Origin of the sequence: Peribacillus sp. NJ4 (genome assembly GCF_030348345.1) — a bacterium.
Classification (GTDB): Bacteria; Bacillota; Bacilli; order Bacillales; family DSM-1321; genus Peribacillus.
On record NZ_JAUCFQ010000001.1, the window covers coordinates 137,672 to 253,014 of the forward strand.

115 protein-coding genes, 1 tRNA gene, 1 pseudogene and 1 riboswitch (2 of these 118 running past the window's edge) are annotated in these 115,343 nt (G+C 40.6%); of the genes and pseudogenes, 83 read left to right on the forward strand and 34 right to left on the reverse strand.

Going from position 1 to position 115,343, the window contains the following annotated elements:
* Positions 1–244, reverse strand: partial view of a polyphosphate polymerase domain-containing protein gene (locus QUF94_RS00710; RefSeq protein ID WP_289314168.1) — the 5' portion only. It extends 440 nt beyond the left edge of the window; the window shows 244 of its 684 coding nt (coding positions 1–244); it begins with the start codon at positions 242–244; its stop codon lies beyond the left edge, outside the window.
* A 255-nt stretch (positions 245–499) separates the two neighbouring features.
* On the opposite strand from QUF94_RS00710, the gene QUF94_RS00715 reads away from it, so the two are divergent.
* From QUF94_RS00715 to rbsB, 12 genes are all read left to right on the forward strand, one after another.
* The gene (locus QUF94_RS00715; protein ID WP_289314169.1) at positions 500–1,852 is read left to right on the forward strand and encodes an aspartate aminotransferase family protein; all 1,353 of its coding nucleotides are present in this window, start codon (positions 500–502) and stop codon (positions 1,850–1,852) included.
* Between the two features lie 7 nt (positions 1,853–1,859).
* Positions 1,860–3,368, forward strand: coding sequence for a pyridoxal phosphate-dependent decarboxylase family protein (locus QUF94_RS00720; protein WP_289314170.1), 1,509 nt, complete (start codon positions 1,860–1,862; stop codon positions 3,366–3,368).
* 2 nt (positions 3,369–3,370) lie between these two features.
* The gene (locus QUF94_RS00725) at positions 3,371–5,173 is read left to right on the forward strand and encodes an IucA/IucC family protein (protein WP_289314171.1); all 1,803 of its coding nucleotides are present in this window, start codon (positions 3,371–3,373) and stop codon (positions 5,171–5,173) included.
* On the forward strand, positions 5,163–5,747 hold the full coding sequence (locus QUF94_RS00730; protein ID WP_289314172.1) for a GNAT family N-acetyltransferase: 585 nt from the start codon (positions 5,163–5,165) through the stop codon (positions 5,745–5,747). The genes QUF94_RS00725 and QUF94_RS00730 overlap by 11 nt, the downstream gene beginning before the upstream one ends.
* On the forward strand, positions 5,722–7,050 hold the full coding sequence (locus QUF94_RS00735; RefSeq protein ID WP_289314173.1) for a lysine N(6)-hydroxylase/L-ornithine N(5)-oxygenase family protein: 1,329 nt from the start codon (positions 5,722–5,724) through the stop codon (positions 7,048–7,050). Before QUF94_RS00730 ends, QUF94_RS00735 begins: the two co-directional genes overlap by 26 nt.
* A 22-nt stretch (positions 7,051–7,072) precedes the next feature.
* Entirely contained in the window at positions 7,073–8,884 is a 1,812-nt protein-coding gene (locus tag QUF94_RS00740) for an IucA/IucC family protein (protein WP_289314174.1), read from the forward strand.
* A gap of 482 nt (positions 8,885–9,366) precedes the next feature.
* A complete protein-coding gene (locus QUF94_RS00745; protein WP_289314175.1) occupies positions 9,367–10,353 on the forward strand; it encodes a LacI family DNA-binding transcriptional regulator in 987 nt (328 codons plus the stop codon).
* A complete protein-coding gene (gene rbsK / locus QUF94_RS00750) occupies positions 10,350–11,234 on the forward strand; it encodes a ribokinase (RefSeq protein WP_289314176.1) in 885 nt (294 codons plus the stop codon). Before QUF94_RS00745 ends, rbsK begins: the two co-directional genes overlap by 4 nt.
* Positions 11,231–11,623 (forward strand): D-ribose pyranase, encoded by a 393-nt coding sequence (gene rbsD / locus QUF94_RS00755; protein WP_289314177.1) that lies wholly within the window; start codon positions 11,231–11,233, stop codon positions 11,621–11,623. The genes rbsK and rbsD overlap by 4 nt, the downstream gene beginning before the upstream one ends.
* Before the next feature lie 18 nt (positions 11,624–11,641).
* On the forward strand, positions 11,642–13,123 hold the full coding sequence (locus QUF94_RS00760) for a sugar ABC transporter ATP-binding protein (RefSeq protein WP_289314178.1): 1,482 nt from the start codon (positions 11,642–11,644) through the stop codon (positions 13,121–13,123).
* A 1-nt stretch (position 13,124) separates the two neighbouring features.
* On the forward strand, positions 13,125–14,069 hold the full coding sequence (locus tag QUF94_RS00765) for an ABC transporter permease (RefSeq protein WP_289314179.1): 945 nt from the start codon (positions 13,125–13,127) through the stop codon (positions 14,067–14,069).
* A 15-nt stretch (positions 14,070–14,084) separates the two neighbouring features.
* Positions 14,085–15,005, forward strand: coding sequence for a ribose ABC transporter substrate-binding protein RbsB (rbsB, locus tag QUF94_RS00770; protein ID WP_289314180.1), 921 nt, complete (start codon positions 14,085–14,087; stop codon positions 15,003–15,005).
* Between the two features lie 205 nt (positions 15,006–15,210).
* On the opposite strand, the gene gdhA is transcribed toward rbsB, so the two are convergent.
* On the reverse strand, positions 15,211–16,593 hold the full coding sequence (gdhA, locus tag QUF94_RS00775; protein ID WP_289314181.1) for an NADP-specific glutamate dehydrogenase: 1,383 nt from the start codon (positions 16,591–16,593) through the stop codon (positions 15,211–15,213).
* Between the two features lie 153 nt (positions 16,594–16,746).
* On the opposite strand from gdhA, the gene gltC reads away from it, so the two are divergent.
* From gltC to QUF94_RS00790, 3 genes are all read left to right on the forward strand, one after another.
* Positions 16,747–17,652 (forward strand): glutamate biosynthesis transcriptional regulator GltC, encoded by a 906-nt coding sequence (gene gltC, locus QUF94_RS00780; protein WP_289314182.1) that lies wholly within the window; start codon positions 16,747–16,749, stop codon positions 17,650–17,652.
* 366 nt (positions 17,653–18,018) lie between these two features.
* A complete protein-coding gene (locus tag QUF94_RS00785) occupies positions 18,019–19,041 on the forward strand; it encodes a PTS sugar transporter subunit IIC (protein ID WP_289314183.1) in 1,023 nt (340 codons plus the stop codon).
* 108 nt (positions 19,042–19,149) lie between these two features.
* Positions 19,150–20,349: a class I SAM-dependent rRNA methyltransferase gene (locus QUF94_RS00790; RefSeq protein ID WP_289314184.1), complete on the forward strand. Its 1,200-nt coding sequence runs from the start codon at positions 19,150–19,152 to the stop codon at positions 20,347–20,349.
* An 83-nt stretch (positions 20,350–20,432) separates the two neighbouring features.
* Here the strand turns inward: QUF94_RS00790 and QUF94_RS00795 are convergent, their stop codons facing one another.
* Positions 20,433–21,104, reverse strand: coding sequence for a lysoplasmalogenase (locus tag QUF94_RS00795; protein WP_289314185.1), 672 nt, complete (start codon positions 21,102–21,104; stop codon positions 20,433–20,435).
* Between the two features lie 135 nt (positions 21,105–21,239).
* A complete protein-coding gene (locus QUF94_RS00800) occupies positions 21,240–22,502 on the reverse strand; it encodes a dicarboxylate/amino acid:cation symporter (protein ID WP_289314186.1) in 1,263 nt (420 codons plus the stop codon).
* A 166-nt stretch (positions 22,503–22,668) separates the two neighbouring features.
* On the opposite strand from QUF94_RS00800, the gene QUF94_RS00805 reads away from it, so the two are divergent.
* The 3 genes from QUF94_RS00805 (at position 22,669) to QUF94_RS00815 (ending at position 24,980) form a co-directional block, all read left to right on the forward strand.
* A complete protein-coding gene (locus QUF94_RS00805) occupies positions 22,669–23,475 on the forward strand; it encodes an alpha/beta fold hydrolase (RefSeq protein WP_289314187.1) in 807 nt (268 codons plus the stop codon).
* A 283-nt stretch (positions 23,476–23,758) separates the two neighbouring features.
* The gene (locus QUF94_RS00810) at positions 23,759–24,514 is read left to right on the forward strand and encodes a threonine/serine exporter family protein (RefSeq protein WP_289314188.1); all 756 of its coding nucleotides are present in this window, start codon (positions 23,759–23,761) and stop codon (positions 24,512–24,514) included.
* A gap of 16 nt (positions 24,515–24,530) precedes the next feature.
* Entirely contained in the window at positions 24,531–24,980 is a 450-nt protein-coding gene (locus tag QUF94_RS00815; RefSeq protein ID WP_289314189.1) for a threonine/serine exporter family protein, read from the forward strand.
* 120 nt (positions 24,981–25,100) lie between these two features.
* Here the strand turns inward: QUF94_RS00815 and QUF94_RS00820 are convergent, their stop codons facing one another.
* A complete protein-coding gene (locus tag QUF94_RS00820) occupies positions 25,101–26,639 on the reverse strand; it encodes a solute symporter family protein (RefSeq protein ID WP_289314190.1) in 1,539 nt (512 codons plus the stop codon).
* 12 nt (positions 26,640–26,651) lie between these two features.
* On the reverse strand, positions 26,652–26,972 hold the full coding sequence (locus tag QUF94_RS00825) for a DUF485 domain-containing protein (protein WP_370017128.1): 321 nt from the start codon (positions 26,970–26,972) through the stop codon (positions 26,652–26,654).
* 288 nt (positions 26,973–27,260) lie between these two features.
* Here QUF94_RS00825 and QUF94_RS00830 point away from each other — a divergent pair, with 288 nt between their 5' ends.
* The 9 genes from QUF94_RS00830 to QUF94_RS00870 all read left to right on the forward strand — a co-directional run bounded on the left by QUF94_RS00830 (position 27,261) and on the right by QUF94_RS00870 (position 36,106).
* Positions 27,261–28,214: an efflux RND transporter periplasmic adaptor subunit gene (locus tag QUF94_RS00830; RefSeq protein ID WP_289314192.1), complete on the forward strand. Its 954-nt coding sequence runs from the start codon at positions 27,261–27,263 to the stop codon at positions 28,212–28,214.
* A gap of 1 nt (position 28,215) precedes the next feature.
* Entirely contained in the window at positions 28,216–28,956 is a 741-nt protein-coding gene (locus QUF94_RS00835) for an ABC transporter ATP-binding protein (protein ID WP_289314193.1), read from the forward strand.
* On the forward strand, positions 28,883–30,073 hold the full coding sequence (locus tag QUF94_RS00840; protein WP_353957647.1) for an ABC transporter permease: 1,191 nt from the start codon (positions 28,883–28,885) through the stop codon (positions 30,071–30,073). The genes QUF94_RS00835 and QUF94_RS00840 overlap by 74 nt, the downstream gene beginning before the upstream one ends.
* Before the next feature lie 108 nt (positions 30,074–30,181).
* Positions 30,182–30,853, forward strand: coding sequence for a response regulator transcription factor (locus tag QUF94_RS00845; protein ID WP_289314194.1), 672 nt, complete (start codon positions 30,182–30,184; stop codon positions 30,851–30,853).
* Between the two features lie 10 nt (positions 30,854–30,863).
* A complete protein-coding gene (locus tag QUF94_RS00850) occupies positions 30,864–32,102 on the forward strand; it encodes a sensor histidine kinase (RefSeq protein ID WP_289314195.1) in 1,239 nt (412 codons plus the stop codon).
* Positions 32,103–32,207: 105 nt separating this feature from the next.
* Positions 32,208–32,660: a hypothetical protein gene (locus tag QUF94_RS00855; RefSeq protein WP_289314196.1), complete on the forward strand. Its 453-nt coding sequence runs from the start codon at positions 32,208–32,210 to the stop codon at positions 32,658–32,660.
* 265 nt (positions 32,661–32,925) lie between these two features.
* On the forward strand, positions 32,926–34,110 hold the full coding sequence (locus QUF94_RS00860; RefSeq protein WP_289314197.1) for a NupC/NupG family nucleoside CNT transporter: 1,185 nt from the start codon (positions 32,926–32,928) through the stop codon (positions 34,108–34,110).
* Positions 34,111–34,269: 159 nt separating this feature from the next.
* The gene (gene msrB, locus QUF94_RS00865; protein WP_289314198.1) at positions 34,270–35,229 is read left to right on the forward strand and encodes a peptide-methionine (R)-S-oxide reductase MsrB; all 960 of its coding nucleotides are present in this window, start codon (positions 34,270–34,272) and stop codon (positions 35,227–35,229) included.
* Between the two features lie 19 nt (positions 35,230–35,248).
* Complete coding sequence (locus tag QUF94_RS00870; protein ID WP_289314199.1) at positions 35,249–36,106, forward strand: STAS domain-containing protein; 858 nt, start codon at positions 35,249–35,251, stop codon at positions 36,104–36,106.
* A gap of 65 nt (positions 36,107–36,171) precedes the next feature.
* On the opposite strand, the gene QUF94_RS00875 is transcribed toward QUF94_RS00870, so the two are convergent.
* The 4 genes from QUF94_RS00875 to QUF94_RS00890 all read right to left on the reverse strand — a co-directional run bounded on the left by QUF94_RS00875 (position 36,172) and on the right by QUF94_RS00890 (position 40,404).
* Positions 36,172–37,824, reverse strand: coding sequence for a glutamine--tRNA ligase/YqeY domain fusion protein (locus tag QUF94_RS00875; protein WP_289314200.1), 1,653 nt, complete (start codon positions 37,822–37,824; stop codon positions 36,172–36,174).
* A 356-nt stretch (positions 37,825–38,180) separates the two neighbouring features.
* The gene (locus QUF94_RS00880; RefSeq protein ID WP_289314201.1) at positions 38,181–38,921 is read right to left on the reverse strand and encodes an amino acid ABC transporter ATP-binding protein; all 741 of its coding nucleotides are present in this window, start codon (positions 38,919–38,921) and stop codon (positions 38,181–38,183) included.
* 11 nt (positions 38,922–38,932) lie between these two features.
* Positions 38,933–39,598 carry an amino acid ABC transporter permease gene (locus QUF94_RS00885; RefSeq protein ID WP_048685680.1) on the reverse strand — a complete coding sequence of 222 codons (666 nt, stop codon included), beginning with the start codon at positions 39,596–39,598 and terminating at the stop codon, positions 38,933–38,935.
* 26 nt (positions 39,599–39,624) lie between these two features.
* Positions 39,625–40,404 carry a transporter substrate-binding domain-containing protein gene (locus QUF94_RS00890; RefSeq protein ID WP_289314202.1) on the reverse strand — a complete coding sequence of 260 codons (780 nt, stop codon included), beginning with the start codon at positions 40,402–40,404 and terminating at the stop codon, positions 39,625–39,627.
* A gap of 573 nt (positions 40,405–40,977) precedes the next feature.
* On the opposite strand from QUF94_RS00890, the gene QUF94_RS28690 reads away from it, so the two are divergent.
* The gene (locus tag QUF94_RS28690; protein WP_353957648.1) at positions 40,978–41,172 is read left to right on the forward strand and encodes a DUF2599 domain-containing protein; all 195 of its coding nucleotides are present in this window, start codon (positions 40,978–40,980) and stop codon (positions 41,170–41,172) included.
* Positions 41,173–41,215: 43 nt separating this feature from the next.
* Positions 41,216–41,536, forward strand: a complete 321-nt coding sequence (locus tag QUF94_RS00895; protein ID WP_289314203.1) for a hypothetical protein — start codon at positions 41,216–41,218, stop codon at positions 41,534–41,536.
* Between the two features lie 800 nt (positions 41,537–42,336).
* Here QUF94_RS00895 and QUF94_RS00900 read toward each other — a convergent pair.
* Complete coding sequence (locus QUF94_RS00900) at positions 42,337–42,753, reverse strand: hypothetical protein (protein WP_289314204.1); 417 nt, start codon at positions 42,751–42,753, stop codon at positions 42,337–42,339.
* 551 nt (positions 42,754–43,304) lie between these two features.
* On the opposite strand from QUF94_RS00900, the gene QUF94_RS00905 reads away from it, so the two are divergent.
* On the forward strand, positions 43,305–43,580 hold the full coding sequence (locus QUF94_RS00905) for a hypothetical protein (protein ID WP_289314205.1): 276 nt from the start codon (positions 43,305–43,307) through the stop codon (positions 43,578–43,580).
* A 99-nt stretch (positions 43,581–43,679) separates the two neighbouring features.
* Here the strand turns inward: QUF94_RS00905 and QUF94_RS00910 are convergent, their stop codons facing one another.
* Positions 43,680–44,171: a hypothetical protein gene (locus QUF94_RS00910; protein WP_289314206.1), complete on the reverse strand. Its 492-nt coding sequence runs from the start codon at positions 44,169–44,171 to the stop codon at positions 43,680–43,682.
* 952 nt (positions 44,172–45,123) lie between these two features.
* Between QUF94_RS00910 and purU the strand changes: the two genes are divergently transcribed.
* Positions 45,124–46,023: a formyltetrahydrofolate deformylase gene (purU, locus tag QUF94_RS00915; protein WP_289318250.1), complete on the forward strand. Its 900-nt coding sequence runs from the start codon at positions 45,124–45,126 to the stop codon at positions 46,021–46,023.
* 59 nt (positions 46,024–46,082) lie between these two features.
* Here purU and QUF94_RS00920 read toward each other — a convergent pair whose 3' ends face one another.
* The 4 genes from QUF94_RS00920 to QUF94_RS28695 all read right to left on the reverse strand — a co-directional run bounded on the left by QUF94_RS00920 (position 46,083) and on the right by QUF94_RS28695 (position 49,467).
* On the reverse strand, positions 46,083–46,742 hold the full coding sequence (locus tag QUF94_RS00920; protein WP_289314207.1) for an SIMPL domain-containing protein: 660 nt from the start codon (positions 46,740–46,742) through the stop codon (positions 46,083–46,085).
* A gap of 179 nt (positions 46,743–46,921) precedes the next feature.
* Entirely contained in the window at positions 46,922–47,116 is a 195-nt protein-coding gene (locus tag QUF94_RS00925) for a YwbE family protein (protein ID WP_076368446.1), read from the reverse strand.
* A gap of 112 nt (positions 47,117–47,228) precedes the next feature.
* Complete coding sequence (locus tag QUF94_RS00930) at positions 47,229–48,749, reverse strand: FAD-dependent oxidoreductase (protein WP_289314208.1); 1,521 nt, start codon at positions 48,747–48,749, stop codon at positions 47,229–47,231.
* 538 nt (positions 48,750–49,287) lie between these two features.
* The gene (locus tag QUF94_RS28695; protein WP_353957805.1) at positions 49,288–49,467 is read right to left on the reverse strand and encodes an FAD-dependent oxidoreductase; all 180 of its coding nucleotides are present in this window, start codon (positions 49,465–49,467) and stop codon (positions 49,288–49,290) included.
* A gap of 452 nt (positions 49,468–49,919) precedes the next feature.
* On the opposite strand from QUF94_RS28695, the gene QUF94_RS00940 reads away from it, so the two are divergent.
* The 12 genes from QUF94_RS00940 (at position 49,920) to QUF94_RS00995 (ending at position 63,073) form a co-directional block, all read left to right on the forward strand.
* The gene (locus QUF94_RS00940) at positions 49,920–51,113 is read left to right on the forward strand and encodes a ParM/StbA family protein (RefSeq protein ID WP_289314210.1); all 1,194 of its coding nucleotides are present in this window, start codon (positions 49,920–49,922) and stop codon (positions 51,111–51,113) included.
* 8 nt (positions 51,114–51,121) lie between these two features.
* Positions 51,122–51,673, forward strand: a complete 552-nt coding sequence (locus tag QUF94_RS00945; RefSeq protein WP_289314211.1) for a hypothetical protein — start codon at positions 51,122–51,124, stop codon at positions 51,671–51,673.
* A gap of 534 nt (positions 51,674–52,207) precedes the next feature.
* Positions 52,208–53,899: a right-handed parallel beta-helix repeat-containing protein gene (locus QUF94_RS00950; RefSeq protein WP_289314212.1), complete on the forward strand. Its 1,692-nt coding sequence runs from the start codon at positions 52,208–52,210 to the stop codon at positions 53,897–53,899.
* Positions 53,900–54,084: 185 nt separating this feature from the next.
* A complete protein-coding gene (locus tag QUF94_RS00955) occupies positions 54,085–55,257 on the forward strand; it encodes a glycosyltransferase family 4 protein (protein WP_289314213.1) in 1,173 nt (390 codons plus the stop codon).
* Between the two features lie 105 nt (positions 55,258–55,362).
* Complete coding sequence (locus QUF94_RS00960; protein WP_289314214.1) at positions 55,363–56,487, forward strand: DegT/DnrJ/EryC1/StrS family aminotransferase; 1,125 nt, start codon at positions 55,363–55,365, stop codon at positions 56,485–56,487.
* Positions 56,477–57,454: a Gfo/Idh/MocA family protein gene (locus QUF94_RS00965; protein ID WP_289314215.1), complete on the forward strand. Its 978-nt coding sequence runs from the start codon at positions 56,477–56,479 to the stop codon at positions 57,452–57,454. Before QUF94_RS00960 ends, QUF94_RS00965 begins: the two co-directional genes overlap by 11 nt.
* On the forward strand, positions 57,454–58,080 hold the full coding sequence (locus QUF94_RS00970; protein ID WP_289314216.1) for a PIG-L deacetylase family protein: 627 nt from the start codon (positions 57,454–57,456) through the stop codon (positions 58,078–58,080). Before QUF94_RS00965 ends, QUF94_RS00970 begins: the two co-directional genes overlap by 1 nt.
* Positions 58,081–58,812: a WbqC family protein gene (locus tag QUF94_RS00975; RefSeq protein ID WP_289314217.1), complete on the forward strand. Its 732-nt coding sequence runs from the start codon at positions 58,081–58,083 to the stop codon at positions 58,810–58,812.
* A 35-nt stretch (positions 58,813–58,847) separates the two neighbouring features.
* Positions 58,848–60,125 carry an oligosaccharide flippase family protein gene (locus QUF94_RS00980; RefSeq protein WP_289314218.1) on the forward strand — a complete coding sequence of 426 codons (1,278 nt, stop codon included), beginning with the start codon at positions 58,848–58,850 and terminating at the stop codon, positions 60,123–60,125.
* Entirely contained in the window at positions 60,122–61,408 is a 1,287-nt protein-coding gene (locus QUF94_RS00985; protein WP_289314219.1) for a hypothetical protein, read from the forward strand. Before QUF94_RS00980 ends, QUF94_RS00985 begins: the two co-directional genes overlap by 4 nt.
* Entirely contained in the window at positions 61,405–62,517 is a 1,113-nt protein-coding gene (locus QUF94_RS00990) for a glycosyltransferase (RefSeq protein WP_289314220.1), read from the forward strand. The genes QUF94_RS00985 and QUF94_RS00990 overlap by 4 nt, the downstream gene beginning before the upstream one ends.
* Positions 62,518–62,536: 19 nt before the next feature.
* Positions 62,537–63,073 (forward strand): serine O-acetyltransferase, encoded by a 537-nt coding sequence (locus QUF94_RS00995; protein ID WP_289314221.1) that lies wholly within the window; start codon positions 62,537–62,539, stop codon positions 63,071–63,073.
* 86 nt (positions 63,074–63,159) lie between these two features.
* Here QUF94_RS00995 and QUF94_RS01000 read toward each other — a convergent pair whose 3' ends face one another.
* On the reverse strand, positions 63,160–64,452 hold the full coding sequence (locus QUF94_RS01000; RefSeq protein WP_289314222.1) for an NCS2 family permease: 1,293 nt from the start codon (positions 64,450–64,452) through the stop codon (positions 63,160–63,162).
* Between the two features lie 302 nt (positions 64,453–64,754).
* Here QUF94_RS01000 and QUF94_RS01005 point away from each other — a divergent pair, with 302 nt between their 5' ends.
* Genes QUF94_RS01005 through QUF94_RS01015 form a run of 3 tightly spaced genes read left to right on the forward strand, consistent with a single transcriptional unit; the run spans position 64,755 to position 68,507 of the window.
* On the forward strand, positions 64,755–66,356 hold the full coding sequence (locus QUF94_RS01005; RefSeq protein WP_289314223.1) for a DEAD/DEAH box helicase: 1,602 nt from the start codon (positions 64,755–64,757) through the stop codon (positions 66,354–66,356).
* Between the two features lie 15 nt (positions 66,357–66,371).
* Complete coding sequence (locus QUF94_RS01010) at positions 66,372–67,280, forward strand: phosphotransferase (protein WP_289314224.1); 909 nt, start codon at positions 66,372–66,374, stop codon at positions 67,278–67,280.
* Positions 67,281–67,319: 39 nt separating this feature from the next.
* Positions 67,320–68,507 carry a class I SAM-dependent methyltransferase gene (locus QUF94_RS01015; protein WP_289314225.1) on the forward strand — a complete coding sequence of 396 codons (1,188 nt, stop codon included), beginning with the start codon at positions 67,320–67,322 and terminating at the stop codon, positions 68,505–68,507.
* Between the two features lie 205 nt (positions 68,508–68,712).
* Here QUF94_RS01015 and QUF94_RS01020 read toward each other — a convergent pair whose 3' ends face one another.
* Genes QUF94_RS01020 through QUF94_RS01030 form a run of 3 tightly spaced genes read right to left on the reverse strand, consistent with a single transcriptional unit; the run spans position 68,713 to position 70,611 of the window.
* Entirely contained in the window at positions 68,713–68,991 is a 279-nt protein-coding gene (locus QUF94_RS01020) for an AbrB/MazE/SpoVT family DNA-binding domain-containing protein (protein ID WP_289314226.1), read from the reverse strand.
* A 1-nt stretch (position 68,992) separates the two neighbouring features.
* Entirely contained in the window at positions 68,993–69,922 is a 930-nt protein-coding gene (locus QUF94_RS01025) for an ABC transporter ATP-binding protein (RefSeq protein WP_289314227.1), read from the reverse strand.
* Positions 69,922–70,611: an ABC transporter permease gene (locus QUF94_RS01030; protein ID WP_289314228.1), complete on the reverse strand. Its 690-nt coding sequence runs from the start codon at positions 70,609–70,611 to the stop codon at positions 69,922–69,924. The genes QUF94_RS01025 and QUF94_RS01030 overlap by 1 nt, the downstream gene beginning before the upstream one ends.
* Before the next feature lie 142 nt (positions 70,612–70,753).
* On the opposite strand from QUF94_RS01030, the gene QUF94_RS01035 reads away from it, so the two are divergent.
* Together QUF94_RS01035 and QUF94_RS01040 are read left to right on the forward strand one after the other, a co-directional pair.
* Positions 70,754–71,461 carry a response regulator transcription factor gene (locus QUF94_RS01035; RefSeq protein WP_289314229.1) on the forward strand — a complete coding sequence of 236 codons (708 nt, stop codon included), beginning with the start codon at positions 70,754–70,756 and terminating at the stop codon, positions 71,459–71,461.
* A gap of 44 nt (positions 71,462–71,505) precedes the next feature.
* Positions 71,506–73,188 (forward strand): HAMP domain-containing sensor histidine kinase, encoded by a 1,683-nt coding sequence (locus QUF94_RS01040; RefSeq protein ID WP_289314230.1) that lies wholly within the window; start codon positions 71,506–71,508, stop codon positions 73,186–73,188.
* 187 nt (positions 73,189–73,375) lie between these two features.
* On the opposite strand, the gene QUF94_RS01045 is transcribed toward QUF94_RS01040, so the two are convergent.
* Positions 73,376–73,585 (reverse strand): response regulator transcription factor, encoded by a 210-nt coding sequence (locus QUF94_RS01045; RefSeq protein ID WP_289314231.1) that lies wholly within the window; start codon positions 73,583–73,585, stop codon positions 73,376–73,378.
* A 212-nt stretch (positions 73,586–73,797) separates the two neighbouring features.
* Between QUF94_RS01045 and QUF94_RS01050 the strand changes: the two genes are divergently transcribed.
* From QUF94_RS01050 to QUF94_RS01060, 3 genes are all read left to right on the forward strand, one after another.
* Positions 73,798–75,078 carry a sensor histidine kinase gene (locus QUF94_RS01050; RefSeq protein WP_289314232.1) on the forward strand — a complete coding sequence of 427 codons (1,281 nt, stop codon included), beginning with the start codon at positions 73,798–73,800 and terminating at the stop codon, positions 75,076–75,078.
* Complete coding sequence (locus QUF94_RS01055; RefSeq protein WP_289314233.1) at positions 75,071–75,703, forward strand: accessory gene regulator B family protein; 633 nt, start codon at positions 75,071–75,073, stop codon at positions 75,701–75,703. Before QUF94_RS01050 ends, QUF94_RS01055 begins: the two co-directional genes overlap by 8 nt.
* 130 nt (positions 75,704–75,833) lie before the next feature.
* On the forward strand, positions 75,834–76,550 hold the full coding sequence (locus QUF94_RS01060; protein WP_289314234.1) for a LytR/AlgR family response regulator transcription factor: 717 nt from the start codon (positions 75,834–75,836) through the stop codon (positions 76,548–76,550).
* A gap of 741 nt (positions 76,551–77,291) precedes the next feature.
* Here QUF94_RS01060 and QUF94_RS01065 read toward each other — a convergent pair.
* Complete coding sequence (locus QUF94_RS01065) at positions 77,292–77,486, reverse strand: hypothetical protein (RefSeq protein ID WP_289314235.1); 195 nt, start codon at positions 77,484–77,486, stop codon at positions 77,292–77,294.
* Positions 77,487–77,826: 340 nt separating this feature from the next.
* Here QUF94_RS01065 and QUF94_RS01070 point away from each other — a divergent pair, with 340 nt between their 5' ends.
* The 3 genes from QUF94_RS01070 to QUF94_RS01080 all read left to right on the forward strand — a co-directional run bounded on the left by QUF94_RS01070 (position 77,827) and on the right by QUF94_RS01080 (position 80,234).
* Complete coding sequence (locus tag QUF94_RS01070) at positions 77,827–78,039, forward strand: hypothetical protein (protein ID WP_289314236.1); 213 nt, start codon at positions 77,827–77,829, stop codon at positions 78,037–78,039.
* Between the two features lie 102 nt (positions 78,040–78,141).
* The gene (locus QUF94_RS01075; protein WP_289314237.1) at positions 78,142–78,831 is read left to right on the forward strand and encodes an ATP-binding cassette domain-containing protein; all 690 of its coding nucleotides are present in this window, start codon (positions 78,142–78,144) and stop codon (positions 78,829–78,831) included.
* Positions 78,828–80,234 (forward strand): hypothetical protein, encoded by a 1,407-nt coding sequence (locus tag QUF94_RS01080; RefSeq protein WP_289314238.1) that lies wholly within the window; start codon positions 78,828–78,830, stop codon positions 80,232–80,234. Before QUF94_RS01075 ends, QUF94_RS01080 begins: the two co-directional genes overlap by 4 nt.
* Positions 80,235–80,625: 391 nt before the next feature.
* Here QUF94_RS01080 and QUF94_RS01085 read toward each other — a convergent pair whose 3' ends face one another.
* Positions 80,626–82,176 carry an ABC-F family ATP-binding cassette domain-containing protein gene (locus QUF94_RS01085; protein WP_289314239.1) on the reverse strand — a complete coding sequence of 517 codons (1,551 nt, stop codon included), beginning with the start codon at positions 82,174–82,176 and terminating at the stop codon, positions 80,626–80,628.
* A 248-nt stretch (positions 82,177–82,424) separates the two neighbouring features.
* Between QUF94_RS01085 and QUF94_RS01090 the strand changes: the two genes are divergently transcribed.
* Complete coding sequence (locus tag QUF94_RS01090; protein WP_289314240.1) at positions 82,425–84,617, forward strand: DNA topoisomerase III; 2,193 nt, start codon at positions 82,425–82,427, stop codon at positions 84,615–84,617.
* A gap of 217 nt (positions 84,618–84,834) precedes the next feature.
* Here the strand turns inward: QUF94_RS01090 and QUF94_RS01095 are convergent, their stop codons facing one another.
* Both QUF94_RS01095 and QUF94_RS01100 read right to left on the reverse strand, forming a co-directional pair.
* The gene (locus QUF94_RS01095; RefSeq protein WP_289314241.1) at positions 84,835–85,002 is read right to left on the reverse strand and encodes a hypothetical protein; all 168 of its coding nucleotides are present in this window, start codon (positions 85,000–85,002) and stop codon (positions 84,835–84,837) included.
* Positions 85,003–85,502: 500 nt separating this feature from the next.
* A tRNA-Arg gene (locus QUF94_RS01100) sits at positions 85,503–85,576 on the reverse strand.
* Positions 85,577–85,822: 246 nt separating this feature from the next.
* On the opposite strand from QUF94_RS01100, the gene QUF94_RS01105 reads away from it, so the two are divergent.
* The 19 genes and pseudogenes from QUF94_RS01105 to QUF94_RS01195 all read left to right on the forward strand — a co-directional run bounded on the left by QUF94_RS01105 (position 85,823) and on the right by QUF94_RS01195 (position 103,050).
* Complete coding sequence (locus QUF94_RS01105; protein ID WP_430103089.1) at positions 85,823–86,662, forward strand: polysaccharide deacetylase family protein; 840 nt, start codon at positions 85,823–85,825, stop codon at positions 86,660–86,662.
* Between the two features lie 87 nt (positions 86,663–86,749).
* A riboswitch (cobalamin riboswitch) is annotated at positions 86,750–86,924 on the forward strand.
* Between the two features lie 179 nt (positions 86,925–87,103).
* Positions 87,104–88,069, forward strand: a complete 966-nt coding sequence (locus tag QUF94_RS01110) for an ABC transporter substrate-binding protein (RefSeq protein WP_289314243.1) — start codon at positions 87,104–87,106, stop codon at positions 88,067–88,069.
* A complete protein-coding gene (locus tag QUF94_RS01115) occupies positions 88,032–89,087 on the forward strand; it encodes a FecCD family ABC transporter permease (RefSeq protein ID WP_289314244.1) in 1,056 nt (351 codons plus the stop codon). The genes QUF94_RS01110 and QUF94_RS01115 overlap by 38 nt, the downstream gene beginning before the upstream one ends.
* Positions 89,088–89,092: 5 nt before the next feature.
* Positions 89,093–90,565 (forward strand): heme ABC transporter ATP-binding protein, encoded by a 1,473-nt coding sequence (locus tag QUF94_RS01120; RefSeq protein WP_289314245.1) that lies wholly within the window; start codon positions 89,093–89,095, stop codon positions 90,563–90,565.
* Positions 90,562–91,527: an adenosylcobinamide-phosphate synthase CbiB gene (cbiB, locus tag QUF94_RS01125; protein ID WP_289314246.1), complete on the forward strand. Its 966-nt coding sequence runs from the start codon at positions 90,562–90,564 to the stop codon at positions 91,525–91,527. Before QUF94_RS01120 ends, cbiB begins: the two co-directional genes overlap by 4 nt.
* Positions 91,502–92,575, forward strand: coding sequence for a threonine-phosphate decarboxylase CobD (gene cobD, locus QUF94_RS01130; RefSeq protein WP_289314247.1), 1,074 nt, complete (start codon positions 91,502–91,504; stop codon positions 92,573–92,575). Before cbiB ends, cobD begins: the two co-directional genes overlap by 26 nt.
* Positions 92,548–93,123 carry a bifunctional adenosylcobinamide kinase/adenosylcobinamide-phosphate guanylyltransferase gene (locus QUF94_RS01135; RefSeq protein ID WP_289314248.1) on the forward strand — a complete coding sequence of 192 codons (576 nt, stop codon included), beginning with the start codon at positions 92,548–92,550 and terminating at the stop codon, positions 93,121–93,123. Before cobD ends, QUF94_RS01135 begins: the two co-directional genes overlap by 28 nt.
* A complete protein-coding gene (cobS, locus tag QUF94_RS01140; RefSeq protein ID WP_289314249.1) occupies positions 93,120–93,911 on the forward strand; it encodes an adenosylcobinamide-GDP ribazoletransferase in 792 nt (263 codons plus the stop codon). The genes QUF94_RS01135 and cobS overlap by 4 nt, the downstream gene beginning before the upstream one ends.
* Positions 93,869–94,486, forward strand: a complete 618-nt coding sequence (locus QUF94_RS01145; RefSeq protein WP_289314250.1) for a histidine phosphatase family protein — start codon at positions 93,869–93,871, stop codon at positions 94,484–94,486. The genes cobS and QUF94_RS01145 overlap by 43 nt, the downstream gene beginning before the upstream one ends.
* 5 nt (positions 94,487–94,491) lie before the next feature.
* Positions 94,492–94,866, forward strand: a complete 375-nt coding sequence (locus QUF94_RS01150; RefSeq protein WP_289314251.1) for a bifunctional adenosylcobinamide kinase/adenosylcobinamide-phosphate guanylyltransferase — start codon at positions 94,492–94,494, stop codon at positions 94,864–94,866.
* A 14-nt stretch (positions 94,867–94,880) separates the two neighbouring features.
* Positions 94,881–95,465 carry a cob(I)yrinic acid a,c-diamide adenosyltransferase gene (locus tag QUF94_RS01155; RefSeq protein ID WP_289314252.1) on the forward strand — a complete coding sequence of 195 codons (585 nt, stop codon included), beginning with the start codon at positions 94,881–94,883 and terminating at the stop codon, positions 95,463–95,465.
* Positions 95,466–95,467: 2 nt separating this feature from the next.
* Positions 95,468–95,962, forward strand: coding sequence for an ECF transporter S component (locus QUF94_RS01160; RefSeq protein ID WP_289314253.1), 495 nt, complete (start codon positions 95,468–95,470; stop codon positions 95,960–95,962).
* Positions 95,959–96,657, forward strand: a complete 699-nt coding sequence (locus QUF94_RS01165) for an ATP-binding protein (RefSeq protein WP_289314254.1) — start codon at positions 95,959–95,961, stop codon at positions 96,655–96,657. The genes QUF94_RS01160 and QUF94_RS01165 overlap by 4 nt, the downstream gene beginning before the upstream one ends.
* A 360-nt stretch (positions 96,658–97,017) precedes the next feature.
* Positions 97,018–97,557: pseudogene (locus tag QUF94_RS01170) on the forward strand (GntT/GntP/DsdX family permease); the annotation flags it as partial.
* A 22-nt stretch (positions 97,558–97,579) separates the two neighbouring features.
* Positions 97,580–99,124, forward strand: a complete 1,545-nt coding sequence (gene gntK, locus QUF94_RS01175; protein WP_289318251.1) for a gluconokinase — start codon at positions 97,580–97,582, stop codon at positions 99,122–99,124.
* A gap of 97 nt (positions 99,125–99,221) precedes the next feature.
* Positions 99,222–99,698, forward strand: coding sequence for a Cys-tRNA(Pro) deacylase (gene ybaK, locus QUF94_RS01180; protein ID WP_289318252.1), 477 nt, complete (start codon positions 99,222–99,224; stop codon positions 99,696–99,698).
* Positions 99,699–99,787: 89 nt separating this feature from the next.
* Positions 99,788–100,906, forward strand: a complete 1,119-nt coding sequence (locus QUF94_RS01185; protein ID WP_289314255.1) for a PRK06851 family protein — start codon at positions 99,788–99,790, stop codon at positions 100,904–100,906.
* A 155-nt stretch (positions 100,907–101,061) separates the two neighbouring features.
* A complete protein-coding gene (locus tag QUF94_RS01190) occupies positions 101,062–101,928 on the forward strand; it encodes a Cof-type HAD-IIB family hydrolase (protein ID WP_289314256.1) in 867 nt (288 codons plus the stop codon).
* 54 nt (positions 101,929–101,982) lie between these two features.
* Complete coding sequence (locus tag QUF94_RS01195; protein WP_483313626.1) at positions 101,983–103,050, forward strand: PQQ-dependent sugar dehydrogenase; 1,068 nt, start codon at positions 101,983–101,985, stop codon at positions 103,048–103,050.
* A 143-nt stretch (positions 103,051–103,193) separates the two neighbouring features.
* Here QUF94_RS01195 and QUF94_RS01200 read toward each other — a convergent pair whose 3' ends face one another.
* Both QUF94_RS01200 and QUF94_RS01205 read right to left on the reverse strand, forming a co-directional pair.
* Positions 103,194–103,460, reverse strand: coding sequence for a hypothetical protein (locus QUF94_RS01200; RefSeq protein WP_289314257.1), 267 nt, complete (start codon positions 103,458–103,460; stop codon positions 103,194–103,196).
* The gene (locus tag QUF94_RS01205) at positions 103,375–103,602 is read right to left on the reverse strand and encodes a hypothetical protein (RefSeq protein WP_289314258.1); all 228 of its coding nucleotides are present in this window, start codon (positions 103,600–103,602) and stop codon (positions 103,375–103,377) included. The genes QUF94_RS01200 and QUF94_RS01205 overlap by 86 nt, the downstream gene beginning before the upstream one ends.
* Positions 103,603–103,771: 169 nt before the next feature.
* Between QUF94_RS01205 and QUF94_RS01210 the strand changes: the two genes are divergently transcribed.
* Together QUF94_RS01210 and QUF94_RS01215 are read left to right on the forward strand one after the other, a co-directional pair.
* Positions 103,772–104,191 carry a MarR family winged helix-turn-helix transcriptional regulator gene (locus QUF94_RS01210; protein WP_289314259.1) on the forward strand — a complete coding sequence of 140 codons (420 nt, stop codon included), beginning with the start codon at positions 103,772–103,774 and terminating at the stop codon, positions 104,189–104,191.
* Between the two features lie 18 nt (positions 104,192–104,209).
* Positions 104,210–105,415, forward strand: coding sequence for an MFS transporter (locus QUF94_RS01215; RefSeq protein ID WP_289314260.1), 1,206 nt, complete (start codon positions 104,210–104,212; stop codon positions 105,413–105,415).
* 148 nt (positions 105,416–105,563) lie between these two features.
* Here QUF94_RS01215 and bshB2 read toward each other — a convergent pair whose 3' ends face one another.
* The 3 genes from bshB2 to pdxK all read right to left on the reverse strand — a co-directional run bounded on the left by bshB2 (position 105,564) and on the right by pdxK (position 107,624).
* On the reverse strand, positions 105,564–106,229 hold the full coding sequence (gene bshB2, locus QUF94_RS01220; RefSeq protein ID WP_289314261.1) for a bacillithiol biosynthesis deacetylase BshB2: 666 nt from the start codon (positions 106,227–106,229) through the stop codon (positions 105,564–105,566).
* 97 nt (positions 106,230–106,326) lie between these two features.
* On the reverse strand, positions 106,327–106,674 hold the full coding sequence (locus tag QUF94_RS01225) for a YojF family protein (protein ID WP_289314262.1): 348 nt from the start codon (positions 106,672–106,674) through the stop codon (positions 106,327–106,329).
* Between the two features lie 125 nt (positions 106,675–106,799).
* Positions 106,800–107,624, reverse strand: coding sequence for a pyridoxine/pyridoxal/pyridoxamine kinase (pdxK, locus tag QUF94_RS01230; RefSeq protein WP_289314263.1), 825 nt, complete (start codon positions 107,622–107,624; stop codon positions 106,800–106,802).
* A 380-nt stretch (positions 107,625–108,004) separates the two neighbouring features.
* On the opposite strand from pdxK, the gene mobA reads away from it, so the two are divergent.
* Genes mobA through QUF94_RS01250 form a run of 4 tightly spaced genes read left to right on the forward strand, consistent with a single transcriptional unit; the run spans position 108,005 to position 110,374 of the window.
* Positions 108,005–108,640 (forward strand): molybdenum cofactor guanylyltransferase, encoded by a 636-nt coding sequence (gene mobA, locus QUF94_RS01235; RefSeq protein WP_289314264.1) that lies wholly within the window; start codon positions 108,005–108,007, stop codon positions 108,638–108,640.
* Entirely contained in the window at positions 108,630–109,094 is a 465-nt protein-coding gene (locus tag QUF94_RS01240) for a molybdenum cofactor biosynthesis protein MoaE (RefSeq protein ID WP_289314265.1), read from the forward strand. Before mobA ends, QUF94_RS01240 begins: the two co-directional genes overlap by 11 nt.
* A complete protein-coding gene (moaD, locus tag QUF94_RS01245; RefSeq protein WP_289314266.1) occupies positions 109,087–109,320 on the forward strand; it encodes a molybdopterin converting factor subunit 1 in 234 nt (77 codons plus the stop codon). The genes QUF94_RS01240 and moaD overlap by 8 nt, the downstream gene beginning before the upstream one ends.
* A 34-nt stretch (positions 109,321–109,354) precedes the next feature.
* The gene (locus tag QUF94_RS01250; protein WP_289314267.1) at positions 109,355–110,374 is read left to right on the forward strand and encodes a MoeB/ThiF family adenylyltransferase; all 1,020 of its coding nucleotides are present in this window, start codon (positions 109,355–109,357) and stop codon (positions 110,372–110,374) included.
* Between the two features lie 100 nt (positions 110,375–110,474).
* On the opposite strand, the gene QUF94_RS01255 is transcribed toward QUF94_RS01250, so the two are convergent.
* Complete coding sequence (locus QUF94_RS01255) at positions 110,475–110,795, reverse strand: YflT domain-containing protein (protein ID WP_289314268.1); 321 nt, start codon at positions 110,793–110,795, stop codon at positions 110,475–110,477.
* Positions 110,796–110,931: 136 nt separating this feature from the next.
* Positions 110,932–112,365, reverse strand: coding sequence for a phospholipase D family protein (locus tag QUF94_RS01260; protein WP_289314269.1), 1,434 nt, complete (start codon positions 112,363–112,365; stop codon positions 110,932–110,934).
* Positions 112,366–112,515: 150 nt separating this feature from the next.
* Here QUF94_RS01260 and QUF94_RS01265 point away from each other — a divergent pair, with 150 nt between their 5' ends.
* The 3 genes from QUF94_RS01265 to QUF94_RS01280 all read left to right on the forward strand — a co-directional run bounded on the left by QUF94_RS01265 (position 112,516) and on the right by QUF94_RS01280 (position 114,118).
* Positions 112,516–113,196: a uracil-DNA glycosylase gene (locus tag QUF94_RS01265; RefSeq protein ID WP_289314270.1), complete on the forward strand. Its 681-nt coding sequence runs from the start codon at positions 112,516–112,518 to the stop codon at positions 113,194–113,196.
* Between the two features lie 270 nt (positions 113,197–113,466).
* On the forward strand, positions 113,467–113,724 hold the full coding sequence (locus QUF94_RS01275; RefSeq protein ID WP_289314271.1) for a YwdI family protein: 258 nt from the start codon (positions 113,467–113,469) through the stop codon (positions 113,722–113,724).
* Positions 113,725–113,749: 25 nt separating this feature from the next.
* Positions 113,750–114,118, forward strand: coding sequence for a DUF423 domain-containing protein (locus QUF94_RS01280; protein ID WP_289314272.1), 369 nt, complete (start codon positions 113,750–113,752; stop codon positions 114,116–114,118).
* 107 nt (positions 114,119–114,225) lie between these two features.
* Here the strand turns inward: QUF94_RS01280 and gerQ are convergent, their stop codons facing one another.
* Positions 114,226–114,765, reverse strand: a complete 540-nt coding sequence (gerQ, locus tag QUF94_RS01285) for a spore coat protein GerQ (RefSeq protein WP_289314273.1) — start codon at positions 114,763–114,765, stop codon at positions 114,226–114,228.
* 399 nt (positions 114,766–115,164) lie between these two features.
* Positions 115,165–115,343: the 3' end of a hydrogen peroxide-dependent heme synthase gene (gene hemQ, locus QUF94_RS01290; protein ID WP_289314274.1), read on the reverse strand. The gene runs 571 nt beyond the window's last position; only the last 179 of its 750 coding nucleotides appear in the window; its start codon lies off the right edge, out of view; it ends in the stop codon at positions 115,165–115,167.

Below are 115,343 nucleotides of genomic sequence, written 5' to 3' on the forward strand. Positions count from 1 at the left end.
TGATGAAATCAGTATTATGATCATAAAGTCTAGCCCTGAACTTATCCCTGTGATAGAACCCCTCCGTTTTTTGCCGCAGGATTTTATTGTCAAAGTTATCGAAATAGACACTTCGAATTAAATACTTCCCATCCAGCCCATGGGGATCAAGCCTCATGAAGTTTTTCAGATTATTTCTTAATAAATAACAATCTGCTCTGGTGATTGCATGCTTGAGTTCCCGCCTGCCCTTTAAATCATTCATTGTTGCTCCTCCTTTTTCATGTTTTTTACTGGGTTCAGCTTATAAACACAATCTTAATAAAACCTTAAGAACAATTTTCTGTTTAATGGATAAATAGAGAATAGGCACCAGTTTTAACCTTTTCTTAATTTTATTGGAATTTATTAGAAGAAAAATGAGTGGATTTACTCATTGAGAATAATTATCATTATCAGTAAAATGAATCTCATGATAATGATAATTATTCTCAATTAATTCAATACATGGAGGCTCACTATGGTAACGAATACTCTTACAAAAAATGATCAATTACTGGAACAACAAAATACAAGGGAATCAAATGCCCGATCTTATCCTAGAAGATTACCGATAGCCATCGATCAAGCGGAGGGAATTTACCTAACAGACATGGATGGAAAACGATATATTGATTTTCTTGCCGGGGCTGGAACATTAGCGCTCGGTCACAATCATCCGGCTGTGCTTGAAGCAATGGAAAAAGTTCTTAAGGATAAACGGCCGTTACATACATTGGACTTTACGACACCAATCAAAGAGCAGTTCGTTGATGAAATTTTTGAAAGCCTGCCTGAAGAATTCAGGAAAAATGCAAAAATTCAATTCTGTGGTCCTACTGGCGGGGATGCCATTGAGGCAGCACTTAAATTAGTAAAAACAGCCACAGGAAACAGAAGCATTTTATCCTTCCAAGGAGCTTATCACGGGGCAACCCATGCAACCATGTCAATCAGCGGCAATACAAAACCAAAGGAAAAGATACAAGGGTTAATGCCAGACGTACACTTCCTTCCGTATCCCTATCAATATCGCTGTCCTTTTGGAATAGGCGGAGAAGAAAGTCATAAAATCAGTAGCCAGTATATCGAAAATCTACTGAACGATCCTGAATCTGGATTATTGGCACCTGCAGGAATGATTTTAGAGGCAGTACAAGGTGAAGGAGGTTCCATTCCCGCTCCAATTCCTTGGCTTAAGGAAATCAGAAGAATTACAAAAGAGAAGGGCATTCCGCTAATTATCGATGAAGTTCAATCCGGTATCGGCCGTACAGGAAAAATGTTTGCCTTCGAACATGCAGGAATCATTCCGGATGTTCTTGTCTTATCTAAAGCAATTGGCGGAAGTCTTCCATTATCGGTGGTGATTTATAACAAAGAGTTGGACCTATGGTCTCCAGGTGCACATATCGGTACGTTCCGGGGAAATCAATTGGCTATGGCAGCAGGGACAGCGACTTTAAAGTATATGAAAGAGACGAATCTTGTGGAGCATTCCGCTAAAATGGGTGAAATCTTAAAGGACATTCTTAAAGATTTGCAAAAAGATATTCAGCAGATCGGGGATGTTAGAGGCCGTGGATTGATGGTCGGTGTCGAAATGGTCAAGCATGAAGAACCTCAAAATCCGAATGGAAGCTATCCAGCTGATTCGGAACTTGCCAGTACCATTCAACAGGAATGTTTTCAAAGAGGATTGATTCTGGAAGTGGGCGGCAGACATGGAAGTGTAGTGAGGTTCCTGCCACCATTGATCGTAACGGAATCCCAGCTTCGCGAAGCCACTGCCATTTTTGAACAGGCTGTTCGTGCAGCTGTAGCTAGAGGGTGAATTATCAATGATTGAAATGGTAAATAAAACGGATTTTGCTTATTCTCCATTGTTCTTGAATAACGAAGAAGGTTTCAATAACTACAGCCAGTCATTAAAAATCATGGAAAAGAAGCTGATGGCCTTTTTAAAAGGGAACAATTCACCATACTCTGGGAAAAATCCGTATGAAATAGAAGCAAGATTAAACGAACTGACCCTCGCTTCTCTAAAAGGGGAGACGATTGAAGCAGTTGCGGCTGAGCTGGCGGAGTTTGTTATTGATGACAGCATCAATGTACACAGTCCTACTTGTATCGGGCATTTGCATTGCCCGACACTAATTCCAGCCGTGGCAGCCGAAATGATTATCGGTACGTTGAATCAATCCATGGATTCATGGGACCAAAGCTCGACGGCAACTTTCGTTGAAGAGCGTTTAATAGATTGGCTGTGCAGTCAGGTAGGGTTACCGGAACAAGCGGATGGGATTTTCACAAGCGGTGGTACCCAATCTAATTACATGGGACTGCTATTGGCAAGGGACGCCTATTGTAAGCGTTTCTGGGATGTGGACGTTCAACAGCACGGCTTGCCAGTCGAGGCGAAAAAATTGCGGATCCTATGCTCCGAGGCTGCCCACTTTACGGTTCGTAAATCAGCGGCACAGCTGGGGCTTGGTGAACAGGCAGTGATCACGATTAAAACGGATTCAAATCATCGTCTGTCCATGGATGATTTGAATCATCAGTTGCTGCTTTTAGAGGAACAGGATTTACTTCCATTTGCTATCGTTGCAACTTGTGGAACGACGGATTTTGGTTCAATCGATCCAATACATGAATTGTCCGAAGCTGCTAGGAAGAATGGGATATGGCTGCATGTGGACGCTGCATATGGCGGTGCGATGATTTTAAGCAAGGATTACAAAGAGTTAATCAGCGGAATTGAACGGGCCGACTCGATTACGGTTGATTTTCACAAATTATTCTATCAACCGATCAGTTGTGGTGCTTTTCTTGTCTCGGATAGCAACTCATTTCAATATATCCAGCATCACGCCGATTACTTGAATCCACAGGAAGATGAAGCGGAGGGTATGGTTCATTTAGTCAATAAATCGGTTCAAACGACGAGAAGGTTCGATGCACTGAAACTCTGGATGTCATTGAAGGTCGTTGGACTGGACACCTTTGCTGAAATGATCGACTATACTTGTCATCTTGCACGTGAAGTGGCTGTGAAGATCGATAAAGAGGATGGATTCACAGTATTAAATAAAGATCCTGAATTGAATGCAGTTGTATTCCGTTATAATCCCTCGGGAGAAAGTGATCAGCTAGTAAATCTATTAAATAAGCAGATTCAGCAGGAATTACTGAAAAGCGGACGGGCATTTTTAGCAAAAACGCGTTTTGACGGACAGGTATATTTAAAAATGACACTATTGAATCCAATGACAAGGCTTGAACACATAGAGGAAATTTTAGACGAAATTCGAGTTTTAGGTGAAATGTTCAAGATGATGGAGGAATGAAGATGAATGGTAAGCAAATAGCTGAAAGGGCAACGATGCAAAGCTTTCTGAACTGTTATTTCCGGGAAACCGGGAATTGCAGTTTAGAAGAAACGAGAAACTGGCCAGATTTGGAGGTTTCCATTCCGGATTCATTATTAGTCAGTAATCTCAGATCCCAAGATATTGCATTGCTTGTTCCACTTAAATATTGGTCGGTAACGGGGCGTCATATTTTCACCTTCCCGATTTACTACCAAACAGCATCCAAACAAGTACGTGAATTAGATTATGTGACACTGGTCTCGATTGTTTCTAAGGAGTTATTGAATGAGCAGGGCCGGACGGATAGTGAAGATGAATTGATGCTGCGTGTCATCCTTAGCAGCCAAAATATTCAACGTTATGTGGAAGCGAGGACAGAAGACGCTGATGCACTTCAAAGTCCTGATTTTACATACATCGAAGCAGAGCAGTCGCTTTTATTCGGGCACCTGTTCCACCCGACACCGAAAAGTAAGCAGGGCATTTCAGAAAAAGATGAATGGATCTATTCACCCGAATTAAAAGGGGAGTTTCAGCTGCACTATTTCCTGGCAGAGCCTTCGATCGTCATCCAGGATTCTAGTGAAGTCCGATCGGCAAGTGAGATCATTAAACAGGAATTAGCTGGTGACTTGGAGATTTCCAGTGAATTTCGTGACACGTATTGCCAAAAGGAAAGCCAATACAGCATTATCCCGGCACATCCGCTCCAGGCAAAAGTGCTTATCGAAAAAGAAGAGGTTAAGAAGCTTATCGAGCAAGGAACACTAGTTTATGCAGGACCTCTTGGAAAAAAATTCACGGCTACCTCTTCATTTAGAACGGTATATAGCGCCACATCGAGATATATGTACAAATTTTCCGTTCCGGTTAAGATCACGAATTCATTACGTGCGAATTTGCAAAAAGAACTAGATCGTGGTGTGGAAATTGCTAAATTAATAGATTCAAAAGTGGGCGATGATCTAAAAGAACAGCATCCCGCCTTCCGTGTTATTAAGGACCCTGCTTATCTAACGATCAAAACAACTGAACAAGAATCAGGTTTCGATGTTGATATTCGGGAAAACCCTTTTTATGAAAACGATGAACAAGCTAGCCTGATTGCAGGCTTATGTCAGGATAATGCCTATGGTGCACCATCAAGGCTTGGAGCGATCATCCGCAAATTGGCAGCTGATGAAAACCGCAGTACCGAAGAAGTAAGTAAGGAATGGTTCAAAACTTATCTTTCAATGACATTAAAACCGATGCTTTGGCTATTTGAAGAGTATGGAATTGTTTTAGAAGCCCATCAGCAAAATTCAATCATTCAACTTCAAGATGGCTATCCATCCACTTTTTATTATCGTGATAATCAAGGGTATTACTATTGCGAGTCCAAAGTAGACAGGTTGTTGAATATCCTGCCTGAACTAAGTGAAAAAAGCTTCTCGACTTGTTCTGATGAAGTCGCTGAAGAAAGACTTCAATACTACTTCTTTTTTAATCACTTATTAGGCTTAATCAATAATTTTGGTACGGAAGGATTAGTATCAGAGAAAACCCTGTTACAGCTCGTTCAGGATCAATTGGAAACAAGCAGTAGGGAAAGCGATGATGAAGGGTTGAATCGAGTTGTTTCAAGGCTGCTTCATGCCCGGGAATTATCTTGTAAGGCTAATTTACTGACGCGATTTCATGATATGGATGAGCTTGTCGGCTCACTTGAGACACAATCCGTTTATACAACGATTGATAATCCATTCGCGCAGGGGGTTTTAACCGCCTATGAAAAATAGTTATGAAGAAAATCTGAAGGACTGTAATCAACAGCTTTCATTTGTCAAAGTTGAATTTGAGAGGGATGTAGATACACTGCATAAATGGATGCATGAAGAACATGTGATACCCTACTGGAATTTAAATTTCACAAAAGAAAAGTTTGCTGTTCATTTGCAAAAGGCGTTGGCTGATACACACCAAACACTCTATCTAGGCTGCCTTGATGCAACCCCCATGAGCTATTGGGAATCGTATTGGGTAAAAGGCGATATCATCGAAGATTATTATGAGTCCGAAGAGGGAGATCAAGGCATTCATTTACTCATTGGTGATCCAGATTACCTTGGAAAAGGACTGGCTTTGCCGTTTTTACGTGCAATGGTGAAATACCAACTGCTTTCTTCTAGAACAAAAAAGGTGATGGCGGAACCGGACATTCGAAATGCAAAGATGATTTACTTATTTGAAAAGTGCGGTTTCACCCCAATTAAAGAAATTGAGCTCCCTGATAAAACGGCATTACTAATGTCATGTACACGGGAGAATTTCGAGAGGAAGTGGAAGTATGGAGAAGCAACAATCTATCTATGACCTGGTAGGGATAGGGATAGGCCCCTTTAACCTTGGACTTGCGGCCCTTTTGGAGAAAACCCCGGAGTTGAATGCCGTCTTTTTTGAGAAAAAGCAGGAATTTAATTGGCATGAAGGGATGCTGCTGGAAGGGACAACACTGCAGGTACCGTTCTTTGCCGATCTAGTTAGCATGGCTGATGTGACTAGCCCATATAGTTACTTGAGTTATTTACAGCAGCATGATCGTCTCTATCATTTCTACTTTCTTGAAAAATTCTTGATTCCACGAAAAGAATATAACGACTATTGCCGCTGGACTGCCAATCAACTTGAAAGCTGCTGTTTTGGAAAGGCAGTGGAGACGGTGGAGTATATAGGTGATCAAGATGAACCCTTCTATCAAATCAGTGTAAGGGATGCACAAACACAAAAGATCGAAGTCTATTATAGCCGTCATGTAGTCATGGGAATTGGCACCGCCCCGACTGTCCCGTCGGCATTTCATCCATATATGGGGGAGAGCATCCTGCATTCGGCCGATTATTTACGGAACAAAGAAAATGTCTTAAAGAAAAAATCCGTAACGGTTGTCGGATCTGGACAGAGTGCAGCCGAGGTCTTTCTGGATCTACTGAATGAGCAGGAGCAATATGGCTATCAGCTAAACTGGTATACAAGATCCAAGGGGTTTTTCCCTATGGAATATTCAAAACTTGGGTTGGAATACTTCACTCCGGATTACCTTGATTTCTTTTATCGGCTGCCACAGGAAAAGAAGGATGAAATTCTGCCGAAACAGGATCTATTATATAAAGGGATCAGCGCCACGACAATTGCAGCAATTTTTGACAAGATGTATGAAAAATCGATTGGAAATGCCGAACTTTCCATTGAACTTCGGGCCATGACGGAAGTTTCGGCGGTAACCCCCACCGAAAATGGCTGGGGATTGAAATGCCGACAGTGGGTAGAAGATAGAGAATTTGATGTGGACACAGAGGCGATTGTTTTTGGAACGGGCTATAAATCAACCCTTCCGGCATTCCTTGACACCATGGAAGACCTTTTAGTCCGCGATGATTTGGGGCGGCTTACAATAACGAAAGATTATAGGGTAGGAACGGCCATCACTACGCAGAATCACCTTTTTATTCAAAATGGCGAGATACATACACATGGTGTGGGTGCTCCAGATCTAGGCTTAGGGGCGTTCCGAAACTCCATCATTATCAATCAATTGGCAGGTAAAGAGATTTATCCATCAGAGCCAAAGGGTGCTTTTCAGTCATTCCGTGTAAAATCACCAGTCATGGCTTACTAAGAGAAGGGAAGGGAAGCATTGTATGCAGTTCATAAATGAAGTGGAACAGGCGGTTTCAGAAAAAAATTGGTCGATAGTAAACCAAAACCTGCTGGCCAAGATGATTTCTGAGTATATGTATGAAGATATGATCAAACCAGCTGTCTTGAACGAAAATGCAGCAGGAAACCTATATGAGTTAAAGATAAATGAGGGGAGATCTTATCAATTTTTGGCTTCACCCCGTCTTTTTGACAGCTATGAAGTACAGGCTGAGTCGATCCAGGTATATGAAACGGAAGGTTTTACACAGGCCAATGATGCTATTCAATTCATTTTGGACATCCAGCCGGTAATTGGGATGACTGCAGAAACAACAGGACATTTAATCAAGGAATTCCATCATACGCTGCTTGCGGACCTCCAATTGCTATCCAAACCTGAACAAGACGCGGATGATTTGGTCGAACTGGACTATGCTTTACTTGAAGGGGAAATGAGCGGTCACCCTTGGATTGCTTATAACAAGGGAAGAATCGGTTTCGGTTTTGATGATTATTTGAAGTTTGCTCCAGAAAACCAGAAGGAAGTTCAGTTATCATGGATTGCGGTCCATAAAACAAGGGGTGAGTTCAATTCCATTGAAACGTTGTCTTATAAGCAATTGATGGAGAATGAACTGGATGAGGAAACCCAAAAATCATTTGCAAAAAGATTGACAGAGAAAGGCCTGAAGTCAGAAAACTATTTCTACCTCCCAGTCCATGAATGGCAGTGGAAGAATGTAATCATCCAGAATTTTACCGATGACTTGGCTAAAGGGTTGATTGTAGCTTTGGGAAATGGTCCTGATGAGTATCTTCCGCAACAATCAATTCGGACATTTGTTAATGTATCGAATAAGAATAAACACCACGTCAAGCTGCCGATGAGCATTTTAAATACGCTAGTCTACCGTGGATTACCAGCGGAGCGAACAGTCATTGCTCCAAAAATCACAGCGTATATTAAGAACATTTATGAAAATGATTCATTCTTGAAGGAAGAATGCAAAGTAGTGCTTCCAGGTGAAGTGGCCAGTTTAAACGTTGACCACCCGTATTTTTCCAAGCTGGAGAATGTGCCCTATCAATATTTGGAGATGTTAGGCGGTATTTGGAGAGAAAGCATATACAGTTATATGGAAGAAGGCGAAAAGCCCATTACACTTGCGTCCCTTTTACATGTGGACTACAAAGGGAAGCCATATGTGGAGAGCCTTATTGAAAAATCCGGATTGACTGCGGAAGCCTGGACAGCTCAATTATTCGATGTCATTCTATCACCACTATTACATTTTATCTATCAATATGGATTGGTCTTCTCGCCGCATGGTCAAAATACCATTTTAGTTTTGAAGGATTACAAGCCTCATCGTTTGGCCATCAAGGATTTTGTGGATGATGTAAACGTCAGTGATCAGCCGCTTCCTGAATTGAGTAAACTTCCTGATGATTTAAGAAAAGTACTAAGAAGTGAAACCCCTGAAGGACTGGTTCAATTCATTTTCACGGGACTATTCATCTGTCATTTCCGTTACTTGTCAACACTCCTGATGAAGAGGTCCCTTTTGGATGAGAATGTCTTTTGGGAAGGCGTCGCTCAAGCAATCCTTACACATCAGAAAAAATTCCCTATGTTACAGGATCGTTTCGATATATTCAATTTCTTTGCGCCTAAATTAACAAAACTTTGCCTGAATCGAAATCGGATGCTTCAATATGGATATAGCGATGGTGAAGATCGTCCGCATGCATCTGAGTTTGGGCATGTGAATAATGCCCTTTATGAAAAGTTACCTGCAAAAACGCAATAAAGTTAAACTGGCTCAGACTTTTGAGCCAATTTCAGACTGTAGACGAACTCGGTAAGAATTGAGTACGTCTACAGTTTTTTTGGATTTTTAAATTTTGACCGTTGATTTCCGCTTCAGGCACTCGCTTTCCGAGGGCGGTCCACCCTCGGTGCACTTTGCGCCTGCGGGGGTCTCCCTTGGACGCGTATTCCCGCAGGGGCCTCGTACCTTCCGTTCCAACAGTTAGGTAGAACTCCTATTGACTACCAAATAGAAGTATTAAATAAATCTTGAGGTAATGAGGATGTAAAGCCTATATATGCGAAACGGAAAGAGACGATAGAGTCCGATAATTATTAAAAATGTACGCATTAAAAAGGATTGTGTTATCCGGCTTGATTCAAACTACCTAAAATTTTTCTTTGGAATAGGGCTTGCCGTTCATATAAATTGGTGATAAGCTATTGTGTAAACGGTTACACAAAATTATTGGGGTGGATATATTGGCAACTATTCGGGATGTTGCAAAGGAAGCTGGGGTTTCTGTGGCAACGGTTTCCAGAGTTATGAATGGCAGTGGTTATGCGCATGAGGACACAAAAAAGGTGGTCATGGCAGCTGTTGAAAAATTAAATTATAAACCGAATGAAGTGGCAAGATCCCTTTATAAACGTAAATCCAAATTGGTTGGTTTGATTTTGCCGGACATTACGAATCCCTTCTTCCCTGAAATGGCAAGAGGTGTCGAGGATTATCTGCAGCAATTCGGGTATCGATTAATCTTTGGGAATAGCGATGAAAAGAGAGATAAAGAAATAGAATATATTGACACTTTTCTTCAGAATAATGTAGTGGGCATGATTGCTTCAACCAGTGAAGAAGCCAATGAAAATTTTGATAACCTGGAAATTCCAGTTGTCCTTCTTGACCGTACAGCAGAAAAATTACCAGCTGTTTATTCCGATCAAAAGACAGGCGGTAAGCTCGCAGCACGCGTATTGCTTGATAGAGGCAGTACAAATATCGTCCTCATCAGGGGACCAGTCGAAATAAAACCTGTATATGAACGGTACATGGCAGCATTGGAAGAATTGAAACAAGCCGAAGTGAATGTGCAAGTCATGGATTCATCCCTCACTCTTCAGGGCGGCCAAATTTGCGTGAGACAGCTGTTCGAGCAATATCCTGAAACGGATGGAATCATTGCTTGCAATGATATTGTTGCAGCTGCCGCACTTCAAGAGATTTTAAAACGGGGAATACGGATTCCGGAAGACATACAATTGATAGGCTATGATGATATCGCCTTCACTGCGTTATTGCACCCACCGTTATCGACAATTCGGCAGCCAGCCTACGAGATGGGGGCACAAGCCGCGGAAATGCTAATTAAAAAGATCAATCAGGAAAAATTGGAAGTGACGCACAAAAAGCTCCCTGTTTCTTTTGTGGAGAGACAAACAACGAGAAGAAAGGCGGAGAAGGCATGATTAGAATTACAGTAGTGGGAAGTTCCTCAATGGACTTAGTGGTGACATCAGCTAAGCGGCCAATAGCAGGGGAAACGGTTTTAGGAGAGTCTTTCATCACGGTTCCTGGAGGAAAAGGAGCCAATCAGGCTGTGGCTGCTGCCCGACTTGGTGCTGAAGTTTCCATGGTTGGATGTGTAGGTGATGATGTCTATGGTGAGATCATTTTAGAAAACCTGAAAAAAAATCATGTAAATACGAAGTATGTGGAACCGGTTACAGGTACAGCCTCCGGTACAGCACACATTACCCTTTCAGAAGGTGATAACAGTATTATTGTCGTAAAAGGTGCAAATGATTTCATTACTCCTGAATATGTACAAAAGGCGAAAAAGGTCATTGAGGAGTCGGATATCGTGATGGTTCAGCAGGAAATTCCTGAGGAAACGGTGGAATTTCTGGCTGAATTGTGCAACACGCTTCAAAAGAAATTACTTTTGAACCCAGCTCCAGCCCGCAAGCTAAGCGAGACTGTCATTCAACAGGCATCATTTCTTACGCCGAATGAACATGAGTTCGAAATACTTTTTAATGGCCGGGATCGAACGAAAGTCTTGACTGAGTATCCAAATAAATTATTCATTACCGAAGGGAAAAATGGCGTCCGTTATTTTGACGGGCATGAAGAAAAGGTCGTTCCAAGTTTTGTAGTGGAAGCAGTGGATACAACAGGGGCAGGCGATACATTCAATGCTGCCTTGGCGGTGGCTGTTGCAGAAGGAAAAAGTTTTGACGAATGCTTGTTATTCGCGAACCGGGCAGCCTCCATTTCCGTGACGAAGTTAGGCGCTCAAGGCGGCATGCCGCAAAGGAAAGAAGTCGAAAGGGGCCTTGAAGCATGAAACGTCAAGGAATCATCAATAGTTCAATAGCCAAGGTCCTGGTTGACCTTGGTCATACGGATTATATTGTCGTGGGTGATGCCGGGCTGCCGGTCCCATCGGGAGTTTGCAAGATAGATTTAGCTCTGACGCCTGGAACACCATCTTTTCAAGATGTCGTTCGAGCCGTTCACGAAGATATGGTTGTTGAAAAAGTTATCGCTGCCACTGAAGTGAAGGATAAAAACCCAGAACAGCATCAATATTTGGAGCAGCAATTCGGAGAAGGGATTGAATATGTTTCCCATGAGGATTTTAAAAGGCTGACAAGTAACGCGAAAGCAATAATCCGGACTGGGGAGACGACGCCGTATTCTAATTGCATATTGCAGTCTGGAGTATTCTTTTAAAGAAAAGAGATGATGAGCATGCAAATCGAAATGCACAATATTTATAAAGCATTTGGTCAAAACAAGGTATTGGAAGGTGTTCATTTTTCTTTAGAGGCAGGAGAAGTACATGCACTAATGGGGGAGAATGGAGCGGGGAAGTCAACCTTGATGAACATTTTGACCGGGCTGCATAAACAAGACCAAGGAACGATCGAGATTAACAGTAAAGAAACCTCATTCAAGGATTCAAAGGAAGCGGAAGAGGCGGGAATGGCCTTTATCCGTCAGGAATTGAATATTTGGCCAGAGATGACCGTGCTCGAGAATCTATTTATCGGCAGGGAAATGGTAAATACCTTCGGTGTCCTAAAGACGAAACAAATGAAAGCGCGTGCAAACGAGATTTTTAAAACACTTAATATTTCCCTTCCTTTTGATAAGGAAGCCGGCCTTTGTTCTGTCGGGGAACAGCAAATGATTGAAATTGCCAAGGCGCTTATGACGGATGCCGAAGTCATCATCATGGACGAGCCCACAGCAGCTCTGACCGATAGAGAAATAGAGAAGCTCTTTGAAGTGATGAAGGGACTTACTAAAAAGGGTGTATCACTAGTTTATATCTCTCACCGAATGGAAGAAATTTTTGCCATTTGTGACAGGATCACCGTAATGCGTGACGGAAAAACAGTCGATACGAAAAAAATTGCAGATACAAATTTCGATGAAGTCGTTCAAAAAATGGTCGGGCGGGAGTTGGAGGATCGTTTTCCTCATCGTGAAGCGAACCCTGGCGACGTAGTCCTCGATGTAAAAGGATTAACTAAAAAAGGGCTTTTTGAAGATATCCATTTCGCAGTACGGCAAGGCGAGATTGTGGGTGTAGCCGGATTGATGGGAGCTGGCAGAACAGAAATAATGCGCGCCCTTTTTGGTGTCGACCAAATAGACAGCGGTGAAATTACCATTGAAGGCAAGAAAGTTTCCATACGAAAACCAACGGATGCAGTTCGACACGGCCTGGCCTTCATTACGGAAAATCGTAAAGAAGAGGGGCTGATACTGGACTTTTCAGTAAGGGAAAATATCGGCTTGCCGAATCTGAAAAGCTTTGCTCCTAATGGACTCGTAAAAACGGAGGATGAGAAAAACTTTGCCGAAATGATGATTAAGCGACTTCACGTAAAGACATCTTCAGCTGAAACGATCATCGGCAATCTTTCCGGAGGAAATCAACAAAAGGTGGTAATAGCCAAATGGATCGGCACTTCCCCTAAAGTTTTAATTATGGATGAGCCAACCCGAGGCATAGATGTTGGTGCAAAACGTGAAATTTACGAATTGATGAATGAATTGACGGAGCGAGGCATCGCCATCATCATGGTTTCGTCAGAACTTCCGGAAATCATTGGAATGAGTGATAGAATCCTTGTGGTTCACGAAGGTGAGATTGCTGGGGAATTGTTAAAGCAGGAAGCGACGCAAGAAAAAATTATGGCATTGGCGACAGGAGGGAACTAGGATGAAACTTGAGGCTACAGGGAAAAGCGGGATTTGGCAGAAATTTGGTCCGTTACTTGCTCTGGTACTTTTATTTATCGTAATAACCGTTTTAAATCCATCATTCATGGAACCGAATAATATTTTGAATTTATTGCGTCAAACCTCCATCAATGCACTTATTGCATTTGGAATGACCTTTATCATATTGACAGGTGGCATCGACTTGTCCGTCGGTTCCATTTTAGCTCTATCCAGCGCACTTATGGCTGGCATGATGGTCTCGGGAATGGATCCGATTTTAGCAATATTAGTAGGTATTCTGCTAGGTGCAATAATGGGTGTAATCAATGGGATTCTCGTTTCAAAAGGAAAAATGGCCCCTTTCATCGTGACATTGGCCACCATGACGATATTCCGGGGATTAACGCTTGTGTATACGGATGGAAAGCCGATTACTGGAATTGGCGATTCTGAAATGTTCCAGATGCTTGGGAGAGGATACTTCCTGGGACTGCCAGTACCGGCTGTTGTGATGGTCATCGCTTTCTTAATCCTATGGTTCCTGCTTCATAAAACATCCTTTGGCCGTAAAACATATGCAATTGGCGGAAATGAAAGGGCTTCCCGCATTTCAGGGATTAAAGTTGACCGAGTCAAAGTGGCCATATATGGTCTGGCCGGTACGATGGCAGCAATTGCCGGTGCCATTTTAACATCTCGTCTGAATTCGGCACAGCCGACGGCAGGCCAATCCTATGAAATGGATGCCATCGCAGCCGTGGTGCTAGGTGGAACGAGCCTTTCAGGCGGTAAAGGGCGGTTGTTCGGTACGCTGGTGGGTGTCCTGATCATCGGTACTTTGAATAACGGCATGAATTTACTTGGTGTATCCTCTTTTTACCAGCAAGTGGTAAAAGGTGCAGTTATATTAATCGCGGTCTTACTTGACCGTAAAAAATCATAAGAAGAGGTGTAATCAATGAAAAAAATAGTATCGATCATCATGGTTCTTTCTTTAATGGTCTTAGCTGCCTGTTCAATGGATTCTGGTCTAAAAGATGATAAAAAAGAAAAGAAAGACTCCATGAAAGACGTGAAAGTCGGAGTCAGCATCTCAACTTTAAACAATCCATTCTTCGTTTCCTTAAAAGATGGTATTGAAAAAGAAGCAAAAGAAAAAGGCATGAAAGTTACAGTTGTTGACGCCCAGGATGATACAGCAAAACAGATTAGCGGAATTGAAGATTTAATTCTTCAAGAGGTTGATGTCCTTCTTGTGAATCCAACTGACTCTGCGGCAATAACTTCAGCCGTTAAAGATGCAAATGATGCGGGCATTCCCGTTATCACGATTGACCGTTCTTCAGACGAAGGTGACATTGAAACGTTCATCGCTTCCGACAATGTGGCTGGCGGTGAAATGGCTGCAGAATATCTAGTTAAAGAGCTTGGCGAAAAAGCGAAAGTAGTGGAACTTGAAGGGGTATCCGGAGCATCTGCAACTCGTGAACGCGGGAAAGGTTTCCACAATATTGCGGACAAGCAGTTAGATGTCCTGACAAGCCAAACGGCGGAATTCGACCGGACAAAAGGGCTTAACGTCATGGAAAATATCCTCCAAGGCAATAATGACATCCAAGCGGTATTCGCCCATAATGATGAAATGGCACTTGGGGCCATTGAAGCAATCAAGGCAGCAGGAAAAGACATCATCGTGGTTGGTTTTGACGGAAATGATGATGCATTGAAAGCAGTTGAAAACGGTGAACTAAAAGCTACAATCGCCCAACAACCGGCACTTATCGGTGAAGAAGCGGTTAATGCGGCTGAGAAAATCTTAAAAGGCGATAAAGTGGATGACACAATATCCGTTCCATTGAAATTGGTCACCAAAGAATAATTGTCTGCAAACCATGAGAGTGCCAGAACTTTTCCGGCACTCTTTTTTTTATAGTAAGAAAGAAATGTTTTAATCTCATGGATGTTATCTGAGTCTGGATATTCAGCTTGAATTGAGATGAATAAGAGGGTGAAAAAAAGTGAGATCACTCTTTTACAAAAGTAAGGCGGCCCCTGTCGGAACCGCCTCCTAAATCAACCGATTGCTAGAGTATACCTTGAGTAAGCATTGCATCCGCCACTTTAAGGAATCCGGCAATATTGGCCCCAATAACTAAGTTGCCAGGCTCGCCATATGCTTCTGCAGCGTCTACACTGTTTTTATAGATGTTTTTCATGATTTGATGCAGCTTGGCATCGACATCTTCAAAAGTCCAAGGCATTCTTGCGCTGTTTTGGGCCATTTCGAGTGCAGACACGGCTACGCCGCCTGCATTGGCCGCTTTTGCTGGTCCAAAAAGGATGCCATTATTAATGAATACTTCAATGGCCTCAAGGGTTGAAGGCATATTAGCACCCTCACCGACTGCCTTCACATTATTTTTGATCAGTAATTTTGCTGCTTCTTCATCGATTTCATTTTGTGTGGCACAAGGAAGTGCGATGTCGCAGGGTACAGACCAAATGCCGTAGCTTCCTTCATGGTATACAGCTTCCGGGTGTGCATCGACATATTCGCTCAATCGTTTTCGTTCCACTTCTTTTAAACGTCTGACTGTATCCAGGTTCAGACCGTTTTCATCATATATGTAGCCATTGGAGTCGCTGCAAGCAACAACTTTAGCTCCCAATTGTGTAGCTTTCTCAATGGCATGAATCGATACATTGCCAGATCCGGAAATAACGACAGTGCTGCCACGGAATTGTAACCCTTTGTCATTAAGCATCTCCTCGACGAAGTAAACCGTTCCATATCCAGTTGCTTCTGTACGGGCCAAGCTTCCGCCATAACTTATTCCTTTACCAGTTAAAACACCGGCATGGTAGCTGCCTTGAATCTTTTTATATTGACCGAACAGGTAACCGATCTCCCTTGCACCGACTCCGATATCACCAGCTGGTACGTCTGTATCAGGGCCGATATAGCGAGATAGTTCCGACATGAAGCTTTGGCAAAAACGCATGATTTCCGCGTCCGATTTTCCTTTTGGATCGAAGTCTGAACCGCCTTTTCCCCCACCAATCGGCTGGCCTGTAAGAGAATTTTTAAAGATTTGCTCGAAACCAAGAAACTTTATGATGCTGGAATTGACAGTGGGATGGAATCGAAGACCGCCTTTGAATGGCCCGATTGCACTATTAAATTGTACACGAAAACCACGGTTGACTTGAACATTTCCCAGGTCATCAACCCAAGAGACTCGGAAGGTGATCATTCTTTCGGGCTCAACCAGCCTTTCCAATATCCCGCTTTTCATATAATTTGGATGTTTTGCAAAAACGGGGACCAATGAAAGGAGTATCTCCTTTACGGCTTGATGGAACTCACTTTCGTGAGGATTACGCTCCTTTACCTGTGCGTATACTTGACTTACGAACTCTCTAGCAACTTGTAAATCCTCATGCTCGACTTCTTGTGAAGTGGTCATTGTTCTCTCTCCTTTAGTAAAGTCAAAAAATATTAATTAGGGTAAGCTTATCGATTTTATATAATACTTTCATGATATAATTTAAAAGTGAAATAAACAATCTGAATATTAGATAAATAACATGCTGTTTTGATATGAAAGAGGGAGCTTAGATTGGAATTAAGGCAAATCGAATATTTCATTGAAGTGGCAAAGCGTGAACATATGACGGAAGCAGCAGTGGACTTGCATGTTGCCCAGTCTGCTGTCAGTCGCCAAATTTATAATTTAGAAGAAGAATTGGGCGTGCCCCTATTTATCCGGGAAGGCCGAAAGATTAGGTTGACGCCTATTGGACATACATTTTTAGCCCATATGGAACAAGCTATGGATATAATCAATCGTGCTAAGCGTGAGATGGCTGAAAGTCTGGATCCAGAAAAAGGGACAATCTGCATTGGCTTTCCCAGCAGTTTAGCTTCTTATATATTGCCAAGGGTCATTTCCGATTTTAGGGAAAGTTATCCGCTGGCGAAATTCACATTGAAACAAGGTTCATATCGCTACCTGATAGATTCGGTGATAAAAGGTAACATAAACATGGCCTTGATTGGCCCCCTGCCGGTGAATGAAAAGAAAATCAAAGGAGAAACGCTATTTATTGAGAACTTAGTTGCCCTTTTACCAGAAAGCCATCCTTTGGCCTTGAAGAAGTCATTATCATTAAATGAGCTTCAAGGAAACCCGTTCATCGTATATCCAAAGGGCTATGTTTTAAGGGATCTCGTTATGAAAGCATGCAAACTGCATGGTTTCGAACCGGAAGTGGCATTTGAAGGAAAAGATACTGATGCTATAAAAGGCCTGGTGGCAGCAGGTCTGGGTATAGCCTTGATTCCTGAGATTTCCTTGATTGATAGCTTGCCTCGCTTTACGGTTAAATTGCCGCTGGAGGATCCATCTGTAACCAGGGCTGTAGGGGTCATCGTTCCGACTGATAGGGAACTGATGCCAACGGAGAAATTGTTTTACCAATATTTGAAGGACACTTTTGCAAAATTGGAAGGATTTCAAAAATAGGATGGGCATCTATTAGAATAGTCATAAATCCAGCTAGTGAGAGAATCCTTAATCGGGTTCTTTTTTTGTCGAAAATTTATCGAAATATCTCCATGTAGCACCTCCTTAAAAGGGATATTTTATTTTGAAATAATACAATCCTAGTTTTTATTGGATGAAAATGCGTTAAACTCATATTTATGAAAACGCTTTTATTTTACTAGTATAAAAATACTACTTACATTATCAGAAAATTCATGTTATTATACAGGCAGACATAATACGTAGCGGTGATATAGTTAATAGGCTTTTAAATTAAAGATATTTATTTTTTTTTTCATTTTTTTAAACTGAATATTCTGATAATTAACAAGGGGTGGAGATAAAATGAGCAGGAAAGAATACATCAGTAATAGAATGTACAAAGCATCAACAGGGATAGCCAACGCAGTTTTGGTTACATTAGGGATCGGGTTATTGTTTGAATCCATAGGAGGATATTTAGGTTGGGAGGTCTTCCTGGCAATAGGCGGTGCCGCAAAGGTCTTGCTAGCCCCAGCTTTAGGAGCAGGAATCGCTTATCAGCTAGGAGGAAATTCATTAATTATCTTTAGCGCCATGGCTTCAAGTGCCGTTGGCGGTGCCGCTATTAACAGAACTGCTGAGGGTGCCTTCACAATTGTTACAGGACAGCCACTAAGTGCTGTATTGGCAGCTGTAATTGCAACATATGTAGGTAAGCGTATAATTGGCAAAACAAAGTTGGACATCATGGCCATCCCAATGGGAGCAGTTCTTGTCGGTGGAGTTTCAGGTTATGGCCTGGCTCTTGTCACCACTCCGCTCCTAACATGGATAAGCAGTCAAACCACTGCTGCGGTCGAGGATTCTCCCTTAATCGGTTCCATGGTCATCGCCTTGGTATGGAGCATTTTATTGATGACACCAGCGTCTTCCGCTGCATTGGCAATCGCCTTGCAATTAGATCCCGTTTCCAGTGCGGCAGCCCTGATCGGATGTACCGTTCAGTTTGTTGGGTTCACTGTCATGTCTTATAAAGATAATGATATGGGTGGGTTCCTTGCCCAGATGGTCGTTACGCCAAAAGTTCAATTTCCTAACTTAATCAAAAAACCATTATATGTCGTTCCGCCTTTTGTAGCGGCAATCATTTGTGCCCCTATCGCTACCTTGGCATTCGATTTTCAAGTACCGTATGAACTTGGAGGCATGGGGTTAAGTTCAATGATTGCCCCGATAGCCATCATAACTGGTCAAGGGCTGTACACGTTCTTAGTTTATGTGGCAGTGGGTATGGTATTGCCAGCTGTGATCACACTTGCCTTACATCGGGTATTGAAGATGATGGGCAAAGTTAAGCCAGGCGATCTCCATTTAGAAGTATCATGATCAAGTTTTCGGGAAACCAGCCTGGTTAAGGAACCAGGCTGGTTTTTATTTATAAAGGGATTAGGGTAAAATGGGAAGGTAAGCATTTGCATAGATAGGATGATATATATGGGAAATGAAATAGATATAAAAGTGAAAGCTAAGTTCGTGAGTAAAATCGGCAAGGGTTTTCCCTTGATTGTTAAAGAGTCGATAGCCAACCTTAATGACCTTCAGGAAGAGGGATCTTTAGTGCGGTTGGTGGATGAAAACAACCGTTTTCTAGCAAAAGGATATTATGGTAAACAGAACAAGGGCTATGGCTGGGTATTGACCCGAAGAGAAAATGAAAAGATCGATCAAACCTTCATTAACGGCAAAATCCAGGCAGCATATGAATTCCGAAAGTCTTTTTTTGAAGATACAGAGACTACGGCCTTCCGCTTGTTCAATGGGGAAGGTGATGGAATTGGCGGTTTAATCATTGATCATTATGATGGTCACTATGTGATTAGCTGGTATAGCAAAGGGATATATTCCTTTAAAGACTACATCATCAAGGCATTGCAGGATACGGTTGAAGTCAAATCGATTTATCAGAAGAAACGCTTTGATACAAAGGGGCAATACGTTGAAGAAGACGATTTTGTCATGGGTGAACAACCGGAATTTCCGCTTCTTGTAAAGGAGAATGGAGTAAATTTCGCTGTTTACCTGAATGATGGGGCAATGGTCGGTGTCTTCCTTGATCAACGCGATGTCAGAAGGAAAATCCGGAATGAATACGCAAAAGGGAAAACCGTCTTGAATATGTTCTCCTACACTGGGGCATTTTCCGTGTTTGCCGCTTTAGGCGGTGCTGTTAAAACAACTAGTGTCGACCTGGCGAATCGCAGCTTACCAAAGACGATCGAACAGTTCAGTGTAAATGGAATAGATCCTGAAGCTCAAAATATCGTGGTGATGGACGTATTTAAGTATTTTAAATATGCAGTGAAGAAGGCTTTGAAATTTGAAATGGTCATCCTCGATCCACCCAGCTTTGCCAAATCGAAGAAGTTTACCTTCAGCGCCGGAAAAGACTATACGAATCTATTGAAGGATACCATATCCATTACGGAAGACAATGGGGTCATTATCGCATCAACTAATTGCAGTACGTTCGACATGAAAAAGTTCAAGAGCTTCATTGATATTGCCTTCAAGGAAATGAACGGAAAATACGAGCTCATGGAAGAATTCTCATTGCCGGCTGATTTTAAAACAAGTACGGAATATAAGGAAGGGAACTATTTAAAAGTAGTCTTCATTAAGAAAATTAAAGGATAAAAAAAGGCGTCCACAGTTCAAGCAGAGCTGTGAATGCCTTTTTTCATGAAATTGTTTCATGTGGAACGTACGATTATTCGGATTCACTGGATAGGCAGTTCTCTTTTCGAACCTTTCGATAAATGGAAAGAAGGACTCATGCGAATGCTTCTAGCCATGAAAAACTGAGCTGTATAGTAGGTAAGCATGATCAGTGGATCAGAAAAGGCAACATCTTCGATAAATTTGTTCCAAGATAAAATGGAGTCGGAAATCACGAACAGAACTCCGCCGATGATTGCGGCTGCATTTCCGGTCATAAAAGCCGCCCAACCCATGAGGGAGATGACCGTTACATAACAGATTACAGGGATGATGAGGCTATTTTCACCTTTTTCAATTAAAGAAAGTACAATTTCACGACCAATCCAAGTGGAGTAAATACTGATTGGAAGAATCGTCGCAAATCGCAGCCAAGAAAAGGTCCATAGCTTAAAGAACGCCGAAATATAGAAAAGGTGGCCGATCAAGAAGGCGGAAAGCCCGATGACGAACCAGATTAACAAACCATCACCAAGCATGCAAAAGAATAAACCAAGAAGTATTAAGGATTGGTAACGATCCCGCGTTCCCCCTGTTGTGCATGCATAAAGCAAAATCAATAACATGGGAATGACCTTGAACATGATTTTTATGGTTATAGGCTCTTCCGGTATAAAAAAAATATATAATAGTCCCGTGAAAAGGATGGCAGCGGGTAAGCATTTCATTAGCATTTAATTCCCTCCTTCAATCTTTAATTCTATGTAAGGGGAAGGAACCCCTTGTCAATTAAAGAACTGTTTGAAAGAAAGATGTGAAAATTAAAAAACTGACTCCCGGTAACCAGGAGTCAGTTTGATGTTATAGAATCATACGGCTTCTTTAACGAATGCTTGTTTTAGCCAGTTTTTACCCTCAACAAGCCTTGTGACAAGCATGGCACAAACCGTGTTTCCTGTTGAGTTAAGCAGTGTAGCGGGAGCATCGATGATCGTGGATATAACGGCAATGATCGGCAGGACTTCAACAGGAAAGCCGAATACACTAAGGATGAGCATTTCCCCAATCATACCGCCCCCAGGAATGGCACCCATAACAGCTCCAACCAGAAAGGCAACGGCAAGTATACTTAAAATGCTTGAAATGCTTGTCATATCCTTTCCAAATAAGCTGAATAGGAAAACGATTTTCAATACCCCGCCGAATACAGAACCATCTTTATGAGTGTTGGCTCCGAGTGGGATGACAGTCTCCGCTATATCCTTTGGCACGCCCATTTTCTTGACCGATTCCAGATTGACTGGAATTGACGCGGCACTGGAACAAGTGGCGATGGCTGTAATGGATGGTGTCAGCGCATTTTTCCAAAATAGTTTAACTCCATCTTTCCCACCTGCGATAAAGGCATACAAAGTGAAGAAGCCGAAATAATAAATTAAGGCTAAGACTAGATAAAGAATGAAAGTGCGAGCATACCCTTCTAAAATCTGCGGCCCAAGCTGGCCGATAATCGCCGCAAAATAAGCACCAAGTCCAATTGGAGCATAGTACATGACGATTTTGACGACTTTCATCATGACAGCTGTACCCGCTGTCAAAAACTCGGTAATCGGTTTTGCTTTCTCACCGACCAGTGCAGTGGAAAGTCCGATTAGAACAGAGAAAACGATAAGTTGAAGCATATTGCTTCTGGAGAACAGTTCTGGAAAATCGGACACGGTTACTGTGTTGACCAGTTGACTGAAGAAAGGAACTTCCTCAATGGTCTCTTCAGAGGAACTGTTTTCCATCAGTTCTTTAATGGCTGTCGTATCTGTGCCTTCCAATGGATTGATGATGGTTGTCCCAATAAATCCAATGACGGCAGCTAAAGCGGCTGTAGTCAGGAAAACGACGACGATACTGCCCATGATTTTCCCGAGACGCTTCATTCCGCTCATATTGGCAATCGCTGAAGCAATGCTGAAAAATACCAATGGCACGATGATCGTGAACATCAGATTTAGGAATAAGTCCCCTAGCGGCTGTATGACCGAGGTTTTCTCCCCGAAAACGACGCCCGCTATCCCACCGATAATAATGGCAGTGAGTAGTATTAAAGAGGAACGATAGTTTTTGATAAAGCTCTTCATGAAAATTCCGTCCTTTCAGGATGAATATATCAATAAAAATATACTTCATTATCAACTCTAAAATGAGGTTTGACAATATTTTTTTATAGGAAGGAATGTTAAACGATAAAACGCAATAAATAATAATAGGGAATGGATTGTGAAAATACCGTGAAGGAGGGATGGAATGGCATATATTGAGGTGGAAGAAGGCGTTCGGTTGTTTTATGAAGAAAAGGGACAGGGAAGACCAATTATTTTTATCCATGGTGTATGGATGAGCAGCCGGTTCTTTAGAAGGCAGCTTCCGTCCTTTTCAGAAAATTATAGAACGATCTTACTTGATTTAAGAAGCCATGGCCAGTCAAATCATGTTCATTACGGAAATACGGTCTCCGTTTATGCAAAAGATCTTCATGCGTTCATTGCTAAACTGGGATTAAAGGATGTCATACTCGTAGGCTGGTCCATGGGGGCTTTTGTCGTCTGGGATTATCTGAAGCAATTCGGTGAAGGAAATATACATTCAACAGTGATTGTGGATGAATTGGCCTCTGATTTTAAGTGGCCCGATTTTAATATTGGTGCATTTGATATGGACACATTGATTGCCTTCATGACTGAAATTCAAACGAATCGTACCCCATTTTTACAAAGCTTCCTTGCCTCCATGTTTAAAAATGAATTATCTGTAGCGGATGCAAGCTGGATGCTTAAGGAAGTGACCAAAATGCCGGAATCCATTGCCAGTGCCATTCTATTTGACCAATCAATTGTTGACTATCGTGAATTCTTGCCAAAAATTAATATTCCCACACTTCTCTGTTTTGGAAGGCATGAAAAAGTGATTCCTGTAGCTGCAGGGGAGCATTTGCATAAAAACATTCCGAATTCCCAACTAGTAATCTTTGAAGATAGTTGCCATTGTCCATTTATGGAAGAAGGCGATTTGTTTAATGAAACCGTTGATTGCTTTATTCGAAAGGGAGTATAGTCGTACAGGATATGAAAAAGGGGATGCAGGGTTCGTGCCCGCATTCCTTTTCTTTATGGTTATAAATGAATTTTTCTACTAACTAAGCGGTTTCAGCAAGAAATAAAGGGAATACTGGTACTAAGGACGTCAGCCCTGCAATAAGATGGTGTTAATAATTTAAATAGGTAATATTTTTATATCCTTTTCACAGGAATTGGGCTATTATGAGGTGGATTTAAACTGGTAAGATCGTTATCTGTTATTGAGAGAAACTCATGCAGAAAGTGATGGAGAGGATAAAATGGATGATCAGTTACCATACAATGAAATTATAGATGTATGTTTGCTTGCGGGAAAAATCATGCTTCAGAACGGAGCGGAAACTTCGCGGGTGGAAGATACGATGGTGAGAATTGCTGCAGCTTTTGGATGCGGTGACTCACATAGTTTTTCAACCCCTACAGGAATCATTTTTTCGCTGGATGGTATGCACCCAGCTTCAAAATTGATTAGAGTTTCCCAACGATCTACAGATTTACATAAGGTAACGCTTGTTAACAGTATATCCCGAAGCATTTCCAGCAAGGAAATGACACCGGAGGAAGCTTATTTACGATTAAAACAAATCGAAAAGGCTGGGATGGGGTATCCCATGTGGGGTCAGATTTTTGCAGCTTTTATAGCGAGCGGCTGTTTTTTAATCATGTTCCAAGGACAGTGGAATGATTTCATCTGGTCCTGTATAGCTGGGGGAATGGGATTCTCTTGCCTGCTTTATTTGCACAGGTTACTGGAAGTTCGTTTTTTTGCTGAATTTATTGCCTCTTTGGTTGTGGGTTTAGTAGCTATGTTCTTTGTCCAGATTGGTGTTGGAAGTCATTTGGATACGATAATCATTGGAGCGGTGATGCCCCTTGTGCCAGGTCTGTTAATTACGAATGCAGCCAGGGATTTAATTGCAGGTCATTTAGTTTCGGGTCTATCCAAGGGTGCAGATGCAGGTTTGACTGCTTTAGCCATTGGGGCAGGAATATCTGCAGCGTTTGTTTTCTTATGATTTTAGGGGAGGAAGAATGATGTTTGCACAGCTTATTACAAGTTTCATTGCCTCAGCCGCCTTTGGAATCATCTTCAATGTACCGAAAAATTCATTGTTTCAATGTGGTTTCGTGGGGATGTTAGGGTGGCTTCTATATTTTTCTTTGGTTGAAAATGAGATAAACAGCATCATTGCAACATTAGCGTCTGCATTCATCGTTGCGGTCATCAGCCAGTATTTTGCTAAAAGGTATAAAACGCCAATCACGATTTTCAATGTATCGGGAATCATCCCCCTCGTGCCTGGAGGTTTGTCGTATGATGCGATGAAGCATTTTGTCGGAAATGATTTTTATGTCGCCGTTCAATTGGCCGCCAAGGTCTTCATGCTGGCTGGCGCGATTGCGATGGGGCTGATCTTTGCAGAAGTCATGAACCAGTTAGTAACTAAATACAATAGAAGGAAGTTAAGGTTGAGAAGTTAGGGTAAAGGAATCCAATTAATCTTCCTGATAATATGTTTCTAAATAAAGAGAAAGGAGAGCAGGCGGAATACCTGGATCTCCTTTCTCTTTTTTATATTACAAAATAATAAGTAATCTAGCTTATATAGAATCTTTCATTCCAGTGTTAGCTGTAACCAATATTTCATCGAATTTTTTGGCATCAGCCTTCTTGCTTGACAGCAGAGTTCCGACGATGGCTGCGATAAAGCCAATCGGGATCGAGACGATGCCTGGATTGGCAAGCGGGAATAATGGTTCCCCAACGAACATTGCGGCTCCCTCTACCGGTGACCAGACATTGGGACTTAGGAACACAAGCAATAAAGAACTGACCAGTCCAACTATCATGCCCGTAACAGCCCCGGCTGTGTTAAAACGTTTCCAGAATACCGTGAAGATGATGATGGGCAGATTGGCACTGGCAGCGACGGCAAAGGCAAGTGAAACAAGGAAGGCGACATTCATGTTTTGGGCAAATAAAGCAAGGATGATGGAGAGAATGGATACTCCGATGGATGCCCAACGGGCTGCAACGACTTGTTCTTTGTCAGTGGCCTGACCTTTACGGATGATGTGGCCATAAAAGTCATGGGCAAAGGCAGAAGCCGCCGATAGAACGAGACCTGCTACAACCGCTAAAATGGTTGCGAAAGCAACTGCAGAAACAAAGGCGAACAGGAAGTCACCTCCAATGGCTTCGGCAAGCAGCGGAGCGGCCATATTGCCGGCAGCATTCGCGGCTATGATTTTGTCATATCCAACAAAAGCTGCCGCTCCAAAGCCCAGGAAAATGGTCATTATATAAAAGATGCCAATGATCCAAGTGGCATATACTACGGACTTGCGGGCTGTGATGGCGTCTTTTACCGTAAAGAAACGGATGAGAATGTGAGGAAGTCCAGCTGTACCGAGTACCAGCGCCAAATTAAGGGATAAAGTATCCAAAGGATCCTTGAATTTGTTACCTGGGTTGAGGAAATCCCCGCCTAAAGGGGTGGCTGTTTTCATCTGCTTGAACATCTCGATCACGCTAAAGTCGAATTTCGCCAACACGATAATGGAGATGATGAATGTACCTGCCATCAATAAAACGGCTTTTACGATTTGGACCCAACTGGTGGCCGTCATACCGCCAAATACGACATAGACGGTCATTAAAATACCAACAATGATGACGGAGTATAGATAATCAATTCCAAGTAAGAGTTTTATAAGGGCACCTGCACCGACCAATTGGGCAATCATATAAAAGGTTGAAATGGAAATGGTGTTAAGGGCAGCGACCCCGCGTACCTTCTTTTCATTGAAACGGGCAGCGATCATGTCCGCCAGTGTATATTTACCAAGGTTACGGAGCGGTTCGGCCACGATATAGAGAACGACCAGATATGCAACCAGAAAACCTATGCTATAGAAAAAACCATCAAATCCAGAGAGTGCGACCATGCCGGCTATCCCCAAAAATGAGGCTGCGGACATATAATCACCCGCAATGGCCCAGCCATTCTGCCAGCCAGTCAGGCTGCTATCCGCCGTATAAAAGTCCGCGGTCGTTTTAGTGCGCCGTGAAGCAAAATAGGTAATGACCAATGTTAGTCCGACAATGATTAGAAATAATATGAAAGCAAGTATATTCATGGTAAATCACCTTTATCCTTTCGCTTCTTTAACGATTTTTTCTACTAATTGGTCAAACTTCGCAGCTTTTTTGGAATAGAGGATGCATAATGTCCAGGTCATGATAAATTGAGCGAAGGCAAAAACCCAGGCCCAACTGATTGCCCCGAAAGCATAGGAGTTAAGGACTTTAGAATAGGAAGTTAGTATGGGTAAGGTGAAATAAAAGACCATGAAAAAGATGGATAGTGGGACGATGAAATTGCGTTTTTTCCTTAGGAGTTCTTGAAATGATTGTGATTGGACAATCTTGGTGTAGTCAGTGGAAGCGCTTACCTCGGTTTCCTTTGCGATTGAATCGTTTGATGCCAAGTTGGTTCCCCCTTCATTCTATTAATTTGGTTTTCATTACCAATTTTTCTGATAACAGTATCAGTATATATTTTTCAGAATATATTGTAAATTTAAATGCTAAAATTAACTCTTTTTTCGTTCGACATAGTTTTAATTTTTAAGTAAAAGCAAAAGAAGTGTGCTGTATAAACGAAAGATCATGGAAATCAAACACATGACCATTAAGGAAAAGTTAAGCTTCTTTCACGATACTGGTTTCAACGAAGGAAATCTGAAAGGAGAAAAATGATGAAAAAGTTGATAATGATAGGTACGGTTTTAGTGCTGGCGATTGGGGGATGCGTTTGGTTTTTCATGAAGGACAATGCTGAGCCTGTAATTGCAAAGTCGGTGACGGCTACGGTTGAAAAGGGAGATCTTGAAGTTCAAATAAGCGGTTCCGGATCGGTCGCCGCAATCAATAGTGAGGACATCACCTCCTCGGTAACGGATGAAGTGGATGAAGTCCTTGTAGCGAAGAATGAATTGGTTGAGAAAGGTGATGAACTTATTACCTTCACGGATGGAAGTGACCCGATAACAGCCCCATTCGATGGTACAGTGACCACATTGGATGTAGAAGAAGGGGATCGTGTATCAAGCAGTGATGTGTTGGCACATGTTACGGATTATAAAAAATTGAAAACCACGATCAGTGTTGATGAATTGGATGTTCCAAGTGTTAAAAAAGGACAAACAGTTGAAATAAAAGCCAGTGCTTTTGAAGATGAAACGTTCACGGGTGAAGTGACGAGTGTAGCAAAGGAAGGTACATATGAGAATGGTGTTTCTTCATTCGATGTCACTATCAAGATTGACAAACCTGGAGATATAAAAATTGGGATGTCGACTGAAGTGAGCATTGTGACGAATAGTGTAAAAAATGTTTTATATGTTCCGATTGAAGCAGTCCAAATGGACGGTGAAGAGAAATATGTGAATATACAACAATCAGGTGCAACTGAAGGGGCTACCAGTACAAAGGCAACGGTTGAGACTGGGATCAGTAATGATAGGTATATTGAAATAACTTCAGGCCTTGAAGAGGGTCAGTATGTTTCCTTGCCCATTACCATCAATGAAAGTTCCACTGGCAGTGGCGGTGATGGAATGAGGGGAGGCCAAGGTGGCGAAATACGAATGCAGAGTGGCAGCGGAATGCCGAGCGGCGGCGGAATGCCAAGTGGCAAGGGAGGTCAGTAATATGGCGAACCCCATCATAAAAATAAACAACATGTCCAAATCGTATGAATTAGGCGGTGAAACGGTTAAGGCTCTTCAAGATGTCTGTCTTACAATCGATAAAGGTGATTTCATTTCCATCATCGGACCTTCCGGATCAGGGAAATCGACCTTCATGAACATGATTGGCTGCCTTGATAAGCCTGACATAGGTGAATATCTTCTTGATGGAAAAGAAGTGGAAAAGATGAAGGATAATGAGTTGGCTGCCATTCGAAACATCAAAATAGGATTCATCTTTCAAAATTTCAACCTATTGGCAAAACTGACAGCGTTAGAGAATGTCGAACTTCCCCTGGTTTATAGAGGGGCAAGTTTGAAGGAAAGAAGAGAAGTGGCCAATGCGTGCCTTGATATGGTAGGACTGAGTGACCGGAAGAATCATTTGCCGACCCAACTTTCGGGTGGACAGCAGCAAAGGGTTGCGGTTGCAAGGGCACTTGCCGGTAATCCTCCCGTCTTATTGGCGGATGAGCCGACGGGTGCTCTTGATAGCAAAACGAGTAAAGAAGTGTTGCAAATGCTGAAAGAGTTGAATGAAAAGGGACAAACAATCATTCTTATAACCCATGACTTGGAAGTGGCAAAAGAAGCAACTCGTGTCGTTCGGATTCAGGATGGTCAGCTATTTGAAAACGGAGGTGATTGGATTGAACCTGAGCGAATCAATGAAGATGGCTATACGCAGTATCAAAACCAATAAAGTCCGAGCATTTTTAACCATGCTTGGGATCATAATTGGAGTTGCCTCCGTAATCGTTCTGGTTTCGATTGGTCAGGGTTCCTCACAGTCTGTTCAGGATGAGATCAATAGCCTGGGAACGAACCTGATAACGGTAAGTGTCACGGATACCGACTCCGTGGAGCTGACGGATGACACAATTGAACAGTTTAAAGATCTGGGCGGGATATCGGAAGTTGCACCCGTGGTCACTGGCCGCGTTTATGCTAAAAACGGAGAAGCTTCGGCACAGGTTTCAATGACCGGTGCAACTTCATCCTATTTATCAGTTAGAGATCTAGAGCTCAGTCAAGGCCGGTTTTTGACGGATATGGAAACGGAATTACGCTCTAAGGTCGTTGTCCTGGGATCAGATACTGCCAACACGCTTTTTGAAAATCAAAAAGCTGTGGACCAGAACGTTCTTATCGGCGGCGTTTCCTATCGAGTGATCGGTGTGCTGAAATCGGTAGGCACCTCAATGGGGTCGAGCGGGGATGATGTAATCATTGCACCGATCACCACTGCCGAAAGGGCTACTGGCAGCACGACAATCGGAACGGTATATTTAAAAGCGGATAACGAGAATATCATTGATAGGGCGATGTACCAGGTACAAGGTACGATGACCACATCATTCCCAGAACAGAGTGATAACTATTCTGTGTCCAATCAAGAAGATCTGATGGATACAATGAGCTCTGTGTCGGATACGTTCACACTCATGCTTGGCGGTATTGCCAGTATTTCGTTACTAGTAGGCGGAATTGGAATCATGAATATCATGTTGGTTTCCGTCTCAGAGAGGACGAAGGAAATCGGGATCAGAAAAGCAATTGGGGCAAATCGGAAATCGATTCTTCTCCAGTTTTTAATTGAAGCGATGGTCTTGAGCTGCTTAGGGGGATTGCTGGGAGTTGGAATTGGATTGGGAATCGCAAAATTGATTTCAGTTTTTTCAAGTTTAACGATTAGTTATTCATGGTCGGTGACATTGTTTGCCTTCTTATTCTCCATTTTAATCGGGATAATCTTTGGCGTATTTCCTGCCAATAAGGCATCCAGGTTAAATCCAATCCAAGCACTGCGTCACGAATGAACATTCAATTTGAAAGAAAGCAGGCGATTAAAAGCCCGCTTTCTTTTGCATATGAAAAAGGATAAAATCAACATATATCACAATTGAGGCGGTTGGGAGGTACCCTGCATGAAGGTTTTGGTGGTAGAAGATAATGTTTCATTATTAGAATCGATCCGACAAATTTTGACGGATGAATATGAAGTGGATACAGCGGATAATGGGGAAGATGGGCTATTCAGGGCTCAGCAAAGTATATACGATATCATCATTTTGGATGTAATGCTTCCGGGAATCGATGGATTTGAAATCGTCCGGAAAATCAGGGAAGCAAGAATAGATACAAGTGTCTTGTTTTTGACGGCAAAAGATGCACTTGAGGATCGTGTCAGAGGATTGGAAATGGGTGGCGATGATTATTTAGTCAAGCCGTTCCAGGCACCGGAACTTAAGGCCAGGATTCGTGCCCTGCTTCGAAGGAGTGGCATTATATCGCTTGAGCAGCATGTGAAATACCGTGATATTGAACTGTTGGAAAAAGAAAAGGATATTTTGGTTGATGGAAAGGTCATTAAAATGACCTTGAAACAGTTTGAGTTACTGGAGTATTTAATTCAAAATAATGGAAAAATATTGACGCGTGAGCAGATTTTCGACCGCATTTGGGGGTTTGATTCAGATACGACGATTGCCATTGTGGAAGTGTTCATCCATCACCTTAGAAAAAAATTGGAACCTTTCAATTATCATAAAGATATTCAAACCGTTCGGGGTATTGGTTATATGCTAAAACAACCATAAGGGGATCATTATGTTCCAAAAAACACGGCTTCAACTAACATTATTGAATTCTATCGTCTTTATTGTCTTAATAGCCATCTTAAGCAGAACGATTTATTTCTATACAGAAAATCAGATCTATATGGATGTCAATGATTCACTTGAACAGGATTACAGGGATTTCAATAATGGAGGCATGCGAGGCGGACGCCCGCAAGGTGAGTTTCTCTTAGGACCGGGACCGAGTGTCATCGTTTGGGGACCGGATGATACGATCATTGAGCCAAGACTGAGTGTAGACAATTTTATTAAGGTTAATGAATCGGAATTTTACCCTGAAAGATTTGATGAGATTGAAGAAATATCGGTGAATGGGCCGACGTATCGTGCACTTTCCACCAAGGTCGATACGGAGTATGGCGAGATGACCGTACAATTCATCAGGAATGTGGATACAGAAAAAGAAATGCTCGATCGCTTGCTGCTCATATTGTTTGTTGGTGGAGGAATTGGAAGTCTAGTGGCGGTAGGGGCAGGCTATCTTCTAGCAGGACGGGCCCTTATACCAGTCAAGAAATCCTGGGATCAGCAGCAGCAGTTTGTCTCGGATGCTTCGCATGAAATTCGAACGCCGCTTGCTGTCATTCAATCGCGGGCTGATTTGCTATTTCAATCACCGAACGCGACAATCGAGGAAAAAGCCGTTGATATATCCATCATTTCGAAAGAAGTCCGACGATTGAATAAGCTTGTTAACGGACTATTGACCTTAACCAGAACGGATTCGAATCAAATGGAGGTTAAGAAATCGAACTTTTTCCTTGATGACTTACTTATCGATATCGTGGAACAGTATACGGATATAGCTTCTTTTCAAGGAAAATCAATCATTAGCCATGCTCCCGAACAGGTGGTGTTTCATGGGGATAAAGAGAGAATTCATCAGCTATTGGTGATCTTGGTGGATAATGCCATGAAATTCACCGAGGAAGGCGGGGAGATTTCCCTATCCTGCATAAAGAATGCTTCATCCATCATTCTTACTGTAGAGGATAATGGAAAAGGCATTCCGCAGGAAGACCTCCCCTTGATTTTTAACCGTTTTTATCAAGTGGAGCAATCCCGTTCAGCAAATGAAGGCTCCGGTTTAGGTCTATCCATAGCCAAATGGATTGTAAACACACATCAAGGGAACATCAAGGTTACAAGTGAACAGAATGAACGCACCCGTTTTGAAATCACTTTTCCAAAAAATCAAAAGAAAAATTAATAATGCTAATGACCTTTAATTTTTCCTTGTTGCTTAAGGAAAAATTAAGGGTCTTTTTAGATAATCCTTATGAGAATTAGATTTATTTTCGGAGGAGAATTCATGATGAATGTACTTGGTAAGTTACACTTATTGGTTGGAATATTGGCTTCGGTCCTTTTGATGGCTCAAGCAGTCATCGGGATCATGATGTATGTGAATGGCAGCGGCAATGAACCCATGAATGGTCAAGCGATGATGGATCGGCCTGTTGACCGCAACACAACTGAATCTGATGCAACGGGAGAATCATCGAAGAGTAGTACTGCTGCAACCGATGATTCAACTGCGGAAACAACACCAAATGATACACAGAGCAGTATGGCGGACGGGCCTAATGGTTCTGGAACTCCGGGGGAGATGCCAAGTGGTGGCGGTTTCCAAGGCAGAGATTCTTTTGCATGTAAATTCATCAATTTTTATCAAGGGGTAGGCGGGCTTGCTGCATCCATCATCATCTTTGTAATTGGAAGCACAGGATTGGTTACATCGATGATGTCCAGAAAAACAGCAGCCTAAAAAGTCGATATTATTTTAGGAAAGCGAAGGTTCCTTTCGAAGGGGAGCCTTCTTTTTTAATTCACGAAACCCATTATTGTCACTAATTGTTATTTTAAAAAGGGAAATAATAATTGCACTAAAAAAAATATTAGTTTAATATAGACTTCTGGAGAGGTACGTACATGTATTTTGGATGAAAGAGAAAACGTTTGCATAAATTTTTTGAGGGTAACCTACTATTAATGCACGATCATTAAATTCACCCTTAGTGGAGGCAGAATATATGAAATTTCTGATTGCAATTTTAGGACTGCTTATTGTTTTTGGACTAGCTATCTTAGCCAGCAGTGACAGGAAGAAAGTTAAAATTAAACCGATCATCCTCATGGTGATCATGCAGCTTATTTTAACTTATCTATTATTAAATACGAAGTTCGGTTTAGTGATCATCAATTCGATTGCCGATGGGTTCGGAAAACTTTTAGAATGGGCAAATGAAGGAATCACCTTTGTATTTGGCGGGATTGTAAACGAAGGAGCATCGCCCTTCTTTTTAAATGTCCTTCTTCCTATCGTATTCATCTCGGCATTAATCGGGATTTTACAGCACTTCAAGATCCTTCCGTTCATCATGAAGTGGATTGGATTTTTGCTAAGTAAAGTGAATGGGATGGGTAAATTGGAATCTTACAATGCGGTAGCGTCAGCAATAGTTGGCCAATCCGAGGTTTTCATAACCTTGAAAAAACAACTCGGTGCCATTCCGCCATCTCGCATGTATACGCTTTGTGCGTCAGCCATGTCAACCGTTTCGATGTCGATTGTCGGTGCTTATATGACAATGATTGAACCAAAGTACGTTGTGACGGCAATTGTTATTAACATGTTCGGTGGATTCATCATTGCATCCATTATCAATCCTTATACGGTAACGGATGAAGATGATATTCTCCCTATTGAAGAAGGGGCAGAGAAGCAGTCGTTTTTCGAAATGCTTGGGGAATATATCATGGATGGATTTAAGGTTGCTATCACTGTAGCCGCGATGTTAATTGGTTTCGTTGCATTAATTGCAGGAATCAACAGTGTATTTGACATGATCTTCGGCATCAGCTTCCAAGACATCTTGGGGTATATTTTTGCCCCGTTTGCCTTTATCATGGGGATACCAATTTCAGAAACAGTCACTGCAGGCGGAATCATGGCGACGAAGTTAGTAACAAATGAATTCGTTGCCATGCTGAGCTTAGGGGACGCATCAGCAGCCTTGAGCGATAGGACAATAGGGATCGTTTCAGTTTTCTTGGTTTCATTCGCTAATTTTTCATCTATTGGAATCATTGCAGGTGCAGTCAAAGGACTTCATGAAAAACAAGGAAATGTTGTGGCCCGTTTCGGCTTGAAGCTGCTATACGGTGCGACACTTGTCAGCATCCTATCAGCAATCATCGTAAGTGTGATACTTTAATTAACGGATCTAATATAAAAGAGGCACTTGGGTTTACTCCTAAGTGCCTCTTTTATATTTGTGTAGCAAAGATTGAAAACAATGGTTTTTGAATTTGAAGGTGTTTGGCTTACTGGTATATAATACATAAAATGACAAACGTGAAAGGGGAGTTTTAGGATGACGATGGGTGGAATAGAAACAGCTATCTTTGCAGGAGGTTGTTTTTGGTGCATGGTCGCTCCCTTTGATGAAGTGGATGGAATAATTAAAGTGACATCGGGTTATACGGGCGGTAATTTTGCCGCGCCTAGTTATAAACAAGTGATTACCGGTTCGACTGATCACGTTGAAGCGGTTCAAGTGGAATTCGATCCATCGATCATTTCCTATAAAGCGTTATTGGAGATATTTTGGCAGCAAATCGATCCAACGGATGACGGAGGACAGTTCTCGGATAGGGGAAAGCAATACAAGGCAGCCATTTTCTATCTTAATGAACGTCAGAAACAGGAAGCAGAGCAATCGAAGGAAGATTTAATGATGAGTGGGCGGTTTAAGGAACCTATTGTAACGGGTATTCTACCCTCGGGGAAATTTTACGCGGCTGAGGAATACCATCAAGAATTCTATCGGAAAAATCAATTTCGCTATGCTTTGTATCGTAAAGGCTCGGGGCGGGATGCTTTCATAAAAGAAAATTGGCCTAAGGATAATACACACCTTAGAAAGACCTTAACCGAAATTCAGTTTCATGTCACCCAGGAAAATGGCACGGAGCCGCCTTTCGATAATGTCTATTGGGATCACTTTGAAGAAGGGATTTATGTGGATGTCGTTTCTGGGGAGCCCCTATTCAGTTCGCGGGATAAGTATGATAGCGGTTGTGGATGGCCGAGCTTCACGAAGCCAATTATGTCGGCAAGTGTCAATGAAAAAATGGATCTCAGTCACCGAATGACCCGGACCGAGGTGCGCAGCAGGGACGCAGATTCACACCTTGGACATGTTTTTCCTGATGGCCCCAGTCCTAAAGGCACGAGATATTGCATAAACTCTTCCGCCCTCCGGTTCATTTCTAGAAATGAAATGGAGAGAGAGGGATATGGAGACTTATTATTACTTTTTAAAATGAAATAACTAGTTGAGGGGAACGCAAATGGATAAAATAGATGAAAATTTATATCGATACATCCTTGATAATTCTTCCAAGATTACGGAAAACTGGTTAGCTTTAAGGGAAAAGCAGTTTGGTTCCATCTATTCAATGGACTCTAATGAGGAAATCGAAAAGCTTCTTAGGGAACAGAATACATTGACCATCAAAACAGTGACCAGTGCTTTACTTGAAGATAAAACTGTTTTCATCGAAACAATGGAACAGTGGGCTACACTTGTTGCGAAAAGCAGGGTTGAATCGGACACACCCATTTACGAAGTGTTGGAAGCACTTAATAAGGTGCGGGAAGCATATTGGAGCTTTATCACTGATTATATGCTAAAGGATGATACGGGAATCACGAAGGCGACGATCATCCGTTGGAGCCGGCTTATTAATCGTGCATTCGATCAATTGAACCGTGAGTTCACTGAGCAGTATTATCTTTTGACAAAAGAACGATTATTAGCTCAACAGGATCTGATTAATGAACTGGGCGCACCTGTCATTCCCATTATTGATGCCATTGCGGTATTGCCGTTAATCGGTGATATCGATACCTACCGGGCAAAGGGAATTTTGGATACGACTCCAAGCAAATGCATTAGCAAAAATATTTCTCACTTATTCATCGATTTATCGGGAGTCTCCCTTTTAGATACGATGGTTGCCCAGCAGATCTATCAATTGATAAGCACCCTGAACCTATTAGGCATTCAATCGACCATTTTCGGCATTCGTCCTGAAGTGGCCCAGACATCGATTCAGTTAGGTCTTGATTTTAGTCAGGTTTCGACACATAGTACTCTTAAACAAGCTCTTTCCAAGCAAGGGATCAAACTTTACGAGAGAAAATGATATAAAGGGTCCAGAGAGTGAAAAAGAACCAGATCCCGCTAGGAATCTGGTTCTTTTAAGTGATTCTATAACTTGAAGGAACTTTTCAAACCAACAATTTGGTTGAAAACCAAGTGATCGGCAGTAGTGAGTTTTGAATCAACATTGTAATAGCCATGCCGGAAGAATTGGAATTTATCCTGAGGCATAACATCTTTCATGTTGGGCTCGACAAATCCTTGTAAAATTTCCATGGAATCAGGGTTTACCCGCTCCAAGAATGATTTTTCTTCTTCTTCATCATTTTCCTTATCCAAAATTAAAGGCTGGAAGTTGCGGAATTCTGCTGAAACGGCTTGTGAAGCTTCGACCCAGTGCAATGTCCCTTTTACTTTACGGCCAGTGAAACCCGATCCGCTCTTCGTTTCAATGTCATATGTGCAGCGAAGTTCAATGACGTTACCGGCTTCGTCTTTTATCACTTCTTCACATTTAATGAAATAAGCATGTTTCAAACGGACTTCATTGCCCGGGAAAAGACGGAAATACTTTTTCGGCGGGTTTTCCATGAAATCGTCCTGTTCGATATATATTTCACGTGAAAACGGAATTTGTCGTGTACCCATTTCCGGAACTTCCGGATTGACCTCAGCATCCAGCCATTCAATCTCACCTTCCGGATAGTTGGTGATGACCACTTTAAGCGGGTTTAGGATAGCCATGGTCCGCGGAGCCTTCAGCTTTAAGTCTTCACGTACGAAATGGTCTAGCATTTGAGAGTCTACGACACCGCTTGTTTTTGCGACACCTATCTCTTGGCAGAACGCACGAATCGCTTCGGGTGTATACCCGCGTCTACGTAGGCCTGAAACGGTAGGCATCCGTGGGTCGTCCCAGCCGTCCACGAAGCCCTCATCCACAAGCTGCTTCAGTTTTCGCTTGCTCATTACTGTATTGGTCAGGTTAAGACGGCCAAATTCATATTGTTTTGGTTTGCTGTCCATTTCACAGTTTTCAACGATCCAGTCATAAAGAGGGCGTTGATCTTCGAACTCAAGCGTACAAATGGAGTGGGTGACTCCCTCGATGGCATCTTCAATTGGGTGGGCAAAGGCATACATCGGATAGATGCACCATTTGTTGCCGGTATTATGGTGTTCGGTATGGGAAATACGGTATATGACGGGATCGCGCAAATTAATGTTAGGCGAGCTCATATCGATTTTTGCGCGCAATACTTTTGTGCCGTTCCCGAATTCACCGCTGCGCATCTTTTCAAATAGTTCAAGGTTTTCCTCAACGGTTCTATTGCGGTAGGGGCTATCCTTCCCCGGCTCGGTAAGCGTTCCGCGATATTCACGAATTTGGTCGGCATTTAGGTCGTCCACATATGCCAGTCCTTTATTGATGAGCAGCACTGCTCTTTTATACATTTCATCGAAATAGTCGGAAGCGAAGAACAGGTTATCCCAGTCATAACCGAGCCATTTTACATCTTCCTTAATGGAATTGACAAACTCAATATCCTCTTTCAATGGATTCGTATCATCAAAACGAAGGTTTGTTTTCCCATTGAAATCATCAGCCACCCCAAAATTCAAAATGATTGATTTGGCGTGCCCGATATGTAAATATCCATTTGGTTCAGGAGGGAAGCGGGTGATGACATGATCATGTTTTCCGGACTCTAGATCATCTTTTATAATATTTTTAATAAAATTCGAAGAGTTATTTTCCAACTGAATTCGACCTCTTTCATTTATATACTTCTTTTAATTTTACCTGTATATATACCATAAATACAGATATTTTTCCATGTTCGAGCCGGAATCAGGGTTTTTGGGATACGTTCTGAAACAATTCATCAAGTATATAGTTTGTACAGTCAGATCGAAAATATCCCAGAAACCTTGAACATATAAATGGGCAAACTACCTAACTGGCAATTAAAGAAAATAAGAACGGTTTTTATATGCAAAATAAGCAATACAGGAATCATGCCTGTATTGCTTATAAAGATTGTCCACGTTCTAGGACGGATTATCCGTGAAGACGACGAATTGCTCTCGCTATTAGATAGATTTTAGAATTCAAATCAAAAGACTGTCGTTTGCAAGAATTCTTTTGTACGCTCTTCTTTTGGATTGGTGAAGAATTCTTTTGGCGGGCCGCTTTCGACAACCCTCCCATTGTGCATGAAGACAATCCAATCCCCAACATCACGTGCAAAGCTCATTTCATGTGTAACGACTACCATTGTCATCCCTTCCAAGGCAAGTTCCTTCATCGTAGCAAGAACCTCCCCGACAAGTTCGGGATCAAGAGCCGAGGTTGGCTCATCAAAGAGTAGGATATCAGGTTTCATGGCAAGGGCGCGGGCTATGGCAACACGCTGTTTCTGCCCACCTGAGAGCTTGCTTGGATAAACATCCGCTTTATCTGATAAGCCGACTTTGGCAAGCAATGCTTTTGCTTCTTCAATCGCCTGGGCCTTTGGGATCTTTTTGACGTGAGTAGGTGCTTCAATGACATTTTCAAGTACGGTCATATGAGGGAAGAGATAGAAATGCTGAAAAACCATTCCGACTTTCTCACGGATTTTATTAATATCATGGGTACCCGGATTGACTTCCGTTCCTTCAATAAGGATTTGCCCGCTGTCTTTCTTCTCCAAATAATTCAAACAGCGGAGAAGTGTGCTTTTTCCGGAACCGCTTGGTCCAATCAGACAGACAACATCGCTATCCAATACCTTCATATCAATATCTTTGAGCACATGTAGGTCTCCATACGATTTATTTAAGTTCCTAATGCGAATCATTTCTTTTTGTTCCATTTCAATTCCCCCTATCGATCACTAATGGACAGTTTCTTTTCGAATAAATTTACGATAATGGTCAGGAATGCCACAAGAATCAAGTAGTAGACCGCTACAATCAATAAATAAGTCATTTCATCGAAATTATTAGAGCCTAACGTGGTGGCAACATTAAACAGCTCATTCATGGATATGAAGGCTGCCAGTGATGAATCTTTCAGTCCGATGATGAATTGGTTGCCTAGCGGCGGCAATGCACGACGGAAGGCTTGAGGTAAGATGATTCTTCTTAATGTGAGCGAATTGCTCATGCCAAGGGAGCGTCCGGCTTCCATTTGGCCTTTGTCGATGGATTGAATCGTACCACGTAGGATTTCTGAGATATAAGCTCCATTATGGAAGGCCAGGGCAAGTGACGCCGCCCAGAAGTCAGGCAGTAAGAAGAGGTTGCTGATACCGAAATAGAGTATGAATATCTGTACGATAAGCGGAGTTCCCCGTACCAGGAATACATATGTATCTGAAATCCATGCAAGAATTTTTATATTGGATATTTTTAAAAGTGCAAATAGCAACCCGATGACGATTCCTACCAATATGGAGACTACCGTCAGTTCCAATGTGAGGAGCATGGCTCGGATGAATACGTCCGATGAGCTAAATAATGTATCAAAAAAATGTGAAAAACTTGGCAATGTAATGACTCCCTTTCTATCAATCTTTATTCAGGCTTAGTTGTGATGTCCTCACCAAAGTACTTTTTACTAATTTTCGCAAGTGTTCCATCTTCCCGGAGGTTTACAAGTGCTTCGTTGATTCGTGCAAGCAGCTGGGGGTTGTCGTTAGGCAGTACGATGGCCTGCTCGCTTCGTTCGATCAATTGCCGTCCTTCGATGTCGAAACCTTCCTTGGTCGCTTCCTTGCCGGTTACGAAGTCGGTGATGACGGCATCGTGACGTCCTCCACTCAATGCTTTCAGGGCGGTGATATCACTATCGTAGGTTTTTACATTGGATGTATACTTTTCTGCTGTGGTTGCGTAAGTGGAGCCCTTAGAAGCCGCAACTTCCTTTCCTTTTAAATCTTCAACCGTTTTTATATCACTATCCGAGCGGACAAAAATTTGTGGGCCCGAGTAGTAATAAGGGGTGGAGAAGGCAACATGTTTACTTCGTTGTTCATTAATTGTATGACTCGCGACCGCGGCATCTGCCCGACCGGTTTTGACACCTTCCACAATACCTTTGAATTTAATCCGTTTAGGCACTGGCTCTAGACCTAATTCCTTGGCTATTGCATCGCCAACTTCAATATCGAACCCGGTTACGGTCATGTCATCATTGACATAACTGAATGGCTTGAATTCGCCTGAGGCAGCGAATACAAACTGGTCCTTATTGATCAGCTTACTCCCATCCTCTAGCTGATCCTTTTCAGCACAGCCGGACAGAAGTCCAAGAATAACCAGAATGGATAAAATGAATGTAACTGATGATTTCATGATAATTTCATTTCCCCCTTTGAAAAAAACTAATAGAATGGTCTATACCCTTATGAGGCAGTGAATAACCTTATTAACTATGGAAAATAAAACTGTAACCAAAAAGGTTGTCCAGATCATGCCGACATTTCATCCAAGAATCCCCCTTCACTATTCATTGCATAAAGGTTCTCGGCCTTTGCCTTCATTTCCTTTAAATTCACCAGTTATTTATTGGAAGAATGATAGTGTCTATTAATAGAGGATGAGAACTAATGGTATCTTTTCATCCTCAGATCTAGGTCATTTCTATTTCAATAAAAAAAGTCGACCGTGATCAGGCCGACTTTTCCGCGATTAAAACCTATGAAATATGAATAGAGGATAGCTTTATAAAAAGGAACCTCCATTTGATTTTGCAAGTGTTACTAAAGTAGAACTAGTGACTCTTGGAATAAAAGACCCTCATTTCATATCATCACTTTCTCTTTATTTACTCAAAAATGAAACCCATTGTTCCAAAGTAGGAATGTGTAACAAGTTCCTTTTATATACGATTAAATTATTACAATTCAATCTTCATTAATAAAAGATATGTGGGCTGAATTAAAAGCTGATGCTTCATTTAAATCCCATGTATCAAGTTCAAAAGAAGGAAGAATTAAAGATCAATTCATTTGTCATGCTGTAAATCCATTAACAATTTACAAGTCACCTTGGAACTTAGAACCTTGGCGTCCAGATTTATCGCTAGTATTAACCTATAAAAACAAATGTAACCCAAAGTAGTAGGGCTACATTTGTTTTTATTTGAAATAAGAGGTGATTTCATATGTTTAGCAGTTCGAATCAAGCGATATTTGATCCAGGTTATATTTTTTTACTGTTAATTATTTTAGGGATTGTCTATTTAGTTTACTTTACGTTAATTGTAGTTACTATAAAATTAAACGCTCTAACTATAAGTACTTTAACTATATCTTTCATTACTTATTTGATTGTTGGATTTTATATGGCGGGAACCGGTTATTATATGGATGAACATCCAGATTATAACTTAGTGTTTATTGGCTATGGATTTCCGGATTTAATTTTATTGGCGTTCCCTTATATCTTTTTATCTCTAGCGGCAAGTCTAGGTGAAAAAAAATAAATAATAAATAAAAAAGCATCTCTAAACTGAGATACCTCGTTTCAATATCATATTAGTTCTTTTTACGATTACTCCCCCCTGTTAGAGAAGGGGGGCTTTTAGACCTTCATTCACTTTGATTTACGAAATTTCCGCCACTACATCTCTAAACTTGGATATTAAAAGTTGGATTTTTTATTACGCTTTTTTCTTTTTACCAAATAGACAATGAAAGAAATTAAAGCAACCAATAATATGAATATGGTAATTTGATATCCTACATCAAACCAATTCACAATTGTTTCATTCATGTATTGCCCTCTCAATCCTTTTCAATAACCTAACTGTTTCGATATCATAATAACTTGCCTTATCATTTGGATCTCCACTGCATTTGCCGTAGCCAAGAAACAAATGAGTAGGCGATTTAAGCGTTTTCTAGATTTATAGTCTATTTACAGTTATTCCAGTACTATATTCTTTAGGGGTTAAACTATGAATTAAGGGATAGATCTTAGATGAGTTCGACGCATAAAAACCAAGGGATGAGTTTGATTTACATAAACGTTTACCCTATTTGACTTCTAAATAAGTAATCCAGAAAAGTCCAGGTTGTGGAAACAATTGAACAAAAAAGGAAAAGTAACTGCAAAAACGCCTCTTCCTTTTTTCTCTTTATTTTTTTGATATTTTACGTAATAAATACAAAGCGTATATGATGGCTGGTATAGATACAACCATTAAAATCATGTTTATTAAACCAAATATAAAGTAAGAAGACGATACATCCATTTTAATTTCACCCTACCCTATTAAAGTTTTTAATCTCTATATGTGTATTTTTGATAAACACGAGCAACTTTACTTTTTTTATTTAAAGAAGTAAGTTTGATATAACTAGTAAGAACTATATAGCCATTATTTAGTTTACCACTTATTTTATAAGTTCCTACAGCATTCATATCATAATTTACTTTTTCAGCTTTTGAATCAGTAACTTTACATGAAGCATCTACACTTGAGTAAACAGTACCATTTGTTCCTCCTACATCGCAATATCTCATTTTCAACCCATAATCACCAACAGAATAATGATTACCTAATTTTAAGGTAGCAACAGTGACCCCTGCACTTTTTAGTTTAACCCAAGCAGTATACAATCTAGCTCCATATTCTTTATCTTCTGCACGATATGGCCCCATTTCCGTAGCTGCGGCTGCAATTGTTGAAATTACCAATTAAAACCTCAACTTGTATTAAAAGTAACATACGCAATGTCTTTTTGGGTTTCGATATGGAAACAATTAATTCTACTTTTGGAACAATCTTAATTATTAAATATGGTATATATATCGGAGAGAAAAAAGCTGAAAGGAAGTCGCTTTCTGTCATACTAATCGGTCCTTTTGATGAGCCTATTTAGATGCAATTTTTGTTTTTATTTTCGATCTCAACATTTAAATTATCGCAATTAAAAATAAATCCCGATTCTCATTTTATTGTAGTAATTAACCTTAATTTTTCGAGAAAAACAAACTGAATTTTTTTAAAAACACCATCTGATGGGTGCAATTTTTCATTTTTTCATCCTTCTAAGACTTCATTTTATTAAGCCTTAAGCCTAAAAAATAAAGATGACTGATATCTATCCAATTTTTGTTAAGATTGACTAAGAAGAAACTTGGTATTGGTGTTGAAAACTCGGTGGGCTTTTGCATAACTGGGCTAGGGGGCAAGTCTCAAGTTAAGCGACTAATACAATAGCAAATGTTATTTATGGTTTGAACTTATGGCTTGGAACGATGACAAAAACAAAGGGGAAAGTAGAAAAATGAAAAAGTCTTTCTTGCTTAAATTACTCGGACTTATGGTTTTGTTAGTTCCTATACTATTTAAATCTTTGAATATAATAGAGAGTATAAATGCTACTATACTTGTAATTACTATTTTACTAGGCATAGCGATACTTGTAATGGGAGATTATTTGCAAAAAAAAAAGAATGAGCAGCTAATTTTAGCGGCTTATCCCAATTTGTCGCATTTAAAACTTTCTCTTATTTTTTGAATTTTCTTACAATTTTAAAAAGAAGAAAGCCAACTATAAATATTATAACTAGTGCTATTAAAGCTCCTATTGGACTAAAGGTTTTCATATTATTTCTCCTTAGAATGCATATAAGTTGAAGGACCCACTAGTTGTTTTAACTTCTACATAAGCATCAGTGTATGTGTATACTACAGCAATTGCACTATATTTTACAGTCTTATCCATTGCCCATGATGTTTTTTTTGTGGTTGTGCTACTTTGTGCGGAACCACTATAAACTATGCCTACGTAAGTTCCGCTTTTTCCCAGTACGCCATAAGCAACATTTGTTACAGCAGTTTTTATTCCTTTAACTTTTGAACTTCCAGCAGGAATCGTAGCTTTAAGGTTTCCTCGATAACTATGATTTAATACATTTATATTTGTATAAACTTTTCCAGTGAATTTAACAGTAACACCATATTTTGATTTTGATTTACTAAAAGATTGGCTATTTGCATTACCAAATTTCAGTGAAATTGGTAGAATTAAGTTAGTTGGTTGGACGGCAATGTCCTCTGTTTCGTTTGTACTTGAAGCATAAGCTCTTATAAACTCTGTATCTTCCAAAGAAAAGGGTTCATTTATATTATATTATGAATTAATTTCCTCAAATCTATCAATGATTTGTTCGTCTGATAAATTTTTATTAATTTTAAATTTAATTTCCTTTATTTCAATCGGGTCTAATGATGTTGGTTGTCTTTCAACTGGCTTTTCCTCCGTTACAGGTGAGTTACCTTAAGCTGCAAATACATGAGATGGAAGTAGAGCAGCTCCTAAAACTAGAATCAAGGATAAAAATAGTAAAGATTTCATTTTTTGTATCATTGTTATTTCTCCCTCCATTTAGTTTGTGTATTCTATGTTAAATGAAAAGAGAGACAAGCATTTCTCAAAATTGAAATCAAATGTTTTAATACTGAAACAACCAAAAGATTACGTGATTTCGAATCTCTTACGAATACAGCCATTTAGTTTTTAATTTTAAAGTAGCCATATCTTATTTTCTCCACTCCATCATTGTTTTGTTTTAACGTCAAATACGAATCAGTTTAAATTGGAATAATATCGACTGTGCTTCCGGAATAGGTATAGCTCAGAATAAGAGATGTTGTAATAATGCTGCCAGCAAGTGGTTGGATAGTTTTTTAATATTGTCTAAAATCATTCCAAACGTAACATAAGAAATGATTTTTAGAGTTTCAAGATATAAATAATTTATTTCATTATTGGAACTTTATTAATTTCTATTAAATATAAACACCAATTTTTTTACAGGAGAAAGATGTTATAGATAGGATATTAAGGTACAAATCCTTGTAAGCAAAAATTTTTAAATGTGTTGTATAAGATACGTTGAATTATTTCTACTGTGTAATCTGTGTATGTTGTAATAATAGTGGAATGTTTCAGATCGTCGTGGCTACCAACAAAATCCCGAATTGATTGACTGACTTTAATTTTGGCCATGAATTGAAGTATAATATAGCAAAATAGAAGAAGGGCAGTTGGGAAAATGGTGAGCAACTTTGTGCAAGAACAGTTACAGGAGTTTCGCGAAAAGAATCAAGATAGGGGCCGTTTAATAATAAAATGTCCGGACCAGCCTGGTATTGTTTCAACAGTTACAGCCTTTCTAAAAGAATATGATGCAAATATTGTTGAATTGAGTCAATATTCGATGAATCCTGAGGGCGGTACCTTTTTCACCAGGATCGAATTCGATTGTCCAGGATTAAAGGATAAGGCAGCCGATATGCAACTGGCATTTCAGGAAGTTTCGACAACATTTTCAATGCAATGGACATTTAACCATGTGAGTGATCTGAAGAGGACGGCAATCTTCGTTTCCAAGGAACCGCATTGCCTTCTCGAATTGCTATGGGAGTGGCAAAGCGGGGATTTATTGGCTGATATTGCGCTAGTCATCAGTAATCATGAAGATACCAGGCAAATTGTCGAATCGATGGGCATCCCTTTTTATTACATTCCTGCAAATAAGGATATACGTAAGGAAGTGGAGACGAAACAGCTTGGACTTCTGGAAGAATTCAATGTGGACTTAATTGTACTGGCTAGGTATATGCAGATTTTGACGCCGGATTTTGTTGCCGCCCATCCAAACAAAATCATCAATATACATCATTCATTTTTACCTGCATTCATTGGTGCCCGGCCTTATGAAAGAGCTTATGACAGAGGTGTTAAGCTGATTGGGGCGACTTCCCATTATGTGACGAATGATTTGGATGAAGGTCCAATCATCGAGCAGGATATTGAACGTGTGGATCATCGTGATTCTGCAGGGGATATGAAGAAAATCGGTCGTTCAGCTGAACGGAGAGTGCTGGCACGTGCCGTTAAATGGCATTTGGAGGACCGCGTCCTCGTTCATGAAAATAAAACGGTAGTCTTTTAAAATGAAAAACCCCCCTTTGGGTTGCAAAGGGGGGTTTTTAGGATGGAATTTAGTGAGTGCTAGTACGTGTACTCCACCCTAACCGAGGCGGTGATATTCAATTCCCCGGGCTGAATCGGGGTAGACGCCATTTTTGAAAAGGTGCTTGTTTGATAAAGCATTGGCGTTGCGGTTTCTGATACTTCGTCAACTTGAATAGGGACCGGGTTCAATGAGATTCCTAGCGTTCGAGCCATGGAGAGTGCTTTTTCGTATGCATTTTTTAAAGCGAGAGAAAGTGCCTGGTTATAGTATGCATCTGGATTGGATAAGGAGAAGCGGATGCTGGTGATTGAATTGGCGCCGCTTCTGACGGCCGTGTCGATTATGCTGCCTATTTTCTCTATGTCGGTCGTTTGGGCCTGGATGATGTGCTGGACTTTGTAGTTCTTGAACAATTCCTTTCCGTCAATATAATCATATTGTGGATCGATTCTGTAATCACTCGTTTTCAATCGATCTTCGGGAATGCCTGCAGATTTAAGTGCTGCGATGACATTTGCGATTGCTTGGGAATTGGCTTGCTGGGCCTTTTGCGGGTCCACATCCTCTGTTATGACTCCAAGGGTGATTGTGGCTTGATCCGGAGCAGCTTGAAGCGTCTCTGAGCCGGAAACTTTCAATTTATGTTCATCATCTCGGGGATGATCCCTATCAGGGGCATTATATTCTTGATTCATTTTGACACCAGCCTTTTTAAAGAGATAATCTCAACCCTATTGTACGAAGTATGAACGGGAAACATGATTGAAATATCCCCATTGTTATCAATTTCGTCGAAAAACCCTTAAAAAATGTCTATAAAATCCTCAACATGAAAATGCACAAAAAAAAACACTCGGCCTGGACCGAGTGCACCTTACTTATGAATGACTTGAACCCTGCCAACCTGGCCATCAGTCAATCTTACTTTAATTCCATGAGGGTGAGTGCTGGAATTGGTTAAAATATCCTTTACGGTCCCGCTTGTCAGTTTTCCGCTGCGTTGGTCTGCTTTAAGTACAATGTCCACAGAGGCACCCGGGGTAATATCTTTTCGATTTTTACCGTTCATGTTCGATTCAATCCTTTTCAGAGTTATTTGCAACCATTCAATCATGCAGTAACTTCAGTATAAGGAAAACAGCCACCCTAGTCGACTATTAGCTAAAATCACAAATTGACCATTAGCGTATTTTTTTCAATGGTTCGACAGCAGGGCCATTTAAAACTTCACCAGCGATAGAGTAGCGGGAGCCATGGCATGGACAGTCCCAGGTACGGTCGCCGCTATTCCAGGCAACTTCGCATCCCATGTGAGTACATGTGGAGTCGACAATATGAAGCTGGCCATCATGATCACGGTAACACCCAGCTTTGTCTCCATTCACCTTAACGATTGCTCCTTCATCATTTCCTAGGTCTTCCGGCGTTTTATGAATGACCGCCAATTTACCTTTAATCAGATGCTTCGCTACATCAGCATTAACTTCGGCTAGATTCTTCAAGCCCTTTAAACGGGCAGGGTCATACAGTTCCGCATACCGGTTGTCCCTTTGCAAAATCCGGTCAGTTAAGATCTTGGCGGCAATCGATCCATTCGTCATTCCCCATTTAGCATAGCCGGTAGCTATCAGGACGTTTTGATGGTTGGCTGTCACTGGACCGACGAAGGGGATATTATCCGGTGTCACGATATCCTGTGCCGACCAGCGATAGGGGATGTCCTTCACATCGAAATACTGGGAACTGAAGTCCTTCAGTGCTTCATAATGCTCGATCATCGAGATTCCCTGGCCTGTTTTATGGCCATCTCCGCCAACAAGTATAAGTTTTTCCCCATTGTCCAATTCCGTATAGCGAAGGGAGCGGGTAGGGCTGTCTGCACTGTAATACATCCCGCTTGGATATTCCTGTTCAGTCTTGATACCAAGCACATAGGACCTTTTTACATGAACACGGGCAAAGTATAAGCCCGTTTCATCGTTAAAGGGGAAGTGGGAGGCAACGATTACCTGATTGCTTCTGATTGAATGTCCAGTATCCGTCAGAACGGTCGGCGGATCGCCGTCTTCAATCTTCATTGCCGTTGTCCGTTCATAAATTGTGCCTCCACTTTCGAGAATTGTCGAAATGAGGGCAGTTAAGTATTTTAACGGGTGAAACTGTGCTTGATCTTTCATTATCACAGCAGCTTTACAAGGAATGGAGAAAGGGATATTCTCTGCATAATCCCCCCGAATGCCGAGTTTTTGATAGGCTTTCAGTTCATTTTGAATTTTGCTTTTATATTCATCCGTATTTGCGTAGACATAGGCATCCTGTGCAGTCAAATTACATTCAATGGAATGTTCCTCTACCAAGTCTTTTATTAGCTTCATTCCCTCTGCATTGGCTTCATAATAAAGTTTGGCCTTCTCTTTACCATGGTCAGTGATCAACTGGTCATAAATCAAGCCATGCTGGGCCGTGATTTTTGCTGTAGTGTGTCCTGTCGTCCCAGTAAGGATTTCGCCTGCTTCAATCAGTGTGACTTTAACACCTTGTTTAGCTAGTAGATAAGCAGATGTGATTCCAGTAATTCCCCCGCCTACTATTAAGACATCAGTGGTTATATCTGTATCTAGTTTAGAAAAAGAAGGGAAAGTTAACGCACTGCGCCAATAGGGTTCCGGAAATCGGGGAAGGTCTGTATTTTTTTCATTCATTTGAATACCTCCATACAGTTCAGTTAGTGAATCGTCCATTTATTACCATACCCAAATCCGCTATTTATACGCTAATTTTTGTAAGAAGAAATATTAAAAAAATACATTATTTGGTTTGTGTACAAATGCGTATACATGTAAACAAAAATAGATACGTTGTACACAAATAAGTATACATGTTTACAATCACGTACACATGGCTATACATAAGGTGTATACGTATTTGTTCCTATTGTAAACAATTTGAAAACAATTCGACAAATATAGCTACAACTAATGAAGGATTGACTATCGTGGAAACTGTTTCAGCTTCCAGAATCGTGAAGAGGAGGGCCGTTAAATATTTTAAAGGGGTGAAACTGTGCTTGGATCATGGAAGATTTACAAGGAATGGAGAAAGGGATCATAAGCATCTTATGCAGTCAAATTGAATTCAATGGAATGTTCTTCTGCCAAGCCTTTAATTAGTTTCATTCCATCTGCATTGGCTTCATATTAAAGTCTGGCCTTCTCTTTACCATGGTCAGTGATCAACTGGTCATAAATCATGCCATGCTGGGCCGAGATTTTTGCTGTAGTGTGTCCTGTCGTTCCAGTAAGGATTTCGCCTGGCTTCAATCAGTGTGACTTTAACACCTTGTTTAACTAGTAGATAAGCGGATGTGATTCCAGTAATTCCGCCGCCTACTACTATTAAGATATCAGTGGTTATATCTATATCTAGATTAGAAAAGGAAGGGAAAGTTAACGCACAGCGCCAATAGGGTTCCGGAAATCGGGGAAGATCTGTATTTTTTCATTCATTTGAATACCTCCATACAGTTCAGTTAGTGAATCGTCCATTTATTACCATACCCAAATCCGCTATTTATACGCTAATTTTTGTAAGAAGAAATATTAAAAAAATACATTATTTGGTTTGTGTACAAATGCGTATACATGTAAACAAAAATAGACAGATTGTACACAAATGAGTATACATGTTTACAAACACGTACACATTGCTATATATAAGGTGTATACATATTTGTTCCTATTGTAAACAATTTGAAAACAATTCGACAAATATAGCTACAACTAATGAAGGATTGACTAACGTGGTAACTTTTCCTATTCTTAAAGGGAAGGCTTCACTTAAATTTTTTTCTATTAAAAAGGGGATGTTTTTAGATGAGTTCTAGAATCGCAGCAATAGACGTAGGAAATGATGCTATCAAGGCTATTTTTGGAAAGCTAGAGTCTGAACTTTATATACCGAACGTCATTGCAAAAGACATAGAGGATCGTCCAGTTATCGGGATTGAGGAACTTGATGAAAAAAACCCATTGGAAGGGATTCATATCAGAGTTCATTCACCAGCCCTTCAAGATAATAATGCTATTTATCGCGTTGGGAACTTAGCGACAAAAAGCGATAATCCTACCGAATTGGATTTGGGAAGCAGCAAATCAGAAGAAGATCAAACATTGGTCATGCTTTTTGCGGCTCTGGCATTAGACGCTGCCAAACAGGGGAACAATGATACATTCAAAAAAGTTAATAATGTTGTGGAAGCCAATTATACACTTGGAACAGGCTTGCCTCTTCGTGAGGTTAAAGAAGGAAAAGACGTCGGGTATCGGTCGAAATTACTCGGATCTGTCCATCAGGTGGAATTTTTAATTACCCCTAAATACCAAGGGTTGAAAGTTAATATCAAATTCGATGAAGTGAAGGTCTATCCAGAGGGCTTTGCAGCATACATAAATTTGGTCATGGATAAAGATTTAAATATCATTAACCGTGAATTGATAGATAGAAGAATCCTCATTCAGGATATCGGTGGTCTATCGACAGATATCGCGGTCATTAAAAATCGTAAAGTTGACGATGACAAGGCACAAGGATTCAATTTGGGAGTAGCTGAAGCTCTTGAAGCAATTCGCGAAGAAATCAGGAAGAAACATGGTGTCGAGTTGGACAGCAGGCGCGATGTCGTTGAAATCATCACGAAGAAAAATGATCGCAATCATATTATGGTTCGCGGAAGCCGGACAAGCGTCCATGATATCGTTGACCGTATTTTGGGAGAACTGGCCAAAAAGCAATATCGCCACCTGCGCAACGTATGGCAAAAAAATTCACAAACGGAAATCTGCTATTTTGTAGGCGGGGGATCGATTGTCCTGAAAGATTACTTGAAAACATTGAATCAAAATTTCGATGGCTATAACATAGACTTTTTCGAAGATGAGCGGGAAAGCGTTTGGATGATGGCAAACGCCTATTATAAATTGATTTCGGATTTTAACCGCCGGAATGCAAAGGAACAGAATCAGTCCCAGCAAAAAAAGAAAGAACAAAGATCGGGCTCCATTAAATAGGTGAGAGAATGAAAAAAACAGCTTCTTCTGAAATTAAAAGAGGGCAAGCCATCACTTTTCGTATCCCTTCGGATGTATCAGACTATACGTTAAGACAGCTGCAGAAATTGAAGGAAACGGAAAGAAGGAATTTTTCCAGTAAAATTGCCGAGTATGTTCTCGATGGAGTCGGGCAATCCACCCATCAGGATCGGGAAATGATTGCCCTGCCCATGCCGAACAAGCTAAGCAAATCTCAGCGTGATTGGCTCAAGCATTCCCACTCAGAAGCTATGCTCGGAACGATTATGTACAACCTTTTATCCGATCCTTTACGCGCTACGGCCTTGCTTGCCTCTTTGAACGGCAATGTATTGAATGAGGAATCGTATATGCAGGCCGAGCCTGAAGAAACGGAAGCTGAGGAGGTCCAGGAGGACCTGCCTAAGAAAGACCTGGATGACTTTGATTGGAATAGTTTGGATGAAACTGAACAACAAGTGAAAGAACCCGAACCGAAAGAGGAAGAGGAAAATCTCGACGATCTCCTGGGTGATTTTCTTGATCAAATGAACCAGTGAACTATAGGAGGATATTTGACGATAAGTTGGATATCCTCCTTTTTCTTTTGCGGGGGCTATAAGAATGATACATACCCCGTTAAACTAGACATAAAAAAGAGTATATTAAGCTGCAGCCTTTTCCCGGTAAACAAACGGGGAAAGGCTTTTTATTTTGAATGACAGATGTCCCCCCTCGTAATCGACGGACACGCTTATGAGTTGAAAAATTCCCTCTCTGAATAAAGCTCGTAATTTTCAATAGCCACGCAAGAAGGTTTGTTTTCCCCAATCACAATCCGGTTTAACCCTTTATTCCATATTCGATTGAAGGTTTTTTTGTATGGGGAAATTGTCGAATTAGCCGTACGTTTAAGCAACTGTTCCAAGATTAGCACATGTTATGTCGATTTTGAGAAATGAACATCTTCCTTCCCATGTAACATTAGATATGCCCCCCCTTTTTTCTAGGCCGACTATGGTTTCCTTGATATCGGCTCATGGAATGTGTAAAACAACTGTCGAAAAATGAATAAAAGACATGGGAGTTTTCAGATGAAACAATTATATAAAATAACCGGAATATTTACCGTGTTTATCATGGCGTTCATCTCGCACCAGTCAACTGCAGTCGGGGCAAACGAGGTCTGCGGTCCCACAACGGGAACTTTGATTCAGTTATTGGACAATGACGGGAAGTTAAAACAAACGTTGTCACTAGAAGCAAACTCTTCCACCACAACGATCCGGAGAATCCTTAATAAGGCCATTACGAGGGTTTCAGTCTACCCGCAAGATGAATCGAATGGGAAACGAGGAACGGTTCGTTTGTCAAAAGGCCAGTTCACGGCGAGTGCCTTTATTGTGATGAAGGAAGGGGTAACTTTAGAAGGGACGGTAGAGAATGATAGGCCCGTCACGACAATGTGTACCCAGCCCACAAGCGATGCTGTCACCATTAAAATCATGGTGAGTCATACTGGTGTCAAGAACCTGATACTCGATGGGAAAAGACGGACGGAAGATCCCCGAACTGGTGAACCGAGGAACCATTATTCGGCACGGAACAGGGGGATCGAGGTAACTGCAATCGATCAATCCAAATCCACGGCTGATTTGGTGTCTGTCTATTCGGTTACGAACGATTTGGAGAGGCTTCAAAATATCCTGATCGAAGATGTTCAAATCACCGGGTATGAGGGATATGGCATTTATTTAGAACACGTAAATGGAGTCACTGTCAAAGGGTCTGATTCAAGAAAAAGAAACAAAATGATCATAAAAGATATTGGATATGCAGGCATCGGAGGGTATTCTGCTAGTAACGTGACTGTAAGGCATACGACGGTGAGAGATCTTGGACCTGGGGAGACAGTGGGAAATACCAAGCAAAGCTATGGTATGGCCTTTAGCCACCGGAAAGACAAAGCGGGAGATGTCATGACTCAATCAAAGTTTCCGCGAAGTGACACGATCGTAATTGATGGGAATGTGGTGGCGAATAACCCATCATGGGAAGGGATTGACACCCATTCAGGCCATAATGTTTCCTTCACGAATAATGTCATCTTAAATACGCGTTTTCCAATCATTGTCGGAGGATTGGATTACAAGGGAGGAAGTGTCTCAGCTTATCCACCCAGCAACATCAAGATTGTAGGGAATAGAATTAATGGTGAATCATTTAATGATTATGAGGATTACGGTATAGATAAAAATGCCACAGTCAGCGAACGAGGCATTACTGTCAACGGTACCCAATTTAACGACCTTTCTGAAACGGAAATGGGATTCCTGCAAACGGTCGTGATTAAAGGCAATTATGTGAATAATGTCCAGGCTAATGTCGAGGAATGGGGAGGCATCAGTATCCATGTGACCAAAAATGCACTTATTGAGGGCAATACCATTGAAAATAGCTTCAACAATGGGATTGCGATTCTTAGTTCCAATAAGTTCACCAAACTCCAAGGAAACATCATTAACCACATTAATAAATCCGACGAAAAGTTTATTCAAGCGGGCATTGGTATCAGGGGGTCCCATAATAATGGCAGCCCTACAAATGACTATGCCATTACCACTTTGAACATGGAAAATAACGTGATTGAAAGGAATAACATATTTACCGAAGTTGGACGTGAAATCCATGTACAAGACAAAACGGTTCACAACCGCCTGGATAACTGGATTGCGATCTCAGCCCTCCTTGACTGGAACCAACCTAAAGAGAGGAAAAAACAATGATGCCAGATGGGGAAGCCCTTTTTATCTTATTGGCGATAAGGTTTATCTAGTGGGTTTCAAAATTAAAACGACCCATTCTAAAAAAGGGACAGGGCTCAACTATATTCGATGTTACATTTGATATCTAGGTGAACGCAATCATCAGTAAATCAACTGATTCACACTGGGTATAAGGAAGTGATAAAGTGAAAATTCTTTATTTGCATCAATATTTTAATACCGATAAAGGAAGTACTCGATCTTATGAAATAGCCAAATTTTTAGTTTCTAAAAATAATAAAGTCACCATCATCACCGGAAATGCCACAGATTCGTGTGGGGGAATAAAGATAATATCAACCAAAACTAAATATAAACAAGAATATGGTTACCTGAAAAGATTACTATCGTTCATTCATTATATGTATAAGAGTTTCTTTATTGGGTTGAAGGAAAAAGGGGTAGACGTTGTTTATGCTTCCTCGACTCCATTGACGATTGGGTTAATAGGTATGCTTCTTGCTAAGGTAAAGCGCAGCAAATTTGTGTTTGAAGTAAGGGATTTATGGCCAGATATACCTATTGAGATGGGAATCATAAGAAATAAATGGTTAAAGAGAGTTTTATTGAAGCTAGAAAGCATGATTTATTCCGCAGCTGATAAAATCATCGTGCTTTCGCCTGGAATGAAAGAAGATTTATTGAAAAAAGGAGTTAAACAGGAAAAGATTTCGACGGTTACTAACTTTGCGGATATAGACTATTTTTCTCGGATTTGTTCCGAAGATAAGGAAGAAGCATTGGAAAAATTGGACTTAAAAGCGAAGTTTATCTGTTTATATGCGGGTACTTTAGGATTTATCAATAATATTGATTATATTTTACAGCTTGCCGAAAAGACGGATGACCCTGATATTGTCTATCTAATTGTTGGGGATGGAAGGGAAAAAGAGCGATTAATTCAAGTGAAAGAGAGCAAAAAATTAAACAACGTTATTTTCCTTGATCAGGTATCTAAAAAAGATGCGTACTTATTAATGGCCGTATGTCATATGGGTCTGTGTTTTGTACGTAATAATGAAATATTGGATAGGAATAGTCAAAATAAACTTTTTGATTTTTGGGCCGCCGGAAAACCAACATTAATAAACTATAAGGGCTGGCAACATGAGGTTATGACAAAATACCACGCAGGCCATGGTTTTGAATATAGTGATATATCAAAAATGATAGAGTATGTAAAAGCAATGAAGAGTGACAAACGAATGCATATGAAAATGCAAGAAAATGTAAAGCGGTTAGCCCTGAATTATGAGAAAACCAAATTGATTTCAAAAATAGAAAGAACATTATCGGAATTGGTCGTTATTAATCATTGAATATTCAAGAATGTGTTTTTCTTGAACATTGGTTAGTAAGAATTTTATATTTGTCTGCTTCTCACTTAACTTGAAGATCTAATTTTGGAAAAAGGATGGAGTTCTATGGAGAATATCGTAAATACAAAGCCAGTGATAACAGGTTGGGTAAAACGGGAATACCTTAAAAACATTGAGCACATTTTGGATTCTGGCAGATTAATTCTAGGTGATTTTACCCGGAAATTTGAAGAAAGCGTCAGACAATACAGTGATTCTAAGTATGCTGTCGCACTTTCTAGTGCAACGGCAGCCATTGAAATTATTTTAAAGTATCTGGATGTTGAAGACAAAGAAGTGATCATGCCAAGCAATACGTTTATATCTCCAGTATATGCGGTGAAGAATGCGAAAGGAAGAGTCGTTCTTTGTGACATTAATTTAGAGGATTTCAATTTGGATTTAAATAGCCTGAAGAACGCCGTGACTCCTAAAACGAAAGTTGTCCTAATTACATATATTGCTGGAAAGATCCCTGATAACATCTTTGAGATTAAAGAGTTTTGTGATGAGAATGATCTTTATCTAATCGAAGATGCTTCACATGCTTTTGGTGCCACTATAAATGGATATAAAGCCGGTACAATTGGATTTGCTGGGGTTTTCTCAATGTACCCCACTAAAATTGTTACAAGTGCCACAGGCGGTGTCGTTACATCGGATGATATAGATTTAATCAAATACTGTGAGTTGTTAAGGCACCATGGGAATGAAAATGGTGCAGTCAATCAAGTATTATCCGGTGACATGCTTCTTAGTGAATTTAATGCATTGCTTGGTTATCTGCAAGTTCAGGAAGCTTATGGGATGATCCAGGTCAGGCAGGAAATCTTCCGTTTCTATAAAGAGAATTTAAAAGATATTTTTCAAGAACACGGTCTTTACTTCCAAGCTTCATCTGACCACAATGAATCTTCATTTTATAAAATTATCGTCATGTCTAAAAGCAAAGAGCAATGCGAAACATTTAAAAGGCATTTAAAAGAGGGTCATATAAGCACGGGGCATTGTTATGGGGTCCCGTTACATTTACAGCCCACATTGCTAGAGGAATATCCCCTTGCCTCTCTCCCGAATGCCGATAGATTTCGTGAATCTCATTTCACGTTACCATGTCACTTGGATTTATCCGATGAGGATCTGAAATACATTGTAGCGAAATGTAAACAGGCAGTGGAACATGGCAATTAAAAATAGGATTGGAGTGGTAGGTTCAGGTCCCATAAGTTGTGCAATGATCGATGCCATTAATGAAAGTTCAAATGGAGAGGTAATTGGAATTTGGGGGAGAAGATTTCATTTTGCCAAGGAGCTTGCAAAAGAAAAAGGAGTTTCTAAAGTTTATGGATCCCTGAATGAAGTCTTTGAAGATGAGGATCTGGATACTGTTTATATTGCTACGCCAAATGCATCCCATTATGAACAAGCTATGGCGGCCATTGAGCATGGAAAGAACGTCATTGTGGAAAAAACGGCATTCATGACAACCGATCAAGCAAATCGAGTTTTCGATGCTGCAGATAAACAAAATGTTTTTGTGTTTGAGGCAGTAAGATCCATTTATGAACCTAACTTTCATAGTTTAAAGAATGCCATTAAAAAGTTAGGGGAAATTCATGGGGCAACTCTAAAGTATCAAAACTACTCCAAGCAGTATTTGGCTTTACTAAAAGGAGAAAAAGCTCCACTTTTTGATAAAAATCATGGTGGCGGCACATTAAGGACAATTGGAATTTATCCTATTTATGCAGCCATTCAATTATTCGGTGTTCCCGTTAACAGCTTTTATTTTAAACAAATCATCGTAAAAAATATTGATTTGGGCGGTACGCTCATTTTTGAATATAAAGATTATAAGATAACCATGTTGATTTCAAAAATTAATTTTACGAATGATTCAATATCGGAAATTTACGGAGAGAACGGAACGTTGCGTTTTCATTCATTATACGATATTCGAAAAATTAGTTACCACAGTATCAGTAATAACATTAGAGAAACAATAAGCAAACCCATTAGTGATAATAGTTTGCTTTATGAAATTACTGAATTTTCGGAACATATTTTAATGAAAAATAAAACAGCGTACAGAGAACGAAAGAACATAACACTTCAAGCGATATCTATCATTGAACAAGCACTAAATGGAGGAACATGATGAAAAAAATATTGCTAGTAACAGCGCACCCAGATGATGCGGAAATCAGTATGGGCGGTACCATTCGTAAGCTACTGAATCAAGGACATTACATTATCAACATCATATTTTCCATCCCTTCGAATATCAAGGTCAGGAAACAAGAGGCTATGGAGTCATCAAAGAATTTTGGATATGAGGTACAGTTCTCTAAATATAGCGAGGGTAAAAACGTTGAGGATATTCCTATGCATATATTAATAAAAGAGCTCGATGAAATCATTGAAAAGATCAATCCTGACGAAGTCTACACACATTGGATGAATGACAGTCATCAAGATCATCAAAAATTATCTAAGGTCGTAAGAAGCTGTTTTAGGAAAAAACAGTTTACTCTATATGAATTTGAACAAATTAACCAAAATAATAACATCGCCGCCAATCAATTTCACCCGAATATTTATAGTGATATTACAGAGTTTATCGAAGATAAAAAACGTATGATTACCTTGTTCCAATCACAGCTAACCGGTTATATGGGGCATTACTTAGTTAATGCAGAGCATATTGGTAGTTGGAGGGGTTCCCAAGTGAATTGTAAATACGCGGAAACATTCCTACTAATCTTTTCAAAAGAGGTTCTGTAGGTGGAAAAACAGAAGATAGTCACAATTCACCAGCCTAATTTCCTGCCTTGGATCGGTTTGATTCACAAGATTTTTCAATCAGATGTATTTATATATCTATTGGATGTGAAATATTCTTCAAGTAATTTTCAAAATAAAACATATATTTTAGGTGCTGACGGAAAAGAGTCAAGGCTAACTGTGCCACTACAAAAAAAACCTGACATGTTACATGAAAAAGTAATCAGTTATCATTCCCCGAATCAAAAATGGAAAAGGAATCATTTGAAGCAAATCTCGGAAGTTTATAAAAAAACTCGGCACTTTCAAGATTTCTTCCCACTGTTGGAAGAGGCATATCAAAAAGAACACGCTTTGTTAGTAGATTTAAATATTCACTTAATTGAATTGATCTTACATTATTTAAACTATGAAGGAGAAACACAACTTTCCACTGAGTTTAACACATCCTTTGGAAAAACTGAGAGATTAGTCAGCTTAATTAAGCAAGCTGGTGGTACATGCTATTTAAGCGGGAAAAGCGGTAAGGATTACTTGGAAGAAGAATTGTTTCATAAAGAAGATATTGAAGTCGTATATCAAAATTTCATTCATCCTGTCTATTATGTGAAAAATGAGAAAGAATGTGTAAAAAATTTATCGATTCTTGACTGGATCATGCACTATCCGGTGGATCATATTAAAGAAACGTTAACGAACGATAAATCAGGCTATTCCGAAAAATGTAAATGAGTATATAAAATAGAGATGTGGCGTGGTTTGAAAATATGAAAATAAAAAATGAATTTATAAATAAAATACTTTTATTATTAACAGGGAATTCAATTGCACAGCTTATTCTATTCGCAAGTTCTCCCATACTGACAAGAATATATACACCAGAAGATTTTGGTGTGTTTGCAACCTATACTTCCCTTTTGGCCATTCTCATGTCATTTTCATCTCTTTGTTTAGAAAAGGCGATTCCTTTAGAAAAAAACCATAAGAATACGGTTCACTTAATGTACATCAGTTTGTTTACGATTGCCGTTGTTTGTATGCTGAATATTATTTTAAGCCTTTTTAATCTATCGTTATATCAAATATACGGGATTAAGACGACTATAAAAAATGACCTTTTGCTTTCAAGTGGTCTATTTTTTGCAGGGATATACCAAGTGTTGCTTTACTGGTTGGTGAAAGAAGATAAGTTTAAAGGTATAACTCATTCTAAAATACTTCAATCGATTAGCAATGTAATAAGCCAGTTCTCGCTTACGTCCATTAATCATCTTACTCCAGGAATAGGTTTAGCTACGGGAGATATGATTGGAAGAGGAATTACCCTTGTATATATTTGGCGATTTTTCTTAAAGCAGATGCATTGGCCGAAAGTGAACTTTAGAAGAATTGGGTATTTGTTTAAAAAGTATGAGGATTTCGCTAAATACTCCACGTGGTCAACACTATTAAGTTCTTTATCCATGCAAATCATATTTTTGTTATTAATGCGCCTATACGGACCTGAAGTGACAGGTTATTTTTCCATGGCTTCAAAAACGGTAGGTCTGCCCATTACGATGGTGGGAGCGAGTATTTCACCAGTATTCTACACCGAAGCGTTAAAAAGCATTACAAATGATCCTCGAAGAGTTTTGAAATTATATAGAAGCATCCTTGCTAAGTTAGCGATGGCAGGTATACCGTCACTGATACTGCTTGCTTGGATCGCCCCAGGGCTCTTCAGCTTTGTTTTTGGTGAAGAGTGGCGTGTTTCCGGTGAATATGTGACGTTGATGTCATTTATGTTTATAAGTCAAGTGATTGTCATACCGGTTTCCCAAATATTGTATTTAATAAAAAAACAACGGACTCAGCTTCTATGGGATGTTTCAAGGCTGTTACTGTCATCTATTGGAGTACTGGTCATTTTCATTTCAGGGGGTTCAGCTGAAACAGCCATTTTATACTATAGCATTTGTATGGGGGCGAGCTACTACTTTTTTGCTCTCCTTGGATATAGAGCGATACATTCCATAGATCGAGAGGATAACCTAAAAAAATGAAGCTGATTCAACTGGGCCTGGTAGGAATATACGTCTGGTTACTGGATATATCCTACGTTTACTTTATTTCCCCTGAATATGCTTATATGGGATATATATATCAACAACATCCAAGTGCAGTCATGATAGGTGTTTCCATGTTTTTCATTATATTGCCAGCCATATTCATAAAAAAGGATTTAGATAAGCCGTCGGAACTCGTTTTCTGGATTTTGTATTTTATTGTCTATATACCGGTAGTATGGGTTCCAAATTATTTATTTGATACGATAAAGCCTGATTTCATATATACGAATGTTCTTTTGTTTTTTTGTTTACTTATCATTGGAAATGTTAATAGATTGCCAGCCATGAAGTTTATACATCCTAATGTTAATCTCGGTCTACTAAAAATCAGTTTTGTTATAACATTATTGATTTTTTTTCTTTACATCTTCAAGGTTTCGGGCGGAATTAGTCTAAAGCCTCCTATAAATTCTGAGGATATCTATGATAAGCGAATGACTTTTCGAACAAAACTAACCCCTCTTGCAGGCTATATTATACAGTGGCTTGCAAAAGTATGTAATCCTTTAATCGTGACCATTGGCTTATGCAAAAAAAAATATATCTATGTGGTTATCGGACTAGGGCTGCAATACCTTTTGTACACCGTCAATGGCTTGAAATCCACCCTTTTATCGACTGGATTATTAATCATTGTATTCATTGCTTTTCGGAAGAAGGGAAGGAATTTCTCCATTCTTTTTTGTGTAAGTCTTTGCTCGCTGTTAGGCATCAGCATTTTTCTGGATTTTATCCTTGATCAGACATATTTATCTAATTTGTTTGCCAGAAGGATGATCATCACACCGGGTTTGCTGACAACCTATTATGTAGACTTCTTTTCAAATAATCCAAAAGCCTTGCTATCGTATAGTATTTTTGAAAAATTCATAGACCCTGTTTATGACCAGACTCCGCCCTTCATTATCGGTACAGAGTACTTTGGGCGACCTGAAATGGCAGCCAATGCCAATATGTTCGCCGATGCTTTTGCTAATTTCGGTTATATTGGATTCTTGGTTTATACAGTGATCTTAGCAGCGATATTATGGCTTTATGATAGCCTGACGGAAAATGAAAAGTGGCAAGGTGTTGGCATAATCCTGTTTGTTGTACCTGCATGGTGTTTAGCGGATACTGCGCTTACAACAACGTTTGTGACAGGCGGGATGGTTTTTACTTTCGTTATCATGTATTTATTGTTAGGGTCAGATTTACAAAAGGGAGATAAGAGATGAAGTTATTTTATAATATTAGTTCGGTGCACCCATGGAATGATACCAGGATTTATTTTCGGCAAGCCTTTTCTTTTGGAGAAACAGGAATGTACAAGGTGAAGCATATAGCGATTGAAAATAACCTAATCCCTGATAATATCCCTGCCAATATAGAAGTTGAACTGTTGACTAAGAAATCCAGGAAAGGGCGTATGTTAAATTGGATTGCTCTTTACCTGAAGATTAAGAAAGATAAACCTGATGTGATTCAGTTTCATGATCCGGAGCTGCTGATTTTAATGAACATAATAAGAAGGATTCCCCGTTATCATCCAGTCATTGTTTATGACATGCATGAAAATGTACCAAAGGTCCTTATGAGAAAAAAAATCCCCGAAATTGCATTGAGTATGTATCGTTATTTGGAGAAACAATTGCTAAGGGCATGCAGCGGGGTCGTGTTTGCAGAAATGACGTATAAAGATGATTATCAATTCTTAACTTGTCCAACAACGGATGTTTACAATTACCCGAAAATTCCTGTAATGAAAGAAAATAAAGAAAAAGAAGATGTGTTTACATTCATCTACCTAGGAAGCATATCTGATATACGTGGCGGGGAAACCATGCTGCTTCTTGCAAAAAGATTAGTAGAATTAAAGAAAGTATTTCACATGAGGATCATTGGAACGGGCAGAGAAGTATACATCGAAAATTTGAAAACATTCATCCTTGACAACGGCTTAGAAGATTATATCAGTCTAGAGGGTGTAATGGCCTTTGATAAAGCATTCGAATTTATCCAGAAAGCACATGCAGGCATGGCATTTTTAGTTCCTGATCCTAATTTCATGGGTGGTAAAACAACAAAGTGTTTTGAATATATGGCCGCTGGCATTCCATTTATGGTTTCTGATTTTCTTATTCAAGATGTACTGGATACATGGCGCTGTGGAATGTCGGCCGATGTAGCAAACATGGATGAAATGGTTCAAAAAGCGGTTTATTTACTGGAATCCCCTGAAATGGCAGCGAACATGGGGGAACGTGGAAAAGCTGCATATAGACAAGAATATAATTGGGAGAATGAAGAGGAAAAGCTGCGATCACTGTTCGATAAATTAAAATAATGTTCTTAGGAGGCATATCATGGGTTTATTTAAATGGTTCAATAAATTGGCATTTATTAAAAACTGGGGGAGACTGGGCGGAATCCATGGAATAATCGTCATGTTTGTTTACCGGATAGGCAATATAATTTACTATAAAGTGAACATTCCAATCTTAAAACAAGTATTATGGATTATGTACCGCATGGTAGATTTGTTAATCATAAGACTTTTCCTGAATTGCGAGTTTCCTGGGCAATGTCAAATTGGAAAGGATTTACGTCTGCCTCATGGAGCTAAAGGCGTTCTTATCAACCCATATTGCAAAATAGGGGATCATGTTACGATTATGCATCAAGTATCGTTCGGACAAAATAAAGAAAGTAAAAAAGCACCTATCGTTTGTGATTATGCGTATATAGGAAATGGCGCTAAAATACACGGTGGCATCCGAATTGGCACGAATTCGAAAGTGGGGGCAAATGCAGTTGTTTTGACATCCGTTCCCGATAATTGCACGGCAGTTGGAGTACCAAGTGTGATTAAAGGTAAGCGGAAAGAAAACGTTATGAAGTAATTGCACGTAAACAAAATAAAGGAGTGTTCAATTAACATGAATTGAACACTCCTTTTTATTATCGAATGGTACCCTTCATGAAATGATCAAGCCAGGAAAATCAGTTGGTAAAGGAATAGAACGGCAAACATATACACGAACGGATGCACTTCCCGGAATTTTCCTCTTGCCATTTTTAAAATGGGATAGGCGATGAATCCGAGTGCTATCCCGTTGGCGATGCTTGATGTTAACGGCATGGCGACAATGACCAAAAAGGCTGGGAATGATTCATCAAAGTGTGTCCAGTCAATTTCATTAATGCTTTTAATCATCATACTTCCCACGATGATCAAGCTAGGTGCCGTGATTGCCGCTACATTTGAGACAGCTCCTATCAATGGACTGAAGAAGGCTGTTATCAAGAAAAGGATGGCCACTACCAAAGCGGTTAAACCTGTCTTGCCGCCCGCTCCTACACCAGCTGATGATTCAACCGAGGCAGCGGTCGGGCTTGTACCGAACATGGCACCAACAGTAGTGCCGACGGAATCTGCAAAGAAGGCACTGCCGGATTTTTCAAGCTTATTCTCCTTCAGCAATCCAGCTTGGCGGACAATTCCTAATAAAGCACCGGTCGTATCGAATAGCATTACAAGCAAAATGGAGAAGACGACGCCATAAAGCCCGTAGTTAATGACATCGGCGAAAGATGTGATTGGATTGGCGACTATTATCCCTTCAGGTAAGGAGGGGGTGGAAAACAAGCCGTTAATTTCCAATTGTCCTGTAAAAAAAGCGATTATGGCAGTCATGATCATTCCGATGAATATCGCTCCCTGTACATTGCGAACGATCAGCACGATCGTTATGACCAAACCAACCAATGTAAGTGCCACACTGGGATCCCTGAAGCTTCCAAGGGTAACCAGGTTGGATTCATGCTGTGTTACGACACCTGACAAACGAAGTCCGATGAAGGTGATGAAAAGTCCGATTCCGGCACTGATTGCATGCTTTAAGTTATTGGGGATGGCCTCGATCAATTTTGAGCGGAAAGAAGTAAGGGATAAAAGGATAAAGATGATACCCGTAACAAAGACTGCAGAAAAGGCAACTGTGTATGAGATATCATGGGTTCCCAGTACCGAGTATGCAAAATAAGCATTCAATCCCATTGCCGGTGCTATGACAATCGGGTAATTGGCTAATAGGGCCATGCATAGGGTACCGACTATTATTGCGATTATGGTTGCTGTGAATGCCTGGTCGAAAGGAACACCGGCATCAGAAAGGATCATTGGGTTTACAACGATGATATAAGCCAGTGTTAAAAAGGTTGTAAGCCCCGCAAGTACTTCCGTCTTAATATTTGAATTCCGTTCTTTTAATTTAAACATGCGGTCACTCCTTTTTTATATACAAAAAATCCTTGCAAAAATCTACAAGGATGAGATGCTTACCCTTTTTCAAGTAAGTAGCTCGATAGTATGGATAAAATCTTATAAATTATATTAGAAAAGCAACTAAAGTACAATAGCATGAAAAATTTTAAGGTACAGGTTTTCTCGAAAATAGATAATGATATACTAACAAATAGCTTAGACTAAGAAAAATGACATGAAGTGAAGGATCTGCAACCATTTCCTGAAGTTGATTACCAGTCAATAAAATGAAGAAATTCGGAAAGTAGGCACTATACATGACAAAATTCATCGAACTTGGCGTCAGCCCGGCGATTGACATGATATTAAAGCAAATAGGAATATCCCACCCAACCCCCATACAGGAGAAATCGATTCCAGATATCCTTGCTGGAAGAGATGTCATCGCGAAGGCGCAGACGGGAACAGGGAAGACTTTGGCGTTTTTGTTGCCAATCCTCGAAAAAGTCGATCCCGCCGCATCCCACATACAATCACTGATCGTCACGCCAACCAGGGAATTGGCTTTGCAAATCACTGCTGAATTGAAAAAATTCGCTAATGAAATCGAAGGACTTCAAGTGCTTGCAGTTTATGGCGGACAGGATGTCGAGCAGCAAATGAAAAAGCTGACAAGAAACATCTCCGTGGTGGTCGCCACGCCAGGCAGGTTATTAGATCATTTACGAAGAGGAACCATCGATCTATCACAAACTCAAACACTCGTGCTTGATGAAGCTGATCAAATGCTCCATATTGGATTTTTACCAGAAGTGGAAGAGATCATGGGACAGCTTCCAGAGGAGCGCCAAACTTTGCTCTTTTCAGCGACGATGCCTGAACAGGTGCATCAATTGGCTAAACGATACATGACTAAACCATTAACTGCCGCTGTGAAGGCTGAGCAAGTAACGGTCGAGAAAATCAGGCAGCTTGTCATTGAGACGACCGATCGTGCTAAACAGTCTTCACTAATTAACATGATTAAAGAAGAGCAGCCATACCTTGCGATTATATTTTGCCGTACAAAACGTCGCGTTTCGGTTTTGAATGATGCCCTGAAGGCAGCTGGATTCAATTCTGAAGAACTTCACGGTGACCTTTCACAGGCAAAGCGGGAGCGTGTCATGAAAAACTTCAGAGACGCAAAGCTTCAATATTTAGTGGCAACGGACGTTGCTGCCCGGGGGCTCGATGTAGAAGGCGTGACCCATGTGTTTAATTATGATGTTCCCGAGGATGCAGAAAGTTACATCCACCGAATTGGCCGTACAGGCCGGGCGGGTGAGAATGGCTTGGCTGTAACCTTCATAGCAACGAAGGATCTTCAGCTTTTAAGCGATATTGAAAAAGGGATCTCCATGAAAATCGAGAGAAGGACGATTGAAGGAGTGAAAATGTTCCAACCTGATGAGGTGAGGCAAAACAGGAAGCGTTATGAAGACTCTTCTGATGAGGGTACCCGCCGACCGCGTTCGGGAGGAGGAAGGAAACATCGGGAACGGATAGATACGAGAGGACCGAATCGAGGCAGTCACCGTTCTGTAAATCAAGCTGACAATCGTGAAGTCGAGAGGGAGAAACCACGGGGAGGCCGGATGGAAAACAGCCGCGGACCCAAACGTGAGGATTCACGGGGAAGCCGTTCGGAAAACGGTCGTGGACCTATACGTGATGATTCACGGGGAGGCCGTTCGGAAAACGGCCGCGGACCAAGGCGAGAGAATCCGCGGGGTGGCCGCTCGGAAGATAGCCGTGGACCAAAACGTGACAATCCACGAGGAGATCAAAGAGATAGCCGTAGATCTACTAGTACACAAGGTCCAAGTAATCGCAGGGGTGGATCTGGCAGCAGCCCCAATAGAGGGAGAAACCGGTAAAAGGGGGAGTCGGGAGTGGAAAAGCCTTGGTTGGCAGAATATCCAGTTTCGTTGGAGCTAGCAGGGAAATTGGTCATGCTGCAGTTTCCGGAAATTGAGTTGAAAGAGATCAAGCAACTTGGGGAGGGTTTCGATAACACGGTCATACAAATCAATGGGCAATTTGTATTCCGTTTCCCCCGCCGCCCTATTGCAGTTACGTTGATTCAGGTGGAAAATCAGCTTTTGCCTTCAATTGCAGGCACTTTTCCGCTTGATATCCCTGAACCGATCTTTTTTGGGAAACCAAGTACTCTATATCCTTATCCTTTTACCGGTTATAAAATGGTAAAGGGACACTTGCCTGTAGAAGGGTCGGTTGAAAATAAGGTCGAATCGGCAAAAAGATTTGCCCGTTTTTTGAAAGTTCTTCACAGTTTCCCTGTGGAAAAGGCTAGGCGTTTAGGTGTACAGCCTGATGGGATGATGAGGCTTGATGTTTCCTTTCGCAAGAAATCGCTAATGGAAAATGTCTCAAGTCTATTAAGGCTGGGATACTTGGAACAGGCCAATGCGGTTAAGGAATTTGTTGAAGGGCTAGGCGAATTGGATGTTCAGCATCCGATTTCACTCGTTCACGGAGACATTCATATCCGGAATGTCTTACTTGATGATGAAGGCGTTCTCGCAGGTATCATTGATTGGGGAGATGTGCATATCGGAAACCCAGCCATTGATTTTTCTTTTTTATACAGTTATTTTCCAAAAGAGGTGCGCCGTGATTTTTTTGAAATCTATGGTGAAATCGAAAAGGAAACAGAAAGCTTAGCCAGGTTCAGAGCCATATATATGCTTGTTACATTACTCGTTTATGGCATTGACCGCCATGATGAAGAGCTGATTGCCATTACGAGTACCGGTTTGAAATTTGCTATAGAAGAATAAGAATAATTGTAATGTTTTTTTGACGTTTAGGAGGTTCATATGAAGGCAAGTTATTATCATTCAATCACATTAATGGGGAACATGCTGGATCAAGCTAATATACCTTACCAATATACAGGTCGATCTGCTCTTTTCGTGCAAGGAGTTGAAATTGATGAGTATAAGAACATCGAAATTGATGTACAATGGGATGTCTTTACTGAGGCTTTAGATCTTTTTTCCGAATACTCCCCAACAAAGCCTGAAAGAAGTCCTGAGACTGCCTCCTTTCTAATGGATGTCGAGGGGGTTTCGGTAACTGTCCGCTGTCGGTTTAACACGACCATTAAAACAGATCCTTACCGTTTATCTATAAAGCTGGGGGATATGGAGATTTGGTGCAGGTCGTTGTACAGTTATTTATACGATGAAGAAATGAGCAGGTACAGTGCCGAGATTCATGCTTATTTATCTGCCGAGCAGCAGGGATTCACAGCGGAAAATGAACAGGCGTGGAACCAGAATAATTATTTAGCGCTTGTCAATCGTTATGGAGATCCCGTGGAATTGGCATCAAAAATCAAGCAAAATCCAAAATGGAGACTGCATCCTTTTTATAAATATATGGGGGATGTAACAAGTAAAAAGATAACTCATTTGATGGGGTCGAACGGTGTTAAAGCAGTTGCCCTGGCTATATTGGGAGCTGAAGTGAAGGTTGTTGATTTTTCCCGGGAAAATGCAACGTTTGCAAATGAGCTGGCCAATGGGGCCAATGTTACCATCGAGTATATCGTTTCAGATGTCCTTTCATTATCATCAGAGCATGAATCAGGGAATCAGGATTTGGTTTTAATGGAGCTCGGTGTGCTTCACTATTTAATAGACCTGCAGCCGTTATTTGAAAAAATTAAAATGATGTTGAAACCTGGAGGCCGATTCGTACTGCATGAATTTCACCCTATTTCAACAAAGCTCATTACTTCCAATGGTAAAAAACATAAGATTTCAGGCAACTATTTCGCTCCGGCAATCGAAAACAATGAGGTCGCTTTTTCGAAGCATATGCCAGATGAGGAAAAAGGGAGCCTTTCAAGAGTTGTACAGCGTAAATGGACAATCGGGGAACTTATAACGTCGATAGGTCAATCAGGACTTGTCATTAAAGTACTCGAGGAAGAACCGAATCATAAAATCCACGATATTGGACTTCCGAAAACCTATACCTTGGTGGCGGAAAGAGTTTAAGCCGCAGGTTAAGGAAATATGGCTGGCTGAAGGAGCCTTCCACGCTTTTCATTTTAAAATGGGAGCGACAAATAAATAGAAATCAAAAGAACCAGTATAATTATCGATACTGGTTTTCTTCTGCATTTAAATGAGTTTTTGTTCTCTTTTATTTCATTGTGATATCTACCCTTTAGGGGATTTAGCCTACATGGTTTCCAAAATTTCAGGATTTCATTAAATGTTGCAATTCTTCAAAAAGCAATTCAGCAGCTTTAGGAGTCAGAATGATTGAACCATCTCCCAGGATAAGATTTTGACTTGATACCTCTCCTGTTAATATACATTCATTTTGCGGTTCATGTTTTTTTAGGATGATATGTTCGTCATCTATAAACAATTCAAGTGGGTTACTTATCTCCAAATCCAGCATCTTTCTTATTTCACTAGGTATGCAAAATCTTCCTAATGGATCTAGTCTCCGTACAATTCCAGTGGGCTTCATATCATGCTCCTCTCTGGCTAGAACCAAGGTTACGAAATATTTCTTCCAGAGATGGTTCATTGACCTCAAGCCGATAGATATCCACTTTTGTATTAGAAAAGGCTCGATTAATGACAGGAATGCTTGATTCTTCAGCTACTACTAACGATGTATTTTCTGTTCCCCACTCAATGTCTTTTCCAATTTTCTCGAAAATTTGTTGTAACCCAGCTTTGTGCTCAATAGGAATCTTTCCATGTTTCACCTTAACTGTTAATTGGGATTGATACTTATGTCTTAATTGTTCCATGCTTCCCTGAGCTTGAATAATGCCTTTATCCATTATTGCAATTTCATCACAAAGCTTTTCAACTTCATTTAAGTTATGAGATGTTAAAAATATCGTTTTCCCCTCTGCAGCTACATTTTTAATCAAGGAATGGATATTTAGAACCGCGTTTGCATCTACACCAGAAGTTGGTTCATCGAGAAAGATTAAATCCGGATCATTAATGAGCGCCTGGGCGACACCTAATTTTTTCTTCATCCCGAACGAATACTTCTTGGTTTTCGTTTTAATTGCATCTCCAAGTTCAACACGTTCTAATAACGCAATTAAATCAGCTTTTGAACGTCTCACACCCAATACATTTCCTAAGAACTTTAAATGTTCAATACCGGTTAGATCGTCGTAGAAAGTGGAGTAATCAGGAAGGACGCCTATTCTTCGCTTGATTTTATCTTCCGTAATCTCACTTGAGCCGAGAATTTTAAAATCGCCGGAGGTAGGTGTGGTTATGCCCGTTACCATATTAATAAGGGTTGACTTTCCAGCTCCATTTTTCCCTAAGAAGCCGAATATATGCCCCTGGGTAACATTTAAATCAACCTTATTGACAACGGTATGATCTCCATACTTTTTGGTTATTTGATTTGTTTCAAAAGCATACATTAGAAATCCCTCTTTCTAAGAATTATTATGCTTGATAAAAGAAAGACCAGTGACAAGATTGGGATGAAATAAACATAAAAGGACTGTTCCTGCCCAACATAAAAGTAAGGGGTCAAGTAACTAAATATCCTCAGGAAGATTATTTCTTTTGAAACCATACCCCAAATCCCCAAAACTGGAAGTGTAATCGATAGAATGATACCTAAAAATATACTTAATCCAGGTTTATTAATTAAGGTTGAGATAAATAGGAACAGGGCAACAAAGTACGTAATAAAAATAACTGATTCAATCAATTCGGCAAAGTAGAACGTTTTTGCAAAAGGAATCAACATGATTAAAGAAAGTAAAATACATACAAACCAGAAGAGTGAAACCCCTAAAAATTTTCCGATAACAATTTTGTCCCTCGACAATTTTGTTACTAAAAAACGCATGGTTCGAGAATGGGTCTCCCGATTTATCACATCATGAGATAAGCTCGTAACAAAAATAGGACCTGCGAGCAACAGGAGAATATAAAGACCGCCCATATAAGCATTATCAAGACCTACATCCTGTAACTCAGAACTCCATTTACTAAGTAACTTCGCTGACCCTAATGTAACCCCAAGCATAAAAATAATAATAATAATTGAGCGAATACTCTTGAAAAGACTCTTGAACTCTCGTAAACATATCGTTGTCATCGTGACAGCTCCTTTCACCACTTATTATAAGAGCGCAAGATTAACATTTACATAAAGGTACATTAACAGAACCTTAAAATTGTTAATTTTGGATAATTACAACATGTTATTCGTGATATATTTTTAATCAGGGGTGATAAATATGCATGCATCAAGAATATTGATCGTGGATGATGAAATGACGTTGGTTAAGATGGTCAAAGTTTTATTGAAAAAAGAAGGCTTTACAAACGTCGATGCTTCATATGTTGGGAGAGATGCACTCGACTTAATTGAGCAAAATGAATATGATTTAATTTTGTTAGATGTCATGCTTCCGGATATGGAAGGGTTTGATATCTGTTCCAACATAAGAAGAAGATCGGATGTTCCGATTTTTTTTCTCACTGCTAGAGGTTCAGATTTTGATAAAGTATCAGGATTTGCATATGGGGCTGATGATTATATAACGAAGCCATTTAACCCATTGGAACTAGTAGCCCGAATTAAAGCTCAATTGAAAAGAAATAAAAAGAACCTTAGTTTTTCACAAGTTAATGATAGATTTGATAATGGCGTCCTATTCATTAACTATAATGAGGCAGTTGTTAAAGTGAATGGGAAAGAAATAAACTTGTCAGCACAGCTTTACCAGCTTCTGACTTTCTTCGCCAAGTCTCCTAATCAGATTTTTTCAAAACAACAACTTTATGATAGGGTGTGGGGGGCAGACTCTTACGGAGATGAAAATACCGTTATTGTACATATGCGAAAGCTAAGGGAAAAAATCGAACAAGATCCAAGTAATCCAAAGCTATTAATTACAGTTCGCGGCATTGGGTATAAATTTGTGAGCAAATCGGTCAAATGAGTGTTACACAGCATCTGATAATTAAATTTATTGTTCAAATTGTCATGGCTTTAAGTTTCTTGATTTTCTTTTCAGTAATTGGCCTTCTCATTCTAGCATTTTCCATCATTGAACAAGATGCAAAGGAGGATTTTTCCAAAACACCAGGTGATTTCCTGCAACAATCCATAAAGCTAAATGACGGACAAGTAAGCGTAAATGAGAATATCAAGGAAAGTATTCTTAAACAGGATGGATGGCTACAGATCATTGATAAAAAAGGTGAAGTTCAGTTTTCCCTGAATACACCTCAGGGCCTTCCATCAGCGTATTCAAAACAACAAATAATTGAAATGACATCAAATCAAACTAATAAAAGGACGTTTTGGTCCCTTGATATAGAAAACCAATCATTCATTGCCCTATTTGGTTCGAAGCGATCTTTGGATGAAATCATCAGAGTGGTTAGAGAACAGATGGGGAAATCAGACGAAAAACAATTGGTGACCGAACAAATCAAAAAAGTGTTATCCAAGGAAAAGGCTAACCTTTACATTTATGATGATCAGAGTGAGTTATTGAGAAAGTTTGTAACGAATGAAAATCTAGCAGAACCTTCCTTGTTTCAGATAGTTGATTTTCAAGATAGTTACTGGGAAAAAACAGAGAATATCGCCACTTACTATAATAAGGAGTCAGACACATCTTATGTAGTAATAGCCCCCAATAAAAACTACGAAGAACACATGTTTAGTTCAATTAATATTAATCAAACCGTACTAAGAGGCCTAGTTATTACCCTCATTGTGATGCTGCTTATTCTATTTATGATTTCTTGGTGGTATGCCCAGAAGTTTGGGAAGCCGATTATCCATATCATTAATTGGCTTCAATCGTTAGCCAAAGGTGTCTATGAGGAACCGCTGGGAAAACGTAGGGATTTGGCGTACAGTCTGAAAACAAACGGAAATCTTAAATCTTCTTTTAAACCGTTTAAAGAGGTCATAAATTCGTTGAAAAAGCTGACAAATATGCTAAAAGAAAGTGAATTGCAGCAGAAAAAAATACAGCAAACGAGAGAAGAATGGATTTCGGGACTTTCACATGATCTGAAAACTCCTCTAAGTACCATCTACGGATATGCAGTGATGTTGAATTCTTCTGATTATAATTGGACAGAGGATGAAGTTCGTGACTTTTACTTATCGATTGAACAGAACGCTTCTTATATGTCAGATCTCATAGAGGACATCAACTTGACCTACCGCATAAAAAATAATGCGCTTCCGATGTATAGAGAAGAAGTTGATATTAATGACTTTATTAAGGAAGTTGTAACTCAATTTTTTAGAACGAATGTTGAAAAACATCACTTTTATACCGTCGACGTTGAAGATAATCCCATTTTCTATAAAATTGATAAGAAGTATTTCAAGAGAATTATTGTGAATCTGCTAAGTAATGCAGAAAAATACAATCTTGAAGGAACTTCAATTGGGGTGATCGTAAAACAAGGGAAAGGTTGTTTCAGCATCCATGTTCAGGACAATGGAATAGGCATGGACGAATATACGAAGCAAAATTTATTTAATCGGTATTATCGTGGCACATCTGTTAAAGAAGATACTGATGGAACAGGGTTAGGACTTGCTATAACAAAACAACTCGTTGAATACCATAATGGAACGATCGAAGTCGAAACTGAAGAAAATAAGGGGACAAAGATTACGCTCCTCTTCCTGAATTAGGACACCAGCAAATGTTGCACTACTTAGGATCCAAGAAAGAACTGGCCACCAGTTTAGCCTTTTTTTAAGCAGGATATATATTTTCATGTAAAATGTTCTAAGTTGAAAAGTAGAAGCTTGTAGAGAGAAATGACAATTTTTCTCTACAGGCTATTAGAAAAGAAACGTCATAGAAGGAGTATTACTTTCAATGGAGAATTTTACTTTGAAAAGCTTTCACAACAATGCCGACTCGTGTATGTACTTCAAGTTTCTTGGAAATATTACTAATATAGTACTCTACCATCCTCTGCGAATAGTTTAATTCTACCGCAATTTGTTTATTGGGCACTTCATTGGCAATTAGCTGAATAATACGACTTTCTACACTATTAAACCCCACTTTTTCATTCTTCACGATAACACTCCTCCATTATTTATAAAACAAATATTATCAGAGTTATTAGTTGATTTGGTAATAAAGGTCCAGATGGGTCATAACTACGTTTAATTTATCCCAATTAACAAATATTTTGCCCTAATTTGCAATATTTGCATAAATTATCCTAAAAATAGATGTAAAATTACTCCTTTTATGGTATTTTTGTAAAGTTAAGGAGGAAGTTTGTCGTGTTATTGTCGATTTTCGGTGGGTTTTTGGAAACATTAGTCATTATCCTAGTGGGGTATCGACTAATTGGAATTTCTTTAAAAGATAAAATGATCCCGATATGCATCATAAGTTTTTATGGAAGCATTATTCTGTTAATGGTAAAAGAAACATTGCCTTCGATAACTTACCTTCTAGTAACGATTTTAGCGATTGGGTTTCTGTTGACTTTTGTCACGAACCTGAATAGTTTTGCATCAATTATAGCTGTGTTGCTAGGATGTCTTTTATTGTTAATCTCAGAGGTTATCGGATTCGCGCTCTTTAAGGAATTCCCATATATACATTCTTCGAGTGCTTTACCTTTAGTAAGGGCCATTCCGCACCTTGTGATAATGGTAATATTTTATGTAATCTTGAGAACAGCAAATTATTATATTCCGATACCAGTCAAGAAAAAACAAAATAAAAACGATACTATTTTATCTGTTTTAGTATTCTTATTTGGCCTTCTTTTTTTGTTTTACATTTTCGTTTTTGAATTCAAACAGTTAAAGTTTTTAAGCATAACATCAGCTATAGTATTAGTTTTAATTACAATTTCATTATTGTATATAATTCGGTATCATATGGTGAAAAAAATTGAGGATCTGGCCGTTTCCTTAGATGGTCAATATGAAGAAGACATTTCTAAACATATCACTACAATGCGTTCGCAGCGACACGACTTTATTCATCACATATTAGCGCTGAAACAAATGCTGAACAGTGGAAAATACAATGACTCAGTAGACTATGTTAACTCAGTGCTAGAAGAAATATCCTATGTAAGCGATATATTACCGATAGCTTCAGAAGCTGTTGGGGGGTTATTACTTTCCTACAAAGAGAAGGGTTCCAAAAAAGGCATCAACATGTACTACTACATTGCAGATGATTTATCTTCCTTTCCTTGTAAGATTTATGAAACAAATAAGATATTCGGAAATTTAATCCTTAATGCTATTGAAGCTGTCGATCAATTAGAAGAGGAAAAGAGATATATCAACATGAAAATCCAAAGAAACGATGTCCATTATATTTTAGAAGTAAGCAACTTTATAGAGGGTGGAACTTTAGAGAATATTGGTAGCATCTTCGATCAAGGCTTTACGACTAAAAAAAATGCATGCAACACTGGACAGGGATTGGCAATTGTTGAAAGTCTTGTCATGCAGTACGGAGGACATATATACCCAGAAGTCATAGATGACATGATTACGTTCATTGTAAAAATACCGCATGGAGGGCAATATGTTTAAGCATTTCTTACCGAACCTTTTGGCAACGAACATCTCAAATCTAGTTGTCTCTGAGAATCCACAACTCGTGAAAAGTAAAGATAAAATTCGCTATGGACTTGAATGGATGATATCGGCGATGAATCAAATCGTTTTGGTCAGTTTACTTGTTTGGCCTTTAGGAATCTTACCTGAAACCATGGTGGGCTTGCTTTCAGGGGCTCTTCTTCGAATGTTTTCAGGAGGTGCCCATTTCAAAGGGTATTATTCATGTCTTATTCTTAGCACGTTGCAAATTATTTTTCTGACATTAATTTGCGTACAATATAAAGACGTTCTTTCATCCTATAAGATTCTATTTATCTTATTATTACTGATAAGTTTTTTGATTACTGCTCAAAAAGCACCTATATTACATAAAAAAAAGCACCTTTTCACACAAAAAAGTATTTTAAAACAGAAAATGAAGGCTGTGACCACATTCATCCTATGCACGGGATTGAGCGTTTTTCTACCTCAAACCATAATGTATTGTGTGTGGTCTGCTCTAATTTTCCAAGGACTATCCTTAACGGATTTTTGGGGGAAAAGCGTCTTAATTTTAGATGCTTTTATATATAAAATTACCTTAAAGGGGTTACATTGATTATGTTGAAATTTCTAACTTTTGCTATTGGAATGATATCGTTATTTTTTAATTCCATCACCTCGATGAGTAGTTGTTTCTGGTTTTCCTACGAACCAGAGCTACCAGATGAAGAAAACTAGGAGTCATGATGGGATTTATACGTCTTGCTGTTATTGATGATCAGGAACCGATCCTTAACGAGATTCAGGGGTTTGTAACTAAATTCCCAAATGTGAATTTAATATTAAGTACAACTGATGTGAGTGAATTGTTTAATTCTATCGATCAGGGGCTGACCATTGACGTAATATTATTAGATATTAATATGCCTGTGTCCAATGGATTTGACATTGCCCATTATCTGAAAGAGAATCATCCCCAAATCAAGATTATTTTCATGAGTGCCCATCAAGACTTCGCTTTGCAGGGTTACAAATATTACCCAGAAGATTTTTTAACTAAGCCAATTAATATCGTAAGACTAAAGCAGACACTTGATCGCCTTAGTTATACGCATAAAAAGATAAGAAGAATTGGCGTAAAAGCGAATGGGAAAATCTCTTTAATCGATACCGCCAACATTCTCTATATAGAGAAAAAGGGGAGAAAAACATTTATCCACCTAAAAGATGCAGAGACTGTGGAATGCTCGGAAGGCTTAAATAAGTTAGAAGACATTCTTAATCAGTGTAATTTTTATCGAACGCATCAATCCTATTTGGTGTCGATTGACCAAATCGAATACATAGAATCGGACAATTATATGAAATCATATAATGTGAAATTACATCACTGCAATCACAAGATTAACTTAAGCCGGCACAAATTTACGGCATTAAAAAATCTCATCGAACGACATTTTTAATTTTTTATTAAGTGCCAAAGAAGGGATGACCTTTCTTTGGCATTTAACGTATCTTTAATTCATCTAATAACATAAGACATATCTGTACCTTAATAACCAGAACCGCCAAGAGCTACAGTAACAGCGAGTGCTGTATGAGAATTTGAGATGATTGGCCAAGTAACATGTCAAACTTTTGCCGACATGTTCCACGCCAAAGAAGCTCTGCAGAGTTTTACATTATCAAACAAGATAATGGATGTGGAGTCTACCGGAATTACTATGCATATGTACCAAGTAAGTGGTATTCATCTTGTTAAAAGAAGGTGTTAATTTGAAAAAAAACGGTCAAGTAATAATTTGGGCTAGTATTGCGGTAATTCTATTGATCATATGGATAGGAATGAAATAGGTAAAGGGTTCTTATCTAATTTTAGATAAGAACCCTTTACCTATTTTGTCGTCTGTCAACTGTACCGGACCAAAGGGAGGATAAGGAGTTGATAGACTCGTCTCCAAAGGTAACACCTAATTTAACTGCCTGTGTAGTCCCTAGTAAGGGGAATTCTGTTCTCCCTGCCAGGAATTAATAGTGGAATCCCCACAAAAGGAGATAAGTATGGAGGGGCCGTACGATGAACCGCAGGAAGGGATCCCATTTATCCTTTTCTATCCTGTTAAATAACAAATATAAACAAAATAAAAAGCGCTGCTCCGGATGGAGTACGCCTTTTCATGAAGTGGGAATGGAATTAAGCACCTTTATTTATCACTACTTACGGTATCCTTTTTCTTTGTTGATTGTCGAAGCAAGTAACTGATTAAGAAACTAGATCCACCCGTTATGTAAAAGATGATGCCCCATTCTTCTGCCTTTTCAACTCCAAAAAACCGGAGCGTTAAACCAACGAAACTTAATACAAAGATAATTTCGAAAAATACGGTCAGTTTCTTCACTATAAAAACTCCTTTTCTAAAGTTTAAAAGCTGATTATGTATAACATGGATTTTATGCTCTTAATTTATAGCGTTAAATAAATGAAAGCCTCTCATCTCCATCAGGAGAAACTGAATTACTAATCCATGAAAGGAAATTTTACCATAATTTACATAGAAATTCTATGAATGTAAAAGGATTTGCGGAAAGACGAAACCATCTGTGGCAAAGGGTTTTCGGGTTTCCGAAACATTGCCTTTTTTACCTTTTTTTTCTTTTTTTTCTTTTGTATTATTAAAGCAAGATATCGTAATGACATTAGGAAATTATAAAAAAAAACCAAAAGGTGGATGATTAAAAATGTTAAGTATCGCTATTAAAATTTATAACGCAATCGCAAAATACGGATCAAAGGCATGGGCAGCAATCAAAGCTGGCGCAGCATCAGTATACAATGCAGCAAAGGCTGCATGGGAAGCTGGATACTGGGCTTTCACTAAATGGTTAGCATCAAACGCAAGTGCACTATATGCAATTTATGATGCATTAAAAGCTGCTGGACTAATAGATTAATTTATTAATTTAACTTAAGCAACAAAACCTAATACTTATCCTAATGTCATTACTTTATCTGTAATTTTCTGGTACGATATAGATACTAAGAGTTAATTGGATGTGATTGCGATTAATAGTATAGAGGTCCATCATCTAAATAAGAGTTTTGGTTCCAAGAAAGTATTAGACAATTTAAATTTAACTATTGAACATGATTCAATAGTAGCGATAGTAGGAAGTAACGGAATTGGGAAAAGTGTTTTCTTAAACTGCTTATTGAACTTTATGGATTATGATTCAGGTGAAATTAATATTTTGAATGAAAATCATAATAATCATAACTTCCTGAGAACAGTTACATCGTTCGTTTCGGTGGATAATCAACTGCATTTGGAGAAGGTCACCGGAAGAGAGTTCTTTGAACTTATAATTTCTATATACAACCTTCCAGAAGAATCAGCTGTTGCTAAATATACATCCTTTGCAGAGGAATTGAATGTCATAAATCAATTAGATTCCACATTTAGTTCTTTATCTTTCGGAACAAAGAAAAAAATCCAATTGATCGGTAGCATTCTTTATAATCCCAAGGTTTTAGTTTGTGACGAAATTTTCGAGGGCTTGGACCATGAGGCTGTTAACTGGGTGAAAGCATATTTCCTAAAACGAAAAGCAAATGGAGAAGCAACTTTATTCACAAGTCATATCATGGACCATACATGGGATATTTCCGACTACATATATCGATTGGAAAATGGAAAGCTTCATAGTCAAAAAAATGAAGAAATGACAGAGAGGGTAGTAGAATGAATTTTCATTCATACAGCAAGCTATACAATATCTATACCGAAGAAAAGAGTCTAAACCAAAAGCAAAAAGCTGTAAAATTATTATTCACAGCTCTTTTTTGGGTTTCTTTGCTCTTTATCCTTTTGTCTTTTTTTGATATACATACGAGTACGGTAATCTACTATTATATCATTGTGCTCACTGTAATCGAGTTGTTATTGCTTTTCGTGTTTATGGCGTTATATGAAAGCACCACTTATATCATAAGCTTTTCCAAAACCATTCCGATTAAGCCCAACCAACTCTTTTTTTATCATTTGATTAAATCGAACCTAACAGCAGAAATTGTTCTAGAGCTTACAATCGTGATTTCTTTTCTTTTATTTTACGGGGCACCAACGTTAAATATCCTATTGCTATTATTCTTAGTTTTCTCATTGAAGTTTCTTCGGACATATTCTGAGTTTTTCATCCTTTGGTTTAAGAAGTATCAGGTTCGATTTCCGTATTTTTCAGCCATTACCCTTCTCATCGTTTTAATCTTTTATATTAATTCAAGTAAGCTTTCGCCTTTATTATCCAAATTGGATTTCACGATAACAACCATTTTGCTTATTCTCTGCATGTTTTTAGTCATAACGTTTATCACTTATCCAATCATTGTTGGTGGATTAATAAAAGAAAAAGGTGGAAATCTAGATTCTCGGAAGTTCAATCACGTCACGAACCGGATATCTACAAGGATAGTGAATATCCTCATACGGAATAAAGTTATAAATGGTCTAATAAAGTACAATTTCTTCAGGCTACTGAGAGATGTTAACTATATTAGTAAACTCATTACGATAAATATTACGGTTATCGTTTTTAATATACTTAGTATGTATTTACCTTTTATGAAAATGGAAGATATACATACTAACTTTTTCGTGGATACCATTTATATTGCTTTTTTCGTTAACTTCCTAAATTTAACCAATATCAAAATTGAATACAAATTACATCAAAAGCTTAGACTTGATTTATTACCCGTTTCATTAAAAACGGAACGAATTGCTGTAGACATTACGAACAGTTTTTTTCTATTTGTAACGTTCACCATTCTTCTTCTATTAAAAGTATTCGTAGAGGGTCTTCCCTTATTATTGATACTTGATGGTTATAAGGCATTCTACTGTTTTCTTATTTTAAGCTTAATTTTAGATTGCTTTTATAAGTATGAAATTAAAAAGAAGATAAAAGCCTTGATGATCGTTTCGTATATGGTTATTGGGATCTTTATTGAATCGTTATTTATTATTAAAACAATCTTTATAATTCAATTGACTATAGCCGTTACATTGACACTGATCCTTTACCTCCTAAGGTATAGAGGAAAACCCAAAAAACAAAAGGTGAGTAACTACCAATATAATGGAAATTGATGGAGTTAAGCAGAAAGCTTAATGGCCTAAATCATCAAAATCTCACGAGATCGTACATAGAACACCTTTCAGACTGTAGACAAATTCGAAAAAAGCGAGTTTGCCTGCAGTTTTTTTCTTTAATAAACGTTCCAGGTGTTTTCAGAATCCGCTCCCTTTCGGCCGACTGTCTGCCAAGTCCTCGTGACGAGCTCTTTGGTGTCTCGTCCATTTGGCAGGAGTGTCGCAAATTTCCTCAATACAATGGGGATTACACATAAAACAGTAAATGACCATCTTTTTAAATCATGGTTCGGGATGAGACCTGTCCGAACAATTAAAAGTATGATCTAGCTTTTTATTTATTTCATAATAAAGGGGATGCCGCATTCTGCGACATCCCCTAAAAAAATTAATTTTGGGCAGACCATTCTTCTACATCCCATACTTTGGTAACCCAATCTTCATAGAAATCAGGTTCATGGCATACGAGGACAATCGTTCCTTTATACTCTTTCAATGCACGTTTCAGTTCTTCTTTTGCAACGACATCCAAATGGTTTGTCGGCTCATCGAATAACAGCCAGTTGCTTTCGGTAAGCATAAGTTTGCACAGGCGTACTTTTGATTGTTCACCACCGCTTAAATGGCTCATCGGACGTGTAATGTGCTCGTTTTTCAAACCGACACGGGCAAGAATGGCACGTACCTGCGGTTGGTCCAGATGTGGAAATGCATTCCATACTTCATCTATCGGCGTCGTATTGCCTGCTTTCACTTCCTGTTCAAAATAAGAAGAAAAAAGGAAATCGCCAAGTGATCTTTTGCCGCCTAGAGGATCAATTTTACCTAATATCGTTTTTAAAAGAGTGGATTTACCAACTCCATTACAGCCGACCACGGCAATTTTTTCTCCCCGTTCGATGGTCATGGACAACTTCGGAAGCAATGGGCGGTCATATCCGATTTCCAATTCTTCACCTTCAAATACATAACGGCTGCTCGCACGTGATTCTTTAAAATCAAAGGTAGGTTTCATTGCAGTTTCTGGACGATCGATGCGTTCCATCCGGTTCAATTGCTTTTGACGGCTCTTTGCCCGACCGGTCGTTGAGTAGCGGGCTTTATTTTTTGCAATGAAGTCTTCCTGCTTTTTAATGAATTCGCGCTGTTTTTCATATGCGTTAATATGTTGGTTTTTATTCAATTCAGCCAGCTCAAGGAATTTTTCATAAGTTGCCGTGTAACGGGTCAGTTTTGAAAATTCAAGATGGAAAATGACGTCGACGACGCCGTTCATGAACTCAGTGTCATGCGAAATTAATAAGAATGCATTAGGATATTCCTTTAAGTAGCTGCTCAGCCAGCGGATATGCTCTACATCCAAGTAGTTCGTCGGTTCATCAAGGAGCAGTACTTCAGGCTGTTCCAAAAGTAACTTGGCTAGTAAAACCTTTGTCCGTTGTCCACCGCTTAGGGCAGAGACATCACGGTCCAAACCGATTGCATCCAACCCTAAACCGCGTGCCGCTTCTTCAATTTTAATATCCAGATTGTAAAAACCGCCAGCTTCCAGCTTGTCCTGAATCTCACCCATTTGTTCCAAGAGTTCTTCAAGTTCTTCTGGAGTGGCCGTCCCCATTTTCTCTGTTACTTCATTCAGTGCTTTTTCCTGCTCGAATAAAGGTAAGTATGCATCCCTTAAGACGTCGCGAATCGATTTACCTTTTGAAAGTATCGTATGTTGATCAAGATAGCCATATTCGACACCAGGTGTCCATTCCACCCGGCCATCATCATGGATAAGTTGTCCTGTAATGATATTCATCATCGTTGATTTCCCGACACCATTTGCCCCGACCAGACCAACATGTTCACCGGCCATCAGGCGGAAGGAAACATCCTTGAATAAGGTACGGTCGCCAAAGCTGTGTGCTAATTTATCTATAGAAAGTAAGCTCATTTTATATTGAACCTCCCAATTAATTTGAAAAAATCCCTACGTTTCATCATACTAAAAACTGCACGGGATTGCTATCTAATCTATTAATTTACATTTATCCCCTTGGGTACAAGTGAGCCCAGGCGGGAATTTCAATGGATCGATACCTGTTGGATCTGTTTTTGGGATGCCATGCCTGTGCATTATCGCCCTGTCATAAATTATATGAGATAATAGAGGAATCAGTTTAAAAGGGAAAGGATGTCACTATGAGTAAAACAGTCGTACTGGCCGAGAAACCTTCGGTCGGAAGAGATATAGCGAAAGTGCTGAATTGCGGGAGAAAGGGCAATGGTTTTTTTGAAGGCGATCAGTATATCGTCACTTGGGCCCTGGGTCATTTGGTCACACATGCAGATCCGGAAACTTATGATGAAAAATATAAAACTTGGCGCCTTGAGGACCTGCCCATGTTGCCGCCGTCTTTGAAATTGGTCGTGATCAAGCAATCAGGCAAACAGTTCCAATCGGTTAAAACACAATTGAACCGCAATGATGTCAAGGATGTCATCATTGCAACAGATGCAGGCCGCGAAGGGGAGCTCGTTGCACGCTGGATTCTCGAAAAAGCGAATGTAAAGAAGCCGATTAAACGGCTTTGGATTTCCTCTGTAACGGATAAAGCGATCAAAGATGGATTTAAAAAGCTGAAGGATGGCAAGGAGTATGAAAACCTATTTGCCTCTGCTGTTGCAAGGGCAGAAGCGGACTGGATTGTTGGGATGAACGCAACACGGGCTCTTACTACGAAGCACAATGCCCAGTTATCCTGCGGCCGCGTCCAAACGCCGACACTTGCGATGATTGCAAAAAAAGAAGAAGAAATAAAACAATTCCAGCCTAAGAAATATTATGGCGTTTCGGCAACTGCAGAATCCAATTTGCGCCTAATCTGGCAAGATGCCCAATCTAAAGATATCCGCACATTTGATAAAGCCAAGGCAGAAAAGGTTCTTTCAGCCGTGAAGGGGAAAAGGGCAGAAGTGGTGGAAGTAAACAAAGCACATAAGAAAAGTTTTGCCCCTTCTTTATATGATTTAACGGAACTTCAAAGGGACGCCAATAAGAAATTTGGTTATTCGGCGAAAGAGACGTTATCGATCATGCAGCGCTTATATGAAAGCCATAAAGTCTTGACGTATCCAAGGACGGATTCACGCTTTTTATCAACGGATTTGGTTGATACGCTAAAAGAAAGATTACAGGCTGTCAGCATTAAACCATATGCCCAGTATACATCAAGGATCCTGCGTAGCCCGATTAAGGCCAATAAATCGTTCGTGGATGATAGCAAGGTCTCGGATCACCATGCGATCATCCCCACTGAGCAGACTCCGCTACCGGGAAAACTGAGCGACAAAGAATCTAAAATCTATGATTTGGTCGTTAAAAGGTTTCTTGCCGTATTAATGCCGCCTTTTGAATATGAGCAAACGACCGTCACCGCAAAAATGGGACAGGAGACGTTCATGGCAAAAGGGAAGGTCGTCCTGAAATCAGGCTGGAAGGAAGTCTATGATCACCAATTTGACGAGGAAGAAGCTAAAGATGGCCTTGCTGAGCAACTGCTTCCGAACGTTCAAAAAGGTGACAGTTTATCCATTTCGACTGTGAAACAAACAGAGGGTGAAACGAAACCACCAGAGCCGTTCAATGAAGGGTCGCTTCTTTCGGCAATGGAAAACCCTGCTCGTTTCATGGCAGGGGAAAGCAAGGAACTCATTAAGACTCTGGGTGAAACTGGCGGGATTGGGACTGTTGCAACACGTGCTGACGTTATTGAAAAATTGTTCAATAGCTTCCTGATTGAAAAGAGAGGGAAGGGCCTTCATGTAACTTCGAAAGGTAAACAACTCCTTCAATTGGCACCTGAAGACTTACGATCTCCAGCACTGACAGCTCAATGGGAGCAAAAGTTAACAGCGATTGCCAAAGGACAGCTACCAAAACAGGCATTCATCGGCGATATGCGCGACTATGCCAAAAATATCGTACAAGAAATCAAAAATAGTGACCAAAAGTTCAAGCATGATAACGTGTCAGGAACGAAATGTCCTGATTGCGGCAAGCTGATGCTTGAAGTGAATAGTAAAAAGGGAAAAATGCTTGTCTGTCAGGATCGTGAATGTGGCCACAAAAAAGGTGTTTCACGTGTAACAAATGCCAGATGTCCACAATGTCACAAAAAGATGGAAATGCGCGGTCAAGGAGAAGCACAGACATTCACCTGTAAATGCGGTTTTCACGAAAAACTTTCTTCTTACAATAAACGAAGAGGGCAAAATAAAAATCAAAAAGTATCAAAAAATGAAGTCTCCAATTATATGAAAAAGCAAAATAAAGAAGAGCCGATCAATACTGCCTTAGCGGATGCTTTGGCCAAACTGAAATTCGATAAATAAAAGAAAAGGGTCCTTCACTTTTAGCTTAATAGTGAAAGGGCCCTTTTTTATGGGGTTATTTGCATGGGGCAGGGTGGGCAAATTTCCTTGTCGGCAGGTCCATCTTTCCAGACAAAAGATTGCCGCTTGATGAAGTGGCGAAATTCATATAAAAGTAAAAGATAGCAGAAAAGGATGGAGCATTCGCTCCATCCTTTTCCATATATCACTGCTTCGGTTAAATTTCATTCAGTACGGTGCCGTGTAATTCATATTCAAGTGTTTCGTCAGTTGTGTGTGTGTGTTTATCCGTATCTGCTAGTGTAAGCGTACTGAATGTCTGCTGATCACCCGGACTGAAAATTGCTTCATCATTCTCTGGATTCCATAGGTTGTAAATACTCATGATCAGTATCGTCCTCCTTTGGGCGAGAAGACTAGTAATTCCCTTTTTGGTTATCGACTAACTCTTCAATTGACTCTAACGCTGATCACCGGGACTAAACACCGCTGCGTCATTCTCTTTGTTCCATTGGCCTCTGATTGTACTCATCGTGCACATCATCTCCTTTGGTGAGAATGTCTTACAGTATTTATCTACCCGGATGGGACAGGTTAAAACATATATTTCAAAAAAATATTACTTTTCTGCGGATATTTATATCGAAAAACATCATTAATTAAAACTTCTCTTTAAACAGAGTCAAAAAGTTTTGAACGAAAATTAAATGGTTAATCTCATAATGTATTGATCGCCGATACTTCCGGCTTTTCTCATACCGGTATCTAGAAATCCGACCTTTACATTGGAAGCCCCTCAAAAGCCTAAATAGGTAAGGCCATACCAACAGAAAAAACCCTGTTACGACGCGGAGGTACCGCATTGTAACAGGGTTTTAAAATTAGCGTCCCAGATAGGAATCGAACCTACGACCTACAGCTTAGGAGGCTGTCGCTCTATCCTGCTGAGCTACTGGGACATATAAAAAAAGTCGACGACTTATTTATTATATTTCTTATAGGCAAACTTTTCAAGTTAATAGCAATAATAATTATGAAAAAAATCATCTAAATGCTTAGCTGGTCTCTTGTTTCTGTATTTCCTTTTTTTTCGTAAAATGGAATACTTTATTATTTGCTGGTTTTCTGGTACTATTATACTAGAAAAAAATAGGAGAATGATAGTGAGAAAATACAGAGTTTTACTGTTTGTGGCATTGCTGGGGATGTTAATTTTACCTGCATGCTCACAAGGGATTTTAGAGGGTATAGGCAAAAAGACGGCTGCGCCGATTGCGGAAGATGACATTGAAGTGGTTGAGGCAGCGGAGAATGGCACCGGACAGGATTCAAAGGACGACCCGGAACAAATCGATACGAGAAACTGGATAAGGGCCGATTCCGCGGTTCAGTTTCCAATATTGATGTATCATAGCATTTCTGAAGGTAATGGCCTTCGGGTTCCAAGAGAGGAATTCCAATCACAAATGACTTGGCTTCGGGAGAATGGTTACTATACATTATCCCCTAAAGAAGCATTCCTCGTTTTAACCGAAAATCGGATGCCAAGTGATAAGTGCGTCTGGCTTACTTTTGATGATGGCTATACAGATAACTACACGGAGGCTTTCCCCATATTAAAAGAATATGATATGAAAGCAACCATCTTCATGATCGGGAAGTCCATTGATAAAGGTCATCACCTGACTGAAACTCAAATGTTGGAGATGAGCAGGAATGGGATTTCGATCGAAAGTCATACTATCAACCATTTGGAGCTGAACCGGATGACGGCAGAGCAGCAAGAATCGGAAATGGTTCAGTCGAAGGAGCTATTCGACCGTATCCTCGATCAGGACACGACAGTAATTTCCTATCCGGTTGGCCGGTATAACGAAGAGAGTCTATGGGTGTCAGAAGAAGCTGGATACAAGATGGCAGTCACCACCGAACCTGGAGGAGCTTCAAGGGACCAAGGGATGCATTCCCTGCATAGGGTTCGGATTTCACCGGGATTATCAGTCGAGGGATTTGCGTCCCTGATTGAAAATGCTTCTAATCACTGAAGGTGGACGGGTCATTTCGAGGCAAGTCAGAAAAATCATATAATAATCGATTCTTACATGGTGTATAATGAAAGGCAGTGAAAATTATATACATATGAACGATTTGGTGTCTTAATGACTTAATAGGGAAGTTGGTGAAATGCCAGCGCGGTCCCGCCACTGTATATGGGAGCCAACGGATGTTTACCACTGTATGAGATATGGGAAGGTGCCGTTGATGATGACCATGAGCCAGGAGACCTGCCAAAATTCGTACACCTGTAACCTACGCGGATGGGAAGGTGTGTGGCAGACCCTAAAGAGTCCGTAATTATATTGTTGCCATACAAGCATCTTCCGTTTAACGGGAGGTGCTTTTGTTTTGGGGTGCATCTTCCGATAATGCGTTTTGTTTATTAGGTGTGAAGAAATTAAAAGAAAAAAAGATTGTGGGGAATGAAAATGAAGAAGATTTTTGGTCTGATACTGGTGATGTTGCTGACTGCAGGTATGATGGTTGGCTGTAGCGAAGCTACTAATGAAGGAAAAGAAAAGCAGGAAACGAATCATGCCAAACAGGAAGTTTTCCCGATTACGATTAAAGATGCAACAGGCGAAAAGGTGACGATAGAACAAAAACCGAAGAAAATCGTTTCGTTGATACCAAGTAATACGGAAGTTGTCTTTGCACTTGGCTTGGGTAAAAAGGTTGTTGGTGTTTCCGACTATGATAATTATCCGGAAGAAACGAAAGAAATTGAAAAAGTTGGCGGAATGGAAATGAACACGGAGATGATTGTCTCTTTGAAGCCCGACCTTGTTCTTGCCCATGCATCCAGTGCCCATAATTCGAATGAGGGTTTACAGCAGCTTAAGGATGCTGGAATTGATGTCCTCGTAGTCAATGATGCACAAAGCTTTGACCAAGTCTATGATTCTATTGATATGATTGGACAGGCAACAGGGGAACATGAAAAGGCAAAAGGAATCGTTACGGACATGAAAACGAAGCTCAAGGATATTCAGGAAAAAGCCAAATCTGTAAAGGAAGCGGATAGGAAGACCGTTTTTGTGGAGGTTTCTCCGTCACCTGAGATATATACACCTGGAAAAAATACCTTCATGAATGAAATGCTTCAAATTATTTCAGCGGAAAATGCAGCTGCTGAATTGGATGGATGGGCAAAAATTGATGAAGAGTCGATGATCGCTGCAAATCCGGATGTCATCATTACAACGTATGGTTATTATACAAAAGATGCAGTAAGTCAAGTGAAGGGCCGAAAAGGATGGCAAGACGTAAATGCTGTGAAGGATGACCAAGTCTTTGATGTCCATTCCGACTTGGTGACCCGTTCCGGTCCACGCTTAATAGAGGGAGTAGAGGAACTTGCCAAATCAGTCTATCCGAACCTATTTGACAACTAAATGGACGATTGCTTATTTGATTGCGTTATTATTTTTGTTATTCGCAATGACGATAGGCATTTCCTTTGGTTCGGTGCCAGTACCGATTCCTGTACTTTTACAAATTATCGGCAAGGAGATTTTTCATTTACCGATTTCAGCTGATCCGGATGTAATGCTTACGAATATTGTGATGAACATCCGCTTGCCGCGTGTGTTGCTAGCGGGTTTTGTTGGGGCATCACTTGCGATTTCGGGAGCGGGATTTCAGGGCCTGCTCCGGAATCCGCTCGCTGACCCTTACACATTAGGTATTTCATCAGGAGCATCAGTCGGTGCTGTATTGACAATATTCTTGAATATATCACTACCATTCATCGGCTTATATACTCTTCCGGCATTGAGCATCGTATGCTCAGTGCTCACGATGTTCTTCGTACTGGCTTTTGCAAAAAAAATGGATCGATCGATGAAAGTGGAAACGATCATTTTAACGGGAATCATTTTCAGCTCGTTTTTAAGTGCCTTCATTTCATTGATGATTGCGCTGACTGGTGATGAATTAAGACAAATCATCGGCTGGCTGATGGGAAGCGTTTCAATGCGCGGATGGAATTATATTGCAATCATTTTGCCGTTTTTTATTATTGGTTCGTTGATCTTGATCATGAATACGAGCGAATTGAATGCGATGACTTTCGGGGAAGACCGGGCAAAACACTTAGGTGTTAATGTTAAGCGGCGGAAAATGTGGATTTTGATAGCCGGTTCGATGTTGACAGGGGCAGCTGTTGCCGTTTCAGGGGCGATTGGCTTTGTAGGATTGGTCATTCCTCATTTTGTCCGAAAGATTTGGGGACCTGACCATAAACATTTGCTTCCGTTGTCATTGCTGGTAGGAAGCGGATTCCTAATATTGGCGGACTTTGTAGCACGGTCGATCATTGCCCCATCGGAACTGCCGATCGGGGTGATCACTTCACTTATCGGGGCACCCGCATTCGCGCTGATTTTATTAAAGAGACGGAGAGAAGGGTAAGATGGATGCTTGAAGTTAAAGGGTTAACAGGTGGATATGACAACAAAGCTGTTTTGGACTCTGTTACTTTTGATGTACATAAAGGGGAATTATTCGGGATTCTTGGCCCAAATGGCAGCGGAAAAACGACGCTTTTAAGTATGCTTAGCGGGGTGCTCGATTATAAGGGCGGAAGCATACGGATAAGAGGAAGGGATTTGAAGGATTATTCGTCAAAACAACTTGCACAGGTCATTGCTGTGCTCCCTCAGCATTCCTCATTAGCTTTCTCATATACGGTAAAAGAGACGGTCTCACTTGGGCGATATGCCCATCAAACAGGTTGGTTCCATAGTTGGTCCGCAGAAGATGAAACGATTGTCCAACGGGTCATGGAACAAACGGGAGTAGCGGATTTTCACGATCTTCAATTTGAACGATTATCAGGCGGGGAGAGACAAAGGGTCTTATTGGCACAGGCACTTGCCCAAGAACCGGAAATCCTTTTTTTGGATGAGCCTACGAACCACTTGGATCTTTCCTATCAAAAGGATCTTCTTGATCTAATGAGGAAAATGGCAAAAGAGCAAAAGTTGACCGTTATTTCAATTTTTCATGACTTGAATTTGGCTGGGTTATATTGTGATCGGCTTATGTTGCTTGAAAAAGGGAAAATTTTGGTTGTGGATGTGCCGAATGAAGTGCTCCGACAGGAACGGATTCAGGAGGTATATCGTACGACGATCGAAAAACATCCACATCCCGCCCTTCCGAAACCGCAAATGTTCATCGTTCCGGAAAAGCATGGCAATGATACTATCCCATTGGAAATTGATGATTCTTATCTGACAGTCGGATCTGAAATTATTCAATTGAATTCCCCGATCCCGCTTAGAACGATGTCTTCTGGAGTGACTGGTTCGGGGACGGGATGGCATAAATATTTCGTGAATAGGCATGTCCATCATGGATATGATTGCGAGGATCATCATGTTGAAATGGCTGACTATTTAAAAACTCATGGATTTGACCCGCAGCAAACGGTAGGGATGATGACGGCTGTCTTTCTCGATACGGTTGCCTTCAAGTTATTAAGAGCTGAAGATTTCTCGGTTTTTATCATCGTGACCGCTGGTGTAGGGAATGCCATCGACGCATCTTTAGCTGACCGACATTCTTGGAGTTCCGCTCCAGGAACGATAAATACATGGATCTTCATAAATGGGCATTTGGCAGAAGAGGCTTTCATCCACAGCATAGTTACTGCGACCGAGGCAAAAGTAAAAGCGCTTCATGATTTGCATGTCTTGGATAAGGTGACAAATACATGTGCAACAGGAACATCGACAGACAGCATTTTGATTGCGGCAACTCAAAGAGGGGCAAAGCTTCAATATGCAGGCACCATCACTCCGTTAGGGAAGCTGATCAGCCGCGGTGTATATGATTGTACAGTGGAAGCATTAAACAATAATCGGAAACGGATTGAGGATTTATGATTTACCATCATCTTATTGCGGTTACGCTGGCGTTTTTCCTTGATCTATTAATTGGTGATCCGCCAAATTGGCCGCATCCAGTCAAATGGATAGGAACGATGATAAGCAAGTTGGATCTGGCATTCAATAGAGGAACACATAAGAAGCGGAATGGACTCTTCATGTTGTTCATCGTCTTATCGGTGGTGTTATTGATAACTGGTCTTACCGTCTATTTGGCTTATCGTATCCATCCGCTTGCAGGTATCCTTTGGGAAGCTGTTGTCATTTCCACTACGATAGCTCAGAAAGGCTTGAAGCAAGCTGGAATGGATGTTTGCCATCCGTTGAATCGAGGGGATTTTCCTGAAGCGAGGCTAAAGCTTTCCTATATCGTGGGCCGTGATACTGCGGATCTTGATGAATCCGAAATAGTCAGGGGCACCGTGGAAACCGTAGCGGAAAATACCAGTGATGGGATTACAGCCCCGATGTTTTGGGCAGCCATTGGCGGTGCGCCGCTCGCGATGATGTACAGGGCGATTAATACCTGCGATTCCATGGTAGGGTACAAAAATGATAAATATGGGCAATTTGGCTGGGCTTCAGCCAAGCTCGATGATATCGTCAACTGGATTCCCAGCCGCCTCACCGGGCTCCTGATGTTGCTGAGCTCGAAATCCGGCTATCATGGATTTGGTGCTAGATGGAAGATATTATTCAATGATGCAAAAAAACATCCAAGCCCGAACAGCGGGTGGTGTGAAGCAGGCGTTGCTGCCATTTTGGGAATACAGCTTGGAGGCCGGAATATGTACAAAGGAATTGTTTCCGACCGTGCGAGGATGGGAGTTCCGCTTGTTCGATTGGAAGCAAAACATATACCAAAAACGATTACCATCATGCATCGGTCATCTTTTCTATTTCTACTGATGCTATGGCTAGGGGGACTTATTCTTGACATTACCTTCTCATGGCTCTAATCCTCATTATCTTTACGAAGCGCTGGAAATCGAAATGCCTGAATCGGTTCTCGACTTCAGTGCTAACATCAACCCATTGGGTCCGCCTTTACGCATAAAGGAACAGTGGTCTGGGTTTTTCGAAGGAATCCTTCAATACCCAGATCCGCATGCCATTGAGCTGACAAAATCGATCGCAAATAAAGAAGCTCTTCCAGAGCAATCCGTTTTGGTGGGTAACGGTGGTGCAGAAATAATCATGTTGGTTGCGAACAGATTAGCCAATCAAAGGGTGTTAATCATTCAGCCTGCATTTGCGGAATATGCAGAGGCTTGTTTGGCGGCAGGGTGTGAGGTCGATTTTCATCAACTTAATGCACCTGAGTGGCAACTTGACTTGGATCGATTGATTTCACGGTTACCCGAATATGATGCAGTTTTCTTGTGTACCCCTAATAATCCGACGGGTGTTTCATTTAAGCGGGATGAAGTTAGGGAATTGATCATTGAATGTCAAAAAGCGGATTGTCTGGTTGTCATGGATGAGGCTTTTTATGATTTTACGGAAGATGCCTTTACTTATGCTACTTTAATCAATGTATTCCCACATTTACTCATTCTAAGATCAATGACTAAAATCTTTGCCATTCCGGGTTTAAGACTAGGCTATTTGCTTGCGGCACCGGATATCATAACTCAGGTAAGAACTTATAAACCGCATTGGAGCGTCAACCATGTGGCATTGGAAGTAGGGGGAATCTGTCTTGCAGAAGAAGAATATATGAGAGAAACAAGAGACTATATTCAATTGCAAAAGCAGAAACTATTCCGGTTTTATGAGGAGCAAGGATTGATTGTCTCCAATAGCACAGTTAATTTTTATTTAGTGAAAGATGAATCCTTATCCCTTTTCCCTTTTTTGCTGAAAAAAGGAATCGTACCGCGCCATACCTATAATTTCCCGGGTTTGGATGGAAAGTGGCTTCGGTTTGCAGTGAAGAGTGAACATGATAACGAAGCACTGATGGAGGGGGTAAGACAGTGGAGAAAGCAAGGCTCTGTTTTATAACCGGGGGTGTCCGTTCCGGAAAAAGCAGTTTCGCAGAAAGAAAAGCCCTGGAGTATGCATTCCAAATGGATGGGAACTTGCATTACCTCGCCTGTGGCCGTGTCAGTGATGTTGAAATGGGTGACCGCATCCATAGGCACCAGAAACATAGAGAAAGCAGCCCAATTGCCTGGCAAACTTCGGAATACGCAACGGATATTACAAGAATAGGAGCGGACATTAATCAGGATTCTATAATCCTGCTCGATTGTCTGACAACCCTGCTTGATAACGAACTATTTGGCCCTGGCATTCCGCTTGAAAAAGAATTTTTAGATAGTGTTTTTTCAAAAATAATAAACGGGATCAATGAGATAAGAAAACAATCCAGCTGTTTAATAGTCGTGAGCAATGAATTGGTGCAAGAACCGATTTTCCATAATGAATTCCTCCATCTATACGGAAAAACACTAGGTCTGCTTCATCAAACGATTGTCGGGCAGGCCGATGAAGCCTATCTTGTTGAATCGGGAATACCATTGCGGAAGAAAGGGTGCATCCAGGAATGAACGGAGCGATCGGATTTTTAATTAACCTGCAGTTCTTTACGATTTTTCCAATAAAGAAACAGCTTCCGATGGAGAAGAAATATATTCACCGTGCCATTCAAACCTTTCCATTAGTCGGTCTTTTACTAGGCTTGATATTGGGTGGTGTTTTATATGCACTAGTGGAATGGACCCCATTGTCCTCCCTTGCGATTGCCTTTTTCCTTTGGTTTTTGACGATGGCATTAACTGGAGGTTTGCACCTCGATGGTTGGATCGATGCAAGTGATGCTTTTTTTTCCTATCAGGATAAAGAGCGTCGATTGGAAATCATGAAGGATTCAAGGACAGGTGCATTCGGTGTCATCTCCGTCATCGTCCTATTGGCAGCACGGTTTCTATTTATCTATGAAATTGTCGAAAGGGTAAATGAATGGACATACTTCTTGATCATTGCCCTTCCGCTCTTAAGCAAATGTGTGATGGGCTATTTGCTCATCCGGATGCCGCTGGCTAAAAATGAGGGACTCGGTGCTTTTTTTCAAAGTGCAGTAAAGAAAAGCAGTTTGCCCATTTATTGGCTGTACCTCTTTGTAAGTCTGGCGATTGCCTGGATCATCGATTTTAAGCTTGTCACCCTATTTTTCATCATGTGTCTGGCTGCGCTGTTTTTCCTGCTTTATATAAAACGTAAAGTGGTAAGTTGGTTCGGTGGGATTACTGGGGATGTACTGGGTGCATCCGTGGAAGGGGTTGAGCTTTGGTTATGGCTGATATTGTGGCTATTACATTACTTCGCCATGGGCTGACAGAAGCGAATGAGCGAAAGGCCTATTTAGGCTGGACGGATTCCCGATTAAGTATCGAAGGAGAAAAGGAAATACTGGACTTAAGGGGCTCTTACCCGCAGTATGAAAAAATTCAAACGAGTGATTTGCCTCGTTGTGTGGAAACTGCAAGACTGTTGTTTCCAGATGTAGTTCCGGTCAAAAACCCCTCGTTTCGTGAAATGAACTTCGGCAGTTGGGAAGGGCGAACGTATGAAGAGTTGAAGACAGATGAAGATTATCTTAATTGGCTGGAACGTCCCATGGAGGCAATGGTGCCTGGGGGTGAAAGTTATCCGGCATTTTCCGAACGTGTCAATGATGGCTGGAATCAATTGATTGCCTGTAAGGAGAACCGATTTGCCTTAATGACGCATGGAGGGGTAATACGTGATTTATTGGTCCGATATGCCCCGATGGAAAAGTCTTTTTTTGATTGGGGGATTTCCCATGGCAGGGGATATGAGCTGATATGGGAAGATCGGAACAGTTTAAGGAGGGGAGAACGCTGCACTTTGTTACAGGAGGCGCCTATAATGGGAAAACTAAATGGGTAAAGCAATTGTATGGTTTGGAAAAAGATGTCCTTTGGCTATCCGGTTATCGAAAAGAACAGCCGGAATTGATTGATTTTCAAGGCAAGACTGTTGTATTGCAAGGGTTGGATGCATGGATTCAGCAAGATGCAGAAAAAATGGATTCAGATTCGATTCGAAAAAGATGGAAGGAAATCATGGCTGATTGGCGAATATGGGAGAAAGAAAGGGATGAACACAACTGCATTGTGATCGGTTCTGATATTTCCAAAGGCATTGTCCCGATGGAAGCGAGAGATCGCAGATGGCGCGATGCCTGCGGATGGGTCTTTCAAGATGTAGCATCCATATCAAGGCGAGTTGATATCATCTGGTATGGAATAAACCAGCGAATAAAATAGAGGAGGTAATGGGGATGAAAATCTATACACGTACAGGGGATAAGGGACAAACAAGCGTAATCGGTGGTCGGCTTGACAAGGATGACATCCGTGTTGATTCTTATGGAACGGTGGATGAAGTGAATAGCTATATCGGTCTTGCGGTGACTGAATTGGACCCCGCGATATTTACGGATGTATTGGCCGATCTAGAGAAAATCCAGCATGAGTTATTTGACTGTGGCGGTGATTTGGCAACCGTTTCCGAGAAGGCCCCACAAAAGTTGACGGATGAGGCCATTACCTATTTGGAAGAACGAATAGATGCCTTCATAATCGAAGCTCCGGAATTGGAAAAGTTTATCCTGCCTGGCGGCACAAAAGCAGCTGCAACCATTCATATTGCCCGTACCGTTACAAGAAGGGCGGAAAGATTGGTCGTTTCATTGATCAAGTCTGGTGCGGCTGTTTCACCATTATCACTTCAATATTTAAATCGTTTGTCGGATTACTTCTTTGCTGTTGCACGTGTGATCAATTTCCGTCTTGGTGTGAAAGATGTGGAATATATCCGTAGCGCAAATGTGTTCCGCGGAGGGAAAAGAAAGGAAAAAGAGTAAACATGGACGTAAGAAAAATTAGTGCAATTGCTATATTCATTGCCTTATCGGCAGTAGGGGCAATGATTAAAATCCCTTCCCCAATCGGGAGTATCGCTTTGGATAGTTTTCCGGCCCTTTTGGCTGCCATCATACTTGGCCCGGTATCGGGGGCTATTGTAGCTGGGCTTGGTCATATCATTTCAGCGTTCATCGGCGGCATGACACTTGGGCCATTCCATTTTTTGATCATGGTCGAAATGGCGGTTCTCGTATGGATGTTTGGAATTTTATATATACAAGGAAAAAAAGTAGGCGCATTTTTCCTCTTCTTTATCGGTAATGCCTTCATCTTAGCCTTGCCTTTCGCATTTCTGATCAGCTATGGTTTTTACGCGTTGTTGGTTCCGGGATTAACGGTGGCGGCGGCGGTAAATGTAGTATTGGCAGTCCTTTTACTGCCCCGCTTGGAGCCTGTTTTGAAAAAAATGATCTTTAAAGATGGACTCGTAGAATGAGTGATTCATTGATTTTACCATTTTCCGAATCAGATTCATTGATTGTTTCAAGTGATAATAGCGGCGGAATTGGCATGAAGGAAAAAGATCTTGTCCATGTCCCTTATGAGGTCGTTGGATATTATTCCTTTCGGGTTGCCGTCATGGAATGTTTGGGTGTTGGAGGAAGACCAGTATCCGTTGTCCTAAATAATTTCTGCGGTGATGAAGCCTGGGAGGACTTGACCAGGGGTGTCAGGAAGGGGCTGGAAGAATTGGGAATGGAGGACCTTCCCATTACTGGCAGCACAGAAAGTAACATGCCGCTTCTTCAATCCGCGGTTGGACTTATGGTGATCGGTAAGCGAGTGAATGAATGTATTAAAAAGCAACATCCTTTACGGAAAATCGCACTGATCGGCAGGCCGCTCGTTGGAGAAGAAGTAATGGATCAGCAAGATTGGGTCGCGCCATTATCTTTATATAAAAGCCTATGTGAAATGGAGGACGTTCAGGCACTTCCAGTCGGCTCAAAAGGGATAGGATATGAATGGGAGCATCTGGATCAAAGTGGTGAAGGTGTTTCTGTGCATATAAGTAATAAAGTCGATATTGAAAAATCGTCAGGACCATCCACCTGCTTCCTCATTGCTTATCCTGAACAACTGGAGGAAGAAATCAAGCACCGATCCGGTCCTCTTTTTATTGGTGAATGATCATTTCATGACTGAATCAGGTATCGAGTTTAGTTCACGATGAACAGGTTCGATGCTTTTTTCATTGAGATCTTACCTATATGGATTCCTTATCCTGATTTAGATTGAATGATTGAATAAGACGTTTAGTTTATTTGGATAGAGCCAGAACAATAGTTTGTTGATTTATGCGCTTGTTTCCACCATTTTCTTGATCGTTATCAAAGCCCATTTATTGCGTTACTTCTCGCTTCCGTCCTTTAGGGATTAGCAGGTATGGATGTTCCGGATGTTGCAGATGCTGTTCAGACAGGGATATTTGATCATCGGTATTCCCACAGCACAATTTAGCTGGTCCTGTTTTGGGTTCCTACATATCTCATTGGAGAACCGATCATCGCCCTCATGGTCCTCTGTGGTGGTTTCATTCTTTACATTAGGTTAAGCTAGGGGTATTAATAAAGTAACACTAAACCAATTCATGCAGCCTGCCTTGCTCCACCTGCGTCCATTATCTTGATTATCGGAGCGGGCGGTGCATTTAAAAATGTATTGATCACGGGCGGAATGGGTGAAGCCGTTGCAAGTTTAACGACATCCTTTGATATTTCACTAATTCTGTTTGGCTGCGTTGCAGCTATGATTCGTGTGGCCACAGGTTCAGCAATTGTCGCGATGACAACTGCGGTAGGTATTGTGCTGCCGATCATCTTCTGTACCAGGTGTTAATATTGAATTGCCGGTCCGTGCAATCGGTTCAGGTTCATTCATTCTATCCCATGTGAATGATGCCGGATTTTGGATGATCAAAGAGTTCTTTAATTTACAGTCGCACAAACGCTAAAATCTTGGACGGTTATGGAAACGATTGTATCAATCGTTTCACTTATCCTAATCTTACTATTGAATTCAATTGTTTAAGAGAGAGGAGCATGATGTAAGTATGGGACATTCAGGTTATATGATGGGGATCGATATTGGTACGACGAGTACGAAGGTTGTTCTTTTTTCAAAAAGGGGGGAGGTTGTCCAATCCTGTTCGAAGGGATACCCTCTTCACAGTCCAACGCCTTCGGTTGCGGAACAAGATCCTGAAGAAATTTATAAAGCGGTCATCATTGCAATAGGCGAGGTTATGATTACAAGCGGAATAAAGAAGGATGAACTGGGTTTCATATCGTTCAGTTCGGCGATGCATAGCTTGATCGCCATGGGTAAAGACGGTAATCCGCTTACGAATAGCATTACATGGGCGGATAATCGAAGTGCTGCCTATGCGGGGAAATTGAAGGCTTCGGAACAGGGGATGCAATTGTATCACAGGACGGGGACGCCCATTCATCCAATGTCCCCAATCACGAAAGTAATGTGGTTAAGAAGTGAGCATCCCGGGACTTTTAACGAAACGGACAAATTTATAGGGATTAAAGAATACATCATCTATAAATTTTTCAATGAGTATGTGATGGATTATTCGCTCGCTTCTGCAACGGGTATGTTCAACTTGAATGACTTGAATTGGGATGAAGAGGCACTCACCATTGCTGGAATTGGGGCTGACAAGCTGCCAACGCTTGTCCCCACAACGCATATCCTCTCAGGTTTAAGTGAGGAATTAGCTGCAAAAATGAACATTCAGGCAGGTACCCCGTTTGTTATTGGCGCGAGTGATGGAGTGCTTGCGAACTTAGGGCAAAACGCCATCAAGCCAGGCGTTCTGGCAGTGACAATCGGAACGAGCGGTGCAGTAAGAACCGTTAGTGACCGACCGCTTACCGACCCGAAAGGCAGGACATTCTGCTATGCCCTTACTGAGAATCATTGGGTAATCGGTGGACCGGTCAACAATGGGGGAATCACCTTCCGATGGGCACGGGATCAATTAGGACGTGTGGAAATCGAAAAAGCGAAGGCTTCTGGACAGGACTCCTATGAGATACTGACGGATATGGCTTCCAATATTGCACCTGGATCGGATGGGTTGATATTCCATCCGTATATGGCAGGGGAACGGGCGCCATTATGGAGTGCCGATGCGAGGGGTTCCTTCTTTGGACTGGCTCTTCATCATACTCGTGACCATATGGTCCGGGCAGTGCTGGAGGGTGTGATGTATAACTTATACAGTGTCCTTCTTGCTGTTAGGGAACTGACTGGTGCTCCCGAGAAAATTCATGCAAGCGGTGGGTTTGTCCGCTCGAAGCTCTGGCGTCAAATCATGGCTGATATATTTAATCAGAACGTTACAATTCCAGAAAGCTTTGAGAGTTCGAGCTTAGGTGCCGCCGTTCTTGGGTTGTACGCTTTAGGGGAAATCGAGAGCCTCGATGAGGTTGAAGGTATGATTGGTGAAACGAATGAACTTGTCCCAATCGAAGAGAACGTTAAAGTGTATGAAGAATTAATGTCGATTTATTTATCCGTGAGCAGGAATTTAGAAGACGACTATAAGAGGATCGCTGATTTCCAAAGACGTCATTTAGAATGAATATAAGGGAAAGTACAGATGCATGAGCACTGTGCTTTTCTTTTTGCCTTTGTTTAAAAATGGTAAGATGATAGAAAAAGATAAGGGGATTTATAATATGGGAGCAAGTAAAACGAATGCAATGCGAATTCTAGATAACAAACGTATAGAGTATGGCATGATGAGTTATGATGCCACCGATGGAAAAATCGACGGGATCACTGTTGCGGATAAAATTGGAAAAGCGCCAGAAACCGTTTTTAAAACGCTTGTTACCCATAACGGACCACAGCAGCTTTATGTATTCGTCATTCCTGTAGCCACCGAACTGGATTTGAAAAAAGCAGCGAAGGCGGCAGGGGCAAAAAAAATAGAGATGCTTGCAGTTAAAGACCTGCAAAAATACACAGGGTACATTCGGGGAGGCTGTTCCCCGATCGGAATGAAAAAGCAATACCCGACCTTTATCGATGAAAGTGCAGCAAACCTGCCTGAAATCATCGTAAGCGGAGGGAAGATCGGTACACAGATCGTTTTAAAACCGTCAGAATTCCTGGAGGTCACACAAGCGGAATCTGTAAGCCTAATAAAATAGACTGTTAACCTTTAGGCATTCACCTATTAGGTCTTTTCTGCATACGCTGTCTTGAAGATCACATCTGTATTGTGAGGGAGAGTGTAAAAGTGACAGGAAAAGTGATGCATTATTTCGCTGGAGGCAATACGGCTAAAGGTTTTTATAGTTTATATGATTCCAATTTAGCAGGCCTGGAAAGATTATTCATATTAAAAGGCGGACCTGGCTCCGGTAAATCGACCATAATGAAAAAAATCGGCCAAGAATGGCTGGATAAAGACTATGACATCGAGTATTTACATTGTTCGTCCGATAATGATTCCATTGATGGAGTGATTATACCGGCTTTGAAAATCGGACTCGTGGATGGGACCGCGCCGCATGTGATTGAGCCGAAGGCACCTGGGGCCATTGAGGAATATGTCAATCTAGGAGCTGCCTGGAATTCCCAGCAGCTGGCTTCTGAAAGAGCCGCCATCATAAGATTGACGAATGCGAGAAGCAAGAGTTTCGAGAAGGCATATGCCCTATTCGCTGAAGCATTGAAGATACATGATGAATGGGAAGATATTTATAAGGCAAATATTGATTTCGCTAAATTGAACGGGTTGACCAATAAATTGATAGAAGGCTTTTACAGAGATATCGTCCTCAATAAGAAGTCGGATGTTCGTCACCGATTCTTAGGTGCCGCTACACCAAAGGGTGCAGTTGATTTCATCCCCAATATTACTGAGGGAATACAAAAACGGTACTTTTTAAAGGGACGCCCAGGGTCAGGGAAATCAACGATGCTGAAGAAGATTGCAAAGGCTGCGGAGCAAAGAGGCTTTGATGTGGAAGTATATCATTGCGGTTTCGATCCGCATAGCTTGGACATGGTAATTGTCCGGGAGGTAGGGATCGCCATTTTTGACAGCACATCCCCTCATGAATATTTCCCGAGTTGTGAAGGTGATGAAATCATTGATATATATAAAACGGCCATCCTGCCAGGAACGGACGAAATTTATGCTGATCAGTTAAAGGATGTTTCCTCCAGGTACCGGACGAAAATGAATGAAGCGACAGCCAGTCTGGCTAAAGCAAAAGAGTTGCATGACGAACTTGAAAAGATTTATGTAAAAGCGATGGACTTTACAGCCATCGATGACATTCAAAGAGACATCCACGAACAGATTATTGAACGGGCACAGGAAGTAGATAGCCAAACGATCCTGCATTAAAAAAACAAACTGCACCTATCTTAATTAGGTGCAGTTTATTTATATACATAATTGGATTAAGTCACACCAAGAATCGATACGGGTTTGTTAAACGTGTTTATCCACGCCCATTCGGTTAAAATAGGGATTATATTGAAAAGAAGGAGCCGGTTGAATTGATAAAGACGATTGCGATTGATATGGACGGAACATTGTTAAATAAAATGCAAAAGGTCAGTGAGGAAAATAAACATGCAATCCAGAGGGCGCAAAGTGAGGGAGTGGAAGTGATCATTGCTACTGGAAGATCTTATGTGGAAGCAAGGTTCGCTTTAGATGAAGCAGGAATCGTTTGCCCTGTAATCTGTGTAAATGGTGCTGCCCTCTTCACGGAGGATGGAAAGGTTGCTGCTTCCAATCCAATGTCAGCTGCCACTGCTAAAATGGTCGCTGGATTCCTCGAAGAACAAGGGATTTATTTCGAAATATATACGAGTCAGGGGATTTATTCTAAAGACTATGAAAACGCAATATCCGCTTTGGTTGATGTATTCGTTACAGCCAACCCGGACATTGACCCTGAGAATATGCGGAAATATGCGGAGGAGCGTTTACAGCTTGGACAGGTAACTTCCATTTCCGATTATTCCGAGTTATTCAGCCATTCGAATGTGGAATATTATAAAATTCTCAGCTTCTCAAAAGATTTAAGTTTATTGAATCAAATTGCAACGAAATTGAAAGGACAGGGAGTTACAGTCACTTCATCAGGACGTGAAAATGTGGAAATCATGAGTGGGACAGCTCAAAAAGGTACGGCACTTGAAACATATGTGAATGAAAAATCCGGTTCGATGCAGGAAACAATGGCCATTGGGGATAATTATAATGATGTATCCATGTTTGAACGGGTAGGTTTGTCTGTCGCAATGGGAAATGCCCCGCTCGATATTCAAAAACTTTGTGATGAAGTAACAGGCAAGAATGATGAGTCCGGTGTAGCGGAGGCCATTTTAAAGGTACTTAAACAGTCAGCCTATTAAACTCCTGAATCGGAAGGGGAAAAAGTTTTGAAAAGATGGCTCTTATTTTTCCTTATGGCAACAATGACTTTAACTGGTTGTAACATGAATGAAGAGGACAGCAAAACCCAGCCGAATCCTGATAAAGAAGTGACGGGCACTTTAGGAGAAGATCCGGATGTGCTAGTAACGAACCTGCATATCCCATGGTCGATTCAGAAGGAAGGGGACACAATGTATGTCTCAGAGCGGACAGGAACCATCGTAGAATGGGACAAGGGTAAGATGATACGGCAAAAGGTCAACCTTAAAAAGACATTGTCTACAAAAGCGGAAGCTGGGTTACTTGGATTTTCGTTAACTCCCGATTTCGCTAAGAGCAGGCAAGCTTTCGCCTATTATACGTATGAAGAAGGCAGGGAATCCATCAATCGAATCGTCATTTTACAAAAAGATGATGATAAATGGCAGGAGATGGAGACCTTGATCGATGGCATACCAAGCGGGGATTTCCACCATGGTGGCCGAATCAAGATGGGACCGGACGATAAGCTATATGCAACAACAGGTGATGCAAGAAAGCCGGAGATCGCACAGGACATAGATTCTTTAGGCGGGAAGATTTTGCGCATGAATCCGGATGGCACCATTCCGAAAGATAATCCTTTCGGGAATTCATACGTCTATTCATACGGTCACCGCAATCCACAAGGTCTGGCGTGGGATGAAGCCGGACAATTGTATGAAAGTGAGCACGGCGATTCGGCTCACGATGAATTAAATAAGATCGATCCAGGTAAAAACTACGGCTGGCCAGAAATAGAAGGCGATGAGCAAAAACCTGGTATGGTAAATCCATTGATTCATTCCGGTGAAAATACATGGGCTCCTTCTGGAATGTCCTATTCTGACGGAAAGCTTTATTTTGCAGCATTAAGGGGCGAAGCGCTTAAGAGTTATGATGTACAGAGCGGAAAACTGACTAATATCATTACGGGCTCAGGAAGGATACGTGATGTTTTCATAGATGGAGAATCCCTTTATTTCATAAGCAACAATACGGATGGCCGAGGAAATCCTGATGAAAAAGACGATAAGCTATATCGTTTGCCACTTTCTCGGTTAAAAGGAAATTTGCCCTGAGGTTATCAATGCGAAGGAGCTGCAAGTCGGAAAAGAGGTGTTTGTGATTCAATGATAACACCGATCAAATGGGGTTGTTCAAAATCCATTGCATTATATTTCATATTATAGATGATTCTTCAATCTCTCCGGAAGCCTCGCTTTTAATAGCGGGGTTTCATTTTTTTGTATGGCCTCGAAGCATCGACCACAAAGAGCATGGCCCCCATTTTACCCAAACTCACGAGTAAAAGCGTGAAACTCACGAGTAAAAGCGCGAAACTTACGAGTAAAGCGCGAAACTTACGAGTAAAAGCGTGAAACTCACGAGTAAAAGCGCGAAATTCACGAGTAAAGCCCAAATGCACGAGTAAAAGCGCGAAATTCACGAGTAAAAGCTCCAAACTTACGAGTAAAAGCGTGAAACTCACGAGTAAAGCCCAAATTCACGAGTAAAAGCTCCAAATTCACAAGTAAAGCGCGAAACTTACGAGTAAAAGCGTGAAACTTACGAGTAAAAGCGCGAAACTCACGAGTAAAGCCCAAATTCACGAGTAAAAGCTCCAAATTCACTACCAAACACACGAGTAGCACGAAATAATGTGCATTAACTCCTGCAAAGGGTATCTTTTTGTTGTGTCAAACAGTGTGAATACAATTATTTTCGTTCATCCGAAGGCTGGACATTTCTAATGAATAGGTGTATAGTTACCTAGGTAACTAATTTGCAGGAGGAATCCCTTTGTCCTTTAATAATGGTTTTTTTCATCATAACTTACAATTTTCAAGGTCGTTTACTAAAAAATTAAATGAACAATTGGCCAAGGTTGATCTTTTTCATTCCCAATGGTCGATTGTATATTATCTGAATGAGTTTGGCTGTTCTACGCTTGTTGAAATAAGCACTTATCTAGATGTGGAGAAACCGACGGTAACGAGGACGGTAAACCGGTTGGAGGAACTTGGTTTGATTGAACAAATCCCAGGTAAAGATAAGCGGGAGCGGAGAATACAGTTAACGGAGTCAGGTGTAAGGACTTATCAAGAGGCCAAAAAGGTAGTTGAAGAATTTGAACTTCAATTAATGAGCGGTTTGGCTGAAGAGGATCGAGAGGCAACGTTACGAACGTTGATTTTCCTGAAGGAAAAATTAAAACAATAGTAAGGAAGAAGGATTGAAATGAATCACAAACCGAAACTGTGGACGAAAGACTTTCTGATTGTCTCGTCTGCGAACTTTTTTCTATTTTTAACTTTTTATGTCTTGATGGTGACATTGACCATTTACACGATTGATAACTTTCATGCGTCGCAAGCACAAGCGGGACTTGCCTCAAGTATTTTTGTCCTCGGGGCTGTGCTTGTCAGACCGATTGCAGGGAAAAAAATTGACAAGATCGGCTGCAGAAAAATGTTGCTTGGATCCTTGATTCTATTCCTGATCGCATCCATTGGCTATTTCCTGGTTAATAGTTTATCCCTCTTATTGATCGATCGGCTTATTCACGGTTTTGCTTTTGGCCTTGCCACTACGGCAACTGGAACGATTGCTGCAGATATCATTCCGAATGAGAGACGCGGGGAAGGGACAGGTTACTTTGCCATGAGTACCAATTTGGCAATGGCGTTCGGTCCGTTTATTGGATTGCTGATCACACAGCATTTTAGTTATTCCATCATTTTCTATGCTGCCTCTTTATTTGCCGCGTTTTCTTTAGTGGCATCGTTATTCATGAATGTTCCTGAAGGAGAAAAAGGCAGAGCTTCACAACAAAAAGGATTTAAAATTAGTGATTACTTTGAAAAAAAAGCTCTGCCCATTTCCATTTTTATCGGATTTGCCGGATTTACCTATTCGAGCATTTTGTCGTATTTAACATCTTTTGCAAAGGAAATGGACTTAATGGATGCGGCAAGTTTTTTCTTTGTTGTATTTGCTGTATTCCTTTTGGCGTCCCGTCCGTTTACAGGAAGAATGTTTGATGTGAAGGGGGAGAATGCAGTCATTTATCCTTCGCTCTTACTATTTGCCGTGGGTATGGTCATTCTCAGCCAATCCCATCATGGTATTACGCTTCTGATTGCCGGTGCCTTTATCGGAGTGGGATATGGTACGTTCCAATCAAGCTGTCAAGCGATTTCCATTAAGGAAGCACCATCAAATCGGATGGGATTAGCCACATCCACGTTTTATACAATGTACGATTTTGGAATCGGTGTTGGCCCATTCCTTTTGGGATTCCTTATTCCATTTACCGGCTTCAAAGGGTTGTTCATAGGAATGTCGGTCTTGGCATTCGCTCTTATAGGGATTTACTTTTTCGCACATGGTAGAAAAGCCGCGGCAAGAATGAAAATGCAGCGGGAAGAACGCTTGTCTGCTTAATTTTTTGAATATGCATGTATGAAATAATCAAAAATGGGGATGCTTATATTATGATTGATTTTCCAAAGTATCCCCCTTTTCTCCGCCTGTAATCCACAGGCGTTTTTTTTATGCCATAAACAAAAAAACCGCCTAATTGGCGGTTTCTTTAAAATTTATAGGTCCATAATCGTTCTTTGCGGATCCAGTCGAGAAAATCAGCATCCTGATTTTCGAATTTCTCTTTCCAATCGATCACCATTGCCTGCGTTTGCGAACGGTGGGCAGTGAATGTAGCTACCTTTTTTTCTTCGACGGCAGAGATATCATGGATGATGTCAGGCTGCCCTAACTCATCGATGCAGTTATTGGAGAACGCGACACAATGAAGTTTAGGTCTCTCTTTCTCTTCCATTCTTTCCACGGCCCGAACCACAGCCCGTGCTGTCGCTTCATGGTCTGGATGGACACTGTATCCTGGATAAAACGTTATGATCAATGAAGGATTCAATTCATTGATGGCTTCGGTAAATAATGAAGTCAGCTTTTCATCATCTTCGAATTCAATTGTCTTATCACGCAATCCAAGCATGCGCAAATCTTGGATGCCCATCGCATTTGCTGCATCGATTAATTCTTTTTTGCGAATTTTAGGGAGCGATTCCCTTGTTGCAAATGGAGGATTGCCTAAATTACGTCCCATTTCTCCTAAAGTTAAACATAAATAGGTGACAGGAGTGCCAGCTTCTCTATGGAGTGCCAGCGTTCCGGAGACCGAAAAGGCTTCATCATCGGGATGTGGGAATATAACTAATACATGACGTTCTTTTTCCAAGGTATATTTCTCCTTCCGTTCTACTTACAGTAAGTATGGTTATCGGTGAATGGGAGTTTTCATCGGAATTATATTATACATATCAAGCTAGTCGTGATTATTCAAAGGGAGTAGGGCTGAGCTGCATGGAGACAGCAAGTTTTCCGGAAAAATCAAGGCCTGCCAACAGCAATCTCCCTTGTTCATCCATTTCGAAGTGGTTGACGCCTTCAGCATATACCCAGCCAATATTGAGCTTCAAGCCGATGCGGTAGGGTCCATCCCCAACTATCTTCCCATGTTCATACTGGATAAAAGCATTACGAATATAAGCACCTGCCGAAAAGAAAGCTTCATCTACATGAGTGGCATAGGCGCCATTTGTCGTTTCAAGGTGAAGATATACATCTTGTCGGGCGAAAGAATCAATAGCATTTTGCACCTCTGTACGGTCTATAGGTTTCATTCTATAATTTCCTCCTTAACTGGGCGGCTAGATAAGCTTTTCCTTCTTTCCATTTTACTAAATAAAAACAAAAAAAGCGAAAAAGGCCGCTCGATGAATTTGAGCAGCCATTAAACTTTGGTCTATTATTTTGTGTTTTCAGCATTTCCATATTTATGGTATGCACCATGATTGACAGGTCCAACATAGTCATTCATCTTCCAAGAATGGCGAACCGCCTCGGTAATGAAGTCTTTTGAAATGAGGACAGCCTCACGCGGACTTTTCCCTTCAGCCAATTGAGCTGCAATGGCTGCTGACGATGAACAGCCGGCACCGTGTGTATTGGTTGTTTCGATTTTCTCGGATTCAAGGATCTCAAATTCTTTTCCATCATATAAAAGGTCGATGGCTTTGTCATAATCCAGTTTATTACCGCCTTTGATCAAGACATATTTTGCACCAAGTGCATGAATCTTTTCGGCTGCACCCTTCATATCATCGATCGTTTTGATAGGCGCTGTTCCTGCTAACTGAGCAGCCTCGAACAGGTTAGGCGTAACTACAGTTGCACGTGGAACAAGTAGTTCACGCAGGGCTACAGCCGTTTCAGGGTGCAATACTTCATCTTCACCCTTACATACCATAACTGGATCGATTACGACTTTGTCCAGTTTCAACTCGTCTATTTTACGGGCAACAAGTTCAATGATCTCCACTGATCCAAGCATTCCTGTTTTCATGGCATCAATGCCGATTGATAGAATCGTTTCGATTTGGGCTTCCAAAACCTCGACCGGTGTAGGGAATACATTATGTGACCAGCCGTTCTTGGGATCCATCGTAACGATTGTCGTTAAGGCGGACATACCGTAAACGCCGAATTCTTGAAATGTCTTTAAATCTGCTTGAAGACCCGCGCCGCCGCTCGAATCCGATCCGGCAACTGTCATAGCTCTTTTCATAGTCATTATGTGACCTCCTCAGGAGAATTGGATTTCGATATTATCAGCATACCAGATAATATGCTATTTTTAGAATATACCAAAATTTCTTTTATGTAAAACTTAGTTTTCACCCTAAAATGAGTGCCTATAAGAAGGAGATGGAATGGCCTCGCATAAGCCATTTTTAAAATTGAAATAATACATGGATTTCAGGAAATTGGATAGATGGGCCGCCTGCTTTTAAGCTTTGAATCTTATTTTCCATCTTTTGATATACTAAGCAAAGTTTGTGAAAGTGTCATTATTTTGAAAATTGATTTAAAATATTTAAATATAGTGGACTTATTTATTATAGCTTTACCGTTGGATGCTAGATTAAACCCCAAAAAGGGAGGGTGATTCGTATGGAGTGGACAATGTTGCTGTTAGCTGGTGGGAAATCAAGCCGTATGGGAGTGAATAAGGCCCTGTTGACCATAGGTGGCGTTGTGAACATTTCAAGAGTGGCATCCGTATTGAAAAAGGTATCAGAAAACATTCTGGTCATTACGAATACATTTGAAGATTATCGTTTTCTGCAACTTCCGTTAATACCGGATTTACATAAAGATCAAGGACCACTTGGGGGATTGCATGCAGGGATGGCCTCCTCGAAAACGGAGCTCCAATTCCTTACAGCCTGTGATATGCCGTTTGTGAGTGCAGCTGCCATAAATGATATCATATCCTATTATGAACCTGAATTCGATGCTGTCATTCCTGAGATAAATGGCAGGATTCAGCCGCTTTTTGCTGTTTATCATAAAAGATGTCTTACTGTACTGACAGAATGTTTATTGAAAAACGAATTAAAAATGAGTCTATTTTTGGAAAAGATTTCGGTGAAAATCATGAAGGAAAGCGACTTTAAGATATATCATGAAAATCCTGAACATTTTCAATACCTTTTTTTCAATATGAATACGAGGGAAGATTATCAAGAGGCAGGTTATATTAGCCAAACCGAATTATATATAAAGGATGGTAGACATGAATTATAAAATTTCAAAAGAGCCGATTGTCATCCAGGAAGTGATTGATAAAGTAGTAGAGAGGAATGCAGGTGCCGTCACGACCTTTATTGGTACAGTGAGGGAAATGACGAAAGGAAAAAAGACCCTCTTCTTAATTTACGAAGCATATGAACCGATGGCCATCAAGAAATTAGAGCAAATCGGATCTGAGATCAAGGAGCGTTGGCCTGATGCAGAAACGGCGATCACCCATCGTGTAGGTAAACTTGAAATCACGGATATCGCAGTCGTAATTGCCGTTAGTACGCCACATCGAAATGATGCATATGAGGCAAACAGGTATGCAATTGAAAGAATTAAAGAAATCGTCCCGATTTGGAAAAAAGAACATTGGGAGGATGGGGAGACATGGGTTGGAAACCAGTTGGAAACCGTTTCATATCCAAAAGGAAAACCGGAAGAGGTGGATATCAATGATTAATGTACTTTTATTTGCCCAATTGAAAGATGCGTTAGGCAAAGAGACTCTTTCTATAGAAGGAAATGGAATGAGTGTGGCCCAGCTAAAAGGAAAGATGAGGGTGGAATTTCAATTGGAAGGTCTTGAATCCGTGATGACAGCGGTCAATGAAGAATTTGCCGACGATGACACAGTTCTATCTGATGGAGATACAGTAGCTTTCATTCCACCTGTCAGCGGAGGCTGAGAGAATCGGATCGAATTGGAGGGGAGGGTTTACAGTGAAAGAGCGTTATTCAAGACAGACTTTATTCGCCCCCATTGGTGAAGGCGGCCAATTGAAAATTTTGAAGAAGCATGTCTTACTTCTAGGGGCAGGGGCTTTGGGATCTGCTAACGCCGAGGCCCTTACTCGTGCGGGAGTAGGGAAGCTTACGATTGTCGACAGGGATTATGTGGAGACTAGTAATTTACAGCGCCAACAAATGTATACAGAACGGGATGTCGAGGAGAATCTGCCAAAAGCAGAAGCGGCAAAGCGTCATTTATTTGAAATCAATCATGAAGTTGAAGTGAATGCCATCATCATGGATGCAACCGCCCAGAACCTTGAACAGCTGCTTGGTGATGTTGATTTGATATTGGATGCGACCGATAATTTTGAGACACGGATGATTATAAATGATTTGTCACAAAAGCTTCAAATACCTTGGATTTATGGGGCATGTGTGGGGAGTGTGGGCATGACTTTGACCATTCTTCCCGGACAGACGCCATGTTTGCACTGTTTACTTAAATCTATCCCCATTCAAGGAATGACCTGTGACACAGGAGGAATCATATCGCCAGCTGTAACGATGGTAGTGGCACACCAAACTGCCGAAGCTTTGAAAATCCTTGTTGAAGACTGGCAATCGGTTCGACCTGCACTTGTTACTTTTGATCTGTGGAGGAATCAATACCAAACCGTTCGATTAACAAAAGCTAAAAAGAAAGATTGTCTCTCTTGCGGAGATCAGAGGACATATCCCTTTTTAACTATGGAAAACGCAACGAAAACTGCGGTTCTTTGCGGAAGGGATACTGTACAGGTAAGACCGCCAAAACCTTTGAAACTGCAACTCGATAAATTAGCCAAGGAACTGAATGGCAGCGGCTATTTGGTAAAATTCAATCCATTTCTACTCTCTTGTGAAAAAGCCGGGGAACGTATTGTCATTTTCAAGGATGGCCGGGCGTTGATTCACGGCACGAAGGACATGGTCCATGCAAAGGCCACGTACCAAAGAATTCTGGGTTAATGAATATAAAAAACGAGGCTGCCGGTTAAGGAGCCTCGTTTTTTATGAATCCATATAGGGTAATGGTTATCGGGTATTAGTGTGTAACCCCGCTTTTTTCTTATTTGGAAGCAACGATGACGACTTTTCCTTCGTCAAGCACTTCCTCGTAACGTTCTGCCTCCATATCACTAAGGCCAAGGTTGCTCATTCGATTACGAAGTTCATCTCCGCGTGATTTAAATAGATTTCCAACGGAATCAAGGAGACCTTGTTCCTTCATGCCTACATCTTCTGTATTTGTATTCTCGGTAAGGTGTTTTGAACGGGTTTTATCATGGGCAAACAAATATACATCGTCCTTCGTATAACCTGATGTGACTAGTTCATCGATTTTTTCCTTTGCTTGTAAACCGTTTTCTACTACATGTACTTGATACATATAAACTCCTCCTTGAATTTCAGTGTTAGATTCTCTTCGATATAGGTAAATGGAATCTTGCTTATTACAGTTCTTAATTGGCTATAGTAGTATATAACCTTATTTGGTTACTGATAAACATGTATACCGAATTTATTCAGTAAGTGGTGAAGCGGAACACCTTCTGTATGCGGTAGGTCAAGTATTTGAAGACAGGCAGTTTCTTCTGATATTCACTGTAATCAACGGTGTATGTTCCATTTTGATTTGTCCATAGTCTTTGAAAATAGCTATCGACATCATTAGAAACGTCCGCATCATTTGGAGCATGGATTTCAACATTGGCTTCAAGGTTATAGTCATCTAGATTACGTGATGTATAATTAGCCGATCCTCCAAGAATAATCGTTTCATTAGCCTTTTGGATCATCATCAACTTTGTATGGAACTGTTCTTTATCTGTTTTGTACCAGCGGATCGAGATATTTTCATCCCCAAGTTTTTCGAATTCAGCGGCAACTGGAAGATTAGGAAGCCCGATTTTCTCACTTCCGAAAGCATTTTGATTCGGATCCAATATCATTTGGATCTTTACACCACGTTTAGCCGCATCGGTTAATGCTTCGACAACATCACGATCGGCAATGTAGAACATGGCAAGATGGATCTTGTCGCCTTTTTCTGCATCCTTTATTACTTTAAGGACATGTTTATTGATTTTTCCTTCCGTTAGCAATTGTACCGATATCGGTCCTTTATCTGCTGATGCCCCTTTGAACTCAGGAAATGACTTTGGACCTCCCGAGAATTTCGAAGCTGCTTCTTCGGCTTTAACAAAGTCGCCGATGATATTCCCATCCATCTGAAACGCAATATTGGAATGGAATCCACTTGCGTCATGAGGATTGGCAGAAGAGATGATGGCCGTTTTTTCGGTAGCGACCACTTTTCTATGATTGGCCTTAATATTCATCAGTCTAAGATAAGAACGAAAGGTGACCTTTGGTGCGCTTTTAGCCATTGGATTCACAATCCATCCTTTCCCGCTTTCACCGAACCATTGGAAAAAGGTCCGATACACACCTGAATAGAGAGGATTCGGATCCCGAAGCCGGTCTAAGTTGGTAACGATGACATCAATGCCATTTTTCTTCATCGTTTCCAATGCCTCTAACTGGTAGGAATTATAGGAAGTATTCACTTCATCAGTAATGAAGATAACCTGGAGGTCAGGTTTCTTTTTCTTCTGTTCAACCAGTTTATCCTTCAGATTCTCGGTTAACTTCGGGAAGTTTATCTTTTCATCATAAAAAGCATTAAACAAAAACATATCGATTACGATAAAAGAATCAGCGTCTTCTATGGCTTGATTTATGGTTTGGAAAATTTGCTGCTCATGTTGCAGATTCCCTTGTTCATCGTGATAGGAAAGGTCATAGATAAAATCAATATCCTCGACATGATGAACCTTCCCTTCATAAGAAGTGCCATCAGGGAGAGGCTTGTAGCTGTTATAGACGATTACGGCCGTAATGACGATCAAAATGCAGACAAGCAGATAAAATCGTTTTCTTTTATACCATTTTTTCATAGGGAATCCTCCAACATGGATAAATTGCTTGCTAACTATCTATTTTCCCACATAGGGGTATATAGAAACATAAATCTTAATCTATGGAAAAAGGTAAGGCGATTAGTTTGATATAATATAGTTTCAAAAGGTTGAAAGGGGCTGTGGCACATGGAAAAGCAGTTATTAACAAATGATTGGTGGCCTCTATTGGAAGAGGAATTCAAAAAAACATATTACCAGGAGCTAAGGGAATTTATAAAGCAGGAGTACAGTCAGCAAGTCATTCACCCGGATCAAGATGATATCTTCAATGCGCTTCACTTTACCTCTTATGAAGACGTAAAGGTTGTCATCCTTGGACAGGACCCTTATCATGGCCCGGATCAAGCGCATGGCCTTAGTTTTTCAGTTAAGCCGGGGGTTCGCATCCCGCCTTCTTTAAGAAATATCTTTAAAGAGTTACACACTGATCTAGGCTATGAGGTTCCTGATAATGGTTACCTTGTTGAATGGGCGGAACAGGGGGTGCTTCTATTGAACACAGTCTTGACTGTCCGCGAGGGAGAGGCTCATTCACACCGAGGAAAAGGATGGGAAAACTTTACGAATCAAGTTATTCGCCTATTGAATGAACGTCCGAAACCGGTTGTATTCATCCTGTGGGGGAAACCTGCTCAATCCAAAATCCCTTTAATTGATGAAACCCGTCATAGAATCATTAAGTCCGTCCATCCTAGTCCGCTGTCTGCCTCCCGTGGTTTCTTTGGCAGCAAACCTTTTTCCAAAACAAATCAGTTGCTGATGGAAATGGGGGAATCCCCAATTGATTGGAAAATCTCGAAGCGATGATATGGGCAAGAAAAAGGAACGGGTGAATTGTATGGCGTGCTGTCATTTCTATATAACTTGGGATCCCAGGTTTCCAAAGGGCTGCCGTGCTTTTCAATTCAAAACATCAAATCTGCCCTCTCTTGATGTCTTTCGTTCTTCAGGACAGCCATGCTTGAAATTTCAATCCAAGCAAATTAAAAAGTAGGGAATATGCAAGGTGTTTTCTTCTCTGATTTTTGCTATGCTAGTTATGAAAGTTTTGACCTGTATATAGACGAGGTGGTAAAGGTGGATATTTCATCAAGACAAATGTTAGATAAAATCGAAGAGCTTGTTTTGAAAGCGAAACAGGTAAATTCAGAGGATAAGGTGCAGGGGTATGTAATTGCCATTAAATCCTTATGTGAAGTAATGGTTGATGAAAAGGCTGGGAACATCAGCATTCCGAAGCCAATCACATTGAGCCAGCCCGTTATGTCGGCTACATCGAATGTAGAACCGGTTAAAATGGAAGAAGCAAATGGGGAGTCCTTGTTCGATTTTTAAATTAGAGTAGGGGAGCGAAATCATAGTGAAACTGTTCATCATTTTAGGTGCATTGAATGGGTTTATTGCTGTAGCACTAGGTGCATTCGGTGCACACGGACTGGAAGGGAAAATTCCTGATAAATATTTAGAAACATGGCAAACCGCTGTTCAATATCAAATGTTCCATGCGGTGGGTTTATTAGTGCTTGGTTTATTGGCTGGGAAGATTTCAAGTCCGCTAATCAACTGGTCCGGCTGTCTAATGCTAATAGGAATCATCCTGTTTTCCGGTAGTCTATTCGTTCTTAGCGTTACGCAAATCAAGGTCCTGGGAGCAATCACACCGCTTGGCGGAGTCTCATTCTTGGTTGCTTGGGTCCTAATGATCATTGCTGCATATAAATACTTGTAATGAAGACAGCTGATCTTCTTAGGTCAGCTTAATTAGAAAAGTCATCCCCCATAAAGAAGAGCCTCAAAATCAAATAGATTCTGAGGCTCTTCTTTATGGAAGTTTCTTCACCTTGGCGGATAGGTGGCAAGCCCAGCGCCTCCAAATGGATAGTCATATTCGATTTCCTCATCAAACGTTACATAATCTAAGTATACCATCGGAATTAAGTATCGTTTTCCCGTTTGAGGGTCGCTTATGATCAAATGATCGCGTCCTGCAGCCTCGATGATTCCTTTGAAGATCATTGCATTCCATTCCGTGTTGTTTTCAAACGTAGTATAAACAGTGGCTAATTTCCCTTTATTCAAACGCAATATGTTCTCGATGTACGACGCTTCGACCGGTAGCATGCCAGGTATCTGTGGTCCGGAAGGGCCTCCGGTCATCGCCATGGGCACTTGTTGTTGCGTGCCTCCATTCATCGTCATGGGCACTTGTTGTTGTGTGCCTCCAGTAGTGGGCATTTGTGCCTGTTGGTATGCTTGCTGCGGATAACCCTGTTGCTGGTAAGGAGTCTGCTGCCGCGGATCAGACTCATTATTATCATAGGGGTAATAGGGGCTTCCTCCGTACGGGTAATTACCATAAGGATTATTTTGTGACATTGCATTCCCTCCTAAAAGGTTTATTTGATTTTGTGGAATTTGGACAATCCGAGAGTGTGGCCTGGTATAAACAGTGCGATTTATAGCGACCGGTAGTTCTGGAAAATCCCCGGGTGGCTTAAAAAACCACAATGAATTTGAGCGATACGTAACGGTTGCCGTTCATGATTTAAGTCGTACCATCTTTTCGGCTAATGAATGGATGTAACATTCCTTCACCTCGCTGAAGTCAGGAATTGCCTTGTTAATTTTCCTGAGGCTGAATGGGACTGTGAAAAAATAAATTCATCACTATTGAAAATGTATGGGATGTGCATTGGTTTTATTCCACAGAAGGGGAAAAATAAAAAGGAGGGGACGCGAAAAGAAAAAGCTTCCGGAAACCGGAAGCTAATCGTCTTATACGTATAAGAAAGAAGTTACGTTTTCTTCCGGCAGGATATTGCCTACAAAGAAAGAACCAAATGCAGCGTAACGTGCACTCACTTCATCAAAACGCATTTCATAGATCAATTTTTTAAATTGAAGGACATCATCCGCGAATAGTGTAACGCCCCATTCATAATCGTCAAAACCGA

Bases quoted from the DNA above. Each gene is read 5' to 3' on its own strand.
- QUF94_RS00740 (WP_289314174.1), top strand. From the start codon at position 7,073: ATGCAGTTCATAAATGAAGTGGAACAGGCGGTTTCAGAAAAAAATTGG.
- rbsB (WP_289314180.1), top strand. From the start codon at position 14,085: ATGAAAAAAATAGTATCGATCATCATGGTTCTTTCTTTAATGGTCTTA.
- QUF94_RS28690 (WP_353957648.1), top strand. From the start codon at position 40,978: ATGTGGGCTGAATTAAAAGCTGATGCTTCATTTAAATCCCATGTATCA.
- QUF94_RS01005 (WP_289314223.1), top strand. From the start codon at position 64,755: ATGACAAAATTCATCGAACTTGGCGTCAGCCCGGCGATTGACATGATA.
- QUF94_RS01070 (WP_289314236.1), top strand. From the start codon at position 77,827: ATGTTAAGTATCGCTATTAAAATTTATAACGCAATCGCAAAATACGGA.
- QUF94_RS00970 (WP_289314216.1), top strand. From the start codon at position 57,454: ATGAAAAAAATATTGCTAGTAACAGCGCACCCAGATGATGCGGAAATC.
- QUF94_RS00725 (WP_289314171.1), top strand. From the start codon at position 3,371: ATGAATGGTAAGCAAATAGCTGAAAGGGCAACGATGCAAAGCTTTCTG.
- gntK (WP_289318251.1), top strand. From the start codon at position 97,580: ATGGGACATTCAGGTTATATGATGGGGATCGATATTGGTACGACGAGT.
- pdxK (WP_289314263.1), bottom strand. From the start codon at position 107,624: ATGACTATGAAAAGAGCTATGACAGTTGCCGGATCGGATTCGAGCGGC.
- QUF94_RS00920 (WP_289314207.1), bottom strand. From the start codon at position 46,742: ATGAATCAAGAATATAATGCCCCTGATAGGGATCATCCCCGAGATGAT.
- QUF94_RS01260 (WP_289314269.1), bottom strand. From the start codon at position 112,365: ATGAAAAAATGGTATAAAAGAAAACGATTTTATCTGCTTGTCTGCATT.
- QUF94_RS00765 (WP_289314179.1), top strand. From the start codon at position 13,125: ATGAAACTTGAGGCTACAGGGAAAAGCGGGATTTGGCAGAAATTTGGT.
- QUF94_RS01160 (WP_289314253.1), top strand. From the start codon at position 95,468: ATGGACGTAAGAAAAATTAGTGCAATTGCTATATTCATTGCCTTATCG.
- QUF94_RS00870 (WP_289314199.1), top strand. From the start codon at position 35,249: ATGGATAAAATAGATGAAAATTTATATCGATACATCCTTGATAATTCT.
- QUF94_RS00890 (WP_289314202.1), bottom strand. From the start codon at position 40,404: ATGAAATCATCAGTTACATTCATTTTATCCATTCTGGTTATTCTTGGA.
- QUF94_RS01085 (WP_289314239.1), bottom strand. From the start codon at position 82,176: ATGAGCTTACTTTCTATAGATAAATTAGCACACAGCTTTGGCGACCGT.
- QUF94_RS01090 (WP_289314240.1), top strand. From the start codon at position 82,425: ATGAGTAAAACAGTCGTACTGGCCGAGAAACCTTCGGTCGGAAGAGAT.
- QUF94_RS00815 (WP_289314189.1), top strand. From the start codon at position 24,531: ATGATGTTTGCACAGCTTATTACAAGTTTCATTGCCTCAGCCGCCTTT.
- QUF94_RS00760 (WP_289314178.1), top strand. From the start codon at position 11,642: ATGCAAATCGAAATGCACAATATTTATAAAGCATTTGGTCAAAACAAG.
- QUF94_RS01265 (WP_289314270.1), top strand. From the start codon at position 112,516: ATGGAAAAGCAGTTATTAACAAATGATTGGTGGCCTCTATTGGAAGAG.
- cbiB (WP_289314246.1), top strand. From the start codon at position 90,562: ATGATTTACCATCATCTTATTGCGGTTACGCTGGCGTTTTTCCTTGAT.
- QUF94_RS01020 (WP_289314226.1), bottom strand. From the start codon at position 68,991: ATGAAGCCCACTGGAATTGTACGGAGACTAGATCCATTAGGAAGATTT.
- gerQ (WP_289314273.1), bottom strand. From the start codon at position 114,765: ATGTCACAAAATAATCCTTATGGTAATTACCCGTACGGAGGAAGCCCC.
- QUF94_RS01215 (WP_289314260.1), top strand. From the start codon at position 104,210: ATGAATCACAAACCGAAACTGTGGACGAAAGACTTTCTGATTGTCTCG.
- QUF94_RS00940 (WP_289314210.1), top strand. From the start codon at position 49,920: ATGAGTTCTAGAATCGCAGCAATAGACGTAGGAAATGATGCTATCAAG.
- rbsK (WP_289314176.1), top strand. From the start codon at position 10,350: ATGATTAGAATTACAGTAGTGGGAAGTTCCTCAATGGACTTAGTGGTG.
- QUF94_RS00785 (WP_289314183.1), top strand. From the start codon at position 18,019: ATGAGCAGGAAAGAATACATCAGTAATAGAATGTACAAAGCATCAACA.
- QUF94_RS00795 (WP_289314185.1), bottom strand. From the start codon at position 21,104: ATGCTAATGAAATGCTTACCCGCTGCCATCCTTTTCACGGGACTATTA.
- QUF94_RS00985 (WP_289314219.1), top strand. From the start codon at position 60,122: ATGAAGCTGATTCAACTGGGCCTGGTAGGAATATACGTCTGGTTACTG.
- gdhA (WP_289314181.1), bottom strand. From the start codon at position 16,593: ATGACCACTTCACAAGAAGTCGAGCATGAGGATTTACAAGTTGCTAGA.
- QUF94_RS00860 (WP_289314197.1), top strand. From the start codon at position 32,926: ATGAAATTTCTGATTGCAATTTTAGGACTGCTTATTGTTTTTGGACTA.
- QUF94_RS01155 (WP_289314252.1), top strand. From the start codon at position 94,881: ATGAAAATCTATACACGTACAGGGGATAAGGGACAAACAAGCGTAATC.
- rbsD (WP_289314177.1), top strand. From the start codon at position 11,231: ATGAAACGTCAAGGAATCATCAATAGTTCAATAGCCAAGGTCCTGGTT.
- QUF94_RS00735 (WP_289314173.1), top strand. From the start codon at position 5,722: ATGGAGAAGCAACAATCTATCTATGACCTGGTAGGGATAGGGATAGGC.
- QUF94_RS01095 (WP_289314241.1), bottom strand. From the start codon at position 85,002: ATGAGTATTTACAACCTATGGAATCCAGAGAATGATGAAGCAATTTTC.
- QUF94_RS00810 (WP_289314188.1), top strand. From the start codon at position 23,759: ATGGATGATCAGTTACCATACAATGAAATTATAGATGTATGTTTGCTT.
- cobS (WP_289314249.1), top strand. From the start codon at position 93,120: ATGAACGGAGCGATCGGATTTTTAATTAACCTGCAGTTCTTTACGATT.
- QUF94_RS00990 (WP_289314220.1), top strand. From the start codon at position 61,405: ATGAAGTTATTTTATAATATTAGTTCGGTGCACCCATGGAATGATACC.
- QUF94_RS01025 (WP_289314227.1), bottom strand. From the start codon at position 69,922: ATGTATGCTTTTGAAACAAATCAAATAACCAAAAAGTATGGAGATCAT.
- QUF94_RS01225 (WP_289314262.1), bottom strand. From the start codon at position 106,674: ATGAAACCTATAGACCGTACAGAGGTGCAAAATGCTATTGATTCTTTC.
- QUF94_RS01255 (WP_289314268.1), bottom strand. From the start codon at position 110,795: ATGTATCAAGTACATGTAGTAGAAAACGGTTTACAAGCAAAGGAAAAA.
- QUF94_RS01195 (WP_483313626.1), top strand. From the start codon at position 101,983: ATGGCAACAATGACTTTAACTGGTTGTAACATGAATGAAGAGGACAGC.
- QUF94_RS01015 (WP_289314225.1), top strand. From the start codon at position 67,320: ATGAAGGCAAGTTATTATCATTCAATCACATTAATGGGGAACATGCTG.
- QUF94_RS01120 (WP_289314245.1), top strand. From the start codon at position 89,093: ATGCTTGAAGTTAAAGGGTTAACAGGTGGATATGACAACAAAGCTGTT.
- QUF94_RS01035 (WP_289314229.1), top strand. From the start codon at position 70,754: ATGCATGCATCAAGAATATTGATCGTGGATGATGAAATGACGTTGGTT.
- QUF94_RS01145 (WP_289314250.1), top strand. From the start codon at position 93,869: ATGGCTGATATTGTGGCTATTACATTACTTCGCCATGGGCTGACAGAA.
- QUF94_RS00980 (WP_289314218.1), top strand. From the start codon at position 58,848: ATGAAAATAAAAAATGAATTTATAAATAAAATACTTTTATTATTAACA.
- QUF94_RS00820 (WP_289314190.1), bottom strand. From the start codon at position 26,639: ATGAATATACTTGCTTTCATATTATTTCTAATCATTGTCGGACTAACA.
- QUF94_RS00850 (WP_289314195.1), top strand. From the start codon at position 30,864: ATGTTCCAAAAAACACGGCTTCAACTAACATTATTGAATTCTATCGTC.
- QUF94_RS00855 (WP_289314196.1), top strand. From the start codon at position 32,208: ATGAATGTACTTGGTAAGTTACACTTATTGGTTGGAATATTGGCTTCG.
- QUF94_RS01030 (WP_289314228.1), bottom strand. From the start codon at position 70,611: ATGACAACGATATGTTTACGAGAGTTCAAGAGTCTTTTCAAGAGTATT.
- QUF94_RS01060 (WP_289314234.1), top strand. From the start codon at position 75,834: ATGGGATTTATACGTCTTGCTGTTATTGATGATCAGGAACCGATCCTT.
- QUF94_RS01165 (WP_289314254.1), top strand. From the start codon at position 95,959: ATGAGTGATTCATTGATTTTACCATTTTCCGAATCAGATTCATTGATT.
- mobA (WP_289314264.1), top strand. From the start codon at position 108,005: ATGGAGTGGACAATGTTGCTGTTAGCTGGTGGGAAATCAAGCCGTATG.
- QUF94_RS00845 (WP_289314194.1), top strand. From the start codon at position 30,182: ATGAAGGTTTTGGTGGTAGAAGATAATGTTTCATTATTAGAATCGATC.
- QUF94_RS01000 (WP_289314222.1), bottom strand. From the start codon at position 64,452: ATGTTTAAATTAAAAGAACGGAATTCAAATATTAAGACGGAAGTACTT.
- QUF94_RS00730 (WP_289314172.1), top strand. From the start codon at position 5,163: ATGAAAAATAGTTATGAAGAAAATCTGAAGGACTGTAATCAACAGCTT.
- moaD (WP_289314266.1), top strand. From the start codon at position 109,087: ATGATTAATGTACTTTTATTTGCCCAATTGAAAGATGCGTTAGGCAAA.
- QUF94_RS01040 (WP_289314230.1), top strand. From the start codon at position 71,506: ATGGCTTTAAGTTTCTTGATTTTCTTTTCAGTAATTGGCCTTCTCATT.
- QUF94_RS00805 (WP_289314187.1), top strand. From the start codon at position 22,669: ATGGCATATATTGAGGTGGAAGAAGGCGTTCGGTTGTTTTATGAAGAA.
- QUF94_RS00950 (WP_289314212.1), top strand. From the start codon at position 52,208: ATGAAACAATTATATAAAATAACCGGAATATTTACCGTGTTTATCATG.
- QUF94_RS01240 (WP_289314265.1), top strand. From the start codon at position 108,630: ATGAATTATAAAATTTCAAAAGAGCCGATTGTCATCCAGGAAGTGATT.
- QUF94_RS00965 (WP_289314215.1), top strand. From the start codon at position 56,477: ATGGCAATTAAAAATAGGATTGGAGTGGTAGGTTCAGGTCCCATAAGT.
- QUF94_RS00720 (WP_289314170.1), top strand. From the start codon at position 1,860: ATGATTGAAATGGTAAATAAAACGGATTTTGCTTATTCTCCATTGTTC.
- QUF94_RS00960 (WP_289314214.1), top strand. From the start codon at position 55,363: ATGGAGAATATCGTAAATACAAAGCCAGTGATAACAGGTTGGGTAAAA.
- QUF94_RS00895 (WP_289314203.1), top strand. From the start codon at position 41,216: ATGTTTAGCAGTTCGAATCAAGCGATATTTGATCCAGGTTATATTTTT.
- QUF94_RS01055 (WP_289314233.1), top strand. From the start codon at position 75,071: ATGTTTAAGCATTTCTTACCGAACCTTTTGGCAACGAACATCTCAAAT.
- msrB (WP_289314198.1), top strand. From the start codon at position 34,270: ATGACGATGGGTGGAATAGAAACAGCTATCTTTGCAGGAGGTTGTTTT.
- QUF94_RS00925 (WP_076368446.1), bottom strand. From the start codon at position 47,116: ATGAACGGTAAAAATCGAAAAGATATTACCCCGGGTGCCTCTGTGGAC.
- QUF94_RS00905 (WP_289314205.1), top strand. From the start codon at position 43,305: ATGGCTTGGAACGATGACAAAAACAAAGGGGAAAGTAGAAAAATGAAA.
- QUF94_RS01110 (WP_289314243.1), top strand. From the start codon at position 87,104: ATGAAGAAGATTTTTGGTCTGATACTGGTGATGTTGCTGACTGCAGGT.
- QUF94_RS00880 (WP_289314201.1), bottom strand. From the start codon at position 38,921: ATGGAACAAAAAGAAATGATTCGCATTAGGAACTTAAATAAATCGTAT.
- QUF94_RS00930 (WP_289314208.1), bottom strand. From the start codon at position 48,749: ATGAATGAAAAAAATACAGACCTTCCCCGATTTCCGGAACCCTATTGG.
- QUF94_RS00790 (WP_289314184.1), top strand. From the start codon at position 19,150: ATGGGAAATGAAATAGATATAAAAGTGAAAGCTAAGTTCGTGAGTAAA.
- QUF94_RS00995 (WP_289314221.1), top strand. From the start codon at position 62,537: ATGGGTTTATTTAAATGGTTCAATAAATTGGCATTTATTAAAAACTGG.
- QUF94_RS01105 (WP_430103089.1), top strand. From the start codon at position 85,823: ATGTTAATTTTACCTGCATGCTCACAAGGGATTTTAGAGGGTATAGGC.
- QUF94_RS00830 (WP_289314192.1), top strand. From the start codon at position 27,261: ATGAAAAAGTTGATAATGATAGGTACGGTTTTAGTGCTGGCGATTGGG.
- QUF94_RS00800 (WP_289314186.1), bottom strand. From the start codon at position 22,502: ATGAAGAGCTTTATCAAAAACTATCGTTCCTCTTTAATACTACTCACT.
- QUF94_RS00715 (WP_289314169.1), top strand. From the start codon at position 500: ATGGTAACGAATACTCTTACAAAAAATGATCAATTACTGGAACAACAA.
- QUF94_RS00945 (WP_289314211.1), top strand. From the start codon at position 51,122: ATGAAAAAAACAGCTTCTTCTGAAATTAAAAGAGGGCAAGCCATCACT.
- ybaK (WP_289318252.1), top strand. From the start codon at position 99,222: ATGGGAGCAAGTAAAACGAATGCAATGCGAATTCTAGATAACAAACGT.
- QUF94_RS01080 (WP_289314238.1), top strand. From the start codon at position 78,828: ATGAATTTTCATTCATACAGCAAGCTATACAATATCTATACCGAAGAA.
- QUF94_RS00835 (WP_289314193.1), top strand. From the start codon at position 28,216: ATGGCGAACCCCATCATAAAAATAAACAACATGTCCAAATCGTATGAA.